114 protein-coding genes and 7 tRNA genes (1 of these 121 only partly in view) are annotated in these 111,003 nt (G+C 73.4%); 62 read left to right on the forward strand and 59 right to left on the reverse strand.

Going from position 1 to position 111,003, the window contains the following annotated elements; translation table 11 throughout:
• The 3 genes from KPL60_RS13980 to KPL60_RS13990 form a co-directional block, all read left to right on the forward strand.
• A partial coding sequence (locus KPL60_RS13980; protein WP_226366100.1) for an FAD-dependent monooxygenase occupies positions 1-828 on the forward strand: 828 nt, incomplete at its 5' end.
• A 20-nt stretch (positions 829-848) separates the two neighbouring features.
• Positions 849-1,349, forward strand: a complete 501-nt coding sequence (locus KPL60_RS13985; protein WP_226357614.1) for an Lrp/AsnC family transcriptional regulator — start codon at positions 849-851, stop codon at positions 1,347-1,349.
• 55 nt (positions 1,350-1,404) lie between these two features.
• Complete coding sequence (locus KPL60_RS13990; protein ID WP_226364819.1) at positions 1,405-2,475, forward strand: hypothetical protein; 1,071 nt, start codon at positions 1,405-1,407, stop codon at positions 2,473-2,475.
• Between the two features lie 13 nt (positions 2,476-2,488).
• On the opposite strand, the gene KPL60_RS13995 is transcribed toward KPL60_RS13990, so the two are convergent.
• A complete protein-coding gene (locus tag KPL60_RS13995; protein WP_226366101.1) occupies positions 2,489-3,643 on the reverse strand; it encodes a DUF3500 domain-containing protein in 1,155 nt (384 codons plus the stop codon).
• A gap of 87 nt (positions 3,644-3,730) precedes the next feature.
• Here KPL60_RS13995 and KPL60_RS14000 point away from each other — a divergent pair, with 87 nt between their 5' ends.
• Positions 3,731-4,048 carry a putative quinol monooxygenase gene (locus tag KPL60_RS14000; RefSeq protein ID WP_073574481.1) on the forward strand — a complete coding sequence of 106 codons (318 nt, stop codon included), beginning with the start codon at positions 3,731-3,733 and terminating at the stop codon, positions 4,046-4,048.
• Between the two features lie 2 nt (positions 4,049-4,050).
• Here the strand turns inward: KPL60_RS14000 and acs are convergent, their stop codons facing one another.
• From acs to KPL60_RS34665, 4 genes are read right to left on the reverse strand one after another with little or no spacing between them, the layout of a single operon-like run.
• Positions 4,051-5,949 (reverse strand): acetate--CoA ligase, encoded by a 1,899-nt coding sequence (gene acs / locus KPL60_RS14005; RefSeq protein WP_226364820.1) that lies wholly within the window; start codon positions 5,947-5,949, stop codon positions 4,051-4,053.
• 52 nt (positions 5,950-6,001) lie between these two features.
• Positions 6,002-7,090: a DUF3500 domain-containing protein gene (locus tag KPL60_RS14010; protein ID WP_226364821.1), complete on the reverse strand. Its 1,089-nt coding sequence runs from the start codon at positions 7,088-7,090 to the stop codon at positions 6,002-6,004.
• A gap of 26 nt (positions 7,091-7,116) precedes the next feature.
• Positions 7,117-7,812, reverse strand: a complete 696-nt coding sequence (locus tag KPL60_RS14015) for a response regulator transcription factor (RefSeq protein ID WP_226364822.1) — start codon at positions 7,810-7,812, stop codon at positions 7,117-7,119.
• The gene (locus tag KPL60_RS34665) at positions 7,809-8,936 is read right to left on the reverse strand and encodes a histidine kinase (RefSeq protein ID WP_226364823.1); all 1,128 of its coding nucleotides are present in this window, start codon (positions 8,934-8,936) and stop codon (positions 7,809-7,811) included. Before KPL60_RS34665 ends, KPL60_RS14015 begins: the two co-directional genes overlap by 4 nt.
• Positions 8,937-9,139: 203 nt before the next feature.
• Between KPL60_RS34665 and KPL60_RS14025 the strand changes: the two genes are divergently transcribed.
• The 3 genes from KPL60_RS14025 (at position 9,140) to KPL60_RS14035 (ending at position 10,935) form a co-directional block, all read left to right on the forward strand.
• A complete protein-coding gene (locus KPL60_RS14025) occupies positions 9,140-9,409 on the forward strand; it encodes a hypothetical protein (protein ID WP_226357621.1) in 270 nt (89 codons plus the stop codon).
• Between the two features lie 111 nt (positions 9,410-9,520).
• Positions 9,521-10,510, forward strand: coding sequence for a DUF4331 domain-containing protein (locus KPL60_RS14030; protein WP_226364824.1), 990 nt, complete (start codon positions 9,521-9,523; stop codon positions 10,508-10,510).
• Positions 10,511-10,587: 77 nt separating this feature from the next.
• Positions 10,588-10,935 carry a hypothetical protein gene (locus KPL60_RS14035; RefSeq protein ID WP_226366102.1) on the forward strand — a complete coding sequence of 116 codons (348 nt, stop codon included), beginning with the start codon at positions 10,588-10,590 and terminating at the stop codon, positions 10,933-10,935.
• Here the strand turns inward: KPL60_RS14035 and KPL60_RS14040 are convergent.
• The 5 genes from KPL60_RS14040 to KPL60_RS14060 are packed head-to-tail and all read right to left on the reverse strand — an operon-like array spanning position 10,908 to position 15,877.
• Positions 10,908-11,888, reverse strand: coding sequence for a GlxA family transcriptional regulator (locus tag KPL60_RS14040; RefSeq protein ID WP_226366103.1), 981 nt, complete (start codon positions 11,886-11,888; stop codon positions 10,908-10,910). The genes KPL60_RS14035 and KPL60_RS14040 overlap by 28 nt on opposite strands.
• On the reverse strand, positions 11,875-14,226 hold the full coding sequence (locus KPL60_RS14045; RefSeq protein ID WP_226366104.1) for an excinuclease ABC subunit UvrA: 2,352 nt from the start codon (positions 14,224-14,226) through the stop codon (positions 11,875-11,877). Before KPL60_RS14045 ends, KPL60_RS14040 begins: the two co-directional genes overlap by 14 nt.
• Before the next feature lie 24 nt (positions 14,227-14,250).
• Positions 14,251-14,670, reverse strand: a complete 420-nt coding sequence (locus tag KPL60_RS14050; RefSeq protein WP_226357626.1) for a VOC family protein — start codon at positions 14,668-14,670, stop codon at positions 14,251-14,253.
• Positions 14,671-14,675: 5 nt separating this feature from the next.
• The gene (locus KPL60_RS14055) at positions 14,676-15,119 is read right to left on the reverse strand and encodes a helix-turn-helix transcriptional regulator (RefSeq protein ID WP_226357627.1); all 444 of its coding nucleotides are present in this window, start codon (positions 15,117-15,119) and stop codon (positions 14,676-14,678) included.
• Positions 15,116-15,877, reverse strand: a complete 762-nt coding sequence (locus KPL60_RS14060; protein ID WP_226357628.1) for an alpha/beta fold hydrolase — start codon at positions 15,875-15,877, stop codon at positions 15,116-15,118. The genes KPL60_RS14055 and KPL60_RS14060 overlap by 4 nt, the downstream gene beginning before the upstream one ends.
• A gap of 73 nt (positions 15,878-15,950) precedes the next feature.
• On the opposite strand from KPL60_RS14060, the gene KPL60_RS14065 reads away from it, so the two are divergent.
• The 3 genes from KPL60_RS14065 (at position 15,951) to KPL60_RS14075 (ending at position 18,524) form a co-directional block, all read left to right on the forward strand.
• On the forward strand, positions 15,951-16,895 hold the full coding sequence (locus tag KPL60_RS14065; protein ID WP_226366105.1) for an NAD(P)/FAD-dependent oxidoreductase: 945 nt from the start codon (positions 15,951-15,953) through the stop codon (positions 16,893-16,895).
• A gap of 9 nt (positions 16,896-16,904) precedes the next feature.
• Complete coding sequence (locus tag KPL60_RS14070; RefSeq protein WP_226366106.1) at positions 16,905-17,141, forward strand: zinc ribbon domain-containing protein; 237 nt, start codon at positions 16,905-16,907, stop codon at positions 17,139-17,141.
• A gap of 120 nt (positions 17,142-17,261) precedes the next feature.
• Positions 17,262-18,524 carry an HNH endonuclease signature motif containing protein gene (locus tag KPL60_RS14075; RefSeq protein WP_226366107.1) on the forward strand — a complete coding sequence of 421 codons (1,263 nt, stop codon included), beginning with the start codon at positions 17,262-17,264 and terminating at the stop codon, positions 18,522-18,524.
• A 73-nt stretch (positions 18,525-18,597) separates the two neighbouring features.
• On the opposite strand, the gene KPL60_RS14080 is transcribed toward KPL60_RS14075, so the two are convergent.
• From KPL60_RS14080 to KPL60_RS14105, 6 genes are all read right to left on the reverse strand, one after another.
• A complete protein-coding gene (locus tag KPL60_RS14080) occupies positions 18,598-19,602 on the reverse strand; it encodes an ABC transporter ATP-binding protein (RefSeq protein ID WP_226357631.1) in 1,005 nt (334 codons plus the stop codon).
• Positions 19,599-20,573: an ABC transporter ATP-binding protein gene (locus tag KPL60_RS14085; protein ID WP_226366108.1), complete on the reverse strand. Its 975-nt coding sequence runs from the start codon at positions 20,571-20,573 to the stop codon at positions 19,599-19,601. Before KPL60_RS14085 ends, KPL60_RS14080 begins: the two co-directional genes overlap by 4 nt.
• The gene (locus tag KPL60_RS14090) at positions 20,570-21,508 is read right to left on the reverse strand and encodes an ABC transporter permease (RefSeq protein ID WP_226357633.1); all 939 of its coding nucleotides are present in this window, start codon (positions 21,506-21,508) and stop codon (positions 20,570-20,572) included. The genes KPL60_RS14085 and KPL60_RS14090 overlap by 4 nt, the downstream gene beginning before the upstream one ends.
• Positions 21,501-22,427 carry an ABC transporter permease gene (locus tag KPL60_RS14095; RefSeq protein WP_226357634.1) on the reverse strand — a complete coding sequence of 309 codons (927 nt, stop codon included), beginning with the start codon at positions 22,425-22,427 and terminating at the stop codon, positions 21,501-21,503. Before KPL60_RS14095 ends, KPL60_RS14090 begins: the two co-directional genes overlap by 8 nt.
• Before the next feature lie 99 nt (positions 22,428-22,526).
• Positions 22,527-24,137, reverse strand: a complete 1,611-nt coding sequence (locus tag KPL60_RS14100) for an ABC transporter substrate-binding protein (RefSeq protein ID WP_226366109.1) — start codon at positions 24,135-24,137, stop codon at positions 22,527-22,529.
• Between the two features lie 774 nt (positions 24,138-24,911).
• On the reverse strand, positions 24,912-26,222 hold the full coding sequence (locus KPL60_RS14105) for a dienelactone hydrolase family protein (protein ID WP_226366110.1): 1,311 nt from the start codon (positions 26,220-26,222) through the stop codon (positions 24,912-24,914).
• Between the two features lie 333 nt (positions 26,223-26,555).
• On the opposite strand from KPL60_RS14105, the gene KPL60_RS14110 reads away from it, so the two are divergent.
• Positions 26,556-27,506 (forward strand): SDR family oxidoreductase, encoded by a 951-nt coding sequence (locus KPL60_RS14110; protein ID WP_226366111.1) that lies wholly within the window; start codon positions 26,556-26,558, stop codon positions 27,504-27,506.
• A gap of 101 nt (positions 27,507-27,607) precedes the next feature.
• Positions 27,608-28,528 carry an alpha/beta fold hydrolase gene (locus KPL60_RS14115; RefSeq protein ID WP_226366112.1) on the forward strand — a complete coding sequence of 307 codons (921 nt, stop codon included), beginning with the start codon at positions 27,608-27,610 and terminating at the stop codon, positions 28,526-28,528.
• Positions 28,529-28,542: 14 nt separating this feature from the next.
• Here the strand turns inward: KPL60_RS14115 and KPL60_RS14120 are convergent, their stop codons facing one another.
• Complete coding sequence (locus tag KPL60_RS14120) at positions 28,543-29,556, reverse strand: pyridoxamine 5'-phosphate oxidase family protein (protein ID WP_226366113.1); 1,014 nt, start codon at positions 29,554-29,556, stop codon at positions 28,543-28,545.
• 74 nt (positions 29,557-29,630) lie between these two features.
• Between KPL60_RS14120 and KPL60_RS14125 the strand changes: the two genes are divergently transcribed.
• Positions 29,631-30,338: an AraC family transcriptional regulator gene (locus tag KPL60_RS14125; RefSeq protein ID WP_226366114.1), complete on the forward strand. Its 708-nt coding sequence runs from the start codon at positions 29,631-29,633 to the stop codon at positions 30,336-30,338.
• A 9-nt stretch (positions 30,339-30,347) separates the two neighbouring features.
• On the opposite strand, the gene KPL60_RS14130 is transcribed toward KPL60_RS14125, so the two are convergent.
• The 3 genes from KPL60_RS14130 to KPL60_RS14140 all read right to left on the reverse strand — a co-directional run bounded on the left by KPL60_RS14130 (position 30,348) and on the right by KPL60_RS14140 (position 33,094).
• Positions 30,348-31,085, reverse strand: a complete 738-nt coding sequence (locus KPL60_RS14130; protein ID WP_226366115.1) for a dienelactone hydrolase family protein — start codon at positions 31,083-31,085, stop codon at positions 30,348-30,350.
• A 182-nt stretch (positions 31,086-31,267) separates the two neighbouring features.
• Positions 31,268-32,008, reverse strand: coding sequence for a DJ-1/PfpI family protein (locus tag KPL60_RS14135; protein WP_226366116.1), 741 nt, complete (start codon positions 32,006-32,008; stop codon positions 31,268-31,270).
• Positions 32,009-32,113: 105 nt separating this feature from the next.
• Positions 32,114-33,094: a GlxA family transcriptional regulator gene (locus KPL60_RS14140; RefSeq protein WP_226357644.1), complete on the reverse strand. Its 981-nt coding sequence runs from the start codon at positions 33,092-33,094 to the stop codon at positions 32,114-32,116.
• Between the two features lie 52 nt (positions 33,095-33,146).
• Between KPL60_RS14140 and KPL60_RS14145 the strand changes: the two genes are divergently transcribed.
• From KPL60_RS14145 to KPL60_RS14175, 6 genes are all read left to right on the forward strand, one after another.
• The gene (locus KPL60_RS14145; RefSeq protein WP_226357645.1) at positions 33,147-33,716 is read left to right on the forward strand and encodes an AAA family ATPase; all 570 of its coding nucleotides are present in this window, start codon (positions 33,147-33,149) and stop codon (positions 33,714-33,716) included.
• Between the two features lie 83 nt (positions 33,717-33,799).
• Positions 33,800-34,525, forward strand: coding sequence for an Ltp family lipoprotein (locus tag KPL60_RS14150; RefSeq protein ID WP_226366117.1), 726 nt, complete (start codon positions 33,800-33,802; stop codon positions 34,523-34,525).
• Between the two features lie 997 nt (positions 34,526-35,522).
• Positions 35,523-36,020, forward strand: coding sequence for a hypothetical protein (locus KPL60_RS14160; protein ID WP_226366118.1), 498 nt, complete (start codon positions 35,523-35,525; stop codon positions 36,018-36,020).
• A 178-nt stretch (positions 36,021-36,198) separates the two neighbouring features.
• Positions 36,199-36,864, forward strand: a complete 666-nt coding sequence (locus tag KPL60_RS14165) for a hypothetical protein (RefSeq protein ID WP_226366119.1) — start codon at positions 36,199-36,201, stop codon at positions 36,862-36,864.
• A 317-nt stretch (positions 36,865-37,181) separates the two neighbouring features.
• The gene (locus KPL60_RS14170; protein WP_226366120.1) at positions 37,182-38,672 is read left to right on the forward strand and encodes a hypothetical protein; all 1,491 of its coding nucleotides are present in this window, start codon (positions 37,182-37,184) and stop codon (positions 38,670-38,672) included.
• A gap of 443 nt (positions 38,673-39,115) precedes the next feature.
• A complete protein-coding gene (locus KPL60_RS14175; RefSeq protein WP_226366121.1) occupies positions 39,116-39,298 on the forward strand; it encodes a hypothetical protein in 183 nt (60 codons plus the stop codon).
• On the opposite strand, the gene KPL60_RS14180 is transcribed toward KPL60_RS14175, so the two are convergent.
• Together KPL60_RS14180 and KPL60_RS14185 are read right to left on the reverse strand one after the other, a co-directional pair.
• Complete coding sequence (locus KPL60_RS14180; RefSeq protein WP_226366122.1) at positions 39,289-39,756, reverse strand: NUDIX hydrolase; 468 nt, start codon at positions 39,754-39,756, stop codon at positions 39,289-39,291. The two genes, KPL60_RS14175 and KPL60_RS14180, sit on opposite strands and share 10 nt — an antisense overlap.
• A gap of 7 nt (positions 39,757-39,763) precedes the next feature.
• Positions 39,764-40,507, reverse strand: coding sequence for an XRE family transcriptional regulator (locus KPL60_RS14185; RefSeq protein ID WP_226366123.1), 744 nt, complete (start codon positions 40,505-40,507; stop codon positions 39,764-39,766).
• 157 nt (positions 40,508-40,664) lie between these two features.
• Here KPL60_RS14185 and KPL60_RS14190 point away from each other — a divergent pair, with 157 nt between their 5' ends.
• From KPL60_RS14190 to KPL60_RS14225, 8 genes are all read left to right on the forward strand, one after another.
• A complete protein-coding gene (locus tag KPL60_RS14190) occupies positions 40,665-40,988 on the forward strand; it encodes a hypothetical protein (RefSeq protein WP_226366124.1) in 324 nt (107 codons plus the stop codon).
• Positions 40,989-41,101: 113 nt separating this feature from the next.
• A complete protein-coding gene (locus KPL60_RS14195; protein ID WP_226366125.1) occupies positions 41,102-41,608 on the forward strand; it encodes a hypothetical protein in 507 nt (168 codons plus the stop codon).
• Between the two features lie 33 nt (positions 41,609-41,641).
• Positions 41,642-41,911, forward strand: a complete 270-nt coding sequence (locus KPL60_RS14200) for a hypothetical protein (protein WP_226366126.1) — start codon at positions 41,642-41,644, stop codon at positions 41,909-41,911.
• A gap of 61 nt (positions 41,912-41,972) precedes the next feature.
• On the forward strand, positions 41,973-42,869 hold the full coding sequence (locus KPL60_RS14205; protein WP_226366127.1) for an FtsK/SpoIIIE domain-containing protein: 897 nt from the start codon (positions 41,973-41,975) through the stop codon (positions 42,867-42,869).
• On the forward strand, positions 42,866-43,183 hold the full coding sequence (locus KPL60_RS14210) for a hypothetical protein (protein WP_226366128.1): 318 nt from the start codon (positions 42,866-42,868) through the stop codon (positions 43,181-43,183). Before KPL60_RS14205 ends, KPL60_RS14210 begins: the two co-directional genes overlap by 4 nt.
• Positions 43,183-44,715, forward strand: coding sequence for a replication initiator (locus KPL60_RS14215; protein ID WP_226366129.1), 1,533 nt, complete (start codon positions 43,183-43,185; stop codon positions 44,713-44,715). Before KPL60_RS14210 ends, KPL60_RS14215 begins: the two co-directional genes overlap by 1 nt.
• Before the next feature lie 13 nt (positions 44,716-44,728).
• Positions 44,729-44,974, forward strand: coding sequence for a helix-turn-helix domain-containing protein (locus KPL60_RS14220; RefSeq protein WP_226366130.1), 246 nt, complete (start codon positions 44,729-44,731; stop codon positions 44,972-44,974).
• A complete protein-coding gene (locus KPL60_RS14225) occupies positions 44,971-46,233 on the forward strand; it encodes a site-specific integrase (protein WP_226366131.1) in 1,263 nt (420 codons plus the stop codon). Before KPL60_RS14220 ends, KPL60_RS14225 begins: the two co-directional genes overlap by 4 nt.
• 79 nt (positions 46,234-46,312) lie before the next feature.
• Here KPL60_RS14225 and KPL60_RS14230 read toward each other — a convergent pair.
• The 4 genes from KPL60_RS14230 to KPL60_RS14245 form a co-directional block, all read right to left on the reverse strand.
• Positions 46,313-46,384, reverse strand: a tRNA-Val gene (locus KPL60_RS14230).
• Positions 46,385-46,446: 62 nt separating this feature from the next.
• Positions 46,447-46,974: a TIGR02611 family protein gene (locus KPL60_RS14235; RefSeq protein ID WP_226366132.1), complete on the reverse strand. Its 528-nt coding sequence runs from the start codon at positions 46,972-46,974 to the stop codon at positions 46,447-46,449.
• 26 nt (positions 46,975-47,000) lie between these two features.
• Positions 47,001-47,903, reverse strand: a complete 903-nt coding sequence (locus KPL60_RS14240; RefSeq protein ID WP_226366133.1) for an anti-sigma factor — start codon at positions 47,901-47,903, stop codon at positions 47,001-47,003.
• 26 nt (positions 47,904-47,929) lie between these two features.
• Positions 47,930-48,607 carry an RNA polymerase sigma factor gene (locus KPL60_RS14245; protein WP_226366134.1) on the reverse strand — a complete coding sequence of 226 codons (678 nt, stop codon included), beginning with the start codon at positions 48,605-48,607 and terminating at the stop codon, positions 47,930-47,932.
• Positions 48,608-48,885: 278 nt separating this feature from the next.
• Between KPL60_RS14245 and KPL60_RS14250 the strand changes: the two genes are divergently transcribed.
• The 7 genes from KPL60_RS14250 to KPL60_RS14280 all read left to right on the forward strand — a co-directional run bounded on the left by KPL60_RS14250 (position 48,886) and on the right by KPL60_RS14280 (position 51,134).
• Positions 48,886-49,314, forward strand: coding sequence for an SsgA family sporulation/cell division regulator (locus KPL60_RS14250; RefSeq protein WP_020624097.1), 429 nt, complete (start codon positions 48,886-48,888; stop codon positions 49,312-49,314).
• A 156-nt stretch (positions 49,315-49,470) separates the two neighbouring features.
• Positions 49,471-49,543 (forward strand) — tRNA-Gly (locus tag KPL60_RS14255).
• 19 nt (positions 49,544-49,562) lie between these two features.
• Positions 49,563-49,637: transfer RNA gene (locus KPL60_RS14260), tRNA-Val, on the forward strand.
• A 256-nt stretch (positions 49,638-49,893) separates the two neighbouring features.
• Positions 49,894-49,966: transfer RNA gene (locus tag KPL60_RS14265), tRNA-Gly, on the forward strand.
• 30 nt (positions 49,967-49,996) lie between these two features.
• Positions 49,997-50,068 (forward strand) — tRNA-Cys (locus KPL60_RS14270).
• A 1-nt stretch (position 50,069) separates the two neighbouring features.
• Positions 50,070-50,144, forward strand: a tRNA-Val gene (locus KPL60_RS14275).
• Positions 50,145-50,279: 135 nt separating this feature from the next.
• Positions 50,280-51,134 carry a hypothetical protein gene (locus tag KPL60_RS14280; RefSeq protein ID WP_226357654.1) on the forward strand — a complete coding sequence of 285 codons (855 nt, stop codon included), beginning with the start codon at positions 50,280-50,282 and terminating at the stop codon, positions 51,132-51,134.
• A 4-nt stretch (positions 51,135-51,138) separates the two neighbouring features.
• On the opposite strand, the gene KPL60_RS14285 is transcribed toward KPL60_RS14280, so the two are convergent.
• Positions 51,139-51,885, reverse strand: a complete 747-nt coding sequence (locus KPL60_RS14285; RefSeq protein ID WP_226357655.1) for an SDR family oxidoreductase — start codon at positions 51,883-51,885, stop codon at positions 51,139-51,141.
• A gap of 114 nt (positions 51,886-51,999) precedes the next feature.
• On the opposite strand from KPL60_RS14285, the gene KPL60_RS14290 reads away from it, so the two are divergent.
• A tRNA-Gly gene (locus tag KPL60_RS14290) sits at positions 52,000-52,075 on the forward strand.
• A 2-nt stretch (positions 52,076-52,077) separates the two neighbouring features.
• On the opposite strand, the gene KPL60_RS14295 is transcribed toward KPL60_RS14290, so the two are convergent.
• Positions 52,078-52,896, reverse strand: a complete 819-nt coding sequence (locus KPL60_RS14295; protein ID WP_226366135.1) for an SDR family oxidoreductase — start codon at positions 52,894-52,896, stop codon at positions 52,078-52,080.
• Between the two features lie 71 nt (positions 52,897-52,967).
• Here KPL60_RS14295 and KPL60_RS14300 point away from each other — a divergent pair, with 71 nt between their 5' ends.
• Positions 52,968-53,459, forward strand: coding sequence for a pyridoxamine 5'-phosphate oxidase family protein (locus KPL60_RS14300; RefSeq protein WP_226366136.1), 492 nt, complete (start codon positions 52,968-52,970; stop codon positions 53,457-53,459).
• 123 nt (positions 53,460-53,582) lie between these two features.
• The gene (locus tag KPL60_RS14305) at positions 53,583-54,593 is read left to right on the forward strand and encodes an IS481 family transposase (protein WP_226366137.1); all 1,011 of its coding nucleotides are present in this window, start codon (positions 53,583-53,585) and stop codon (positions 54,591-54,593) included.
• Here the strand turns inward: KPL60_RS14305 and KPL60_RS14310 are convergent.
• Positions 54,590-54,997 (reverse strand): hypothetical protein, encoded by a 408-nt coding sequence (locus KPL60_RS14310; protein WP_226357658.1) that lies wholly within the window; start codon positions 54,995-54,997, stop codon positions 54,590-54,592. The two genes, KPL60_RS14305 and KPL60_RS14310, sit on opposite strands and share 4 nt — an antisense overlap.
• 75 nt (positions 54,998-55,072) lie before the next feature.
• Between KPL60_RS14310 and KPL60_RS14315 the strand changes: the two genes are divergently transcribed.
• The 3 genes from KPL60_RS14315 to KPL60_RS14325 all read left to right on the forward strand — a co-directional run bounded on the left by KPL60_RS14315 (position 55,073) and on the right by KPL60_RS14325 (position 57,068).
• Positions 55,073-55,327: a type B 50S ribosomal protein L31 gene (locus tag KPL60_RS14315; protein WP_226357659.1), complete on the forward strand. Its 255-nt coding sequence runs from the start codon at positions 55,073-55,075 to the stop codon at positions 55,325-55,327.
• A 95-nt stretch (positions 55,328-55,422) separates the two neighbouring features.
• Entirely contained in the window at positions 55,423-56,577 is a 1,155-nt protein-coding gene (locus KPL60_RS14320) for an IS701 family transposase (protein WP_374228582.1), read from the forward strand.
• Between the two features lie 188 nt (positions 56,578-56,765).
• On the forward strand, positions 56,766-57,068 hold the full coding sequence (locus KPL60_RS14325) for a hypothetical protein (RefSeq protein ID WP_226357660.1): 303 nt from the start codon (positions 56,766-56,768) through the stop codon (positions 57,066-57,068).
• A gap of 65 nt (positions 57,069-57,133) precedes the next feature.
• Here the strand turns inward: KPL60_RS14325 and KPL60_RS14330 are convergent, their stop codons facing one another.
• Both KPL60_RS14330 and KPL60_RS14335 read right to left on the reverse strand, forming a co-directional pair.
• Entirely contained in the window at positions 57,134-58,477 is a 1,344-nt protein-coding gene (locus KPL60_RS14330; protein WP_226357661.1) for an FAD-dependent oxidoreductase, read from the reverse strand.
• Between the two features lie 56 nt (positions 58,478-58,533).
• Positions 58,534-59,409, reverse strand: a complete 876-nt coding sequence (locus KPL60_RS14335) for a metallophosphoesterase (protein ID WP_226366138.1) — start codon at positions 59,407-59,409, stop codon at positions 58,534-58,536.
• Positions 59,410-59,570: 161 nt separating this feature from the next.
• On the opposite strand from KPL60_RS14335, the gene KPL60_RS14340 reads away from it, so the two are divergent.
• On the forward strand, positions 59,571-60,872 hold the full coding sequence (locus KPL60_RS14340) for a cytochrome P450 (RefSeq protein WP_226366139.1): 1,302 nt from the start codon (positions 59,571-59,573) through the stop codon (positions 60,870-60,872).
• 2 nt (positions 60,873-60,874) lie between these two features.
• On the opposite strand, the gene KPL60_RS14345 is transcribed toward KPL60_RS14340, so the two are convergent.
• Together KPL60_RS14345 and KPL60_RS14350 are read right to left on the reverse strand one after the other, a co-directional pair.
• The gene (locus tag KPL60_RS14345) at positions 60,875-61,360 is read right to left on the reverse strand and encodes a DUF6069 family protein (protein WP_062395952.1); all 486 of its coding nucleotides are present in this window, start codon (positions 61,358-61,360) and stop codon (positions 60,875-60,877) included.
• 103 nt (positions 61,361-61,463) lie between these two features.
• On the reverse strand, positions 61,464-62,537 hold the full coding sequence (locus KPL60_RS14350; RefSeq protein ID WP_226366140.1) for a phosphotransferase family protein: 1,074 nt from the start codon (positions 62,535-62,537) through the stop codon (positions 61,464-61,466).
• A 141-nt stretch (positions 62,538-62,678) separates the two neighbouring features.
• On the opposite strand from KPL60_RS14350, the gene KPL60_RS14355 reads away from it, so the two are divergent.
• Positions 62,679-63,155, forward strand: coding sequence for an SRPBCC family protein (locus KPL60_RS14355; RefSeq protein WP_226357665.1), 477 nt, complete (start codon positions 62,679-62,681; stop codon positions 63,153-63,155).
• 30 nt (positions 63,156-63,185) lie between these two features.
• On the opposite strand, the gene KPL60_RS14360 is transcribed toward KPL60_RS14355, so the two are convergent.
• The 3 genes from KPL60_RS14360 to KPL60_RS14370 form a co-directional block, all read right to left on the reverse strand.
• Complete coding sequence (locus KPL60_RS14360) at positions 63,186-63,668, reverse strand: DUF3037 domain-containing protein (RefSeq protein WP_226357666.1); 483 nt, start codon at positions 63,666-63,668, stop codon at positions 63,186-63,188.
• The gene (locus tag KPL60_RS14365; protein WP_226357667.1) at positions 63,665-64,546 is read right to left on the reverse strand and encodes a HipA family kinase; all 882 of its coding nucleotides are present in this window, start codon (positions 64,544-64,546) and stop codon (positions 63,665-63,667) included. Before KPL60_RS14365 ends, KPL60_RS14360 begins: the two co-directional genes overlap by 4 nt.
• A gap of 144 nt (positions 64,547-64,690) precedes the next feature.
• Entirely contained in the window at positions 64,691-65,158 is a 468-nt protein-coding gene (locus KPL60_RS14370; protein ID WP_226366141.1) for a DoxX family protein, read from the reverse strand.
• Positions 65,159-65,631: 473 nt separating this feature from the next.
• Here KPL60_RS14370 and pgi point away from each other — a divergent pair, with 473 nt between their 5' ends.
• Together pgi and KPL60_RS34670 are read left to right on the forward strand one after the other, a co-directional pair.
• The gene (gene pgi, locus KPL60_RS14375) at positions 65,632-67,302 is read left to right on the forward strand and encodes a glucose-6-phosphate isomerase (RefSeq protein WP_374228675.1); all 1,671 of its coding nucleotides are present in this window, start codon (positions 65,632-65,634) and stop codon (positions 67,300-67,302) included.
• 47 nt (positions 67,303-67,349) lie between these two features.
• The gene (locus KPL60_RS34670; RefSeq protein WP_226366143.1) at positions 67,350-68,021 is read left to right on the forward strand and encodes a phosphatase PAP2 family protein; all 672 of its coding nucleotides are present in this window, start codon (positions 67,350-67,352) and stop codon (positions 68,019-68,021) included.
• A gap of 65 nt (positions 68,022-68,086) precedes the next feature.
• On the opposite strand, the gene KPL60_RS14385 is transcribed toward KPL60_RS34670, so the two are convergent.
• The gene (locus KPL60_RS14385) at positions 68,087-68,626 is read right to left on the reverse strand and encodes a hypothetical protein (protein WP_226366144.1); all 540 of its coding nucleotides are present in this window, start codon (positions 68,624-68,626) and stop codon (positions 68,087-68,089) included.
• A 24-nt stretch (positions 68,627-68,650) separates the two neighbouring features.
• Positions 68,651-69,457 (reverse strand): Fpg/Nei family DNA glycosylase, encoded by an 807-nt coding sequence (locus KPL60_RS14390; protein ID WP_226366145.1) that lies wholly within the window; start codon positions 69,455-69,457, stop codon positions 68,651-68,653.
• 77 nt (positions 69,458-69,534) lie between these two features.
• Between KPL60_RS14390 and KPL60_RS14395 the strand changes: the two genes are divergently transcribed.
• A complete protein-coding gene (locus tag KPL60_RS14395) occupies positions 69,535-71,310 on the forward strand; it encodes an NHL domain-containing thioredoxin family protein (RefSeq protein WP_226366146.1) in 1,776 nt (591 codons plus the stop codon).
• On the opposite strand, the gene KPL60_RS14400 is transcribed toward KPL60_RS14395, so the two are convergent.
• Entirely contained in the window at positions 71,307-71,945 is a 639-nt protein-coding gene (locus tag KPL60_RS14400) for a response regulator transcription factor (RefSeq protein WP_226358027.1), read from the reverse strand. The genes KPL60_RS14395 and KPL60_RS14400 overlap by 4 nt on opposite strands.
• Positions 71,946-71,965: 20 nt before the next feature.
• Positions 71,966-73,420, reverse strand: coding sequence for a sensor histidine kinase (locus KPL60_RS14405; RefSeq protein WP_226357673.1), 1,455 nt, complete (start codon positions 73,418-73,420; stop codon positions 71,966-71,968).
• Positions 73,421-73,559: 139 nt separating this feature from the next.
• Here KPL60_RS14405 and KPL60_RS14410 point away from each other — a divergent pair, with 139 nt between their 5' ends.
• Entirely contained in the window at positions 73,560-74,717 is a 1,158-nt protein-coding gene (locus KPL60_RS14410; RefSeq protein WP_226357674.1) for an acyl-CoA dehydrogenase family protein, read from the forward strand.
• A gap of 36 nt (positions 74,718-74,753) precedes the next feature.
• Here the strand turns inward: KPL60_RS14410 and KPL60_RS14415 are convergent, their stop codons facing one another.
• Complete coding sequence (locus KPL60_RS14415) at positions 74,754-75,326, reverse strand: TetR family transcriptional regulator (RefSeq protein WP_226366147.1); 573 nt, start codon at positions 75,324-75,326, stop codon at positions 74,754-74,756.
• Positions 75,327-75,422: 96 nt separating this feature from the next.
• Here KPL60_RS14415 and KPL60_RS14420 point away from each other — a divergent pair, with 96 nt between their 5' ends.
• Positions 75,423-76,334: an NAD-dependent epimerase/dehydratase family protein gene (locus KPL60_RS14420; RefSeq protein ID WP_226366148.1), complete on the forward strand. Its 912-nt coding sequence runs from the start codon at positions 75,423-75,425 to the stop codon at positions 76,332-76,334.
• Positions 76,335-76,397: 63 nt separating this feature from the next.
• Here KPL60_RS14420 and KPL60_RS14425 read toward each other — a convergent pair whose 3' ends face one another.
• Together KPL60_RS14425 and KPL60_RS14430 are read right to left on the reverse strand one after the other, a co-directional pair.
• Positions 76,398-76,796 carry a cytochrome c oxidase subunit 4 gene (locus tag KPL60_RS14425; protein ID WP_062395961.1) on the reverse strand — a complete coding sequence of 133 codons (399 nt, stop codon included), beginning with the start codon at positions 76,794-76,796 and terminating at the stop codon, positions 76,398-76,400.
• A 16-nt stretch (positions 76,797-76,812) separates the two neighbouring features.
• On the reverse strand, positions 76,813-77,763 hold the full coding sequence (locus tag KPL60_RS14430; RefSeq protein WP_226357677.1) for a cytochrome c oxidase subunit II: 951 nt from the start codon (positions 77,761-77,763) through the stop codon (positions 76,813-76,815).
• Positions 77,764-78,057: 294 nt separating this feature from the next.
• On the opposite strand from KPL60_RS14430, the gene asnB reads away from it, so the two are divergent.
• Positions 78,058-80,004 carry an asparagine synthase (glutamine-hydrolyzing) gene (gene asnB / locus KPL60_RS14435; RefSeq protein WP_043282739.1) on the forward strand — a complete coding sequence of 649 codons (1,947 nt, stop codon included), beginning with the start codon at positions 78,058-78,060 and terminating at the stop codon, positions 80,002-80,004.
• Positions 80,005-80,071: 67 nt separating this feature from the next.
• Here asnB and KPL60_RS14440 read toward each other — a convergent pair whose 3' ends face one another.
• The 3 genes from KPL60_RS14440 to KPL60_RS14450 form a co-directional block, all read right to left on the reverse strand.
• Positions 80,072-81,007: a carbohydrate kinase family protein gene (locus tag KPL60_RS14440; RefSeq protein ID WP_226366596.1), complete on the reverse strand. Its 936-nt coding sequence runs from the start codon at positions 81,005-81,007 to the stop codon at positions 80,072-80,074.
• A 124-nt stretch (positions 81,008-81,131) separates the two neighbouring features.
• Positions 81,132-81,503, reverse strand: coding sequence for an iron-sulfur cluster assembly accessory protein (locus tag KPL60_RS14445; protein WP_062395963.1), 372 nt, complete (start codon positions 81,501-81,503; stop codon positions 81,132-81,134).
• Between the two features lie 125 nt (positions 81,504-81,628).
• A complete protein-coding gene (locus KPL60_RS14450) occupies positions 81,629-82,744 on the reverse strand; it encodes a glycerate kinase (RefSeq protein WP_226366149.1) in 1,116 nt (371 codons plus the stop codon).
• Positions 82,745-82,782: 38 nt separating this feature from the next.
• On the opposite strand from KPL60_RS14450, the gene KPL60_RS14455 reads away from it, so the two are divergent.
• Entirely contained in the window at positions 82,783-83,448 is a 666-nt protein-coding gene (locus KPL60_RS14455) for a DUF3043 domain-containing protein (RefSeq protein WP_073574146.1), read from the forward strand.
• A gap of 24 nt (positions 83,449-83,472) precedes the next feature.
• On the opposite strand, the gene KPL60_RS14460 is transcribed toward KPL60_RS14455, so the two are convergent.
• Positions 83,473-84,087 carry a VOC family protein gene (locus tag KPL60_RS14460; protein ID WP_226357679.1) on the reverse strand — a complete coding sequence of 205 codons (615 nt, stop codon included), beginning with the start codon at positions 84,085-84,087 and terminating at the stop codon, positions 83,473-83,475.
• 42 nt (positions 84,088-84,129) lie between these two features.
• Here KPL60_RS14460 and KPL60_RS33760 point away from each other — a divergent pair, with 42 nt between their 5' ends.
• From KPL60_RS33760 to KPL60_RS14485, 3 genes are all read left to right on the forward strand, one after another.
• Positions 84,130-86,118, forward strand: coding sequence for a bifunctional adenosylcobinamide kinase/adenosylcobinamide-phosphate guanylyltransferase (locus KPL60_RS33760; RefSeq protein WP_308016752.1), 1,989 nt, complete (start codon positions 84,130-84,132; stop codon positions 86,116-86,118).
• Positions 86,115-86,942, forward strand: coding sequence for an adenosylcobinamide-GDP ribazoletransferase (locus KPL60_RS14480; RefSeq protein ID WP_226366150.1), 828 nt, complete (start codon positions 86,115-86,117; stop codon positions 86,940-86,942). The genes KPL60_RS33760 and KPL60_RS14480 overlap by 4 nt, the downstream gene beginning before the upstream one ends.
• 180 nt (positions 86,943-87,122) lie before the next feature.
• Entirely contained in the window at positions 87,123-88,028 is a 906-nt protein-coding gene (locus tag KPL60_RS14485; protein WP_226366151.1) for an endonuclease domain-containing protein, read from the forward strand.
• Between the two features lie 112 nt (positions 88,029-88,140).
• Here the strand turns inward: KPL60_RS14485 and KPL60_RS14490 are convergent, their stop codons facing one another.
• The 3 genes from KPL60_RS14490 to KPL60_RS14500 form a co-directional block, all read right to left on the reverse strand.
• The gene (locus KPL60_RS14490; RefSeq protein WP_226357683.1) at positions 88,141-89,262 is read right to left on the reverse strand and encodes a branched-chain amino acid aminotransferase; all 1,122 of its coding nucleotides are present in this window, start codon (positions 89,260-89,262) and stop codon (positions 88,141-88,143) included.
• Between the two features lie 62 nt (positions 89,263-89,324).
• Entirely contained in the window at positions 89,325-90,452 is a 1,128-nt protein-coding gene (gcvT, locus tag KPL60_RS14495) for a glycine cleavage system aminomethyltransferase GcvT (RefSeq protein ID WP_226366152.1), read from the reverse strand.
• A gap of 19 nt (positions 90,453-90,471) precedes the next feature.
• Positions 90,472-91,830, reverse strand: coding sequence for a hypothetical protein (locus KPL60_RS14500; protein ID WP_226366153.1), 1,359 nt, complete (start codon positions 91,828-91,830; stop codon positions 90,472-90,474).
• Between the two features lie 216 nt (positions 91,831-92,046).
• Here KPL60_RS14500 and KPL60_RS14505 point away from each other — a divergent pair, with 216 nt between their 5' ends.
• The gene (locus KPL60_RS14505) at positions 92,047-93,555 is read left to right on the forward strand and encodes a leucyl aminopeptidase (RefSeq protein ID WP_374228709.1); all 1,509 of its coding nucleotides are present in this window, start codon (positions 92,047-92,049) and stop codon (positions 93,553-93,555) included.
• A gap of 7 nt (positions 93,556-93,562) precedes the next feature.
• Here KPL60_RS14505 and KPL60_RS14510 read toward each other — a convergent pair whose 3' ends face one another.
• Positions 93,563-94,135 carry a hypothetical protein gene (locus tag KPL60_RS14510; protein ID WP_226366155.1) on the reverse strand — a complete coding sequence of 191 codons (573 nt, stop codon included), beginning with the start codon at positions 94,133-94,135 and terminating at the stop codon, positions 93,563-93,565.
• An 80-nt stretch (positions 94,136-94,215) separates the two neighbouring features.
• Between KPL60_RS14510 and KPL60_RS14515 the strand changes: the two genes are divergently transcribed.
• A complete protein-coding gene (locus KPL60_RS14515) occupies positions 94,216-95,064 on the forward strand; it encodes an SDR family oxidoreductase (protein WP_226366156.1) in 849 nt (282 codons plus the stop codon).
• 9 nt (positions 95,065-95,073) lie between these two features.
• Here KPL60_RS14515 and KPL60_RS14520 read toward each other — a convergent pair whose 3' ends face one another.
• Positions 95,074-95,481 carry an oxidoreductase gene (locus KPL60_RS14520; protein WP_073574153.1) on the reverse strand — a complete coding sequence of 136 codons (408 nt, stop codon included), beginning with the start codon at positions 95,479-95,481 and terminating at the stop codon, positions 95,074-95,076.
• A 201-nt stretch (positions 95,482-95,682) separates the two neighbouring features.
• On the opposite strand from KPL60_RS14520, the gene lpdA reads away from it, so the two are divergent.
• From lpdA to lipB, 5 genes are all read left to right on the forward strand, one after another.
• Positions 95,683-97,074, forward strand: coding sequence for a dihydrolipoyl dehydrogenase (gene lpdA / locus KPL60_RS14525; RefSeq protein ID WP_226366157.1), 1,392 nt, complete (start codon positions 95,683-95,685; stop codon positions 97,072-97,074).
• A 53-nt stretch (positions 97,075-97,127) separates the two neighbouring features.
• Positions 97,128-98,933 carry a 2-oxoglutarate dehydrogenase, E2 component, dihydrolipoamide succinyltransferase gene (gene sucB / locus KPL60_RS14530; RefSeq protein ID WP_226357690.1) on the forward strand — a complete coding sequence of 602 codons (1,806 nt, stop codon included), beginning with the start codon at positions 97,128-97,130 and terminating at the stop codon, positions 98,931-98,933.
• A 139-nt stretch (positions 98,934-99,072) separates the two neighbouring features.
• On the forward strand, positions 99,073-99,963 hold the full coding sequence (locus KPL60_RS14535; protein ID WP_226357691.1) for a TIGR01777 family oxidoreductase: 891 nt from the start codon (positions 99,073-99,075) through the stop codon (positions 99,961-99,963).
• Complete coding sequence (locus KPL60_RS14540) at positions 99,960-101,225, forward strand: NAD(P)/FAD-dependent oxidoreductase (RefSeq protein ID WP_226357692.1); 1,266 nt, start codon at positions 99,960-99,962, stop codon at positions 101,223-101,225. Before KPL60_RS14535 ends, KPL60_RS14540 begins: the two co-directional genes overlap by 4 nt.
• Before the next feature lie 10 nt (positions 101,226-101,235).
• On the forward strand, positions 101,236-101,958 hold the full coding sequence (gene lipB, locus KPL60_RS14545; RefSeq protein ID WP_208822353.1) for a lipoyl(octanoyl) transferase LipB: 723 nt from the start codon (positions 101,236-101,238) through the stop codon (positions 101,956-101,958).
• A gap of 19 nt (positions 101,959-101,977) precedes the next feature.
• Here the strand turns inward: lipB and KPL60_RS14550 are convergent, their stop codons facing one another.
• Positions 101,978-102,910 carry an LLM class F420-dependent oxidoreductase gene (locus KPL60_RS14550; RefSeq protein WP_226366158.1) on the reverse strand — a complete coding sequence of 311 codons (933 nt, stop codon included), beginning with the start codon at positions 102,908-102,910 and terminating at the stop codon, positions 101,978-101,980.
• Positions 102,911-102,995: 85 nt separating this feature from the next.
• Here KPL60_RS14550 and KPL60_RS14555 point away from each other — a divergent pair, with 85 nt between their 5' ends.
• The 3 genes from KPL60_RS14555 to KPL60_RS14565 are packed head-to-tail and all read left to right on the forward strand — an operon-like array spanning position 102,996 to position 105,700.
• Positions 102,996-103,916 (forward strand): SDR family NAD(P)-dependent oxidoreductase, encoded by a 921-nt coding sequence (locus tag KPL60_RS14555; protein WP_226366159.1) that lies wholly within the window; start codon positions 102,996-102,998, stop codon positions 103,914-103,916.
• Positions 103,913-104,917: a lipoyl synthase gene (gene lipA, locus KPL60_RS14560; protein WP_226366160.1), complete on the forward strand. Its 1,005-nt coding sequence runs from the start codon at positions 103,913-103,915 to the stop codon at positions 104,915-104,917. The genes KPL60_RS14555 and lipA overlap by 4 nt, the downstream gene beginning before the upstream one ends.
• Positions 104,918-104,962: 45 nt before the next feature.
• Entirely contained in the window at positions 104,963-105,700 is a 738-nt protein-coding gene (locus KPL60_RS14565; RefSeq protein ID WP_062395977.1) for a DUF4191 domain-containing protein, read from the forward strand.
• A 64-nt stretch (positions 105,701-105,764) separates the two neighbouring features.
• Here KPL60_RS14565 and KPL60_RS14570 read toward each other — a convergent pair whose 3' ends face one another.
• The 6 genes in view from KPL60_RS14570 to KPL60_RS14595 are tightly spaced (at most 11 nt apart) and all read right to left on the reverse strand, a layout consistent with a single transcriptional unit that may run on beyond the window.
• The gene (locus KPL60_RS14570) at positions 105,765-106,553 is read right to left on the reverse strand and encodes a (2Fe-2S)-binding protein (protein ID WP_226366161.1); all 789 of its coding nucleotides are present in this window, start codon (positions 106,551-106,553) and stop codon (positions 105,765-105,767) included.
• Complete coding sequence (locus KPL60_RS14575; protein ID WP_178373442.1) at positions 106,550-106,768, reverse strand: hypothetical protein; 219 nt, start codon at positions 106,766-106,768, stop codon at positions 106,550-106,552. Before KPL60_RS14575 ends, KPL60_RS14570 begins: the two co-directional genes overlap by 4 nt.
• On the reverse strand, positions 106,765-107,193 hold the full coding sequence (locus KPL60_RS14580) for a glycerol dehydratase reactivase beta/small subunit family protein (RefSeq protein ID WP_178373441.1): 429 nt from the start codon (positions 107,191-107,193) through the stop codon (positions 106,765-106,767). Before KPL60_RS14580 ends, KPL60_RS14575 begins: the two co-directional genes overlap by 4 nt.
• Complete coding sequence (locus KPL60_RS14585; protein ID WP_226366162.1) at positions 107,190-109,058, reverse strand: diol dehydratase reactivase subunit alpha; 1,869 nt, start codon at positions 109,056-109,058, stop codon at positions 107,190-107,192. The genes KPL60_RS14580 and KPL60_RS14585 overlap by 4 nt, the downstream gene beginning before the upstream one ends.
• 11 nt (positions 109,059-109,069) lie before the next feature.
• A complete protein-coding gene (locus KPL60_RS14590) occupies positions 109,070-109,645 on the reverse strand; it encodes a propanediol/glycerol family dehydratase medium subunit (RefSeq protein WP_226357700.1) in 576 nt (191 codons plus the stop codon).
• A protein-coding gene (locus KPL60_RS14595) for a propanediol/glycerol family dehydratase large subunit (protein WP_226357701.1) crosses the window boundary here: on the reverse strand, positions 109,642-111,003 show its 3' portion. The gene runs 360 nt beyond the window's last position; only the last 1,362 of its 1,722 coding nucleotides appear in the window; the start codon falls outside the window, past its right edge — the gene reads right to left on this strand; its stop codon occupies positions 109,642-109,644. Before KPL60_RS14595 ends, KPL60_RS14590 begins: the two co-directional genes overlap by 4 nt.

A 111,003-nucleotide genomic window follows, 5' to 3' on the forward strand; every position in this document is an offset into this window, starting at 1 on the left:
GGCGTCCGGTACGCGACGACGACCGCGCCCGGCGCGGAGACCACCGGCGAGATCCGGGCCGACCTCACCGTCGCCTGCGACGGGAGGCACTCGGTCCTCCGGACCGGGTCCGGCCTGCCCGTGACCGAGTACGACGTCCCGTTCGACACCTGGTGGTTCCGGCTGCCGCGCCGCCCCGAGGAGCAGCGGGCCACCCTGCGCCCGCGGATCGGGAAGGGGCGCTTCGCGGTGGTCATCCCGCGCGAGGGCTACTACCAGATCGGCTACCTCGCCCCCAAGGGCGCCGACGCGCGGCTGCGCGCCGCGGGCGTCGAGTCGTTCCGGGCCGACACCGCCGAGCTGATGCCGGAGTACGCCGACCGGGTCGACGAGATCGCGTCGATGGACGAGGTGAAGCACCTCGACGTGAAGCTCAACCGGCTGCGCCGCTGGCACGTCGACGGCCTGCTCTGCATCGGCGACGCCGCGCACGCGATGTCCCCGATCGGCGGCGTCGGGATCAACCTCGCGATCCAGGACGCGGTCGCCGCCGCGACCCTGCTCGCCGCCCCGTTGCAGCGGGGCACCCTCACCGAGCGGGACCTCGGCCGGGTCCGCAACCGCAGACTGCTCCCGACGGTGCTGGTCCAGGGCCTGCAGCGGATCATGCACCGCAACATCGCCGGCCCGGCGCTGGCGGGACGGCTCGACGGCCCCCCGGCTCCGCTGCTGCGGCTGATGCGCGCGGTCCCGGCCGCCCAGATCGTGCCCGCCTACCTGGTGGGTGTGGGCTTCCGGCCGGAGCGGGCCCCGGACTTCGCCCGTCGCGAGCCCGTCCCGGCCGGCTGAGCCGCGGCTAGGCTCGCCGGGTGCTGTCCCTGGACGCCCTCGACGTCGACCTGCTCGCCGCGCTGCGCGACCGGCCGCGGGCCGGGGTGCTGGAGCTCTCGCGCACGCTGCGGGTCGCCCGCGGGACGGTGCAGGCGCGGCTGGACCGGCTGGAACGTGCCGGGGTCGTCACCGGGTACGGCCCGGACGTCGACCTCCCGGCGGCCGGGTACGGCGTGCAGGCGTTCGTGACGCTGGAGATCGCGCAGGGCGAGCTGGGCGACGTCGCCGCCGAGCTCGCCGCGCTGCCCGCGGTCACCGAGGCGTACGCGACGACCGGCTCGTCGGACGTGCTGTGCCGGCTCGCGGCGTCGTCGCACGAGGACCTGCAGGACACCCTGCTCGCGCTCGGCCGCTCACCGCTGGTGGCCCGCTCCACCAGCGTGGTGGTGCTGTCCACCCTGGTCGCGCCGCGCTGGCGGCCGCTGCTGGAGCGCGACCACCGCGAGGGCCCGAGCCGGGCGCCCGCCTACCGGGACTGACCGGCCCCGTAGTTCGACGGTGCCGGCGCCGCGGCGGCCGGGGCACGATCCCCCCGTGTCGAGGACGGTGCTCGTGGTCGTGGTGGTGGCGGCGTTGCTGGTCGGGGCGGCGGGCCTCGTGTGGTGGTACGGCCCGGCCCGCCACGACCGCGTGCGTGAGCTCGCCCGGCAGGCGGCCGAGCGCGAGGCACCGGGAGCGCTGCGCGTGCTGTCGGTGCGGGGGCTCGGCGCCGTCGGTGGGTACGAGGTCACGGCCGCGGTCGTCGGCGACCCCGACGCGGTCGCGTCCTTCGCGACCGGCCCGGGCGGCGCCTGTCCACCCGGGTCGCGGTGCGCGCTCGCCGTCGGGCCCGCGGTGGCGCGGGCCCGGGCCGAGGCGGCGGAGCTGCGCAGCCTCACCAGGGCGCTCGACGGGTGCGGCGCCGACGTGGCGGGGATCCGCGAGCTGCGCCGGATCGACCGCCCCGGCGGCCCGGGCCCGGGTATCGACGACGCCGCGGGACTGGTCGCCGAGCTGACCGTCGTCGCCGGGCCGTCCACGGCCACCGACGGTGGCGCGGCGCTGCTGGCCCTCCTGGACCGGTGCGCCCTCGACGCCGCCCGGGCGCGCGCCGACCTGGCGGGGATCGACCCGGACGGACCGGTCACGCTGTCGGTGCGGGTGCTCGACCCGGCCGACGCCGTCCGGCCCGGGCCGCCCGGGCCCGACCGGCCGCGGGCGCTGGTCCTGCGCGAGGCGGCCGAGGCCGCGGCCGCGCGGGTGCGGCACCGCACGACGGTGCGCGCGACCCGGCACGGCGTGCACGAGGGCGCGACGCTCGACTTCGGCCCGGCCGGGGCGACCGGCTACCGGGCGGCCGCCGAACGGGTGGCCGCCGCGTACCTCGCGGCGACGGGCGTCCCGTCCGCGAACACCCCGGCGCTGCACTCGTTCCGCCAGTACCTGCCGGGCTCGACCGACCGGGTCCGCGCCTACGTGTCGTTCCGCTCCCCCGGGCGCACCGCGCCGGGCGACGACCGGGTGGTCGCGGTCGACGTCGGCGCGGACGGCTCCGACCCGGTGGCGCTGCGGGTGCTCGACGCCCCGCAGCCGTGGCGGCTCCCGTTCGAGCCGGGCCTGCGGTGACGCGGCGGCCGGGTCAGCCGAGGTGGTGCGCCGCCCGGTGCGCGCCGAGCACGTCCAGGCCGAAGTCGGCCGACGGGTCGCGCCACACCGAGTGGGCGTGGTTGGCGTCGCGCTGGGTGTTGTCCCACTCGATGAGCAGGCGCGGGCCCTGCACCCGGTAGTAGTTCGGGGCGCCGTCCTCCAGCGGCCCCGCCCAGGCGAGGTGCACGGCGTCGAGCTCGGTGTCGTCGTCGTAGCGGGAGATCGGCTGCAGCGGCTCGGCGACCCGCTTCAGGTAGGTGCCCAGCAGCGCGCGCAGCATCTCGCGGCCCCCGGCGTCCAGATCCGCCGCCGGCACGCCGGCCGGGGTGCGCGACAGCGCGACGGTCTCCTTCTGCGCGTCGGTGAACGCGGCCCGCTCCTCGATGGCCTCGCTCATGTCGTCGAGCTTGCGCTGCTGCTCGGGGTCGCCGAAGGACTCGGTGCGCCAGATCCCGGCCAGCGGGATCCAGTTGTCGCCCTCCTGCGGCTCGGTGCGGTTGGCGGCGACGAGGTCCGGCGGGGCCTTGTCCAGCAGCACCGCACGCTCGCGCAGCTCGGCGGGCAGCGAGCGGACGAGGTCGCGGGCGAGGTCCTCGACCCGTCCGAGCGGGCGGAGCACGGCGTCGCCGAGCAGCTCGGAGGTCGCGGGGTCGGCGCCCAGGAAGCACGGGGTCGAGGCGACCACGACGCCGTCGACGACCAGCATGTTGATCGAGACGTGGTGCCCGCCGAAGCGCCAGCCCCAGGTGCCGGTGTCCCCCGGCTCGCCGAAGACGCGCAGGTGGTACATCTGCGGGTCCCGGCCGCGGGTCCGGTCGAACAGCGTCACGAAGCCCTCGGTGTGGTCGAGGACGTTCTCCAGCCCCATCACGGTCGCGACGGTGACGTAGGCGGCCCGCGACAGCCCGGACGCGACCAGCTTCATGGCGGCGCGCTGCTGCGGCGGGAGCTGGTCGTGGAAGGTGAGCCCGCCGTGGTCGGTGGGGGTGTAGAACCAGCGGCGGCGCTCGGCGTCGGCGTCGCCGTCACCGGTCGGGGCGTGCCCGACGGCGACCTCCCGCTGCGCCGGGTCGAGGGTGTCCAGCCAGGCCAGCGCGGCCCCGGCCATCGCGTCCGCCGTCTCCCGGGTGTCCGCCGCACCGATCATTCTGCCGACGGTAGCGACTGCGGGCAGACTCCACCGGGCGAGATGCGCCATACTCGTTGTGCACAACCAATCGAGCCGGAGGCAACGATGCCCACTCCCACCGACGACAACCGCGACCTGCTCACCGTGATCGCCCGGATGCGCGCGAAGCCGGGCAAGGAGGAGGAGCTGAAGGCGGAGCTCGAGAAGCTGATCGAGCCGACGTCGAAGGAGGACGGCTACGTCAACTACGACCTCCACCAGGGCTGGGACGACCCCGCGGTGTTCTTCTTCTACGAGAACTGGGAGTCCGAGGCGAAGCTCGACGCGCACCTGCAGACCCCGCACCTGGTGCACTTCGTCGGGATCATGGGCGACCTGCTCGACGGCGAGCTCGTGATCCAGAAGCTGCGCCGCATCGCCTGAGCTCAGCTCCGCCGGTACCCGGCCGCCAGCTCCGCGAAGGCGGCCGGGTCCACCAGCGACGTCGTGTCGCCGGGCTCGCGCCCGGCGGTCACGTCGAGCAGCAGCCGTCGCATGATCTTGCCCGAGCGGGTCTTCGGCAGCTCCGCGACGAGCACGACCTCGCGGGGCCGGGCGACCGGCCCCATCTCGCGCGCCACGTGCGCCCGCAGCTGCGCGGCGAGGCCCTCGGTCGGGCCGTCGGTGACCGTCACGAACGCGACGACGGCCTGCCCGGTCGTCGCGTCCGGTGCCCCGACCACGCCCGCCTCGGCGACCCGCGGGTGCGACACCAGCGCCGACTCCAGCTCGATCGAGCCGAGCCGGTGCCCGGAGACGTTCATGACGTCGTCGATCCGGCCCTGCAGCGTCACGTACCCGCGCTCGTCGACGACGGCGCCGTCGCCCGCCTTGTACCAGCCCTGCTCGGCGTAGTCGGCGAAGTAGGACGCGCGGAACCGCTCCGGGTCGCCCCACACGGTCCGTGCCATCGACGGCCACGGCCGGTCGATCACCAGGATCCCGCCCTCGCCGGGGTCGCAGGTCCGCCCGTCGCGGTCGACCACCCGCACCGAGAGTCCCGGCAGCGGCCGGGTCGCCGAGCCCGGGACCAGCGACGTCACGCCGGGCAGCGGCGCGCAGATCGCCGCACCGGTCTCGGACTGCCACCAGGTGTCGACGATCGGGCACCGGCTCCCGCCGATCACCTCGTGGAACCAGCGCCAGGCCTCGGGGTTGATCGCCTCGCCGACGGTGCCGAGCAGCCGCAGCGACGACAGGTCGTGGCGGCCCGGGACGTCGCGGCCCCACTTCATGTAGGTACGGACCAGGGTGGGCGCGGTGTAGTACACGGTGACGCCGTACCGCTCGATGATCTCGAAGTGCCGGCCGCGCTCCGGGGTGTCCGGGGTGCCCTCGTAGATCACCTGTGTGACGCCGTTGGACAGCGGGCCGTAGACCTCGTAGGTGTGCGCGGTGACCCAGGCGAGGTCGGCGGTGCACCAGTAGACGTCGTCGGGCTTGTGGTCGAAGCAGGCCCACGCCGTCCAGGACGCCTGGGTGAGGTAGCCGCCCATGGTGTGCAGAAGACCCTTGGGCGTGCCGGTGGTGCCGGAGGTATAGACGAGCATGAGCGGGCTCTCGGCTCCGAAGGCCTCGGCCTCGTGGACCTCCGGCGCGGTGTCGACGACGTCGTGCCACCACACGTCGCGCCCGGGGGTCCAGCCGACCTCCGAGCCGGTCCGGCGGATCACCAGCACGTGCTCCAGCGACTCCACCCCGGCCGCGGCCTCGTCGGCGTTCGCCTTGACCGGGACGGCCTTCCCGCGCCGGTACTGGCCGTCGGTGGTGACGAGCAGCTTCGCCGCCCCGTCGGCGAGCCGGAACCGCAGTGCCGGGGCGGAGAATCCGCCGAAGACCAGCGAGTGGACCGCCCCGATCCGGGCGCAGGCGAGCATCACGACGACGGTCTCGACCAGCACCGGCAGGTACACGACGACGACGTCGCCGCGCCCCACCCCGAGCGCGGTGAGCGCGTGCGCGCAGCGGGCGACCTCGCGCTGCAGGTCGGCGTAGGTGACGGTGCGCCGGTCCCCCGGCTCGCCCTCCCAGTGCAGGGCGACCGTGTCCCCCGCACCGGCCTCGACGTGCCGGTCGACGCAGTTGCGCGCGACGTTCAGCGTGCCGTCGGCGAACCAGGTGACCTCGGGCCAGCGGCTGCCGTCGTAGCCCTGCTCGGGCGCGCGGTCCCACTCCAGGCGCCGGGCCTGCGCGCACCAGAACGCCTCCGGGTCGGCGGCGGCCTCGTCGTAGGCCGCCGCGGTGACGTTGGCGTGTGCGGCGAGCTCGGGCGGGGGCGGGTACATGCCCCGATCCTCGCCGCCGGATCCCGTGGGGCGCAGGCCGTCGTGAGGGGACTCACCGGTGGGCGAAGGCCCGGTGGTGGTCGTCGAGCAGGTCCACGCCGAAGTCGTTCTCCGGGTCGCGCCACACCGAGTGGGCGTGGTCCGCGCCGTCCTGGGTGTTGTCCCACTCCAGCAGCAGCCGCGGCCCCTGGAGCCGGTGGTAGTGCGGCTCCCCCGGCTCCAGCGAGCCCGCCCAGGCGATGTGCACCTCGTCGAGGGCGGCGTCGTCGTCGTAGCGGCCGGCGGGTGAGACCCCGGCCGGTGCCCGGTCCAGGTAGGCCGAGAGCAGGCGGCGCAGCAGGCCGCGGCCGCGGTCGTCGAGCGAGCTCGCCGGGACACCGCGCGCCGCGCCGGTGAGCGCGACGGCCTCGGTGCCGTCGACCGGGTCCACCGGCCCGGGCGGGCTCTCCCGCCGGATCGCCGAGGTCGGCAGCGGCCGGTCGCCCGGCGCGACCAGCGGCCGGTTCGCCGTCACCAGGTCCGGCGGGGCCCCGGCGGACAGGACCGCGGCCCCGGCGAGCTCGGACGGGAGCCCGCGGACGATCTCCCGGGCCAGGTCCTCGGTCGGACCGAGCGGGCGCGCGACACCCCCGCCGAGCAGCGGCGTCGTCGCGGGGTTCGCGCCGAGGAAGCACGGCGTGGCCGCGGCCACCCGCCCGTCGACGACGAGTGCGTTCACCGACACGTGGTGCCCCCCGAAGCGCCAGCCCCAGGTGCGCGCGCCCGGGTCACCGAAGATCCGCAGGTGGTAGAGCGCCGGGTCCCGGAACCGCTCCCGGTACGGCCGGGTGGGCCAGTCCTGCGCCCGGTCCAGGACGTTCTCCAGCCCCATGACCGTCGCCACGGTGGCGTAGCCGGCCTCGGACAGCCCTGAGGCGACGAGCCGCATCGCGCGCTGCTGCTGCACAGGGGTCTGCGCGTGCAGCGTCAGCCCCCCGTGGTCGGTGGGGGTGTAGAACCAGCGACGACGCTCGGCGTCGGACCCGGCGTCGCCGGACGGGCCGTCGCCGTGGGCGGTCGCGAGCCGGTCGTCGTCCAGGGTGTCCAGCCAGGCCGCGGCCGTGTCCGCCATCGCCGCGGCGACCGTCTCGCTCGTCGTCACACGGCCACGCTAGTCCGCCGGACGGGTCAGTCCGTCGCGTCGCGGACGAGCAGCGCGATCTGCACCCGGTTGTCCAGGCCCAGCTCGCGCAGCAGCCGGGACACGTAGGACTTCACCGTCGCCACCGACATGTGCAGCTCGGCGGCGATGTCGGCGTTGGAGCCGCCGCGGGCGACGGCCTCGGCGACGTCGCGCTCGCGGCCGGCGAGCCGGTCGAGCCGGGCCCGGGCGGCGCGCCTGCGGTCGACCGGCCCGGCGCCGTCGCCGCGGACGATGCCGATCAACCGCCGAGTGATCGCCGGGGACAGCACGGCGTCGCCGTCGGCGGCGGCGCGGACGGCCTCGACGATCCCCTCGGGCGCGGCGTCCTTGAGCAGGAACCCGCTCGCCCCGGCGCGCAGCGCCCGCACGACGTGCTCGTCGGCGTCGAACGTGGTCAGCACGACGACGGTCGGGGCGTCGGGCCGCGAGGTCACCTCCCGGGTCGCGGCGACGCCGTCGACGCGGCGCATCCGCAGGTCCATCAGCACCACGTGCGGCCGCCCCGCGGCGACGGCGGCGGGCACCTCGTCGCCGTCACCGGCGTCGCCGACCACCTGGATGCGCCGTACCGGTCCGGTGCCGTCGCCGGGCAGCGCGTGCCCGTCGAGCATCACCCGCAGCCCGGAGCGGACGAGCGGGTCGTCGTCGACGAGCAGCACCCGGATCGCGCTCGCGGTCATCCCGCCTCCTCCCGCCACGGCAGCACCGCGCGCAGCAGGTGGCCCGACGGCGTCGGGCCGTGGGTCAGCGTCCCGCCGGCGAGGGTCTCGACCCGCTCGCGCAGCCCGACCAGGCCGGTCCCGGCACCCTCGGGCGCCGGACCGGCCGCGGACGGCCCGGAGGTGACGGTGACGGTGAGGTCCCGGCCGGGCCGCCCGTCGAGGGCGACCTCGACCCGGGCCCCGGGTGCGTGCCGGGCGGCGTTGGTCAGTCCCTCGCGGACCACCCGGTGCACGACCCCGGCCAGCGGGCGCCCCGGCGGGGACACCGTCAGCAGCGCCGTCGACCGGAGGCGGACGTCCGCGCCGACCGCGCGGGCCTCGGCGACGAGCTCCTCGACAGCACCGAGGTCGTCGACCTCGTCGGGGACGTCGCCGGTGGGCTCGTGCAGCACCTGGACAATCGTGCGCAGGTCCTCCATCGCGCGGTGCGTGGTGTCGCGCAGCACCCGCGCGGTCTCGCGGACGGTGCGGGCGGGCAGGTCCCCGCGCAGCGCCAGCGCCCCGGCGTGCACCGACAGCAACGACAGCCGGTGCCCGAGCCGGTCGTGCATCTCCCCGGCGATCCGGCGCCGCTCGTCGGCGCGGGCCTGCTCCTCGCGCACCGCGCGCTCGGCCTCGGCGCGGGCGAGCCGCTCGCGCAGGTCGTCGACCATCGCGCGGCGGATCCCGGTCAGCAGGCCCGCGGTCACCGAGATGGCCTGGAACGCGACGGCGCCGCCGAGCAGCACGAGCACCGTCGGGCCGTCGGGGACGTTGCGGTACAGCGTGACCGCGGCGGCCCCCACCGCCAGGGCCAGCACCGGCAGCGTCTCCACCGCGCGGCGCCGGGTCGCGATCACGAACACCCCGACCAGCGGCAGGTAGGTGGCGACGGGCGAGACGAGCGGGCCGAGCACGGCCAGCACCGCGAACACCCGCGGCGCCCGGTAGCGCACCGCGATCGAGCCGATCATCAGCAGTCCGACGACGAGCAGCGTCCACTGCAGCACCCCGGCGGTGGCCTGCGTCTCGGCGACGGTGAGCCCGGCGGCGAGCACCGCGACCACCAGCACGGCGGAGATCACGGCGGGGCGGACCGGCACACGTCGACCATAGGGGGCGGACCGGCGCCGTCCAGCAGGTTTCCGCTCGAACGGGACGGCCACCGGTCCCCTCCCGTCTCCCGACCCCCCGGGATCGACGGTCAGCCTGCCGGGTGGCGTGACGGTGGCGCACCCGCCGAAGGTCGTGCGCACCACGACCGAAGTCGCCGGGCCGCGTCACCCGGAATGAGTACGATTCGGACATGCCGGAACCGCACAGCCACCGCGAGAGCGGGCAGCACGTCATCGAGCACGCGCTCGACCTCCTCGAGGCGGCCGACAAGGCGCAGGACTACCCCCAGGCGACCGACGGCCACACCGCCGCCACCGCCTACGCGGTGAGCGCGCTCTACCAGGAGATGCGCCACGGCGACGACCAGCTCGCGGTGCTGATCTCCGCGGTGCAGGAGCAGACCGCGGTGCTGCGCGAGATCCGGGACTCGTTGCGGGACGGGGCACGTACCGGAAATTGATGATGTCTCGGGCATCCACCGCGATCCCGGGATGACCGCTCCCCCGTCCTCGGTTGTGCGCGATCGAAGCGGCCGGCCGGACCGTCCGCCGAGCGGCCCCGGAGCGTGCGCATGTCCCAGCCGGTCGACCCCCGTCTGCGGGTCGCGGACCTGTTCGTGTTCCGCGGCCGCCGGGGCACCGTCCTGGCCCTGACCACCGACCGTTCCGCGGTGGGCGGTCTCGCGTCCGGCGCGACCTACGACCTGCGCATCGACGGCGACGGCGACGCGGTCGAGGACCTGACCTACCGGGTCGTCGTCGACGGCGCCGACCCCGCCGACGGCACCCGCCCGGTCGTGCTGCGCAGGCTGAGCGGCGCCGACGCCGAGGACCCGGCGGCGTGCGGGACGGTCGTCGCCGCGGGCCGCACCGGGTCGACCGTGGCGGGCACCGACGGGCTGCGGCTGTGGACCGGCACCGCCGCCGACCCGGCGCCGGTCGACCCCGGGCTGCTCGCCGCGGTCACCACCGCCGTCGAGCACGGGACACCGGTCGACCTGTCCGGCCGGGTGCTGCCCGCGGCCCCGCCGACCGGGAACCGGGTCGCCGCGGTCGTGCTGGAGATCCCCGACGCCGTGCTCGCCCCGGTCGCGATGCGCGCCGCGGGCCGGATCGGGGTGTGGGCCACCGTCGCGCCCGCCGCCGGGCAGGGCGGCCCGCAGACCCACCGGCGCGGCCTGCCCCTGGTCGGGGAGGTCCTCGCCGGGCTCGACGCGCCGCTGCGCGAGCACCTGGGCCGGGGCCGCCCGGCCGCCGACCGCGCCGAGTTCGGCGGGATGTTCGCGAAGAAGGCCGAGCAGGTCGTCGCCGCCGGTGCCGCGGTGGGCGACCCGAGCGCCTACGCCCGCCGGGTCGCCGACCGGCTGCTGCCCGACGTGCTGCCCTACACGATCGGCACCACCGCCTCGTTCGGTTTCGCTGGGTGGAACGGCCGCGACCCCGCCGACGACGCCGCCGGGGTCGTCTGCAGCGTCGTCACCGGCGTGGCGGTGCCGTTCGGGGCGGGACGGGCCACGGCCCACCGCGCGACGACGACCTGGCCGTACCTGCCGCTGCTCTGACCGGCATGGCCCGATCCGTTCGCGAGGTGGCCCGCGGGCCACTCCCGGTCCGGCCGGGTGCGGCCGAGCATCGGGGCATGTCCTCTCCGACCTTCCCCTGTGCCGCCGTCGTCGTCGCGGTCGGCGCGCTGCTCGTCGTCGTGAACGTCCCGCCGACCGCCGCGCTGGTCGTCGGTGCGGTGGCCGTCGCCGTCGCGGCCGGGGCGGCCCGGCTCGTGGGGCCGCTCGCGCTGCCCGTGCCGCCGCGGACGGTCGCGGTGCGGGCCGCCGCGGTCGCCGTCGTGCTCCTCGGCGGGCCGCTCGTCGCGGCCGCCGCCCTGGGGCCCGGCGCGGTGCCGCTGGTCGCCGCGGTCGTCGCCGCGGCGCTGCTCGCCGCACCCCTGCTCGTCCGGCGGGCTCAGCCGCCCCGGAAGGTCCGCCGGTAGTGCAGCGGGGGCACCCCGAGCTCGCGGCACACGTGGCGGCGCAGCGCCGTCGCCGTGCCGAACCCGACCTCGTCGGCGATCCGGCCGACCGGGAGGTCGGTGGTCTCGAGCAGCTCCCGGGTCCGCTCGACGCGCCGGCGCAGCAGCCACCCGAGCGGGCTCTGCCCGGTCTCCTCCCGGAACCGGCGGGTCAGTGTCCGCACGCCGACGTGCAGCGACGCGGCCAGCTCGGCCAGCGTCCAGGGCCGCGCCAGGTCGGCGAGCATCCGCTCGCGGGCCGCGGCGGTGCCCGTGCCCGGTCCGTCGTCCGCGACCGGCCGGGCGATGTACTGCGCCTGGCCGCCCTCCCGGTAGGGCGGGACCACGGTCCGGCGGGCGACGTCGTTCGCCACGGCGGCGCCGAAGTCGCGCCGGACCAGGTACAGGCACAGGTCGATGCCCGACGCCTCGCCGGCCGCGGTGAGCACCTCGCCCTCGTCGACGTAGAGCACCGCGGGGTCCAGGTCGACCCGCGGGAACCGGCACCGGAACGCCTCCGCGGACAGCCAGTGCGTGGTGGCGCGACGACCGTCGAGCAGCCCGGCCTCCGCCAGCGGGAACGCGGCCGTGCAGATCGAGGCCAGCCGGGTGCCGGGGCGTAGCGACGCCAGGGCCTCGCCGAGAGCGGGGTCGGCGACGACCGACGGCTCGTGGTCGTCCTGCGTGGCGAGCACGACCACGGTGTCGGCCCGGGCCAGCAGCTCCGGCCCGTGCCCGACCACGACGTGGAAGTCCGCGTCGGTCGGCACCGTCCCGGGGTGCAGCGCGCAGGTGCGCACCCGGTAGAGCGGCTCCCCGTCGGCCGACCGGGCACCGCCGAGGATCTGGTGCACCAGGCCGAGCTCCATCGGCCGCACCCCGGGGCGGACCAGCACCGCGACCTCGTGCCGCGGGGTGTCCTCAGGCGCCGACATAGGCCGCCAGGTGCTCGCCCGTCAGCGTCGACCGGTCCGCGACGAGCTCGGCGGGCGTCCCCTCGAAGACGACCGCGCCGCCGTCGTGCCCGGCACCGGGGCCGAGGTCGATGATCCGGTCGGCGTGCGCCATCACGGCCTGGTGGTGCTCGATGACGATCACCGAGCGGCCGCCGTCGACGATCCGGTCGAGCAGCGCGAGGAGCTGCTCGACGTCGGCCAGGTGCAGCCCGGTCGTCGGCTCGTCGAGGACGAACGTCCCGCCGGACTCCCCCAGGTGCACCGCCAGCTTGAGCCGCTGGCGCTCGCCGCCGGACAGCGTGGTCAGCGGCTGGCCCAGGGTGAGGTAGCCGAGCCCGACGTCGGCGAGGCGCTCCAGGATCCGGTGCGCGGCCGGGGTGCGGGCCTCGCCCGCCCCGAAGAACTTCTCCGCCTCGGCCACCGGCATGGCGAGGACCTCGCTGATGTCGCGCCCGCCGAAGGTGTACCCGAGCACCGAGGCGTCGAAGCGGCGACCGTCGCAGACGTCGCAGGTGGTCGCGACGCCGGCCATCATCGCCAGGTCGGTGTAGACGACGCCCGCGCCGTTGCAGTTCGGGCAGGCGCCCTCGCTGTTGGCGCTGAACAGGGCGGGCTTGACGCCGTTGGCCTTGGCGAAGGCCTTGCGGATCGGTTCGAGCAGCCCGGTGTAGGTGGCGGGGTTGCTGCGCCGCGACCCCTTGATCGCCCCCTGGTCGACGACGACCACCCCGTCGCGCCCGGCGATCGAGCCGTGGATCAGCGAGCTCTTGCCCGACCCGGCCACCCCGGTGACGACGGTGAGCACCCCGAGCGGGACGTCGACGTCGACGCCGCGCAGGTTGTGCCGGTCCGCCCCGCGGATCTCCAGGTACCCGCTCGGGGTCCGCACCGACGGCTTCAGCGACGCCCGGTACTCCAGGTGCCGGCCGGTCAGCGTGCCCGAGGCCCGCAGCCCGTCGAGGTCGCCGGTGTAGACGACGTGCCCGCCGTCGGAGCCCGCCCGCGGCCCCAGGTCGACGACGTGGTCGGCGATCACGATCGTCTCCGGCTTGTGCTCGACGACGAGCACGGTGTTGCCCTTGTCGCGCAGGCGCAGCAGCAGGTCGTTCATGCGGGCGATGTCGTGCGGGTGCAGGCCGATGGTCGGCTCGTCGAAGACGTAGGTGACGTCGGTCAGCGACGACCCCAGGTGCTTGATCATCTTGGTGCGCTGGGCCTCGCCGCCGGACAGCGACCCGGACGGCCGGTCCAGCGACAGGTAGCCGAGCCCGATCTCGACGAACGAGTCGAGCGTGTGGCGCAGCGAGCCCAGCAGCGGGGCCACGGACGGCTCGTCGAGGTCACGGACCCAGTCGGCGAGGTCGGAGATCTGCATGGCGCAGGCGTCGGCGATGGAGATGCCCCGGATCCTCGAGGACCGGGCCAGCTCGGACAGGCGCGTCCCGTCGCAGTCCGGGCAGCGCTGGAACACGATGGCCCGGTCGACGAACGCCCGGATGTGCGGCTGCATCGCCTCGCGCTCCTTGGCCAGGAACGACTTCTGGATCCGCGGGATCAGCCCCTCGAAGGTGACGTTGATGCCGTCGACCTTGATCCGGGTGGCCTCCTTGTAGAGCAGTGCGTTCAGCTGGGGCTTCGTGAAGCTGCTGATCGGCTTGTCGCCGGGGAAGAAGCCGGAGTTGGCGAAGATCCGGCCGTACCAGCCGTCGACGGAGTAGTTCGGGATCGTCAGGGCGCCCTCGACGATCGACTTCGACTCGTCGTACAGGGCCGTGAGGTCGAAGTCGGACACCGAGCCGCGGCCCTCGCACCGCGGGCAGGCACCGCCGACGATCTCGAACTCGCGACGCTCCTTGACCTGCTGGCCGTTCTTGCGGACGGTCACCGCGCCGGAGCCGCTGATCGTCGCGACGTTGAACGAGAACGCCTTCGCCGGGCCGGCGTAGGGCTTCCCGAGCCGGCTGAACAGGATCCGCAGCAGCGCACCGACGTCGGTGGCGGTGCCGACGGTGGAGCGCACGTCCCCGCCCATGCGCTCCTGGTCGACGATGATCGCGGTGGTGAGGCCGTCGAGGACGTCGACGTCGGGGCGGCCGAGGTTCGGCATGAAGCCCTGGACGAAGGCGCTGTAGGTCTCGTTGATCATCCGCTGGGACTCGGCGGCGATCGTCGAGAACACCAGGGAGCTCTTGCCCGAGCCGGACACCCCGGTGAACACCGTGAGCCGCCGTTTGGGCAGCTCGACGGAGATGTCGCGCAGGTTGTTCTCGCGCGCACCGTGCACGCGGATGAGGTCGTGGCTGTCGGCTGCGTGCATGGTGGATCCCCCGTCCGGCCCGTCTCAGGGCCGCTGCTGGATGCGGACCATCGTGCCCGCGGGGTCGCGGAAGGCACAGTCGCGCACCCCGTACGGCTGGTCGACCGGTTCCTGGACGACCTCGGCCCCGCTCGCCTGGAGCCTGTCGAACGCGGCCTCCAGGTCGTTACTGGCGAGCAGCACGGCGGTGTAGGTGCCCTTGGCCATCATCTCGGTGATGGTGCGGCGCTCGTCGTCGGTGACGCCGGGGTCCACCGCGGGCGGGGCGAGGACGATCGAGACGTCGGGCTGCCCGGGCGGGCCGACGGTGAGCCAGCGCATGGTGCCCTGGCCGACGTCGAGGCGGACCTCGAAGCCCAGGCCGTCGCGGTAGAAGGCGAGCGAGGCCTCGGGGTCGGTGTGCGGGAGGAATCCGGCGTGGATGGTGATGGCGGGTTCGGTCATGACGCTCACGCTAGGGAGGTCGCGGGTCCCGGTGCTTCTCGATTCCTGACCGGTCGGGTGACCTGCTTGGCGACGCACGCCGGGAGCCCCTGCGTGCCGTCCCGGGCGGCGCGCTTGTACGCCGACGGCGGCATCCCGACGAGCTCGGTGAAGCGGGTGCTGAAGGTGCCGAGCGAGGAGCAGCCGACGGCGAAGCAGACCTCGGTGACGGTGAGGTCGCCGCGGCGCAGCAGGGCCATGGCGCGTTCGATCCGCCGGGTCATCAGGTAGCTGTAGGGCGACTCGCCGTAGGCCCTGCGGAACGCCCGCGACAGGTGCCCGGCCGAGACGTGCTCGGCGCGGGCGAGCTCGGCGACGTCGAGCGGGCGCGCGTACTCGCGGTCGATCCGGTCCCGGACCCGGCGGAGCCGGACGAGCTCGCGCAGGTGCCCGTCGTCGCGGTCGCTCACCCGAGGAACTCCCGCAGCAGCGCCGCCACCTCGGCCGGGCGTTCCAGGTAGACCATGTGCCCCGCGTCGACGGGGGCGACGGTCAGGTCCGCGCCGAGCGCGGCGCGGCAGGCGTCGAGCCAGTCGTCGGAGACGTAGTCGGCCCGGCCGGCGGGGACGACCAGCGTCGGCAGACCTGCCGGTGGGACGACCGCCGGGCGCGCCATCTCCGCCCACGCGGCCACCAGGGACGCCTGGCTCAGGCGCCAGCGCCAGGCGCCGTCGCGCTGTTCGAGGTGCTCGTCCACCTCGGCGTCGACGAGCGCGCCGGGGACGTCGGCCCAGCTCTCGGCCTTGGCCGCGCGGGCGGCGTCGCGGGTCGGGAACGTGACGTCGGCGCGGGTGTCCTCGGCCGCGTCGAGCATGTCCTGCGGGTCGAGCCCGAGTGCGGGGTCGAGCAGCGCGAGCCGGTCGACGCGGTCGGGCGCGGTCCGCGCGAGGTGCGTGGCGACGGCGCCGCCGAAGGAGTGCCCGACGACGGCGGCGCGCCCGACCCCCTCGGCGTCGAGCACCTCCACCAGGTCCGCGACGTGGCGTTCCAGGTTCCACGGCGGCGCCCACGGCGACCGCCCGTGCCCGCGGACGTCGACGGCGATCCAGCGCAGCCGGGGCAGCGCCGCGAACAGCGGCCGCCAACGCAGACCGTGGCCGGTCACGCCGTGGACGGCGAGGACCGGTGGCCCGGCGGGGTCGCCGGCGTGGTGCACGTGCAGGGACATGCACCCATTCTGCACGTTGCCGGTCCGGCAAAGAAACTTGCTGTTGCGCGCGGCCGCTCGCCAGGCTGGGGTCATGGACACAGCACAGCGCCACGACGTCGTCGTGATCGGCGGCGGCCCGGCCGGACTCAACGGGGCCATGATGCTCGCCCGCTCCCTGCGGTCGGTGGTCGTCGTCGACTCCGGCATGCCCCGCAACGCTCCGGCCGCCGCCGCGCACGGCCTGTTCGCCCGCGACGGCGTCGCCCCGGCCGAGCTGCTCGCGACCGGCCGCGAGGAGGTCCGCCGCTACGGCGGCGCCCTCGTCGACGGCGAGGTCGTCGGCGCCCGCCGCACCGGCGACGGCTTCACGGTGACCCTCGCCGACGGCACCACCCTCGACGCCCGGCGGCTGCTCGTCACGACCGGGCTGGTCGACATGCTGCCCGACGTGCCGGGACTCGCGCAGGGGTGGGGCGCCGACGTCGTCCACTGCCCCTACTGCCACGGCTACGAGGTGCGCGACCGCCCGATCGCGGTGCTCGGGACCGCCCCCGGCTCCGCGCACCACGCGCTGCTGTTCCGGCAGCTCAGTGCGGACGTGATCTACGTGTCGCACTCGGCGGAGCCGACCGCGGAGCAGCGGGAGCGCTTCGACGCGCTCGGCATCGCCGTCGTCGACGGGCCGGTGAGCGAGGTCGTACGGGAGGACGGCGCGATCACCGGGCTGGTCACGCCGTCCGGCGTGCTGGCGCGCGAGGTCGTCGCGGTGGCGACCCGGATGGAGGCCCGCGCCGGCTTCCTCGCCGAGCTGGGCCTGGTCCCGGTCGAGCACCCGAGCGGGATGGGGCAGCACCTCGTCGCCGACGCGATGGGCCGCAGCACGGTCGAGGGCGTGTGGGTCGCGGGCAACGTCACCGACCTGAGCGCGCAGGTGGGGGCCGCGGCGGCCGCGGGGGCGTTCGCGGGGGCCGCGATCAACGCCGACCTCGTCGAGGCCGGGGCGCTCGCCGCGCTGCGGGAGGTGGCACGCCTCTAACCTGGGGGCGTGCTGGTCATCTTCGGGCTGTCGGGCAAGGAGCGCCCGCTGGGCCTGGTCGCGCTGGGCTGCGGGAACTGCGGTCACCCGGGTCCGCAGCCCGCCGTGCACCGGAGGACCCGGTTCACGCTGTTCTTCGTGCCGGTGCTGCCGCTGCGCAGTCGCTACGAGATGCGGTGTCCCGTGTGCGGGACGGGGCGGACCCTGTCCCGCGACGACGCCCGCCGGCACGGCGCGCGGGTCTGAGGAGCGCGGGGCCCTGACCGCCTCGGTCGCCGCCCGAGGAGCCTCATCACCCCAGCTCAGGGATTCGCGATAGCGAACAGAAACTAGAGATCGAACACACGTTCGAGTATCCTCGATGGTGTGACCGCCACCCAGGGACCACCCGCCCACGCCACCGGCGTGCCCGGCGGCGGGTTTCCGTCCGGTGACCTCACCCTGCTCCGGTTCCTCGTCGAACAGGCCCTCAGCGCCGACACCTGCGCGTGGTCCGAGTCGGAGTTGATCGACCAGATCCAGGAGATCGAGTCGCTCCAGGCCTCGCTCGCCGCACTGCAGTCCACCCGGATCCGGGCTTTCGCCCGCTCCCACGTGGAGAACGGCCCGGCCGACCTGGATCCCGGGAAGCTCCACCGCAGCGTGGTCGCCCAGATCCAGCTCGCCTGCCGGGTCTCCACCACCGAGGCCCGAACCCGGGCGGCGAACGCCCGCGACCTGCACTCCGGGCTCGACCGGATCCGCGGCCTGCACCGAGCCAGCGAGCTCAGCGCCGCGAAGGTCACCGCGATCGCCGTCGAATGCCGCGACCTCGACACCACCCAACGCGCGCAGGTCGACGCCCGGCTTGCCACCAACCGGGACCTGACCCGGTACGGCATCGGCCGGCTGCGGGCGATGACCCGGCGTCTGGTCGCCGAGATCGCCCCCGACCGCTTCCGCGCCCGCGTCCACGCCGCCAAGGCCGAACGCCGAGTGACACTGCGCCCGGCACCGGATGCGATGAGCTACCTGACCACCTACGTCCCGGTCGAACAGGGCGCCGCCTGCCTCGCCGCGCTCCAGAGAGCGTTCGTCGAGGTCCAGGTCGACCCGCAGCCGCTGACCCGCACCCGCGGGCAGGTGATGGCCGACACCCTCGTCGAACGCGTCACCGGACAGGCCACCGCGACGGCGGTGAACCTCGAAGTACAGGTCACCGTGCCCGTGCAGGCCCTGCTCGACCCGCAGTCACCACTGCCCGCCGAGATCCCCGGCCTGGGGCCCGTTCCGGCCGACCTGCTCGCCACCTCCGAGGGGACGAAGTCCCTACGCCGCCTGCTCACCGACCAAGGCATCGTCATCGGCGGGGACTCCCGCAGACGTACCTTCACCGGACTCCTCGCCACCCTCGTGAAAGCCAGAGCGCAGAACCGGTGCACCGAGCCCTACTGCGACGCACCCGTCCGCCACATCGACCACATCCGGCGGGATGCCGACGGTGGACGCACCGAACTCGACAACGGACGTGGAGTCTGCGAGTTCCACAACCACGTCCGCGAACAATCCGGCTGGCACGTGGCCCGCGCCCCCGACGGGGCCGTCGTCACCACCACTCCGACCGGGCACACCTACCGCGGACCGGACTGATCGCGGCGTACCCGGTCGCGCCCGGTGCCGGGGCGGTGTCCGCGGCACCGGGCGGACACCGGGCCGTCCGGTCTCAGGTCGGCAGCAGGTACTCCTCGCTGGCGTGGTGGCACGCGCTCGGATGGTGCCCACCCGGCCGCGTCACCAGCGGCGGCTCCTCGGTCGCGCAGATGTCGGTGGCCTTCCAGCAGCGCGTCCGGAACCGGCAGCCGCTCGGCGGGTCCACCGGGCTCGGGACGTCACCGGTGAGCCGGATCCGCTTGCGCCCCTCCCGGACCGACGGGTCGGGCACCGGCACCGCGGAGAGCAGCGCCTGGGTGTACGGGTGCGACGCCCGGGTGTAGATCTCCTGCTCGGTCCCGAGCTCCACCATCTTGCCCAGGTACATCACGCCGACCCGGTCCGACAGGTGCCGCACGACGGACAGGTCGTGGGCGATGAAGATGTAGGACAGCCCGAACTCGCGCTGCAGGTTCCCGAGCAGGTTCATCACCTGCGCCTGGATGGACACGTCGAGCGCGGACACCGGCTCGTCGCACACGATGATCTCCGGGCGCAGCGCGAGCGCGCGGGCGATCCCGATGCGCTGCCGCTGCCCGCCGGAGAACTGGTGCGGGTAGCGGTTGACGAAGTCGGGGTTGAGCCCGACGACGTCGAGCAGCTCCTGCACCTTCGCCCGCCGCTCCCCCTTCGGCGCGACCTCGGGGTGGATCTCGAACGGCTCCCCGACGATGTCGGCGACCGTCATCCGCGGGTTCAGCGACGTGTACGGGTCCTGCAGCACGATCTGCATCTGCCGGCGCAGCGCCCGCAGCTCCGCCCCGCGGCGGGCGAAGATGTCCTCGCCGTGGAAGCGCACCGAGCCCGACGTCGGCGGCTCCAGCCGCATCAGCACCTGGGCCAGGGTCGACTTCCCGCAGCCGGACTCGCCGACGATGCCCAGCGTCTCGCCCTTGTTCAGCGAGAACGAGACGCCGTCGACGGCGCGCACGTGGCCGACGGTGCGCTTGACGACCGCACCGACCTTCACCGGGAAGTGCTTGACGAGGTCGTCGACCTCGAGAACGGGCTCGCTCATACGAGGTCCTCCGCGAACAGGCACGCCGACGCCCGCGCTCCGGGCAGCGGGATCAGCGGCGGGTCGGTGCCGAGGCAGCGCTCCACCGCGCGCGGGCAGCGCGGGTGGAACGGGCAGCCGTCGGGGATGGCGGTGAGCGTCGGCGGGAGCCCGGTGATCGCCTGCAGCTCGGTGCCCTTGCTGTCCAGCCGCGGGATCGACGCGAGCAGCGCCTCGGTGTACGGGTGGGCCGGGTTCGCGAAGAGCTGGTGCACGTCGCCCTGCTCGACGATGCGGCCCGCGTACATCACCGCGATCCGGTCGGCGACCTCCGCGACGACGCCGAGGTCGTGGGTGATGAGGACCAGCCCCATCTCCCGTTCGCGCTGGATCTCGGCGAGCAGGTCCATGATCTGGGCCTGCACGGTGACGTCGAGCGCGGTCGTGGGCTCGTCGGCGATGAGCACGTCCGGGTCCAGCGCCAGCGACATCGCGATCATGACGCGCTGGCGCATCCCGCCGGAGAACTCGTGCGGGAAGTTCGTGACCCGCTGCGCCGCCCCGGGGATCCCGACGAGGTCGAGCAGCTCGACGGCGCGGGCCCGCGCGTCGCGCTTGCTCATCCCCCGCCGCGTCCGCAGCTGCTCCCCGATCTGGAACCCGACGGTGAACACCGGGTTCAGCGCCGACAGCGCGTCCTGGAAGATCATCGCGACGTTCTCGCCGCGCAGCTCGCGGCGCCGTTCCTCGGTCGCGGTGAGCAGCTCCTCGCCGCGGTAGCGGACCGAGCCCGCGGTGACGGTCGCGGGCGGGGTCGGCAGGATGCCCATCACCGTGTTCGCGGTGACCGACTTCCCCGACCCGGACTCCCCCAGGACGGCGAGGGTCTCCCCCGCGTGCACCTGGTAGCCGACGCCGTTCAGCACCCGGGCGACGCCGTCGCGGGTGCGGAACTCGACGTGCAGGTCCTCCACCTCGAGCAGCGGGGTCATGACCGGCCCTTCGGGTCGAACGCGTCGCGCACGGCGTCGCCGAGCAGCACGAAGGCCAGCACGGTGACGACGAGGAACGCGCCGGGGAACAGGAGCAGGTGCGGCGAGGTCCGCAGGTAGCTCTGCGCCTCGCTGATCATCACGCCCCAGGAGACGACGGGGTCGCGCAGGCCGACGCCGAGGAACGACAGCGTGGCCTCGGCCCCGATGAACGCACCGAGCGCGATCGTCGCGTACACCATCACCGGGGCGATGGTGTTGGGCAGCATGTGCCGCCGGATGATCCGCCACGGGCTCGCGCCGAGCGCGCGGGCGGCCTTGACGTAGTCCTGGTTGCGGGCGGCGATCGCGGCGGACCGCATGATCCGCATGACGATCGGCCAGGACAGCAGCCCGATCGTGCCGATCACCAGGCCGCTGATGCCGATCACGCTCTGCCCGACCGACGCGCGGAAGGTGGAGAGCACGACGATCGCGCCGAGGATGAACGGCACACCGAAGAAGACGTCGGCGACGCGGGCGAGCAGCGAGTCGACCCAGCCGCCGGCGAACCCGGCGATCAGGCCCATGACGGCGCCGACGAGCACGACCGCCGTCGTCGCCAGCACCCCGACGACGATCGAGACGCGGGTGCCGTAGACGGTGCGCGCGTAGACGTCGCGGCCGAGGTGGTCGTAGCCGAACCAGGCCTGGGCCGAGGGGTCCTCGCGGGCCCGGGACAGGTCGCCGAGGGTGGGGTCGACCGAGGTGAACAGCTGCGGGAACGCGGCCATGACCAGTAGGAACGTGATGAGGCCCGCCGCGACGAGGAACAACGGGCGACGGCGCAGGTCGTGCCAGGCGTCGCCGCTGAGGCTGCGGGTGCGGGCCGTCGCCTCGGCGCGACCGGCGGCGGCGACGGGCTTGTCTGCGGTGGCGGTGGTGGGGTCAGTCAAGGCGGATCCTCGGGTCGAGCAGCGCGTAGGTGACGTCCACGACGAGGTTCGCGAGCAGGTAGACGATCACCAGCAGGACGACGACGCCGGTGACGACCACCCCGTCGAGCCGTTGGATGGAGCCGAAGATGAGCCCACCGATCCCGCGGATGTTGAAGATGCCCTCGGTGACGATCGCCCCGCCCATGAGCGTGCCGAAGTCCGCGCCGAGGAAGGTGATCACCGGGATCGCCGAGTTGCGGGTCAGGTGGACCCCGACGACACGACGCCGGGTCAGGCCCTTCGCGGTCGCGGTGCGGACGTAGTCGGCGCGCAGGTTCTCCGCGATCGACGTCCGGGTCAGCCGGGCCACGTAGGCCAGCGACAGGCTGCCGAGCACGTAGCCGGGCACGACCAGGTCCAGGAACCCGGGGTTCGCCGGGACGGTCGGCGGGATCAGACCCAGCCGCAGCCCGAGGACGGACTGCAGCACGTAGCCGGTGACGAAGACGGGCACGGCGACCAGGAACAGGGTCGCGGTGAGCACGACGTTGTCCAGGAACCCGCCCGGCCGCAGACCGGTGAGCACGCCCGCGGTCAGGCCGATGATCGCCTGGATGACCAGCGCCACGACGGCGAGCTGGATCGTGACCGGGTAGGCGTTCGCGATCAGCGTGGAGACCTCCTGGCCGCGGAAGTTCTCCCCGAAGTCGCCCCGCACCAGGTTGCCGAGGTAGGTGGCGTACTGGACGAAGATCGACCGGTCGAGCCCGTACTCCTCCCGCATGCGTTCGATGAACGCGGGCGGGCACGCCTGGTCGCCGCACTTGCCGGCGAGCGGGTCGCCGGGAAGCGCCCAGACCATGAAGTAGATGAGGAACGTGGTGCCGAGGAACACCGGCACCAGTTGCAGGAGTCGTCGCAGGACATAGCGCCCCACGGGTCACCTCCGGGTTCGGGTGCCCGGCGGTTCGCGCCGGGCACGTGCACCGGCGGCCGGGTGGTCACCCGGCCGCCGGTGTGTGGTGGTGGGGCGGCGTCACTCCTGGACGGTCACGGTCTCCAGGTCCAGCTCACGGCCGTAGGTCAGCTCGACGTTCTGCAGACGCGGCGACCAGCCGAACTGCGCGGACTGGTCGTTGATCGCGACGGCAGGCATGTCCTGGATCAGGACGCGCTCGGCCTCGGCCCACAGCGCGTAGGCCTCCTCGGCGGTGGCGGCGGTCGAACCCTGGTTGACCAGCGCGTCGAAGCGCGGGTTGGTGTAGCCGCTGTTGTTGTTCGCCGCACCCGTCGTGTACTGCGGACGCAGGACGTAGTCCATGGTCGGGGTCGAGGCGACCCAGCCGGAGCGGAAGATGCCGGTCAGGCTCTCGGCCCGGCGCTGGTCCAGGAACTCCGAGAAGGTCGGGACCGGCACGAAGTTGCACGGCACGCCGAGGGTGTTGCTGATGCTGACGCAGGCGGCCTGCATCCACTCGCGGTTGATCGCGGAGTCGACGTTGGAGATCAGCTCGATCGGGCCGGTGAAGCCGGAGGCGTCGAACTGCTGCTTGGCCCGCTCCGGGGAGAAGGTGCACAGCTCGCCGCACTGGTCGTCGACCTTGCCGGGCACGCCCTCGGGGATGAAGCCGGTGGCCGGCTTCACGAGTCCGTTGTAGACGTTGTTGATGATCGCCTCGCGGTCGACGGCCATCGAGATCGCCTGCCGCAGCTGCGGGTCGGTGTAGCGCTGGTCGTAGATCGGGAACGTCATCGTGTTGGTGCCGGCGTAGGGCTGGTTGCCGTTCCGGTCGGCGAGGTCCTGCTGGTACAGGTTGTCGATCAGGAACGAGCCGGGGATGGTCTCGAGGAAGTCCAGGTTGCCGCTGACGACATCCTGGTAGGCGGCCTCGCTGTCGGCGTAGAACCGGAACTCGACACCGCCGACCCCGACCGGCTGCTCGCCGCCCCACTCGGCGAAGCGGGTCACGGTGACGTTCTGGTCGGGCACCCGGGACTCGTAGCGGAACGGGCCGTTGCCGACCGGGTTCGCCTCGAACGCGGCCGGGTCGGCGAAGAACGACTCGGGCATCGGGTAGAACGCGACGTCGCCGAGGGTGTTGACGAAGACCGGCGACGGCGAGGTCAGCGCGACGGTGAAGGTGCGGTCGTCGACGACCTGCAGGCCGGACATGGCCTGCGCCGTCGGCTCACCCTCGTCCGGGTTGACCTGGTCGAACCCGGCGACGTTGGAGAAGAACTCCGAGCTGGACTGCGCGTTGGTCTTCAGCGCGACGTAGTTCCACGCGTCGACGAAGCTCTTCGCCGTGACCGGCGTGCCGTCGTGGAAGGTCCAGCCGTCCTTGATGCGGATCGTCCAGTTCTGCGAGTCGGTCGACTCGATGGACTCGGCGACCTTGTTCTCCGGCTCGCCCTGCTGGTTGTAGTCGACCAGCCCGGACCACAGCGCGTCGAGGATCTTGCTGCCGCCGACCTCGCGGGTGTTGCCCGGCAGCAGCGCGTTCTCGGGCTCGGTGCCGTAGACCGAGATCGTGGGGGCGCCCTGGGCGTCGCCCGTGGTGCCGCCTCCCCCGCCGCCACAGGCGCTGAGCACCAGCGCGGAGGTCAGGGAGAGCGCGAGCAGCGCCGCGACTCGAGTTGATCGCATCAGAGTCCTGTCTGTCCGGGACGGCCGCTCCCCGCGTGGTGTGCAGGCGGCCGGTGCGGTTCGGTGGTGGGTCGCACGGTAACCACAGCATCCCGGTTCTCCGGTTACGAATCCATTGCGTCCGCCGCCATTGCGTCGAGCAACACGGAATTGCGCGCGACGGTCGGTGATCGGATCGCGACGTCACGTCCGGCCCGATCCTCACGGAAAACACATCAGTGCAGGTCGGACGCATTCCGGTGCATTCTTCCGCTACGCAACATTGCATTGCGCATCGCAATTACCTGGTCACCGGTGTGACGAGTGCCACATAGCTGAGCCACTGCGAGCCCGTGAGCAGCGACGGCACCTCACGGGAGTGCACCGGCGCCGGACGGCGGGGCAGGCGTCGCCCCACGTCGTGGAACCCGCTCGCCACGACGCGGGACCACCCGTCGCGCGAGAAACCACCGTCCGCGCGCATTTTCTGGCTGCTTTCCCACGGAATGTCTGTCGCTATCGCAGCGGTGATCCGCCGAGCCCGGGACGCCGACTCCGACGCCGCAGCAACCCATTGTCCGGCAATTCAGGAGAATGGGTCAGAATCGCATCGGAAACGGGGCACGGACACCGCCGGCGTGCGCTCCACCTGCGGGACCGCGGGATCGCGGCCCGACCGGCCCCGCCTCCGGCGACGACGGCGCGCTTCCGCGGGACGTCAAACGCTCGACGTGTGCATTTCAGGAAGATCGCCTGAAACGGTCATTCGAGTACGGGCGTACCAATCGTGGGTGGTCAGCGCGGCGACGCCTGCGTGAACAGATCGCCCTTCAGGTAGATGTTCCAGTCGGCCGCCTTGAGGCCGTGCCCGCCGGAGCGCAGGTGGTAGCTCATCGCCGGCCCGGAGAAGGCCGTGTCGGTGGTGGGCTTCCAGCCCGTCGTGCCCAGGCCGTTGTCGCCGAGGCCGTACAGGTCGTAGATCTTGCTGGCCGCCTCGTAGGCGAGGAACTCGCCCTCCGGGTCGGCGTTGGAGTCGTCGCTGGCGCTGGCGATCACCAGCTTGCGCGGCGCGACCAGCCCCATCAGCTCGTGCTGGTCGACGGGCAGCTCGTCGACCTTGTTCCCGTAGGCCTGGTAGGTCTTCGGGAACCAGTACGGGAAGGAGCTGTTGACCCGCGACACCGTCTCGGCACCCACTCCCCCGTCGCCGCGGCGGGCGAGCTTCGCGCCGGTCGACCCCGAGTTGTTGGAGATGACCGCGGCGAAGCGCGGGTCCTGGGCGCCGGCCCAGAGCGCGGCCTTGCCGCTGCGGGAGTGCCCGATGACCGCGATCTTCGACGGGTCGATGTCCTTGTCGGTCTGCAGGTAGTCCATCGCCCGGCTCGCGCCCCAGGCCCAGGCGGCGATGGCCCGGCCCGCGTCGTCGGGCAGGTCGCTCCCGGACGGGTAGAACAGGTTGATCATCTTGCTGCGGTAGCTGCCGCCGTCGTCCGGGGCGATGTCGTTGGCGTCGATCTGGGCGAAGGCGTACCCGGCCTTCGTGATCGTCGAGACCGGTGCGTAGTCCGAGGACTGCCCCGGGTCGTCGGAGACCGAGCCCCGGTGGTCGATCATCAGGAAGGTGCCGCGCGGGGTCTGGCCCTTCGGGACGAACAGCCGCAGCGTGAACTTCCCGGTGCCCTCCGGCCCGGTGATGCCGATCGTGACCTTCTTGAGGGTGACGTCGCCGTCGTCGCTGGTCCGCACGTCGAAGGTCTGCTTGGTCGGCTTGGGCAGCGGCTGGCCGTAGACGTTCTCGCGGAATGCCGCGAGAAGCTCCGCGCGCCGGGTCCCCTCCCACTGGGCGACGTCGGTGACGCCGGTGCCGTCGAGCATGCGCAGCGGGTTCGGGTACTGCGTCCCGTCGATGGTCACCGTCGCCGCGACGGACAGGCCCGCCGCCGGGACCGACGTGTAGGCGGCGGGTGCGACCGGCGTGGCCGTGGCCCCCACCGCGCCCACGCACCCGGCCGCGGCGACCGCGCCGACGACGAACAGCGACGTCGCCGTCCTCGCGACGGGGTGCAGGACGCGACGACGGCTGCGCGGGCTGATCGGAGTGGACACGGTCCGAACGCTACCGAGGCGGGGACCCTCTGCAACCGCCGTTGCCGGTATCACGTCGATCGGGGGACAAGATCACACACCTAACGTGTGACTCCTGCCGTCACAGGTGTTGCCGCAGGTGACGACGGGGTACGGCGGGTCCGCGCGGCGCCCCGGAGGGGGTCTGCCGACGTTCGCGGCTGCGAACGGTCAGGGCCGCAGCGCGGTGTCGCGTGGGTCCCCGGCCACCGACAGCGACCGCAGCTTCCGACGGTTCCACCGTGCGCGCCGCGCCCGCAACCACGGATCGACGATCCGTGGATACCGCGCCACGACCCGGCCAGGCTGGACCCCATGCCACGCACCCCTGACCTCACCCTCCCCGACCTGACCGGGCGCCGCGCCGTCGTCACCGGCGGCAGCGACGGCGTCGGGCTCGGCATCGCCGACCGGCTCGCCGCGGCCGGTGCCGAGGTCGTGCTGCCCGTCCGCAACGCCGCGAAGGGCGCGGCCGCCGCCGACCGGATCCGCGACCGGCACCCCGGTGCCACCGTCTCGCTGCGCGAGCTCGACCTGTCCTCGCTGTCCTCGGTCGCCGCGCTCGGGGAGACCCTGCGCGCGGAGGGACGCCCCGTCCACCTGCTGATCAACAACGCCGGCGTGATGACCCCGCCGGAGCGGCGGACCACCGCCGACGGGTTCGAGCTGCAGTTCGGCACCAACCACCTCGGTCACGTCGCGCTCGTCGCGCACCTGCTGCCGCTGCTGCGCGAGGGCCACGCCCGGGTGGTCTGCCAGATCAGCGTCGCCGCGGCCCGCGGCACGGTCCTGTGGGACGACCCGGACTCCGAGCGGTCCTACGACGGCATGGCCGCCTACCGGCACTCGAAGATCGCGTTCGGGCTGTTCGCCCTGGAGCTGGACCGGCGCAGCCGCGCCGCGGGCTGGGGCATCACCGCGAACCTGTCGCACCCGGGAGTCGCGCCGACCAACCTCCTGGACGCTCGGCCCGATCTCGGCCGGGAACGGCGGTCCGCCGGTCGACGGGTGATCGGGGCGCTGTCCCGGGCCGGTCTGCTGGTCGGGACCGCCGACTCGGCGGGGCTGCCCGCGCTGCTCGCCGCGACCGCACCGGACGCCGGGCACTCCGTGTTCTACGGGCCGAAGGGTCCGGGCCGGGTGGGCGGACCCCCCGCCGAGCAGGAGCTCTACCGCCCGCTGCGCGACGCCGACGCCGCCCGCCGGGTGTGGGACCTGTCGCAGCAGCGGGCCGGGGTGTCGTTCGACGGCGCCGCCACCCCCTGACAACCCCCCTCGCCGACGCCTCCAGGACACCGGCGGACCCCACCGCCGCGGGCCCGTCCGGAGGGGATCATGGAGACGTCGACGTACGGAGGTGCCCAGTGGTGGACCAGTCCCCCCAGGAGCGCGAGATCCTGCTGCACGGACAGCGTGTGAGCTACCGCGAGACCGGCCGGGGCGAGGGCCCGACGGTCCTGCTCGTGCACGGTCTCGCCGCGAGCTCACGCACCTGGGCCCCGGTGTTCGAGGCGTTGGGCGGCGGGCTGCACGTGATCGCGCCGGACCTGCTCGGCCACGGTGTCAGCGAGGCCCCGCGCAGCGGCGACTACTCCCTCGGCGGGTACGCGACCGGGCTGCGGGACCTGCTGGCCGCGCTCGACGTCGAGCGGGCGACGATCGTGGGGCACTCGTTCGGTGGCGGCATCGCGATGCAGTTCGCGCACCAGTTCCCCGAGTTCACCGAGCGGGTCGTGCTCGTGTCCTCCGGCGGTCTCGGCCACGACCTGACCCTCGCGTTGCGCGCGGCGAGCCTGCCGGGCACCGAGCTGGTGCTCCGCTCGGCGGCGTCGCTGACCCCGCCGTGGATGCGCCGCGCCGCGCACCGGCTGGCCCACCGCGTCGGCGCCGCGCCGCGCTCGGACATCGACGGTGTGCACACCGCGCTGGAGACCTTCGCCGACCGCGGCACCCGCGGCGCGTTCGTCCAGACCGCGCGGGGTGCGCTGGAGCCGTCCGGCCAGCGCCTCGACGGGGCGCAGCGCCTGCACCTGCTCGAGGAGGTGCCCGTGCTCCTGGTCGGGGGGAACCGCGACCGGGTCATCCCGCTCGCCCACACCCTCGCCGCGCACGACCGGCTTCCCGACAGCCGGCTGGAGGTCTTCGACGGCGCGGGGCACTTCCCGCACGCCGAGCAGCCGGACCGGTTCGTGGGGCTGCTGCGGGACTTCGTCGACGGGACGGCTCCGGCCGAGGGCGACCGGGACGCGCTGCGCCGCCGGATCCTGGGGCTCCCCCGGGTCGGCTGAGCCGGCCCGCAGTTCTACTCGTAGCCCTCGTCGCGCAGCGCGGAGCGGTAGCTCGCGTCCATGGCGCGGCGGGTGAGCCCGCTCGTGGCGGTGGCCAGGCCGCGGGCGAGCGCCCTCGTCGCGCGTCCGCCCCGGGCGGCCAGGTGGGCGGCGCCGATCGCGGTCAGGTCCGGTGCCGGACCCACCGGTTCCGCCCAGAGCGCGTCGACGGCCGGGCACCGCACGAGCTCCGCGCTCCCGACCCGCAGCACGACGGCGGCGTCGGGCGCCTTGTCGCGCAGCGCCATCGTTGCGAGCAGCGCCGGGTCCACGTCGACCCGGGCGGTGCCGGTGAGCCGGACGACGTCGCCGCGGCCCGGTACGACGGCGAGCACCGACACCTCGGGGCAGCGCATCAGGTTGTGCAGGGTGTCGGCCCGCCGGTTCCCGCGGCGCTCGGCGAACGCGACGGTGTCCCCGTCGAGCACCCGCAGCAGGCCCGGCCGGTCCCCCCGCGGGCTGGTGTCGCCGTGGCCGTCGCCGTCGCGGGAGCTGATCACCGCGAACGGCGAGGTCGCGAGGAACCCGGCCACCCCCGGCGCGGCGAGCGGACCGCCCGCGGGCGGTGTGACGGCGACCGGGTCGGGCACCGCCGTCCACAGCTCGGAGCGCATGACGCAGCGCGCGCAGTGGACGTAGCCCTCGGTCAGCCGGACCTGCACCCGGCCGTCGCGGGTTCCCTCCGCGGTCCCGTTGCACCGGAACGTCTCACCGAGGCCGGGGAGCAGGAACAGCATCGACACGCCCTCGCCGGGCCCGGGTGCCTCGTCCAGCGGCACCGACAGCACGGTGTCGGACTCGGCACGGACGACGCCGGGGCTGCCGCCGGCCAGGATGGTGCCGGTCCGGGTGCCGACGGCGACGACCGGGGCGGCGGCGAAGATCGCGCGACAGCCGTCGTCTAGCACCGGCGTCGACTTGAGCAGCGCCGGCCGCGGCGGGGTGCCGATGAGCGCGTCGACCTCGTCGGACGTCGTGAGTGTCTGCATGTGATCGACGCTAGGGTGGCGCTCGTGCGGCAGGTGGCCGACCATGGCCGCGAAACGGCCAGCTGGGGGTGCCCGTGCCGGAGACCGTGCTGGCGACCGCGCGGACGGAGTTCGACCGCGGCTTCACCGTCGACCTGCACGTGCACGACTTCCACCTGCTGAGCTGGTCGGCAACGGCGACGGTCACCCACCGGACGTCCGAACGCGACTGGCTCGTGCCGCCCACCCACGCGCTGTGGATGCCGGCCGGGGTGCCGCACACCATCGACGTCGTCCGCGGCGGGCTCGGCTACGGGGTGGTCCTGACCGGGACGACGCCGTGGACCGAGCCGACGGGCGTGCTCGTCACCCCGCTGGTCCGGGAGCTGATCGTGCACCTGGGCACGGCCCGCTCCCCCGCCCGGAGACAGGCCGAGCAGCTGCTCGTCGACCTGCTCGAACCCGTCCCGAGCACCACGTTCACCCTGCCCGTCCCCACCGACCCGCGGCTGCGGACCATCACCGACGCCCTGGTCGCCGACCCCTCGGACGGGCGCGACCTGGCCGCCTGGGCCGACCACGTCGCCGCCGGCGTCCGCACGCTGACCCGGCTGTTCCAGGCGGAGACGGGCATGACCTTCGCGCAGTGGCGCACCCACGCCCGCATCCGCGCCGCGCTGATCCTGCTCACGAACGGTACGTCGGTCGGGGCGACGGCCCGGGCGGTCGGATACCGCAAGCCCGGCGCGTTCGCCGAGGCGTTCCGGCGGGTGACCGGCCGGTCCCCGAGCGACGTCGGCTGACCGCTCACCTCAGGTGCCGGGTCCCAGGTGCCGGGTGAGGAACCGGGCGGCGTCGTCGCCCTCGAAGGCGGGGACGCCGGTGTGCCCGCCGGTGTTGGCGTGCAGCGTCTTCTCGCGACTGCCGAGGGCGTCGAACAGCTCCAGGGCGTGCCGCCGGTCGTTGCCCTCGTCGTCCCACTGCAGCAGCACCAGCAGCGGGACGGTGACCGTCCGGGCCTCCGCGACGATCGCGCGGGGCACGTAGCTCCCGGCGAACAGGACCGCGGCCGCGATGCGCGGCTCGACCACGGCCATCCGGACGCCGAGCGAGATGATCCCGCCCGACCAGGCGACCGGCCCGCACAGGTCCGGCCGGGCGAGCAACGCGTCCAGCGCGGCCCGCCACTCCGGGGTCGCCTGCTCGACCAGCGGGAGGACGAGCCGGTCGACGACGTCGTCGGGCACCGGCTCACCGGCCCGTACCGCGCGTCGCAGGTCGGCGCGGGCCCGGTCGGCCTCGGGGTGGCGGGGCCGGTCGCCGGTCCCCGGGAGCTCGAGGGTCGCCGCGGCGAACCCGGCCGCGATGCAGGACCGGGCCCGGGCGAGCAGCCGGGGGTGCATCCGGCCCAGGTCGCCGGGGTGGCCGAGGAGGACCAGCGGGGACGGGGTGGTCGCGACGGCCGGGGTCCAGAGGACGCCGGGGACGTCGTCGAGGGAGAACGCCGTCTCGACCAGGTCGTCGTGGCGCTGTTCGGTGAGGAGTCGCATGGTCGTGCCCTTCGGGAGAGGGCGCTCCCGGGCGACCTACCGCCCGGCCGTGTCCCCGGAGGGGAGCACCCGGCTGTCTGCTGCGGTCACGGGTCCCACCTCCTCGGTTCGGTGCACGGCTGCGGGAACGGTAGTGCGTGCCGCGGCCGGTCGGCCAGCGGGTTTCCGCGACCGCGCGCGGTTCAGCCCCCGGTGCCGGACGGGCCCCCGGTCGCCGGGACGGGCCGGACACCGAGACGCTCCGCGACCCGGCGCGCGGTCCCCTCGCGGCGCGCGGTGAGGTCCCCCTGGGCCTCCCGCGCCCGGGCCAGCACCTCAGGGGGCGCCGTGTCCGGGGTGCCGGCGTCGAACGGGGGCTCCGGGGCGTACTGCATGCCCAGCTGGATGACCTCGGCCGCCTGCCGCCCGCGCAGCTCGGCCGCGAGCCGGAGCGCGCCGTCGATCCCGGCCGTGACCCCGCCGGCGAACACCCACGTGTCGTCGACGACGACCCGGCGGTCGTCGCGGACCGCACCGAAGAACGGGAGCAGGTGCAGGGCCGACCAGTGCGTGGTCGCCCGGCGCCCCTGCAGCAGGCCGGCCGCGCCGAGCAGGAGCGCCCCGGTGCAGACCGACAGGACGGCGCCGGCCCCGGACGCCTGGTCACGGAGCCAGGTCAGGACCTCCTCGTCCTCCATCAAGGCCTCCTGGCCGGGGCCTCCGGGGACGTGCAGGACGTCGAGGCGCGCCGGCTCGGCGATGGTCAGGTCGGGGAGCACCCGGAGCCCGCGCATGTCGCGGACCGGGCCCTCGGCGGCGCCGACGAGCCGGTAGGACGAGTTCGGGATCCGGGACAGGACCTCGAACGGCCCGGTCAGGTCGATCTGGTCGAAGCCGTCGAACACCAGCGAGCCGATCTCGAGGTGCTGGTCGTCGGGGATCACGGGGGCCTCCCTGGGTGGAACGGACGGGACACGACCACGATCGCGTGCCCGGGGCCCGCGGCGTGAGTGGCCGGCGCGCCGGGAACCGGTACTTTCGCGCCGTGCTCAGCCCCGCGACCGGTCCGGCGGCTCGCCGCGGAAGGTGCGCCGGTACTGCGACGGCGACACGTGGACGAGGTCGTGGAACCGGCGCCGGAACGCGACCGTCGAGGTGAAGCCGCAGCGGGCGGCCACCTGCTCGACCGGCAGGTCGGAGGCCTCGAGCAGGTGGCGGGCGCGGAGGATCCGCTGCCGGGTCACCCACTGCCAGGGCGGGATGCCCACCTCGGCGCGGAACAGCCGCCCGAAGGTGCGGACGCTGTAGCCGGTGCGGCCGGCCAGGTCGGCGAGCCGGAGGGGGTCGCCGAGGTGGTCGTCGATCCAGGCCAGCAGGGCGGCGATGTCGACGTCGGAGGGTTCCGGCACCGGGTGCTCGACGAACTGCGCCTGGTCCCCCGACCGGTGCGGCGCCACCAGGCTGCGGCGCGCGACCGCGTTCGCCACCTCGACACCGCAGTCCTCGCGCACGATCCGCAGGCAGAGGTCGATCCCGGCCGCCACCCCGCCGGAGGTCAGGACCGCGTCGTCGACGACGTAGAGCTCGTTGTCGACGACGGTCGCGGCGGGGAACAGCCGCCGCAGCTCGCCGGTGACGTGCCAGTGGGTCGTCGCGCGGCGGCCGTCGAGCAGTCCGCTGTGCCCGAGTGCGAACGCTCCGGTGCAGATCGACACGAGGCGGGCGCCGCGCGCCGACGCCGCCCGCAGCGCGGCCGCCGCCGGTTCCGGCAGCGGGGAGAGGATGTCCTCGTACCCCGGCACGACGACCGTGTCGGCGTCGGCCAGCAGCTCCGGTCCGCCGTCGACACCGATGTCGACACCCGCCGCGGACGGGACCCGCCGGCCGTCCGGGGAGCAGACCGCGAGGTCGTAGTGCACGGGGCCGGAGTCCCGGTGACGGTGGCCGAAGAACTGCGTCACTGCACCGAAGTCCAGGACGACGACGCCGGGGAGCAGCAGCACCACGACGCGGTGCGGGTCGTGCGTCACACGGTCACCTCCCGCGGGCTCGTGGGGAACGCGCCTCTCCTACGGTGGCGTCGTGCTGCGCTGGAACGACCCGCTGCCCGTTCTGCCGCGCCGCACCATCATCGCCGGGGTCTCGGGATCGGGTAAGACGACCCTCGCCGCCCGCCTCGCCCCGGTCCTCGACGCTCCGCACACCGAGATCGACGCGCTGTTCCACGGCCCGGGGTGGGTGCCGCGCCCGTCCTTCCTCGACGACGTCCGACGGCTGGCCGGGTCCGACACCTGGGTCACCGAGTGGCAGTACTCCACGGCGCGACCGGTCCTCGCCGCCCGCGCGGACCTGCTGGTCTGGCTCGACCTGCCGTTCTGGACCGTCACGTTCCCCCGGGTGCTGCGCCGGACCCGGCAGCGCAACCGGGGCCGTGAGGTGCTGTGGAACGGCAACGTCGAACCACCACTGTGGACGGTGCTGGTCGACCGGGAGAACATCCTCCGCTGGGCGGTCTCGACGCGGCACAAGTACCGCGAGTCGGTGCCGATCCTGGCGCGGGAGCGCCCGACGCTGCCGGTGGTGCGGCTGAGGTCCCCGGCCGAGGTCGAGGGGTGGGTCACGGGGGCGCTGCGTGACGCCGCCCGGCGATAGGCCGGGGATCCCGGCTCTCCACAGTTCTGTGGATCCGGTACCGCCATTTGCAACACCCGATCTCAGCGTGCGACGTAGGGGTCATGACAACCTCGCAGACCCCACAGGGCCCCTCCCAGAACATTCCGGCCGGTCGGTACCCGCAGGCGGGCGCCCACCCCCAGCAGGTCCGGTACCCGCAGCCGGGCCAGATCCCGCAGCAGTGGGCCCCGCCCACCGCACCCTGGGCGCAGCAGCCGCCGCAGCAGCCCCCGGCCCCGACTCCGGTCTCGAAGCGACGGCGGAAGTGGCCCTTCATCGTCGGCGGAGCGGCCGCGCTGATCGTCGCCGCCGCCGCAGCGGGTGCCGGCAGTGGATCGACGGAGACCTCGACCGCGGCGGCCCCGACCTCCGCGCCCGCCGTCACCCCGCCCACCGCGGTCGTCGCACCACCCCCGGTCACGCTGACCGCGCCGAGCACCACGGCGTCCGCCCCCGAGACGTTCGCCGCAGCCCCGGCGGCGCCGGCGACACCGATGCTGTCGGTGAGCCGGCAGAACGCGGTCGACTCGGCCGAGAGCTACCTCGCCTACACCGCGTTCTCCCGCAAGGGTCTGATCGAACAGCTCGAGTTCGAGAAGTTCTCCACCGCGGACGCCACCTACGCCGTCGACCACGTGACCGTCGACTGGAACGAGCAGGCCGCGAAGTCGGCGAAGAGCTACATGGACTACAGCTCGTTCTCCCGCGGGAGTCTCATCGACCAGCTCGAGTTCGAGGGCTTCACGGCCGCGCAGGCCAGGCACGGGGCGGACGCGGTCGGGCTCTGATCCTTCGTACCCACTGCGGGCGCGCATCCCGCGCGCCGTCGTCACGCACCCGCGGGCGTCCATGGGACATGAGCCCCACATCGCCGGTCCTGGACGAAAGGAGCTCGTCCCTTCGGGAGCGAGAGCCCATGCCCCATGTTCCAAGCCTCTTACGAGAGTGTGACCAGGAACCGTCCACAGTCAGTCGAATGTCTGCCGCCAGGACACTCTGATCCGGCTGGCGTTGCTGTCGACCACGAGATACCAGTAGGCGTCGTACGGCACCTCCAAGACAGCGGTGCCGAACTCGACGAAGCCACCGTAGTACCCGTACTCGTGGCCGTCGAGGTAACTTTAGTACTCGTCCGCGTCCATCAGCGCAACCCTGGCCGCAGATCCTCGCAAGGCCACCTCAATGAGCGCACCACCTGCGAACGACCCAAGGTCGAAGTACAAATGCTCCACAACATCAGTTGTAGCGCGTGTTCGCGGTGTGCACTGCCAGGAAAGATCAGCTTGGCGAGCGAGGAGCGAATCGGACGCCCGAGCACTTCGGTGTGAATGCGGCCCGGCTTGCATTCCTGCTGTTGGTGAGGCTTGTTCAACGCGCTGACCTGCCGGTCGTCTACCGGCTCGGTGCGGCCCGTACCCGGGGCGTCTGGGAGGGATGTTCCCTCGATGTTCCTCGTGATCATCGGACCGGACGGCTCGGCGTCTCCCCTGCCCACTCCCCTCCCTGCCCCGATACGAGGCCGCACGAGCATGGTTCGGGTGGTGTCCAGGGCCGCCGGCAGGCGGTCGCGGAGCGACGGTTCTGTGTGGGGCTAGGGGTCCCCGCGCAGGTTCGCCCTGGATGGCGCGCGGACCATGTACGACCATCGGCCGGCTCGGGGCTGGGGTGGTCACACAACGGCATCGCGCGACTCTCCACAGTTCTGATGACCAGGCTGAGGTTGAGCTAACGCAGTACATGCCCTGTCCGACAAGCGGGCGAACCGCTTACAGGAAGAGGGGCAAGATGATGGTGAGCAGCGCGGCCGACGTCGCAGGCATCGCGGCCTACAGCGCGGATGTCGACCCCGGCCTGATCGCCATCATCCAGGCGACCGAAGCCGGTCAGCCAGGCCCCCAGCTGATCAACATTCTCGTGGGCACCTGGCTCGTCCAGGGACGACCGGTGAGCAGCAAGTCCTACGTCGACGCCACTCGCGACTCGCTGTTCAACTCCGTGTGGAACACCCCTGACGCACGCCGTTTCCGAGGCTCGGACGCTGACAAGCGGCAGGCCGTACTCGACGTCATCCAGCCGGCGGTCGGTGTGATCGAGCAGTCGGCTGCTGCCCCCGCGCCCGTGCTGCACCTGGTCGACGTCATGGTCGCGGCTTCCTCGGGGCCGTCGCTCCACCCGCCGGCGTTCCGGGTGAAGGCCTCGTCGGTTGACGCGTGGTGGATCAACGACTTCGAAGTGAAGCAGCCGAAGGGTGGCGGCTCGATCGGAGTTGGCTTCAGCTTCTGAATTCCGTGCCAGTTGTCGAGGACTTCCACGCTTTTCTGCTGGACCTCGGTGGCGGGCGTGCGCGCGCGGCTCGCCGGGCCGGAGGTATAGGCGATGCCGCAGCGGCGCCGCCCGTCCGGCCCGTCAGGGCCGGCTTGAAAACGTAAAGAAAATTCTCACAGACAGGAGGGACATCATCGTGGCCATCGTTCGTTGCGCACTCGCAATTATCCAGAAGCGAGGATCAGAAACGACCCCCCCTACGCAGATTGCCGATCTGACGACGCAGGAGCAAAGCTTCCTGGACCGTCACGTGTCAGAGCTACGACGCTCAGCAAGAAAAGAAGGCGCGATCCGAGCTCGATTTAGAGACGACTCCGAACTGGAAGACCAGTTTCGAACCTTGAGAGATACCTCTTCTGCAGAGAATCTCTTCCTAGAGACGTGCAGCTTTCTCGTTTCAGCACTAGCCGACGCGATGAAGTTGACAACGCGAGCCGAAGATTGCGTTGTAGCAATCGTCACCTCGAATGAAGTCAACAGCGAAGAAAGGCACTCGACGCTGTTGAAGCTGGACGCCGAGATCGAGGGGGCGAATCTGTCCGCGCAGCCAGACGGAAGTATCCGACTCGAAGTCTTCGAGCATCTCCTGCCCGCACCCGGGAAGCTCCAGAAGGGCCTCTCATGGCCTGACCCGCGAGACGATTCAGAACTGATCCTGCTCGACACAAACCGTACAGCTGCGGCCCAGTACTTCCAGAATGCTTTCGCCATCGAAGCATCGCCCAGGCCCATTGATGCAGAGAAAGCCCTAACCGACGCGATCCAGAAACTGGACGCACCTCGCGCAATTGAAGCAGCGTAGAAAGCATCTCTAAAGTCAGGACCGGCCGATCTGATCGCTGCCGAACTAGAAGAAGAGTATCCCGAACTGGACACCTCGGCGTCCGAGCTTGGAGGCTCCGGCGGGTACGCTGGGTCAATCCGACAAGGACAGATGGGCCGGTCGACCCAAACGTACAGGTCTGACGGAATCGAACTCAAGATCCCCACCACTGAACTCCACCGACTCACGGTGTCTCCAGACGGAAGCAGCTACGTGACTACGATTCGAACTTCACATCCTTTGGGACCTACTAGCAGCAGCCCGTGAGTGTCGCACCCCTCGACTAGAATGCCGAGATGATCCACATGGCGTACCTTGACACCACTCGCCAGATGTGCGAAGCAATTCGAGATCTCGTCAATCAGGGGTGGACCGAATCAAGGACTGAGTTCAGATCAAAGCCAAAGCACTCGTGGACAGGAACTGCCCGTTCTGCGACACAGGAAATTGAGGCGATCACGCCCTGCATCACTGACGTCCGCCTCGTGGGGCAATGGGGAACCGTCGAACTTGAGCTGCTCTACATCAACGGGTCCTTGGGGGTTGCACCTCAACCTGATGTCGACCTAGAAGGAACGTTCGACTCCTCCGTTCGCGAGGATGCCGATCGCGCATTCTCTGGCGACTTAGATGCGGCGCTCGATCTGGAGGGAAAATGGGAGATTGAGGCCGGAGTCGACATCGCTCGATCTACTGGTGCTGAGGATCCGGATCGGACCTGGGTCTACGCTGGCTCCCAAGCGGAGCTTACAGCGATTCTTCGCAACCGCCCGTGGTGGACCTTGCGAGATCTGATCGATTGCGACAAGCACTCTGTTTTCCTGGTGGACGAAGACTCAGCGATGATCTGCGGATCTCAGAGCTTCTCAGTGATCGGGTGGGACTGTTCGATAGAGAGTCTCCCGCGCACCGCGACAGTCAACCCACCAAAGGGCTTCGAGCAGCTTCCCAAGCTCCCATCTGTGCAATCATTAAAGCTCACCGAGTGCGATCATAGAATTCATAAACCCCTGGAGAATACCCTATACCGGGCTGCTGCTGCAGCAGCATGGGCGTCGCTAGCAACGAACGCCCGTATCGAGGGAGATCTGGTCGAGCTGGAGTACTTTGGATTCCAAAGAGTGTCTTTCGGGATGCCACTGTCCGGACCAGAGATATCTCTAGGATCCTGCCGACAATCAACTGAGCTAGCAGAGTGGGCTCAATCCAACGAGCCGGATAAGCTGCTGGCCATTAGACAGGTAATTAGCCTCAACAGGAGCCCTGTCATCTGGAGTCTAGCGGATGAGATTAGGCGAGCCGCCCAGCCCGTGTTCGTGGCGCTAAGAAGCTCTGCAATATCTGAGGCTCTGAAGTCAGTAAGAGAAGCACGGAACTCCGGACTAGCTATCGCTCGACAGACGTCAGAAGCCGCAACTGCATTAGCAAAAGGCGCGGTTGAGCGGACTATAGCAACGTTAGCGGCGGTCTTCGGCGTCGTGGTCGCACGAGCCAGTCAAGTCATCCCAGTAGAGATTGCCGATGGCCTACGCATAATTGGCGCTGCGTATCTCGTCATTCTTTCCACGTGGGCCCTGTTCGTCGAGGGTCCGATCGTCACAGGTGGCATTACCGCTTTGAAAAGCGACGTCAGAAAATACAGCGACTTCATTTCTGACGATGAAGCGGATGTTATTACGGGCCTCGAAGCAGTCTCGCGAGCCAGACGTCATGCATGGACCGTTCGAATAGCGGTACCCACCGCTTACATTGCAACCGCTCTCGCGGTTCTCACTGTAGCTCGATAGATTCGTTCTTCTTCGTCGCCTACTCACCAGAATCTCGCTGCTACCATTTGTGCATGATGAACCTAGGCGAGCGAGAGGCCCGGTCGATGGCCCGTGAGCTTCTTGCGGGTGAAATGCCGCGACGGTGGCGTCATGTGCAAGCCGTTGCGAATCGCGCAAAGATCACCCTAAGGGAATCAGGGCCGCAGGACTACTTAAGGGGGCTCGTAGACGCCGCCTGGCTGCATGACATCGGATATTCTAGTTCGGTATCGAGACTTGGCCTACATGCCTTAGATGGCGCGATAGCGGCTCGCGCTCAAGGCTGGAGTCGGTCTGTTTGCAACTACATTGCATTCCACTCTGCCGCAAAATTCGAGGCAGCCGAGTTGGGACTGAACGGCTACATAATTCAGTTCGCGGATGATCACTGCCTTGCCCGTGACCTCCTCTGGTATTTAGACATGACCACAAGTCCGGACGGCGAGCGCGTCTCGTTCGACGAGCGCATGGCTGAGGTGCGGGAGCGCTATCCCACCGAGCACTACGTAAGCCGCGCCCTCGACCGCAGCATGGCCGACCGCCGTGGTGCGGTGGACCGCGCCGAGTCGTGGCTGTCGTCCGTCGGCCTGGCTGGTCAGGTGTAGTAGGGATCCTGCCGGCTGAACCCGTGCTCGATTCGAAGGCGGATCGATGGGTGGACGTCGATGCCGTCCAGCTCGGCCCGCTCGACCCACAGCACTTCCGAGGACTCGTCGCTCGTCCTCGGCTCCCCGCCTACCGGCCGGGCGCGGAAGCAGATGGAGAACTCCTGTCGGACCTCGCCGTCGGTGTAGGCCATGACGTGGTCGGGGTTGCTGTAGATCCCGACGAGGCTTGTGACCTCGATGTGGATGCCGGTTTCCTCGTCGGTCTCGCGGAGCGCGGTCTCGGTCATGGTCTCGCCGAGCTCGTGGCGGCCGCCGGGGAGCGCGTAGAGGTTGTTGTCGGTGCGGCGGATCATCAGCAGCCGGTCGTGCTCGTCGGTGACGAACGCGCTCACGGCGATGACGATGCTGGTCGCCTTCGGGGCGTCGGGTTCGTGGAAGTGGTCGGTCCGGGCCACGCGCCGGTCACCAATGCGCTGGGGTCGAGGTGCTCCACACGTCGACGAAACTACGCGCATAGGTGTCGAACAGGTCCCCGGCGCCGAGCTTGCGCAGATGTAGCGCCGGGGCGTGGGCGCCGGGGACCCCGTAGACGTGGGTGTTGATGATGGCCTGGTCGTCGAACCGGAAGATCGAGTTGTAGAGCGTGGTCGTGTGGAACCGGAACTCGATGCCCGGGGTGTCCAGTAGCGGCCGGTACGCGGCCAGCCCGTAGCGGATCCGCGCGGCCAGCGTCCCAGTCCCGAGGCGTTCCTCCTGGCTGCGCAGCTCGACAGCGTCGCTGTCGGGGTCGCCGAAGTTGATCCGCACGGTCACTCCGGCCCCGGCCTTCTCAGCCACGGTGCGAATGAAGTCCGGACGCTCGATGAGGAACTGGCCGGCGTGGACCAGGACGTCGATCCGGTCCGTCGCCGCGGCGAGCAACTCGTCCCACAGCTCGGCCGGGACCGCTCCCCGGTGCGGGTAGGCGGCGACGATCTCCGAGGCCGCGATCCTCGCCTGCCGCTCCGGCGGCACCGCTGCGGGCCACAGGTAGGACTCGCTCTGCCCGACCAGCGCCGAGAGCGCGGCCCGGTGCCGGGCGTACGGGGTGCGGCCCTGGGTGGCCCACCGCTCGACGGTCTTGGCGTCCACACCGATCTGCTCGGCCGCCGTCGCGGGCGTGAGGCCGGCGCTCATCAGCGCGTCGCGCAGTCGCTCGTTCGCCATTGCCGTACCCCTCCGTGGACACGAGCTGGGACGTCTTGATTCTAGCTGAGACGTCCTGAGATGTCCCTCTGTGTGGTCGGGCCGTCCCGGTGATTTCCGGAGTCTTGGACCTGCCCCGCTACGAGGGCCATCCCGATTCAGTCCCTGGAGGACGGTCATGGCAACGATCAAGGTCGACACCACCGGCACCCGCTACACCGTGGGCGCGGCTCCGCGTCCGAAGAACGACATGGACGGCCGTCAGCGCACCGACCGTCAGACCGGGACGCCGCTGTTCACCACGCAGCTGGTCAAGGTCGACGCCGAGGGCGCGGAGATCCTGACCATCACCACCCCGGGCGCCCCGCAGGTCGAGCAGGGCGCGGAGGTGCGCCCGGTGGGGCTGATCGCGATCCCGTGGCAGCAGGGCCAGCGGGCCGGTGTGGCGTTCAAGGCCGACCGGATCGAGCCCGCCCACGCCCCGGCGTCCAAGGCGTCCTGACCCCGTCTGTCGGCGGTGCGGGTCGGGGCTGTCTTCCCCGGAGTCCCGGCCCGCACCCCGGCGCCTCGCCGCTCCCCGCCCCGTCGCTCGCCCCGCGTCCGGAAGGCCCTGTCATGGCTCGCAACGCCGCTCCTGCTCGCACCTTCGGTGCCGGGAAGTCCCGTGTGGACTCCTTCGAGATCATCTCCGCCCCGCCCGCCAACCCTGCCGTCCGCGTCGCCGCCCTGCTACTGCGGCTGCGCGCCGAGCTGTTCGTCCTCGCCGTCGCGGTGTGGGCGTGGGTGGCGCTGGGCCCGGATCACGTCCGCGACGAGGCCGGCCGATTCCTCGCCGTCCCGGGCACCGGCTTCGACACCACGGCGCGGGTCGCGCTGTTCGTCGCGGTCGGGCTGGTGCTGGCGGGGCTGCCGTGGACGCGGCGGTTCCTGTTCCACCGCGCCCAGGCCGTACTCACCCGCCACCGTGTCCGTCAGGTCCTGGTCGAGTGCCGGGTCCTGAACTCCCGCTCGCGGGCGTGCCCGTTGACGGTGTGGGCTCGTCCGACGCGGGTTGGTGAGGTCGTGTGGGTGGTGCTGCGGGCTGGGATCGCCCCGCACGCCGTCGCGGATCAGGCGGAGTAGCTGGCGTCGGCGTGTTTCGCCCGTGAGGCGCGGGTGGTGGTGTGGCCGCGGTTCACCAACGTCGTGCGGGTCGAGATCATCCGCCGCGACCCGCTGGCGCCGAACCTGATCCGCTCGGACCTGTTCCGCTACGCCTCCGGCGACATCCACGACCCGGGCTGGCCCACCCACGACGGCCCCGACTCCGACGTTCCGACCCCGCGCCGGGAGCCGTCCCGCCTCGTGCTGCCCGCGGCACCGCAGCCCGCGTTCGACAGCCCGTCCGACGGCGGGCGTGGTGGGGACTGGTCGGAGTATGTCTGAGCACCCGCCCACACAGCCCCTACCGCTGATCACCGATGACGAGGATGCGTCGGGTCGGCTGGTGCGCCCGCTGCTGGTCCTGCGCCGCTGGGCCGATGAGTACCGCGCCCACCGCCGCGAGCGCCGCACCGATGACGGGCCGTCGATCTGGGAGCCGATCCACCTCGGCACCGGCGAGGACGGCCGTCCGGTCCGGGTCCCGCTGATCTACCGCAACATGCTGCTCGCCGGGGAGCCCGGCGCGGGCAAGTCGGTGGGCCTGAACAACATCGTCGCCCACGCCGCCCTCGCGATCGACTGCCGCCTGTGGTTGTTCGACGGCAAGATCGTCGAACTCGGCTTGTGGCGGTCGTGTGCGGACCGGTTCGTTGCCAACAGCCTCGACGAGGCCATCGCCGCTCTGCTGGACCTGCAGTCGGAGATGGACTCCCGCTACGCCGTCCTCGACGACGATCGCCGCCGCAAGATCGCCCCCGCCGACGGCGTCGCGCCGATCGTGGTCGTCCTCGACGAACTGGCGTACTTCTCGGCGACGGTCGGGACCAAGCGCGAGCAGGAAGCGTTCTCGGTCCTCGTGCGGGACCTGGTGGCTCGGGGCCGTGCGGCGGGGATCATCGTGGTTGCGGCGACGCAGCGTCCTTCGTCGGACATCATCCCGACGTCGCTGCGGGATTTGTTCGGGTACCGGTGGGCGTTCCGCTGCACGACCGACGCGTCGTCGGACATCGTGCTCGGGCACGGCTGGGCGTCCCGTGGTCACTCCGCGGCCTCGGTGGCGCCGGAGACCAAGGGCATCGGGTTCCTGCTCGCCGAGGGTGGTGTCCCGCGCCGGATCAAGGCTGCGCATCTGTCCGACGAGCAGGTCTACGCCCTGGCCGACCGTGCCGCCATGCGACGGCTCGCCGCCGGGATCGCCCACGGCCAGGACCTCGACGACACCACCGGTGGTGCCGCATGACCGCCCGCCTGACGACGGCCGAGCTGGTCCACGCCGGGCTGCGCCGGTGCGCGGCTGCTCGCCGTCAGGTCAGCGCCCGCTACGAGCACGGAGACGTCACCGCCGCTGAGTGGGCCGACGCTCTCGCGACGTTGCACGCCCGCGACGCCCGCTGGTGGTCTGTGCTCGCCCGCAGCGCCGTCGCCGACCACACGATCCCGCTCGTCTACGTCGCGGCTGTGTCCGACGCCGAGGCCGGCGCCCTGCGCGCTGCCGCCGACTGGGCTCATACCGCCCGCGAGTACACCGGCACCGCTGTGGCTCGGGTGGCGTGATGAACACCGGCCACGGATCCGCGACCGTCGACAGCCTCGCGGCCCGACGCCTGTCCCGCCTGGCCGGAACCACCCCCGCCGCCGACCTCGTTACCGCCGCCGGACGCCGCGAGGACTTCGTTGGGTGGCTGCGCCACGTCACCCCCGCTGCCGGGTGCGCCCACCCGATCCGGCTGTCCGGGACGGTATTCCGGGTCGAGGAAGCCACCGGCCGCATCACCAGCGAGCGCCACACCGCGGAGATGCCCGACGGGCTGATCTACACCGCCTGCGGCAACCGCCGCGCCTCCGTCTGTCCGTCGTGCGCGGAGACCTACCGCGCCGACACCTTCCAGCTCGTCACCGCCGGACTCGTCGGCGGCAAAGGCACCCCCGCCACCGTCGCCGGGCACCCGTGCGTGTTCCTGACCGTCACCGCCCCCTCGTTCGGCCCGGTCCACGCCCACCGCACCGACCGGAAAGGCCGGCCTCTCCCGTGCCGCCCCCGTCGCGAGGAGACGAGCTGCGAGCACGGGACCGGGCACGCCTGCTGGGAGCGCCACGCCGAAGACGACCCGCGCGTCGGGCGGCCGCTCTGCCTGGACTGCTACGACCACCCGCACCAGGCGGTGTGGAACCTGCACGTCGGCGAGCTATGGCGCCGCACGATGATCGCCGCCACCCGCAACCTGCGCCAGCTCGAGAAACTCACCGGGCACAAGCTGCGGCTCTCCTACACCAAGGTCGCAGAGTTCCAGGCCCGCGGCGCGGTCCACCTGCACGCCCTGGTCCGACTCGACGGCCGCGACCCCGACCCGGCCCTGACACACCTGACCCTGCCGCCCCCGCCCGGGATCTCCGCCGCCCAGGTCGCACTGCTGCTCCGTGGAGCGGTCACCGAGACCTCGTTCACCACCGCCTCGCACCCCTCCCGGCCGCAGGGGTGGCCGATCGCGTGGGGTGAGCAGGTCGACCCGCGCCCGGTCCGGCTGGCCGCTCGCGACCTCGACGACGCCGCGGAGATCACCACGACCGCCGTCGCCGCCTACCTGGCCAAGTACGCCACGAAGGCCACCGAGACCGCCGGGCACCTCTCGACCCGGCTGCGGCCGGACACGGTGCGCTCCTACACCGACCACACCACCCACACCGGCCGTCAGATCGATGCCTGCTGGCGCCTCGGCCAGCGCCCCGGCGGCTGGGACCCCGAGGACTGGTCGACCTCGTGGGGTCGGTTGTGGCGGTGGGCGCACATGCTCGGGTTCGCCGGGCACTTCTCCACCCGCTCCCGGCGCTACTCGACCACCCTCACAGCGCTGCGGCAGGCGCGCCGGGATTGGCAACGCGACCACACCGACCCCCGCCCCGCCGCCGACGACGTCGAGCGCCTCGACGAGCGCGAGGACACCACCGAGGTCGTCATCTCCGCACTGCACTTCGCCGGCATCGGCTGGCACACCACCGCCGACGCCCTGCTCGCCAACACCGCGGCCGCCCAGGCCCGGGCCAGGAGGCGCGCCGCCCGCGAGGAACTGACCAGCACGGCCGGATGAGGAAGGAACGGAGATGACAGAAAGCCACTCGATCCTGCGGCTACCGGACCGGAGCGATGACGCGGTCTCGCTGCGCGACATCCCGGCGCCGCAGGTCTACACCGTGCGTCAGGTGGCCGGCCTGCTCGGGCTGAACCTGGGGATGACCTACGACCTGATCCGAAAGGGCGAGATCCCGGCCAAGCGGCTTGGCCGCCGGTGGCTCGTGCCGCGTGAGTCGTTCCACGCCTGGCTGCTCGACATGGCGTCGGCGTCGTGAGCATCCACGTCACGCCGCAGGGGCAGTATCGGGCCAAATGGCGCGACCCGTCCGGGCGGCAGCGGTCGAAGAACTTCGCGACCAAGCGCGAGGCGCGGGACTTCCTCGCGACGGTGCGGACGACGGCGTCGAACGGCACCTACGTCGACCCGCAGGCCGGCCGTCAGCGCTTCGCCGAGCACGCCGAGGCATGGCTGGCGAGCAGGACCGGGGAGTCCACCACCCGGGCCCGGGACGCCTCTGTCATGCGCACCCACGTCCTCCCGCAGTGGGGCGACTGGCAGCTCGGCAAGATCGATCACCTGTCCGTGCAGAGCTGGGTGAGTGAGCTCGGTCGCCGCCGCTCCCCCGCGACGGTCGCCGAGGCGCTGCGGCTGACCTCCGGTGTCCTGCGCTCGGCGGTGCGGAACCGGCTGATCCCGTACAACCCGTGCGAGGACGTGACCCTCCCCCGCCGCCGCAAGCACGACCACGACGACCGGGTGATCACCCGTGACCAGCTCTCGGGCGACCTGCTCCCGGCCGTCCCGGCCCGGTACCGCATGCTGGTCGCCACCACGGCGTGGACGGGGCTGCGCTGGGGCGAGGCCGTCGGGTTGCAGAGCGACGCCCTGGACCTGGCCGGAGGGACGCTGCGGGTCATCCGCACCGTCGTCGAGGTCAGCGGGAACACCGACTACAAGCCGTACCCGAAGACCGGGGCCGGCCGCAGGACGGTGCCACTCCCCCGCTGGCTCGTGCCGCAGCTGCGTGACCACGTCGCCCGCTACGGGCTCGGCGAGCGGGGCTTGGTGTTCGCCAACGCCGTCGGCAAGCCGCTGCGGCGCACACTGTTCCGCTCCCGGATCTGGCGGCCGTCGCTGGTCCGGGCCGGGCTGCTCGGCTCGGTCGAACACACCGGCTCCCACGAGTTCACCGGCCGCTGGATCGACGACGAGGGACGCGCGAACACACTGGTCCGCGAGACCTACGCGGCGGCCGTCAAGGCGGTGGCGAGCGCGGCGGGCACCGGACTGCGGTTCCACGACCTGCGCCACTCGTACGCCACCTGGCTCGTCGACGACGGCGTGCCGCCGAACATGGTGCAGCGGGTGATGGGCCACGAGAGCGTCACCACGACGCTGCAGCTCTACACGCGGCGGACCGAGAACCACGACCGCATCCTCGACGCCCTGGGCGGCTCGATGCTCGGCGCCGACGGCCCCGACGACGAGGACCAGGACGACGGCCCGGCCGCAGGAATGGCGGTGCTGCGGTGATCCGGGAATGTTCCCTGAATGTTCCCCGGGAACGACTGAGGCCCAACCCGAATTACTCGGATTGGGCCTCTGACCTCCGTGGGCGATACTGGGATCGAACCAGTGACCTCTTCGGTGTGAACGAAGCGCTCTCCCCCTGAGCTAATCGCCCTCAGCGGTGAAACCAACTCTACACAGCCCGTCCCACCGCCGTTCACGGGGGTCACCCGTGGATCACTGCGGGCCTGTGACCAGCTCCGATCCCGGAACGGGCACCGGCGGGGGCGGCGGCTGGATCAGCGGCAGCAGCGGCGAGTGCAGCCACTCCCAGTGGATCCCCACCCAGCCGCCGGCCGTCTCGAAGATCCCGAACAGCCACGCGCACACCGCGACCGTGCCGAGGATCAGCGTCATCACCAGCAGCTGCACGACACGGTTCTGGCGGCCCATCCAGGCCACCCAGCCGTCGTAGCGGACACGGACCCAGTGCAGGAGCCGCTGCGCCCAGCTGAACTCGGCGGCGAGCACGCCCAGGCCGAGGAAGATGATCGCCCAGCCGGGGCCCGGCGCGGGCAGCGCGATGATCCCGATGATCACGATCGCGGTGCCCAGGACCCCCATGGTGATGCGGTAGGTCAGGTCCAGCACCGGGTTGCGGGCCACGCGGGCCCGGAACGCGCGGTAGCGGACCTTCGCCCGCCGGTACTTCTTGCGGATGCCGGTGTACCGGCGCCCGGAGGTGGTCCTCCCGGACGCCGGCACACCGACGTCGTTCTTCTCCGTCGTACTCAGGTCTCCACCTGCCCGGCCGCGACTACCTTGGTCGGCGCGGGGGGAGCCTCCCTTCCGCGCTCGAGCGAGACGGCGTATGTCCCGTAGGTCCCGCTGTCGGGCGATTCTACGGACACCGGTCCCGACTGCCCCGCTCGCACGTCGAACGTGCCGACCGCGCGCGGAGTTCCGTCACCGTTGAGTCCCCACAGGACATAGGTCTGGTCCGCGGTCTCGTTGGGGTCCAGCCCCATCGGCATGACCTGGCGCTGTCCGTCCTTCACGACGACCGCGGCCACCATCGGCGCCCCCGGCTCCGCGGAGAGGAAGGCGTGCGGTGTGCCGGGCTGTGCGATGGCGGAGAGCACGTCGCGCAGCTCCTGGGCCTGCGCGAGGCTCGCGTCCCGCTCGGCCTGCAACGACTGGATCTGCCCGAACGCCGCTCCCCCGCCCACGATCACCGCGAGTGCGACGGCTGCGGCGACCAGTACCCGTCCGGGGCGGCGCAGCCACCCGTTCCGGGCCGGACCTCGTCCGGCGCCTCCCGACGGGCGTGTCGCGGGCCCGGTGGACCGCTCCGACCGTGCAGGGCGGGCGCGCGGCGCGGCGTCGCCGGCCCGCGACCCCTCGTAGGCGGCGCCGTCGGCGGAGGACGTCTCGTCGCGCAGGGCGTGCCGCGGCACCGCGCGGTCGGACTCGCGTCCGACCTGCGGGGCCTGCCGGGCCTGCTCCAGGATCGACTCCCGCAGCGACGGCGGCGGCTCGACCTGCGGCACCGCGCTCCCGAGCACGGTCGTCGTCTCGGCGACGTCCGCGGCGAGCCGTCGGCATTCGTCACAGCCCTCGAGGTGCTGCACCACCTCGATCTCCTCGTCGGGCTCGAGAGCGTGGAGCGCCCACCCGACCGTCTGTTCGTTCATCGGACAGGCCCTCCCCTCGTTGCCGTTCACGACAGCCCTCCTGCCAGGTCTCCCCCGGCCTCCCCGAGCACGGGTCCCAGCAGGTTCCGGAGCTTGGCCACCCCGGTGAACATGCGGGACTTCACGGTGCCCAGCGGCACCCCGGTCATCGCGGCCACCTCGCGTTGGGTGTAGCCGCCGTAGTACGCCAGCGCGAGGACCTTCCGCTGGTCGGCGGGCAGCTGACCGAGCGCGTCGCGCACCTGGCCCGCGACGAGCGCGCCGATGGCCCCCTCGTCGGCGCCCGGGCCGGGCGGGGCGTTCCACTCCGCGCCGTCGTCCGACGCCGGGACGGTGCGGCGCCGGATGGCGCTCTCCCGGCGGACGGCGTCGACGGACTTGTGGTGCACCAGGGTCAGCAGCCAGGTGCCGAAGCGGCCCTTGGCCGGGTCGAAGCGCGACGGGTCGCGCCAGAAGGCCAGGAAGACCTCCTGCACGACGTCCTCGGCCAGCCCCTCGTCGGCACAGATGCGCCGTGCGAGGGAGTAGGCCTGACGCCCGAAGCGGTCGTACAGCTCACCCAGTGCGGTCGAGTCGCCGGACACGATCCGTTGCACGAGTCGCGTGTCCCCGGCGTCGTCACGACGCGACGGGTCACGGCGCGCGGCAGCGCCGACGGCCCGCCCGTGCTCGGGGCGGTCCGGCGGATCGGCGATGCCTGCCACCAGCGTTGTCCTCACGATTGCTGTATTCGGTGCCCGAACCCGTTCCGGTTCGGACTCCGACGAGAGTAGTCGTCATGGGCTTCCCGGCTCACACGCCAGGACGTCGCCAAGCCCGTTCAGCCCTGTCGTCGCACGCAGCGAGTTACACCGTTGTGACTCGATCGGGGGTCATCCCACGGTGATCCACGTTCTTGCGCATCGAACCCGTCACCCCGAGGCCTTCTCTCTCGTTCCCACACTGACGCCCCACGCAACGCCCCCACGAAAGAGGATCACCGATGCGCGACGAGTCCAAGACGATCCGGGCGACGGCCATGTTCGAGCTCATCGCTCCGGACGCGCCTGTCGTGCCTGTGAAGGTCGAACTGTCCTACACGAGCCGCGACCCCTACGCCGTGCAGGCCTCGTTCAAGACCGGCCACGACACCACGGTCGACTGGGTCTTCGCCCGCGACCTGCTCGGCGACGGCCTGGTCGACTCCGCCGGCACCGGCGACGTCCGGGTGCAGCCGATGAGCGACGACCCGACCCGGATCGAGCTCGAGCTCACCTCCCCCTCGGGCCACGCCCTGTTCACCACCTCCGCGGCGACGCTGTCGGAGTTCCTGCAGGCGACCTACGACGCCGTGCCCGCCGCCGCCGAGTACTCGTGGCTCGACTTCGACGCCGCCCTCGCGGACCTGCTCGACACCACCGCCCGGGACTGACCCGACGTACCCCACCACCGGGCGGAGCCCGTCTCCGCACGTGAGAGGACATCCGGTGGTGGAGAGAGGGGGCGGTCGGACCCCCCTCGGGGCGGGTGCTAGTGTTCTCTCACCGCACCGCGGACGGGCCTCACGGCCCGGGACGCGGTGCACGGTGCGGACGTAGCGCAGCTGGTAGCGCATCACCTTGCCAAGGTGAGGGTCGCGGGTTCGAATCCCGTCGTCCGCTCGGAGACTTCTCTTCCCACGCGCGATTAGCTCAGCGGGAGAGCACTACCTTGACACGGTAGGGGTCACTGGTTCAATCCCAGTATCGCGCACCAATTTCCCGGATCCCCGGGGCCGCACATCGGCCCCGGGGATCTCGCTTTTCCGGATGTGCCCGGGCACGAGCGGATGCGACGACGCGGTCGGCCGAATGCCCGCGGCGCGCTCCCCCGGCCGCCTCCGGCCGTCGTGGCGCCGCTGACCTGGACGGACGATCATCGGGTACCCCCTCGACAGCGGCCACGGACGGTGCGCTACTGTTCTCCCAACGCACCGGGAACTTGCGGAAACGCCTCGGGAACGGTGCGACATGCGGACGTAGCGCAGCTGGTAGCGCATCACCTTGCCAAGGTGAGGGTCGCGGGTTCGAATCCCGTCGTCCGCTCTGCCGGGCCCCGACAGCAGGCCGGTTTCCGGCGGCGTGGCCGAGTGGCTTAGGCAAGGGCCTGCAAAGCCCTGTACGCGGGTTCGATTCCCGCCGCCGCCTCGCGCGATTAGCTCAGCGGGAGAGCACTACCTTGACACGGTAGGGGTCACTGGTTCAATCCCAGTATCGCGCACCATTCCCGGATCCCCGGGGCCGGAAGTCCGGCCCCGGGGATTCTGCTTTCCGGACTCATCAACATTGACGAAGATGCCCAGCCGGGGCTAATGAAGGTCCACACCCCCACGACGACGGAGCAGTTCCGGGGTACACGATGACCAGTCCGCAGCAGCGCCACGGTGCACGTCCGCACCAGTCGCCCGACTCCTCCCCTGCTCCGCAGTTCGATCCGCCGGCTGGGCAGGCTCCGTGGTGGGCCATTCCGGCCCAGCGCACCACCGAATCCACCCCCGTGGTCCCGCCCCGCGTCCGCGGTCCGCGCTGGACGCTCGCCTTGGCCATCGGAGTGGTGGCGACGATGGCGGTCATCGGCGCGGCGGTCGTGTCCACCGGCCCGCGCGACAGCGCTCAGACCGACACGGCCGCGGCACCTGCGGCTGCCGCACCGACCTACGCCTACAGCGCCCCGACGACGTCAGCACCGCCTCCGGATCCTGCGCCGCAGAGCTTCACGGGGACAGGAGACGAGGTCGTGCGCCTCGACTCTCCCCGTGACACGGCGGTCGTCACGTTCTCCTGCAAGGACTGCTCCAGCAATGTGATCGTCAAGTCGGACGAGGACACCCTCGTCAACGAGATCGGGAGCTATTCCGGGACGACCTTGTACGGCATCCGGGGATCGTCGTCGACTGCTCCCCTCACTCGGCTCCAGATCACTGCGGACGCCGCATGGACGCTGACGATCGGAGGCATCGACACGGCACGCGAGGTCGGCTCCTTCCCGGTGAAGGGCTCCGCGGACGACGTCATCATGGTCGACTCCCCTCGCGACGTCGCCCGCCTCACGCACGATGGCGACAGCAACTTCGTCGTGTACGCCATCAGCGGCTCCGACTCCGACCTGGTCGTGAACGAGATCGGCGCGTACGAGGGGACCGTCATACTTCCCGCCGACGGTGGGCGCCTTTTGCTCGTCATCACCGCCGACGGGAACTGGACAGTCGACTGAGGGCTCAGCGCACCTGTTCCACCGGGCGCACGAGCATCTCGTTGACCGCCGCATGCCGCGGGCGGGTCACGATGTAGACGACGGCGTCGGCGATGTCGGCGGGCTCCAGCACCCCGCGTTCGCCCTTCGAGGTCGCGTCCGGCGCGTACTCCGCACCCGAGGTCGTCATCTCCGAGGCGACCAGGCCGGGCTCCACGAGGCCGACCCGCACGTGGCGTTCGGCGTACTCCTGGCGCAGCGCCTCGCAGAACGCGCCGACCCCGTGCTTGGTGGCCGCGTAGACGTTGCTCTCCGGCGACGGGACCCGGCGCCCGGCCACCGAGCTGATCGTCACCACGTCGGCGACGCCGCGCGGCCCACCGGCCGCCGTCGCCAGGTGCGGCAGGGCCGCGTGCGTCGTCGACAGGACGCCCGTGAGGTTGACGTCGATCATCGTGCGCCAGTCCGCGACGTCGGCCTCGGCCGCCGGGCCCCAGGACCCGGAGCCGGCGTTGTTGACGAGGACGTCCAGCCCGCCGTGCTGCTCGACCACCGCCGCGACGGCGGCGTGCAGCGCGTCGTCGTCGGTGACGTCCACCGGGTGCACCGACGCCCTCGGCAGCTCCGTCGCCAGCTCCTCGAGGCGCTCCCGGCGCCGGGCCAGCAGCGCCACCGTCGCCCCCTCGGCGGCCAGCGCCCGGGCGGTCGCCTCACCGATTCCGCTCGACGCACCCGTCACGATCACCGTCGTCCCGTCCAACCGTCCGCTCATGACAGCGGGGTACCCGCGGACCCGGCCACGTACTGATCATCGCCGGGGGTGCGGCGCGGCGCCCGGGAGCGAGTGCGTTATCGTGGGCCGGCACGCGCCGGGGACGGTGCGACTGCGGACGTAGCGCAGCTGGTAGCGCATCACCTTGCCAAGGTGAGGGTCGCGGGTTCGAATCCCGTCGTCCGCTCCACATCACCAGGGTCGCCACCCGTTCCGGTGCCGGGCGAACCCACCCTCCGAGTCGATCACCTGTCCGGTGATCCAGGCCGCCTCGTCGGTGCACAGCCACGCGATCAGCCGGGCCGGGTCGTCGGGCTCGCCGAACCGGCCGAACGGGAACATCGGGGCCATCGCCCGGAACGCCTCCGCGCCGAGGTAGCCGGTGTCGACCGGCCCCGGGTTCACCGTGTTGACCCGCAGACGTCGGTCCGCGAGCTGGTCGGCGAGGGTCGGGGTGATGCCCGCGACGGCCGACTTCGCCGCGGCGTAGGCCACTTCGCCGGGCATCGGCCCGCGTGCCTGCCCCGAGGTGAGCAGGACGGCCGCGCCGCCGGGGCGGGTGTCGTCGTGCGCGTTCGCCCATGCCTGGACCAGCAGGATCGACGCGCGGGCGTCGACCGCCCAGTGCCGGTCCAGCTCCTCGGACAGCTCCCCCAGCGGACCGTCGGAACCCGACAGGGCCTGGTTGGCGACGAGCAGGTCGACCGGCCCGGCGAGCTCCCGGGCGGCGTCGAGCAGGAGCTGCGGCGCGGCCGGGTCGGCGAGGTCGGCGTGCACCCCGGCGACCGGCGCCGTCGCGTGCCCCCGGACCTGCGCGAGAGCGGCGTCGACGTCGTCGGCACCCCACTCCTGCGCCGCGTCGTGCGGGGCGAAGTGGTGCACGACGACGGCCGCGCCGTACGCGGCGAGCCGGCAGGCGGTCGCATGCCCGATCCCGCCGCGCCGGCCGCCTCCGGTCACGAGCGCGGTGCGGCCGCGCAACGGCATCGGGTCCCGGCGCAGGGTGCTCACGCCCCGACCCTGGCCGACCGGCACCCGTTCGCGCGAGCGGAATCGTCGGTGCCCTGCCCTACCGTGCCGCCATGACGACATGGACGGAGTTCGTGACCGCGGCGCCCACGATCTCCGAGGTTTTCGCGCGCCGCCACGCCGCCGCCGGGAGCCTCGCCATGCTGGGCACCCTGCGCGCGGACGGCTTCCCCCGGGTGTCCCCCGTCGAACCGCGGGTGTTCGAGGGCGAGCTGTGGCTGAGCGGCATGCCCGGGACCCGCAAGTTCGACGACCTGCGCCGCGACCCGCGGTTCACCCTGCACACCGCGACCGTCGACTCCCGGGTCACCGAGGGCGATGCCAAGATCTGGGGCACCGTGCACGACGTGCGCGACCCGGAGCTGCACCAGCGCTTCGCCGAGGCGCGGTACGAGGAGATCGGGCTCGACCTGCGCGGCCGGGAGTTCGGCTTCTTCCCGGCCGCCGACATCCTGAGCGGGTCCTCGGTCCGGGTCGGCGGCGGCCACATGGACGTCACCGTGTGGCGGGCCGGTGGGACCGAGGAGGTGGTCCGCAAGCACTAGCTGTGATGCCCAGGCACGTTGGTCGAGATCGTGTGACGACACGGTCTGATCTGTAGATGGGCGAAGGCCTCCCGGGTGTGGAGTGGAGCTGTCGAGGAACCGCTCCGCACCCAGGAGGCCTTCGTGTCCCACGCTACCCACTCCAATGCCGCGCTCACCTGTCGTGCCCGACTCCGACTCGCTCGCTTGGTCGTCGATCTAGGCTGGTCTGTGGCCCGCGCCGCCGAGCGCTACGACGTCTCGTGGCGGACTGCGAACAAGTGGGCCCAGCGCTACCGCGATGAAGGCCCGGCCGGGATGCACGACCGGTCCTCGGCCCCCCGTCACCAGCCGAACCGCACGCCGGCGCCGGTGGTCCGCAAGATCGTGCACCTGCGCTGGAAGCAGCGCCTGGGACCGGTCGAGATCGGCGACCGGCTCGACATGGCGTCCTCGACCGTGCACGCCGTGCTCGTGCGCTGTCGCATCAACCGGCTCACCCACATCGACCGGGCTACTGGCGAGCCGATCCGCCGCTACGAGCACGAGGCGCCCGGCGACTTGATCCACGTCGATGTCAAGAAGCTCGGCAAGGTCCCCGACGGAGGCGGATGGCGCTACGTCGGTCGTCGACAAGGCGAGAAGAACCGTGCGGTGACCTCGACACGAACCGGTCTGCCCAGGAGTCGGTACCACCAGCCTCTGCTGGGCACCTGCTACCTGCACACCGTCATCGACGATCACTCTCGAGTCGCCTATGTCGAAGCACACGAGGACGAGACCAAGCAGACCGCGGCCGCGGTCCTGCGTAACGCGGTCGCCTGGTTCGCCTGCCGCGGTGTCACGGTCAAACGCGTGCTCAGCGACAACGGCGGCTGCTACAAGTCTCATCTCTGGCGCGACACCTGTGCCGAGCTGGGCATCACCCCGAAAAAGACACGGCCCTACCGGCCGCAGACGAACGGGAAGATCGAGCGCTTCCACAGGACCCTGGCCGAGGGCTGGGCCTTCAAGAAGCTCTACAACTCCGAGTCAGCCCGACTCGCGGCTCTGCCAGCATGGGTCCACGACTACAACCACCACAGGCCCCACTCGGCAATCGGAAAGGCCACACCCATCACCAGGTTGAACAACCTGGCTGGGCATCACAACTAGCCGCGGGCGGTCTCCGGGGTGATCGCGCAGCGCAGCCGCGCGGGCAGCGCCTGCGGGTCGGGGGCGCCGCCGTCCTGGAGCCAACGGGTCACCGCACGCACGTCGTCGGTGCTGCGGACCGGGCCGACCGCGACCACCGGCGACTCGGGACGGGTGCGGGCGGCGTCGCACGCCTGCACCAGCACCATCAGCCCGGGCCGCCGCGCCGCGCAGACCCCCGGCCCGAGCCGGCACCCCGCGGTCACGAGCACCCCCTGGGCACTGTCCTGCACCACCGCACGCAGACCCTCGACCAGCACCTCGTCGACGCCGGGCAGGGCCGCGACGGTGCCGTGCGCGTCCTCGTCGAACCCCGACGGCGCGTGGGCGCAGGCCCCGCACCGGACCACCGTGAACCCGTCCACCGGCACCCCTTCCTGCAAACAGTAATCGTTGTCGATTACAGTCGACGGTAACACCCGCGAAGCAGGAGGAACACCGTGAAGCCCGGCATCCACCCCCCGTACGGTCCGGTCGTCTACCGCGACACGTCCACCGGCGACGAGTTCCTGACCCGGTCGACCGAGACCTCGCGCGAGACGATCGAGTGGTCGGACGGGAACACCTATCCCCTGATCAAGGTGGACACGACCTCGGCGTCGCACCCGTTCTGGACGGGCAACGCCCGGGTGCTCGACGCCGCGGGCCAGGTCGAGAAGTTCCGCCGCCGCTTCGGGGAGCGCACGCGCGGCTAGTACTACAGTCGCGTTTATGTTGAGGGTGATCGGTGTGTTTCCGGTTCTGGTGTTCGTGACTGTGTTAACCCTTGGCGGTGGGTGACGATATTGGTGTGGCGGATGTGCGGGAGTGGGCGGCGGGTCTGGACGAGATCGCGCGGTTGATTGGGTCGCGGTTCGCGCGTTCGGAGCCGCGGGCGAACGCGGTCGCGTATGTGCGGGGGCTGCTCTCGGAGCGGGAGCGGAAGAACTCGTGGACGATCTCCGAGCAGGCCGGTCAGCCGGTGCCGGATCCGATGCAGCGGCTGCTGTCGACGACGGACTGGGATCCCGATGCAGTGCGGGACGATCTGCGCACGTATGTCGTTGCGCACCTGGGCGACCGGGCTGGGATCCTCGTCGTCGACGAGACCGGGTTCCTGAAGAAGGGAGACCGGTCGGCGGGTGTCGCGCGGCAATACACCGGCACGGCGGGTCGGATTGAGAACGCGCAGGTCGGTGTGTTCCTGACCTATGCGACGCCGCATGGGCGGACGTTCCTGGACGGGGAGCTGTATCTGCCGAAGGCGTGGACCGAGGATCGCCCCCGATGTGACCGTGCGGGGATCCCTGCTGATCGTGAGTTCCGCACCAAGCCCGAGCTGGCGGTCGAGATGATCGCCCGCGCGATCGACGGCGGGGTTCCGGCGTCGTGGGTGACCGGCGATGCCGTCTACGGACAGCACTACCGGCTCCGCAAGAGCCTCGAAGACCGTCAGATGAGCTACGTGCTCGCGATCCCCTCCAACCAGCGCGTGATCGCCAAGACCACCTCGTCGATCATCGGGAGCGAGTACCGGGCCGACGCGCTCATCGCAGGACTGCCGGCCACCGCGTGGCGCAGCAGGTCAGCCGGCGCCGGATCGAAGGGCGACCGTCGCTACGCGTGGGCGCGGGCGCGGATCAACGGGGAACGCGATCCCGACGCCGAGTACTGGCTGCTGGCCCGCCGCAGCCTGACTGCCCCCTCAGAGCTGGCGTACTACCTCTGCCACACGCCCAAGCGAGTCGCGCTCAGCGAGCTGGCCCGGGTCGCCGGCGCGCGGTGGGCGATCGAGGAGACCTTCCAGACCGCGAAAGGCCAGACCGGCCTCGATCATTACCAAGTCCGGCAATACACCGGCTGGTACCGGCACATCACTCTCTCCATGCTCGCGCACGCCTTCCTCACCGTGACACGGTCAAAAAGGGGGCTCTCCACGCCGACAGCGGCGAGCTCATCGCGCTGAGCCTGCCCGAGATCCGCCACCTCATCGCCACCCTCGCACTGGACACGATCGCCGACCCCGGCCACGTGCTGCGCCGCTCACGCTGGCGACGAAGACACCAACACACCGCCCAACAGCACCACTACCAACACCGCAGCCACAACCCATAAACGCGACTGTAGTACTAGGCCCGCGTAGCGTCGGGAGGCATGCGCCACCGCCGTCGCGAACGGGTCCAGGTCGTCACCGACCTGACCGAGCCGCTGACGGTCGAGCACGGTCGTCGCATCCGGATCCGGCTCGTCGCGATGGTGGTGTGGATCGCGGGCTGGATCGTCGCCGGCGCCCTGTGGCGCGACGGCTGGCTGGCCACCGCGATCCTGCTGACCAGCGGCCCGGGGCTGTGGATCCTGTGGTGGCTGTTCGTCCCGTCCCGGGAGCGGGGACGGCGCGAACCGGTCGGGCGCCGGGCCCCGCGGGCACTGCCCGCGCCGCGGGACCCGCGGGAGTGATCGGGTGGGCGGCCGCGGGGTTCCGCGACCACCCACCCCGGCATCCGGCGTCGTGGGCCGGAGGGTCATCCCGTCCTGCTGATCTCCACCATGTCCTCGCGCGGCACGACCTTCGTCCGCTCGCGGCCGCGTGCCTCGCCGAGGCCGCGCTCGTGCTTGTCGAGCGCGAGCCAGCCGGTCCAGGTCGTGTACGCCACGCCCCGGCGCTCCAGCAGCGCGTCGACCTCGGCCGGGTCGCGGCGGGGCGCCCGGGGCAGCTGCGGCGCGTCGACCAGCAGGCTCGCGACGGTCTCCGAGGCGCAGCCCTTGGTGTGCCCGATCAGCCCGACCGGGCCGCGCTTGATCCAGCCGACGGCGTAGACGCCGGGCAGTTCCTGACCGTCGATGTCGTGCACCCGCCCCTTGCGGTGCGGCAGCACGCCGCGCTCGTGGTCGAAGGGCAGCCCGGCCAGGTGCGAGCCGGTGTAGCCGATCGCCCGGTAGACCGCACCGACCGGGATGTCGGTGAACTCGCCGGTGTCGCGGACGTCGCCGTGGCCGGTGTACTCGGTGCGCTCGATCCGGATGCCCTCGACGCGGTCGGTGCCGAGGATCCGCTCGGGGCGCGAGAGGAAGTGCAGGTGCACCCGGCGGGGATCGCCGCGCCGGTCGCGCAGCGCCCACCCCTGCAGGGTCCGCACCACCATCTCGACGTGCTTGGCCGAGCGGACCTCGGCGGCGGCGACGTCGTCGAACTCGACGTCGGCCGGGTCGACGACCACCTCGACGCCCGGCACGTGGTCGAGCTCGCGCAGCTCCATCGGGCTGAACCGGGCGTGCGCGATCCCGCGGCGGGCGAACACGTGCACGTCGGTGGCCGGGTTGACCGCGAGCCCGGCGTGGACCGAGTCCGGGATCTCGGTGCCCGACAGGCCCTCGGCGGTGCTCGCCAGGATCCGGGCGACGTCCAGGGCCACGTTCCCGGCACCGATCACCGCGACCGACGACGCGTCGAGCGTCCAGTCCCGGGGCACGTCGGGGTGGCCGTCGTACCACTGCACGAAGCGGGCGGCGCCGTGGCTGCCCGGCAGGTCGACGCCGGGGACGTCGAGGTCCCGGTCCCGCTCGCAGCCGGTGGCCGCGATGACCGCGTCGTAGTGGTCGCGCAGGTCGGACAGGGTGATGTCGGTCCCGAAGTGGACGTTGCCGAACAGCCGCACGCCGGGGCGGTCCAGCACGCGGTGCAGGGCGTGCACGATCTGCTTGATCCGCGGGTGGTCCGGGGCGACGCCGTAGCGGACCAGCCCGAACGGGGCGGGCAGCTTCTCGAACAGGTCCACGGCGACGTCGGCATCGGACTTCAGCAGGGTGTCGGCGGCGTAGATGGCGGCCGGACCGGCGCCGATCACGGCGACGCGCAGCGCAGTCATCGTTCTCCTCGGGTGTCGACGGACCCCGAGGCTATAGCAAGGTAAGCCTTACCTAACTATGACGCGGGCAACACTGTGCGCGGCAACAGGTCCGGGAAGTGGCCGCCGACGCGCTCGGAGTGGCGTCGCCACTCCCGCGGGTAGCCCAGCGACACCTCGACGAACGGGACGCCGTCGACGGTGACCGTCCGCGGGATGTGCAGGTGGCCGTGCACGACCACCCGCGCCCGGTAGCGGCGGTGCCAGTCGGCCGTCGCCGTCGTGCCGCACCAGAGCGCGAACTCCGGGTACCAGAGGACGTCGCAGGGCTCGCGGACCAGGGGCCAGTGGTTGACCAGCACCGTCGGCAGGTCCGGGTCGAGCGCGTCGAGGCGGGCCGCCGTCGAGGCTACCCGGGCCGCGGACCACTCGGCCCGCGTGGCGTACGGGGCCGGATGGAGCAGGTACTCGTCGGTGCAGACGACACCGGCGGCGTAGGCCGCGGCCAGCCCCTCCTCCGACGTCGTGGTGCCGGCGGGCAGGAACGAGTAGTCGTAGGGCACGAACAGCGACGCGACGACGGCCGGTCCACCCGGGCCGTCCCACACCGGCCACGCGTCCTCCGGGGTCAGCACCCCGACATCCCGGCAGCGACGGACCAGCTCGTCGTAGCGGGCGACGCCGGCGAGCTGCTCGACCGCGTCGGCCCGGGCGTTCTTGGCGCGGGTCCAGAGCTCGTGGTTGCCCGGGGTCCACAGCACCTGCGTGAAACGCTCCCGCAGCACGGCGAGCGTGGCGACGACGCTCTCGATCCGCTCGTCGACGTCACCCGCGACGATCAGCCAGTCCCCCGGGTGTCCCGGGTGCAGCCCCGCGGCGATGTCGGCGTTCTCCGCGTGCCGCACGTGCAGGTCACTGACCGCGAGCAGGCGCGGCTCCCCGACGGCGGTCACCCGCCATTGGTACCCGGTGGGGTCCGGCCCACCGTCCGCCGGGGCCGGAAACGTACCTACCCGCGGTAACTTACTCCTGGTAGCTTCGGAACCGAGCTCGACGACGAGGCGGGGAGGCCGGGATGGCGGCATCGCGAGGAGTACGACGGTGGATCCGGTGGGTGCTGCGGCACGGGGCGATGCGGCGGGAGGTGACCCGTCAGGCGGCCAAGGGTGACCTGGGCGCGCACATGATCATCAACCCGGACGCGGTCCGGGACCCGTACCCGGCCTACGAGCAGATCCGTGGACAGGGCCGGATGGTGCGTTCCGCGCTGACCTGGACCACGGTCGACCACGAGATCACCACCGAGGTGCTGCGCAGCCCCGACTTCTGCGTCGGGCTGCGCATGCCGGAGAACGCGCCGGGCCTGCTGCGCGCGCTGCTCGCCGCGGGCGGGACCTGGCCGCTCGGGCCGGCCGAGCCGCCGTCGCTGCTGTCGATCGACCCGCCGGACCACAACCGGGTCCGCAAGCTGGTCACCCGCTCGTTCAGCGCCAAGGCGATCTCGTCGCTGCGCGGGCGCACCGAGGAGGTCGCCGCACAGCTGCTCGCCGACCTGGAGGCCCGCACCGGCGCCGACCGGCGGGCCGACGTCATCTCCGGCTACGCCTCACTGCTGCCCGCGACCGTCATCGTCGAGATGCTCGGGGCGCCGGTGGAGATGCGGGAGAAGTTCCTCGAGTGGGGCGAGGGCGGCGCCTACTCCCTCGACATGGGCCTGGACTACGCGACGTTCCGCCGCACCGAGCGCGACATCGATGCCCTCACCGACTGGATGACCGGGCACTTCGAGCGGCTGCGCCGCGAGCCCAACGACTCCATCCTGTCCTCGCTGGTCGCCGCCTACGACCAGGAGGAGGGCCGGCTCACCCACGACGAGCTGCTGTCGCTGGCGATGCTGCTGCTCGCCGCCGGGTTCGAGACGACGGTCAACCTCATCGGCAACGGCACCCGACTGCTGCTGACCCACCCCGACGAGCTCGCCCGGCTGCAGGCCGACCCGGCGCTGTGGCCGAACGCCGTCGACGAGGTCCTGCGCTACGACTCCCCCGTCCAGCGCACCGGGCGCGTCGCCGCGCGCGACACCGAGGTGTGCGGGTTCCCGGTCAAGCGGGGCGCGCTGGTGCTCACCCACCTCGGCGGCGCGAACCGCGACCCGGACGTGTTCCCCGACCCCGCCCGGTTCGACGTCGGGCGCGCGGGCGCGGACCGGCACGTGGCGTTCAGCCAGGGGATCCACTACTGCCTGGGTGCGGCGCTGGCGAAGATGGAGGGCGAGGTCGGGCTGCGGGCACTGTTCGACCGCTACCCCGACCTGCGCGCCGACGGCCCGGCCGAGCTGCGCGGGACCCGGGTGCTGCGCGGCTACCGGACGCTGCCGGTCCGCCTGGGCGACGCCCGGGTCCCCGTCGACGCCTGAGCTCAGGCCCGGTTGGTGGCGCTGGTGACCGTCGTCGTCACCAGGCTGATGATCGACATCCCGATCACGAGGTGGATCACCGCGGTGGCGATGCGGACGGTCCAGGGTTGCTCGGTGAGGATCAGCGGGGACACCGCGGCCAGCGCGGTGAGCAGCCCCGCGATCCAGCCGAAGTAGGACATCGGGCTCGGCACCGCGACCAGCAGCAGGTGCGCGAGCCCGGTGGCCGCCAGCCCGGCGACCGCCGCCCAGATCGCGAGGCTCTGCGCCGCGGCCCAGCCGTCGAGCGGCTCGGAGACGGCCGGGGCCAGGTACGGGATCTGCAGCAGGACCTGCAGGATCAGCAGCCCCACCAGGGCGATCAACGCGGCGATCACCGCCGTCGCCACACCGCCGGCCCACAGCCGACCGGGGTTCACCCCGCTGCGGGGACGCGGCCGGGCGGTCTCCCGGCTCATCTCTCGGGTGCGGTCGTCGGCCTCGGACATCGTCGTACTCCCCCGGTCGCGGACGGGCCGTGCGCGGCGTCGGTGTGGCGCGGCGCGACGGGGACCACCCGGGCCCGGGTGATCACCTGTGGTGGGCAGCAGACTACGCCCCGCGAGGACGCCCCGTCGGCCCGCGCCGCAACGCGGCGAGCGCGGCCTCCGCGTCGGCGACCACGCGCTCACGACGGCGCTCCAGGGCCTCCCCGGACTCGGCGTCCGAGCCCATGTTGCCCTGGGCGTAGCGCGTCCAGACCCCGGTCCCGATGCAGGCACAGCGCCAGTGCGCGAACGCCACCCAGTACGGCAGCTGGTCCAGCGCGCGCCCGGAGCGCTCGGCGTAGCGGGTGGCGACGAGGTCGCGGTCGGGCCAGCCGGGCGCCGCGGTCGGGCCGCTGGTGATCGCGGGCAGCGTGTCGCCCGGACGCTCCCAGGACGCCAGCAGCCACCCCAGGTCGGCCAGCGGCTCTCCCAGGGCCGCGAGCTCCCAGTCGAAGACGCCGGTGATCCGGCCGCCGCGGAACGACAGGTTCCCCGGCCGGAAGTCGCCGTGCGCGATCCGCGGCCCGCCGGCCGGCTCCGGCGGCATCGCCTCGACCAGCGCGGCGTGTGCGGCGTCGAGCGCGGCGAGGTCGGTGAACGCGCCCGCGTGCGCCTGCCGGTGCCAGCGGCGCAGCTGCCGTTCCAGGTAGCGGCCGGGCCGCTGCAGGTCGCCGAGCCCCACCTCGGCCGGGTCGACGGCGTGCAGCGCCGCGAGCACCTCGGCGGTGTCGAGACCATAGGCCCGCCGCTCCGGTTCCGGGACGGCCTCGCCCGCGGCACGGTCCCCCGGTACCACCCCGTCCACCCAGCCCATCAGGTAGAAGCCGGCGCCCAGCACCGCGGTGTCCGCGCACAGGGCGACCGGCTCCGGCACCGGGACCGCGGTGCCGGCCAGCGCGGTCAGGAAGCGCCACTCCCGGCCCATGTCGTGCGCGGTGGCGAGCACACCCCCGGTCGGCGGGCGGCGCAGCGCGTACGGCGTGCCGCGGGCGTCGGTGACCCGGAAGGTCAGGTTGGAGTGCCCGCCGGAGATCCGCTCCACGGCCACCGGGCCGTCGCCGAGCTCGACCTGCGGCACCTCGGCGGCCAGCCAGCGGGTCAGGGCGACCGGGTCCACCCCGTCGTGTGCGTCGGTCATCCCCCGATGCAACATGATCGCCCCCCGCGCCGACCACCCCCGTTTCGGGCGCGACGATTGCGGGCACCTCTCCCCTGATCATGACCGGTCGCGTCCGGCGCACCCCGGCGCCGTCGACGACGACCGGTGGGAGAGGAACCCGTGAGCGACCAGATCACCGTCACCCGCACCGTGTCCGCCACCCCGCAGCAGCTGTTCGCGCTGCTGTCGACCCCCACCCGGCACCAGGAGATCGACGGCGCCGACATGCTGCGGGGCGTCGAGGGCTCGACGGAGATCAGCGGTGTCGGCGACGAGTTCGTGATGAACATGCACAACGGCGACCTCGGCGACTACCAGATGAAGAACACCGTCACGTCCTTCGAGAAGGACCGCGTGATCGGCTGGGCGCCGTCGCTGCACCCGATCGACGCGAAGAAGGACACGATCGGCGACGTCCGCGCCGAGGGCCACACCTACACCTGGCACCTCGCGCCCGAGGGCGACGGCACGACGGTCACCCAGGTCTACGACTGGAGCGGCGTGCAGGACCAGGACTTCCGCGGCTTCTTCCCGATGCTCAGCGAGGACCAGCTCGCGGACTCGATCGAGAAGGCCGGACGGGCCGCCTCCTCCTGAGACCGTCCACACCCGACGGCGCCGCACCGGTCACCGGGCGGCGCCGTCGTGCGTTCCGGGGGCACCGGCCGGAGCCGTGTCCTGCGACAGCGGCAGCACGAGCCGGGCCAGCAGCCGTTCGGCCTCCGCGGCCGGGTCCGCGGTGAGTCCGGTGTGGACCGGGCCGGGGCACACGATGGTGCTGCGCGCGGTGGTGAGACGCCGGAAGCGGCGTCCGATGTCCTCCCCCGCGCCGGGCCCGCGGGCGGCCAGCGCGCCGGTGGCGTGCCGGTCCGAGCGCGGCGGCTCGGGCACCGCGGCCACCGCGGCCACGGTCGCCAGCAGCTCGTCGACGGCGTCGGCGTCGGCGGCCGGGTCGAGCGCGGCCAGCCGGGCGCGGTCGAGGTGGACCCGCACCGCGAGGACGTCGCGGGCCCGGCAGTGCAGCAGCACCCCGGCGTTCATCGACTCCCCGCGCTCCACCCGCGGCACGACCCGCAGCAGCGCATACTCGTAGGCGACGAGGCCGCTCACCGGCCCTCACCGCCGCCGACTCCGCCGATCCGCAGCCAGGGCGGACGGCGTGGGGCACGGTCGACCGGCCGCGGCCTGCCCGCCGCCACCGTCGCGGCGACGCCCGGCAGCCAGTCCCCGCGCGCCGCGACCCGGGCCGCGAGCGCCTGCACGTAGGCGGCGCGCACGGCGTCGGGGGCCCCGACGCCGTCGACGTCGGCGATCCACTCGTCGGGGACCAGCGCCAGCACCCCCTCGAGCAGGTCCGGGGTGACCAGCGGGGCGAGTGCGGTGTCCGCGGCGTCGAGGTCGGGGTGGGCGCCGAGCAGCACGTGGTCACCGGCGTCGAACGGGCGGTGGGCGAACCGCGGCGCGGCCGACCAGTCGTGGGCGAAGGTGAGCGTCGCGCCGTGGTCGATCAGGTAGGGCCTGCGGTGCCAGAGCAGCATGTTCGAGTTGCGCCAGGAACGGTCGACGTTGCCGACGAGCGCGTCGAACCAGAGCACCCGGCCGGCGAACCCGGGCCCGACGTCGAACGCGACCGGGTCCAGGTCGAGCGCGCCGGGCAGGAAGTCGACGGCCAGGTTGAGCCCGTCGGAGTTCCGGAGCAGCTCCTGGACCTCCTCGTCGGGCTCGGTGCGCCCGAGCGTCCCGTCGACGACGATCGTCGCGATCCGCGGGACGGGCAGACCCAGCGCGCGGGCGAGCTCCCCGGAGACGATCTCGTTGACCAGCACCGGGCGGCCCTGCCCGGCGCCGGTGAACTTGACCGCGTAGGTGCCGAGGTCGTCGGCCTCCATCAGCCCGGGAAGCGACCCGCCCTCGCGCAGCGGGGTCACGTACCGGATCGCGGTCAGCCGGGGCAGCGCCCGCCCCTCGGTCGTCCGCTCGTGGCTCACCCGCGGAGGTTAGCGCCGGACACGGATGAGGCCCGCACCCCGTGGCGTCGGGGTGCGGGCCGTGGTCGCGCCCGCGGGCGGGCCGGGAGGAGGGTCACCGGCCCGCCCGGCTTCGGGGCGCGCGGGCGGGCCGGGAGGTACGGGTCAGACCGAGACGGTCTGGCGCGGGATCGCCTGGGTCTGCTCCATGCGGCGGGCCGCCTGGCGGGACAGGAGCTCGTCGACGCTGAACCGGCCCGGGCCGGTGGACATCAGGATCAGCGTGGCGCAGATGATCGTGCCGACGAGCGCCCAGCCGTTGTCGGCCATGAACAGGCCGTTCTTGCCGTGGACGAACCAGATCGCGCCGGCCATCACGAAGGTCATCATCGCGCCGGGCAGGACCATGCGGACGCCGAGGGCGACCGAGAGGGGGAACACGAGCTCGACCACGATCGTGAACGAGGCCGCGCCGATGGCCAGCGGGATGCCGAACTTCGCGAACACGGCGGCGGTGTCGAAGAGACCGGCGTCGATCTTCTTCCACGAGTGCATGACCATGATGTAGGCCAGCAGCAGGCGGGCGACGAGCAGCGCGACGTCGCGCGGGGTTCCGGTCAGGGAGCGGTACACGGTTCCTCCAGGTACGAGATGGTCACCGCGGGTGAGCTCGTCACCACGGAATGCACAAGACCCTAGAGGCACGAACGCGCTACGCCGCCCGGATCAGCCACACTGCGCGACGAGACGGCCGCAGCACGCGACGAGATGTACGCCACCGCGTGTCACCCGACCGGGGGTCGCTGTGGCCGGTGGCCCACACGGCACGACCGGTCGAGCGGTCGCCCCGATCCCGCGTCGTCGCAGGTCGCGGGCACACAGCGTGTCCCTGCCGGAGCGGGCATCACCCGGACGTCGCAGTGACCGGCGACGCACCCGCCACAGGATCACCGACGGTCGGGGCGGGGTGCAGCCCGGCGATCCGGACAGGCCGCTCGTCCCGCACGAACCTGCGCGCGACGGGCGGTACGCCCGAGCGGCCCAGTGACGCGCCGCCGGGTCGCGCCGTCGCGCTCGGACCCCCGCGCTGCGCAATGATGGCCGTCGTGTCCGACACGAACAGCCACGACATCACGGCGACCACGGAATGGACGGCGCTGACCGAGCACGCGGCGGAGGTCGAGCCGCGGCACCTGCGGTCGCTGTTCGACGACGACCCCGATCGCGCCGGCGCGCTCACCGCCACCGGGGCCGACCTGGTGCTCGACTACTCCAAGCACCGCATCACCCGCGAGACCGTCGGGTTGCTGACGGACCTGGCGCGGGCCGCCGGCCTGCCCGCCCGCACCGAGGCGATGTTCACCGGTGAGCACGTGAACACCTCCGAGGACCGGGCCGTCCTGCACACGGCGCTGCGGCTGCCGCGCGACGCGTCGCTCACCGTCGACGGCCAGGACGTCGTCGCCGACGTGCACGCCGTCCTGGATCGGATGGGCGAGTTCACCGACGCCGTGCGCTCCGGGGCGTGGACCGGGTCCACCGGGGAGCGGATCCGCACGGTGGTCAACATCGGAATCGGCGGCTCCGACCTGGGCCCGGTCATGGCCTACGAGGCGCTGCGCGACTACGCCCAGCGCGACCTCGAGTGCCGGTTCGTGTCCAACATCGACCCGACCGACCTGTACGAGAAGACCCGCGACCTCGCCCCGGCGACCACGCTGTTCGTCGTCTCGTCGAAGACGTTCACCACGCAGGAGACGCTGACCAACGCCCGCAACGCGCGGTCCTGGCTGCTGTCCGGGCTCGGGACCGACGACACCGGGGCCGTCGCGAAGCACTTCGCCGCGGTCTCCACGAACGCGGAGAAGGTGTCGGAGTTCGGCATCTCCACCGACAACATGTTCGGGTTCTGGGACTGGGTCGGCGGCCGCTACTCGCTGGACTCGGCGATCGGGCTGTCGCTGATGTGCGCGATCGGCCGCGAGCACTTCGCGGAGTTCCTCGCCGGCATGCACGCCATGGACGAGCACTTCCGGCGCACCCCGCTCGAGCAGAACCTGCCGGTGATCTCCGGGCTGCTCGGCGTCTGGTACGCGAACTTCTTCGGCGCCGACACCCGTGCGGTGCTGCCGTACTCCCAGTACCTGCACCGGCTGCCCGCCTACCTGCAGCAGCTGACCATGGAGTCCAACGGCAAGTCCGTGCGCGGCGACGGCACCCCGGTCACCACGACCACCGGCGAGATCTTCTGGGGCGAGCCGGGCACCAACGGCCAGCACGCGTTCTACCAGCTGCTGCACCAGGGCACCCGCCTCGTGCCGTGCGACTTCATCGGTTTCGCCCGCCCGCACCACGACCTGCCCGGCGAGGACGCGGCCGACTCCCACGACCTGTTCATGGCGAACCTGTTCGCCCAGTCCGCGGCGCTGGCGTTCGGCAAGACCGCCGCGGAGATCGAGGCCGAGGGCACTCCGGCCGACGTCGTGCCGCACAAGGTGATGCCGGGCAACCGGCCGTCGTCGACGATCCTGGCCGAGAAGCTGACCCCGTCGGTGCTCGGGCAGATCATCGCCTTCTACGAGCACGTCACCTTCGTCGAGGGCACGATCTGGGGCATCGACTCCTTCGACCAGTGGGGCGTCGAGCTCGGCAAGGTCATGGCCAAGCAGTTCGGCCCCGCGCTCCACGGCCCGAACCCGCCGGACGCCGCCGAGGCCGGTCTCGACGCGTCCACCGCCGCGCTGATCGGCCGCTACCGCGCCTGGCGCGGCCGCTGACGCACCTCTCCCGGCGGGCCGTCGTCCCGCCGGGAGAGAATCGGCCGGTGAACGATCCACGGTCGGCCCCGCTGCGGGCCCGCGTCACCGGTCCGGTCGCAGCGGTGCTGCTCGTCCTCGCGGCGGCGCTGCTCGCGCTGGCCGCGACCGGGGTGCTGCAGACCGCGGACACCGCGACCGCGGTCGGGCTGGCCGCGGACCGGGTCCCGGGCGTCACCGTGGTGGCGCTGATCGTCACCGAGATCGGCAACACCGTCGGGAGCACCGCGGTCGGGCTCGTCGGGGGCGCGGTGCTCGCGCTCCGGGGCCGGGCCGCCGCCGGTCTGTGCCTGGCCGCGACGCCGCCCGTCGCCAGCGTGGTGTTCACCGTGCTCAAGCAGCTCATCGACCGGCCGCGGCCGCCCGCGGAGCTGCAGGTCACGTTCATCGCGAACGAGTCGCTGCCGTCCGGGCACGCGACGATGGTCGCCGCCGCGTGGACCGCGCTGGTGCTGGCGCTGTGGCCGGTCCTGCGCTCCCGGGGGCGGACGCTGCTCACCGCGTTCGCCGTGCTGTGGGCGGGTGCCGTCGGGTTCAGCCGCCTCTACCTGGGCGTGCACTGGCTCTCCGACGTGCTCGCCGGGTGGACGCTGGGCGCGGCGCTCGCGTTCACCGGGGTGACGGTGCTGTCGCTGGTGCTCGCAAGGCGGACCCGGCGACCCGACACCGCCGCGGCCTGACCCGGCCGGGCCCCGTCCGGGCGCCGGTCAGCCCGCGGGGTCCCCGTCCGGCGTCCCGGCGCCGGTCAGGTCGCCGGTGATGCGCGTGGCCCGCTCCCCCGCCGCGGCGAGGGTGCGGGCGTGGTCGTGCCAGGCACCGATGTCGTCGGCAGCCACGCCGCGCGCAGTGCCTCGGTCGCCGTCGTCCACTGCCGCAGCAGCGCGACCCCCTCCGCGGCACCGCCTGCCCTCCGGTGGGTGCGCAGCGCACCGGTCATCGCGAGCACGGCACGCATCGCGGTCGCGACCTTCCCGGTGATCTCGATCGGCACCGGGAGCCCCGCCGTGGCGTGCGCGACGGCGGCGGCGCGGGTCAGCAGCAGCACCGCGGCCACGACCCCGACCAGCACGACGACGGCCGCCACCCAATACGCCGTCCCCGCCACTGGGGTGAACGCGAGCACCAGCACGACGAGCAGCAGCACCGGGACGCCCCACCGGGCACCGCGGGCGGTCCGCACCAGGGTATGGGCGCGGCGCTGGGCCGCGGGGTCGGGTGGGGTGTCGTCGGCGCGCACGAGGCCGCGGTCGAGGTAGAGCAGAGCGGTGTCGGACGCGTCCGGCATGGGGTGATTGTGCACGGCCCCCGGTCAGACCTGCTCCTGTGGGCACCACCAGGTCGACCGCCCGCCGACGGTCCCGTGCACCATCTCCGCGCCGCAGCGCGGGCAGTGCCCGCCCGGGTGCCGGTGCTCGATGACCTCACCGGTGTGCACGCCACCGTTCGCGATGGCCCGCTCCAGCGCGCGGTCGAGGTTGCGGTGCAGCCGGTCCAGGTCGGTGCGGGTCAGGTCACGCACCGGGACCTTCGGCGAGATCCGCGCCTGCCACAGCGTCTCGTCGGCCAGCAGGTTCCCGACGCCGGCCAGCACGGACTGGTCGAGCAGCCGGGCCTTCACCGCCGACGTGCCGCGCAGCAGCCGGTCGCGGAACTCGGCCGGCTTCATGCCCTCCGCGTCGGGGCCGAGACCGGACAGGTCGGGGTCGAGCCGGACCCGGCCGAGACGGCGCTTGTCGAACAGCCGGAACTGCCCGCCGTCGTCGAAGGTCATGGTGAACCGGTCCCACTCGGCCTTGCGCGGCTGCCGGTCGGGGCGGGCGGGGCCGCCGCCGATGCGCTCTCCGTCGGAGTTGGTGACGACGATCCGTCCGCCCATCCCGAGGTGCACGCCGAGCGCGGGCCCGGCCTCGCCGTCGGTGGTCTCGGTGTCGCACCACATGGTCTTGCCGATCCGGTTCGCCCGGGTGAGCCGCCCGCCCTTCAGCGCCGAGGCGATGTCACCGGGCCGGTGCGGGCGGCAGACCCAGTCGTCGCGGTCGTCGACGGCGGTGATCGTGCGGCCGACGGCCTCGGCGAGGACCGTGCGTGCGTTCTCCACCTCGGGCAGCTCGGGCATGACGATCAGTGTGGCGTGGTCGGGGAACACCCGCGCGCCGGTCCGTCGTTGGGGCCGGTGTGATTGCTGGTGAACGGATGAAGGTGCGGGCGCCCGAGCTGCGCGGACGGCGGTGGCTCAACACCGGCGGCGAGGACGTGACCCTCGCCGGGCTGCGCGGGCGGATCGTGGTGCTCGACTTCTGGACGTTCTGCTGCGTCAACTGCCTGCACGCCCTCGACGAGCTGCGGCCCCTCGAAGCCGAGTTCGGTGACGTCCTGACGATCATCGGGGTGCACTCGCCGAAGTTCCTGCACGAGGCGGACCCGGCCGCGGTCGAGGCCGCCGTGGAGCGCTACGCCGTCACCCACCCCGTCCTCGACGACCCCGAGCTCACCACCTGGGACGCCTACGCCGCCCGCGCCTGGCCGACCCTGGCCGTCATCGACCCGGACGGGTTCGTCGTCGCCCGGATGGCGGGCGAGGGCCACGGCCCCGGGCTGGCCGCGCTGGTCCGGGAGCTGGTCGACACGCACGGAGACCGGCTGCGTCGCGGGGACGACCCGTACGTCCCGCCGCCCGCGCCGGGCACCGCGCTGCGGTTCCCCGGCAAGCTCGTCGCGCTGCCCGGCGGCACGTTCCTCGTCTCCGACACCGCCCACCACCAGCTCGTCGAGCTGGAGCCCGACCTGGAGACCGAGGTGCGCCGGATCGGGTCCGGGGAGCGCGGGCTCACCGACGGCGCGGCGGCGACGGCGCGGTTCTCCGAGCCGCAGGGGCTGCTGGTCCTCCCCTCCGGCGACGCCGTGCTGGTCGCCGACACCGTCAACCACGCGGTCCGGCGGGTCGACCTGGCCGACGGCACCGTGTCCACCCTGGCCGGGACCGGCGGGCAGCTGCGCGAACGGGTCGCGGTCGGTGCCGCGTCGGCGCTGCTGTCCTCGCCGTGGGACCTGGCGTGGTGGGGCGGGACGGTCGTCGTCGCGATGGCGGGACCGCACCAGCTGTGGACCCTCGACCCCGCCACCGGCGAGGCCCGGGTGCTGGCCGGGACCACCAACGAGGGGCTGCGCGACGGCGCGTTCGACGAGGCGTTCTTCGCCCAGCCGTCCGGGCTGGCCGCCGGCCCCGACGGGACGCTGTGGGTCGCCGACTCCGAGATCTCCGCGCTGCGCCGGGTCGGCGACGGCCCCGGCGCCGCGGTCGCGACGGCCGTCGGGCAGGGGCTGTTCGAGTTCGGGCACCGCGACGGCCCGGCCGCGCAGGCGCTGCTGCAGCACCCGCTCGGGGTGACCGTGCTGCCCGACGGCTCGGTCGCCGTCGCCGACACCTACAACGGCGCCGTGCGCCGATTCGACCCGGCGACGAACCTGGTCTCGACGCTGGCCGAGGGGCTCGCCGAACCGTCGGACCTGCTCGTCGACGGAGAGACGCTGGTCGTCGTCGAGTCCGCGGCGCACCGGCTGGTACGGCTGCCCGTCCCGGCCGGGTCGCTGGTGTCCGGCGACGCCCACGTCGTCCGGCGGACCCCGACGGCCCTCGCCCCGGGCGTGGCGCTGCGGATCGGGTTCGCCCCGCCCACCGGGCAGCACCTCGACGACCGCTACGGCGACCCGACGTCGCTGACCGTGGCGGCCGACCCGCCGTCGCTGCTGCTGTCCGGCGGGGGCACCGCGACCGGGCTGACCCGCGAGCTGCGCCTGGACCCGGGCGTCGGCGCCGGGGTGCTGCAGGTCGCGGTGACCGCGGCGGCCTGCGACGACCCGTCGGACGGGTTCGCCGCCTGCCACCGCTACCAGCAGGACTGGGGCATCCCGGTGACCGTCGACGACGGCGGGCCCGCCGAGCTGGCGCTGGACCTGCGCTCGGTCTAGCCCAGCCAGGCCAGGACCGCCATCACGCGGCGGTGGTCGTCCGACGACGGCGGCAGCCCGAGCTTGGTGAAGATCGAGGAGATGTGCTTCTCCACCGCGCCCTGGGTGATCACCATGAGCCGCCCGATGGCGATGTTGGTGCGGCCCTGGGCCATGAGCTCCAGCACCTCGCGCTCGCGCGGGGACAGCTCGGCCAGGGGGTCGCGCCGGCGGCGCTTGGTGAGCAGCGCGGAGACGACCTCGGGGTCCAGCACGGTGCCGCCCGCGGCGACCCGGCCGAGCGCGTCGGAGAGGTCGGCGAGCTTGGACACGCGGTCCTTGAGCAGGTACCCGACCCCGCCGCCGGCCTCCAGCAGGTCGGTGGCGTAGGACTCCTCGACGTACTGGGACAGCACCAGGATCCCGACCGACGGGAACCGCCTGCGGATCTCCAGCGCGGCCCGCAGCCCCTCGTCGGTGAACGAGGGCGGCATCCGGACGTCGACGACGGCCACCTCGGGCTGGTGCTCCTCCACCGCGGCGACGAGCGCGGTGCCGTCCCCGACGGCGGCGAGCACCGTCGCGTCCGCCTCCTCCAGCAGCCGGACCAGGCCCTCGCGCAGCAGCACCGAGTCCTCGGCGAGGACCACCCGCATCGTCATGGACCCATCCTGGGTCACGCGTCCCCCAGGCCGGCGACCGGGACCTCCGCGGTCAGGACGGTCGGGCCACCGGGCGGGCTGTCGACCTCCAGGCGTCCCTCGACGATCTCCAGCCGGTCGGCGAGCCCGGCCAGGCCGTGGCCCTTGCCCGGGTGGGCGCCGCCGCGGCCGTCGTCGCGGACGCCGACCCGCAGCAGGGTCTCGTCGACGGTCACGGTGACCGTCACCGCGGTCGCGCCGGCGTGCTTGGCGATGTTGGTGAGTGCCTCGGTCACCACGAAGTACGCGGTGTTCTCGACCAGGGCGGGCAGCCGGGCGCCGTCGGCGAGACCGACGTCGAGGTCGACCGGGACCGGGCAGCGCCCCGCGGCCGCCCGCAGCGCCGGGCCGAGCCCGCGGTCGGCGAGGATCGGCGGCGCGATGCCCCGGGACAGCGCGCGCAGCTCCGAGAGCGCCTCGCGGCTCTGCTCCAGGGCCTCGTGCAGCAGCGGGCGGGCGCGCTCGGGGTCGTCGTCGAGGCGCCGGACGGCGGACTCCAGGTCCATGCCGAGCCGCACCAGGCGCTGCTGCGGCCCGTCGTGGATGTCGCGTTCGAGCCGGCGCAGGGTCTGCGCCTCGGCCGCGACGGCCGCCCGGCGGCCGGCGGCCAGCGCCAGTGCGCGGGCCCGCAGCGCGGCGGTCTGGTTGGTGAGCAGGCCGCGGGCGAGCAGCGCACGCATGTCGGTCAGCCAGCGCACGACCGTCGGCAGGGTCATCAGCAGCAGGACGCCGAGCCCGGTGTTGAGCGCGACGTCGCCGAGGGTGGAGTCGATGCCGGTGATCGAGCCGAACAGCGTCCAGTTGTTCGGCCCGCGCGGCAGCGACCACTGCCAGAACACGTAGAACAGCCCGCCCAGGCCGGTGACCGACCACACCAGCGCGACCGCCGCGGTCACCGTCCGCACCGGCAGCGCGGTGACGGCGTGCGCGACGTCGCGCCAGCTCTGCGGGTCGGCCAGGGCCCGGAACAGCCGCCCCATCAGCGAGCGCCCGCGGTTGGGCCGGTAGTGGTGCGGCGGGAGCGGGCCGCCGGTCGCGGCCTCGGTGGCCCGGCGCTCCAGCTCGGCGAACCCGCGCGCCGCGGCCAGCAGCCCGACGGTGATCGGCAGCCCGATCCAGATCACGAACGTCCCCGCGCCCAGCACCAGCCCGACCAGGACCACGACCCCGCTGACGACCGCCAGCGGCAGCCCGGTCAGCAGGTAGGCCATCTGGGCACCGAGCCGGGTGCGCCCCGGCCACGACGACGGCCAGCCCGGCGGGTGCGGGAGGTGCAGGCCCCCGTCGCGCAGCAGGTACTCGCGCAGCGCCCCGTTGCCCCAGCCCTCCAGCGCGCGGACCAGGTGCGGGTCCAGCGGGCTGCCGCCCGGCTCGTCGGGGGCGGGGCGGGGGCGGGTGGCGACGTCGCGGTCGGCCGGCTCCTCGGACATGCGGTCCTCCTGCTCGGCGCGGCACGGGTGCACCCCGAGGATAGGCGGTGACGAACACCCCGCCGGGGTCGCGTGGGACGGGGGCGACATGGTGAGCTACCCCTCGGTAACAGACGCGACGACGCGAGAAGGTGTGCCCGTGGACCCCGCCGACCTCATCGACGTCCTGGACTCCGTCCGTGACTTCATCCGCACCGAGGTGGTGCCGCAGGAGGAGCGGATCGACGCCGAGGACGCCGTCCCCGAGCGCATCGTCGCCCAGTGCAAGGAGATGGGCCTCTACGGCTTCACCATCCCCGAGCAGTACGGCGGCCTCGGCCTGACCGCCTCGCAGGAGGTCCGGCTCGCGTTCGAGCTGGGCTGGACGACCCCCGCGCTGCGCTCGCTGTTCGGCACCAACAACGGCATCGCCGGGCACGTGCTGCTGGAGGGCGGCACCGAGGAGCAGAAGAAGCAGTGGCTGCCCCGGCTGGCCTCCGGCGAGGTCACCGCCTCGTTCGGACTGACCGAGGCCGACGCGGGCTCCGACCCCTCCTCGCTCACCACCCGGGCCGTCCGCGACGGCGACGGCTGGGTCCTCAACGGCTCCAAGCGCTACATCACCAACTCCCCCGTCGCCGACGTGATCATGGTGTTCGCACGGACCGACCCGGACGCCCCCGGCAACCGCGGCATCTCGACCTTCCTCGTCCCGAAGGGCACCCCCGGCCTGTCGGTCGGGCCGAAGGACCACAAGATGGGCCAGTTCGGCGCCTGGACCGCCGACGTGTACCTCGACGACGTCCGCGTCCCGTTCGAGAACGTCGTCGGCGGCGAGGAGGGCATCGACAAGGGTTTCCTCGTCGCCGCGAAGTGCCTCGCCCACGGCCGGCTGCACATCGGCGCGGTCTGCGTCGGGATGGCCGACCGGCTGGTCCACGAGACCGTCGAGTTCGCCAGGACCCGCGAGCAGGGCGGCAAGCCGATCGCCCGGTTCCAGCTGGTCCAGGGCCTGGTCGCGGACTCGGTGACCGACGCCCGCGCGGGCCGCGGCCTGGTCCTCGACGCCGCCCGCAGCTTCGACGACGGCACCGACATGGTCTCCGGGCCCGCCGCCGCGAAGTACTTCTGCTCGGAGATGGTGGGCCGGGTCGCCGACCGCGCGGTGCAGGTGCACGGCGGGGCGGGCTACATGCGCGGCGTCGCCGTCGAGCGGTTCTACCGCGACGCCCGGCTCTTCCGGATCTACGAGGGCACCAGCCAGATCCAGCAGGTCATCATCGCCCGCGACGCGCTCGGCCGCGCCGCCCGGGGCTGACCGCACCCCGGCGGTCCGGCCCGGCCGGACCGCCGGTCATCCCCCGGCGACCACGCCCCGCAGCGCGGCGGCCACCGTGCGGACCTCGGCCGCGAGGTCCCCCTCCTCCTCGGCGGAGACCCAGCGCGCGAACGCCGTGCGGAACACCGCCGCGCCCGCCTCGGCCGCCACGGTCGCCGCGGGGTCGGCCACACCGCGGGCGCGCAGACCGTCGGTGAGCACGCCCACGACGGACTCCATCTTCACCAGCTCCCGTTCGCGCAGCGACGCGTTCGCCGCGAGCACCCCCTGCCGGCGCCGCGCGAACGCCCACCGCCCCTCGAACGTGGCCGCGACGTGCTCGAGGGCACCGGTCAGCGCCCGTTCCGGCGGCAGGTCCGGGTCCGCCGCGGCCAGTCCCGCGGCGAACAACGACACGAACGACTCCCCGGAGTCGCCGCCGAACAGCACCTCGCGCTTGTCGGCGAAGTGCCGGAAGAAGGTCCGCTTGGTGACCCCGGCCCGGGACGCGATGTCCTCGACCGTCGTGCCGTCGAAGCCGTGCTCCTCGAACAGGTCCAGCGCCGCTCCGCGCAGCCGCCCGGCGGCGTCCGGCTCCCATCTGCCCATCCCCCGAGCCTACGTGACGACACCTGGTGTCATCGCGGTGTACAGTGATGGCACCAGATGACATCACTGGTCATCACGGTCACACGGAGGCACCTCATGCGCATCCTCGTCACCGGGGCGACGGGCTGGATCGGCTCCGCCCTCGTCCCCGAGCTCCTCGGCGCGGGCCACCGGGTCGTCGGGCTGGCCCGTTCCGACGCCGGCGCGACCGCCCTCGACACGGCAGGGGCCGAGGTCGTCCGCGGCGACCTGGACGACCTCGACCTGCTGTCGACCACGGCGTCGCAGGTCGACGGCGTCGTCCACCTCGCCTTCAAGCACGACCTGGCCTTCGGCGGCGACTTCCCGGCCGCGGTCGCGGCGGACCGCGCGGCCGTCGCGGCGCTGGCCGCGCCGCTGCGGGGCACCGACCGCCCGCTCGTCATCGCCTCCGGGCTCGCCGGGCACGGCTCCGGCGCCCCCGTCGACGAGGACGACCTGCCCGCCACCGACAGCCCCGCGGCAGGCCGGATGCTCACCGAGCGGGAGGTCCTCGACCTGGCGGCGGCGGGCGTGCGCTCGGCGAGCGCCCGGCTGGCGCCGACCGTGCACGGGGCGGGCGACACCGGCTTCGTGTCCGTGCTCGTCGAGACCGCGCGGCGGACCGGGGTCAGCGGCCACGTCGGCGACGGGGGCAACCACTGGCCCGCCGTGCACGTCGGCGACGCGGCCCGGCTGTTCCGGCTGGCCTGCGAATCCGCCCCGGCCGGCACGGTGCTGCACGCCGCGGGCGAGCAGGGCGTGACGATGCTCGAGATCGCCGGGGCGATCGGCCGCGGGCTGGGCGTGCCGGTGCGGGAGGTCCCGAGCGAGCACTTCGGCTGGCTGGGCACCTTCGCCGGGCTCGACGTCGTCGCCCGCAGCGACCGGACGCGCGCCCTGCTGGGCTGGCAGCCCGGCGGGCCCACGCTCGTCGAGGACATCGAGCGGCACTACGTCGGCACCCCCGCCGGGCACGCGAGCGCCTGAGCACCCCGGAACGACGAACGGCCCCACCCCCGGTAACGGGGATGGGGCCGGTTCGCGTGGTGGTCAGTGCGCGGCGGGACCGCGGTGGTACTCGAACACCAGGCCGCCGACGGCGATCAGCACCAGCGTCATGCCGATGACGATCATCCAGGCGTACCAGAAGGCCACACCCAGGGCGGCGAAGGCGGCCGCGGCGGCCAGGCCCAGCGGCCAGTAGCTGCCGGCGGAGAAGAAGCCCACCTCGCCGGCGCCGTCGGACACCTCGGCCTCGGGGTTGTCCTCGGGGCGCTCCTCGAGGCGGCGGGAGACGAACCGGAAGTACGTGCCGACGATCAGCGACAGACCCGCGGTCAGCCACAGCGCGGTCACGCCGACGACCTCACCGGCGATGAACATGTACGCCAGCGCGGCCAGGATGAAGAAGCCGGTGACGATCTCGAAGAGCCGGGACTCGATCTTCATGGGTGCGCGTCCTCCCTCAGCCCGTGACCTGCGCGGCCAGCTGGCCGCGGTCGGTCGAGAACGGCTGCGTGCTGATCGCCTCCGGCGCGCACCACTCGCCGCAGTTCAGCGCCTGCAGCGCCTCGCCGGTCGAGTAGGCCTGCCCGGTCTGCGGGTTGGTCTCCTTGCGGAGCTGGATGTACCGGTCGAACAGCGCGGGCTCCAGGGCACGCACCTCGAAGTTCATCTGCGAGTGGTACGTGCCGCACAGCTCGGCGCAGCGACCGACGAACGCGCCCTCACGGTCGATCCGGTCGATGATGTAGGTGTTGTCCTGCTCGTTCCGCTCCGGGAACGGGAAGACGTCGCGCTTGAAGAGGAACTCCGGCACGTAGAACGAGTGGATCACGTCGGGCGAGCGCTGCGTGAACTGGATCGACCGGTCGGTCGGGAGGACCATGATCGGGATCGTGTCGCTCGTCCCCAGCGTGCTCACCGGGCGTCCGCCCTGGCCGGCCTCGTCGGGGTAGGAGAACTCCCAGTTCCACTGGAACCCGACGATGTCGACCCGCAGGTCGGCCGGGCCACCCGCGGTCGGGTTCTCCTTGTCGATGTAGTTCTGCACGTTCACCGTGAAGCCGAAGAGCACGGCCACGATGACGGTCGGGATCGCCGTGAAGACGAGCTCGACCGGCAGGTTGTACTGCGTCTGGCGCGGCAGCGAGCCGTCGTCGTCCTTGCGCTTCCGGTGCAGGATCATCGCCCAGAACATGGCGCCCCAGGTGATGACACCGACGACCAGCGCCGCGATCGCGGACCAGGTCCACAGGTTGCGCATCGACTCGGCCTCGGGGGTCACCCCCTCGGGCCACCCGAACCGGATGACCTCCTGGACCGAGCAACCGGCCAGAGCCGGAGCCGCCAGCAGGCCGACCACGGCCACCTTCGCCGCCCGGGCGATCCGGGAGCGGCCTTCGGTTCGGGCCACTGCACGCCGCCTTCCTGTCGTCTCCTGCGTACGCCGCACTGCCAGCACGTTCTTCCTTGCTCCGCCGTCACGACACCGCGGTCGAAGGGGATCATGTGCCACCCGTATGGAGCACCTTCTTCGACCTCGCGTAGAGCCTAGACGAACCCCGGTCGGGCCGCGCCCCCCGGGGGTTCCCGGACAGGGCGTGAACGTCGTCACCGCCGCAGGGGAAACAGGCAGTCTCGCAGCGGGAAGACCGTTTCGCACCGGGGCGCGCGAGACCCGTCCGGCTGACTCGGCATACTGACCGGTGTGTGCGGACTGCTGGGATTGCTGACCGCCGGGGCGGACGCCGCGACCCGGGTCGACCCGATCGCCGACGGGCTGCGCTGTGCGCGGCACCGGGGACCCGACGAGAGCGAGACGTGGAACGACCACGACCTCGTCCTCGGGTTCAACCGGTTGTCGATCATCGACGTGGACCATTCCCACCAACCCCTGCACTGGGGGCCGGTGCCGGGCGAGGACACCCGCTACACCATCGTCTTCAACGGCGAGATCTACAACTACCTCGAGCTCCGTGAGGAGCTGATCGAGACCTACGACGCGGCGTTCGCCACCGACGGCGACGGCGAGGTCATCGTCGCGGCGTTCCACTACTGGGGCCCCGACGCCGTGCAGCGCCTGCGCGGCATGTTCGCCTTCGCCATCTGGGACGTCGTGGAGCGCGAGCTGTTCCTGGCCCGCGACCCGTTCGGTATCAAGCCGCTGTTCCTGGCCACCACCCCGGTCGGCACCGCGTTCGCCAGCGAGAAGAAGTCGCTGCTGTCGCTGGCCGGTGAGCTGGAGATCGGGCTGGACCTGGAGCCGGCCGCGCTGCAGCACTACCTGACCCTGCAGTACGTGCCCGAGCCGATGTCGCTGCACCGGATGATCTCGCGCGTCGAGTCCGGCACGCACGTCACCGTGCGCCCCGGCGAGGAGCCGCTGCACCAGCGCTACTTCGCGCCGAAGTTCATCTCGCTGCCCAGCCACGCCCCGGCCAGCGCCGAGGCGGAGGCGATCGTGCACGGCGAGATCGCCGACGTGCTGCGCGACTCGGTCGCCAAGCACATGCGGGCCGACGTGACCGTCGGTGCGTTCCTGTCCGGCGGGATCGACTCCACCGCGATCGCGGCGCTCGCCAAGGAGCACAACCCGAACCTGATCACCTTCACCACCGGGTTCGAGCGCGAGGGCTACTCCGAGGTCGACGTGGCCGCCGAGTCCGCTGCCGCGATCGGCGTGCGGCACGTGGTCCGCACCGTCAAGCCGGACGAGATGATGGAGGCCCTGCCGCTCATCATCTGGTACCTCGACGACCCGGTCGCCGACCCGGCGCTGGTCCCGCTGTGGTTCATCGCCCGCGAGGCCCGCCAGCACGTCAAGGTCGTGCTGTCCGGCGAGGGCGCCGACGAGCTGTTCGGCGGGTACTCGATCTACCGCGAGCCGCTGTCGCTGTCGCCGTTCGAGAAGGTCCCCGGCACGCTCAAGCCGCTCATGCGCCGGGCGTCGCGCAAGATGCCCGAGGGCATGCGGGGCAAGGACCTGCTGCGCCGCGGGTCGCTGTCGATGGAGCAGCGCTACTACGGCAACGCCCGCATCTTCCGCGACGACCAGCTCCACGAGGTCCTGCGCGGCTACGACCCGCGGGTGTCGCACCAGGACGTGACGGCGCCGCACTACTTCGCCAGCCACGACTGGGACCCGGTCGCCCGGATGCAGCACGTGGACCTGTTCACCTGGCTGCGCGGCGACATCCTGGTCAAGGCCGACAAGATGACGATGGCGCACTCGCTGGAGCTGCGGGTGCCGTTCCTCGACCCCGAGGTCTTCGACATCGCCTCGTCGCTGCCGCAGTCGCAGAAGATCACCCACGGCTCGAACGGCACCACGAAGTACGCGCTGCGCCGGGCCTGCGAGGGCATCATCCCGCCGCACGTGCTCAACCGGCCCAAGCTCGGCTTCCCGGTGCCGATCCGGCACTGGCTGCGCGACGAGATGTACGCCTGGGCGCGCGACATCCTGCAGAACTCCGGTGCCGGGCACCTGATCGACCTGCAGGCCGTGCACCGCATGCTCGACGCGCACCGCGAGGGCCCGGTCGACCACTCCCGCCGGATCTGGGCGGTGCTGGTCTTCCTGCTGTGGCACGGGATCTTCGTCGAGAAGCGGATCGTGCCCGAGGTCCCGACCCCGACCTACCCGGTCAAGATCTGAACGGTCCCCGCACGACGACGGGCCGGCACCCCCGCGGGGGTGCCGGCCCGTTCTCGTACGGCGGGGGTCAGCCGGGCAGGACGGCCCGGATCTCGTCGGCGGCGGTGTCACCGAAGGCGTCGCGCAGCCGGGTGAGGGCGGCGTCGCGGTCCCAGGTCCATTCCTGCGGGCCGTCGGACTCCAGGACGTAGGTCGCGATGAGCGCACCCAGCTGGGCCGAACGCTCCAGCGGCAGCCCCGCGCCGAGCGCGGTGAGGAACCCGGCGCGCCAGGCGTCGCCGACACCGGTCGGGTCGACCAGCTCGGTCGGCGGGACGACGTCGATCCGGGTCTCGGTGCCGTCGGCCTCGACGATCAGCGCGCCCTTCTCACCGAAGGTGGTGATCCGGGTTCCGACCTTGGCGCCGATCTCCTCGGCGGTCCAGCCGGTCTTCTTGAGCAGCAGCTCGAACTCGTAGTCGTTGGTCACCAGGTAGGTGGCGCCCTCGATGAGGCGCCGCACCTCGGGGCCCTCCATGCGGGCCAGCTGCTGGGACGGGTCGGCGAGGAACGCGTAGCCCTTCTCGCGGCACTCGTCGGTGTGGCGCAGCATGGCCTCGGGGTCGCTGGCGCCGATCAGCACCAGGTCGAACCCGCCGACGCGCTCGGCGATCGGGGCGAGCTCGATCTCCTTCGACTTGGCCATGGCGCCGGTGTAGAAGGACGCGATCTGGCGCATGTCGTCGTCGGTGGTGCAGACGAAGCGGGCGGTGTGGACGTCGTCGTGGGTGTGCACCCCGGAGGTGTCGACACCCAGGTCGTCGAGGACCTGCTTGTACTCGGCGAAGTCGGCACCGACGGCGCCGATCAACACCGGGTTCTGGCCGAGCACACCGAGCGCGAAGGCGATGTTGCCGGCCACGCCGCCCCGGCGGACCGTCAGGTCGTCGACCAGGAAGCTGACCGAGATCCGGTCCAGCTGGTCGGCGAGGATCTGCTCGGAGAACTTCCCCGGGAAATGCATGAGGTTGTCGGAGGCGATCGACCCCGTCACGGCAATAGGCACACAGGGGACCCTACGTCACCCACGGCGAAGGGCCCCGCCGGAGATCACCGGCGGGGCCCTTCGGAGGTGCTGCTGTGCGACGTCAGTTGAAGCTGTCGCCACAGGCGCAGGAGCCGCCCGCGTTCGGGTTGTCGATCGTGAAGCCCTGCTTCTCGATGGTGTCGACGAAGTCGATCGTGGCGCCCTGCAGGTACGGGGCGCTCATCCGGTCGACGCCGACCTTGAGACCGTGGAAGTCACGGAAGAGGTCACCGTCGAGCGACCGGTCGTCGAAGAAGAGCTGGTAACGCAGGCCGGCACAGCCACCGGGCTGCACGGCGATGCGCAGGTGCATGTCGTCGCGGCCCTCCTGCTCGAGCAGGGTGCGCGCCTTGACGGCAGCGGAGTCGGTCAGCTCCACGCCGTGCGTCTGCTCCGTGGTCGCGCCCGCGTCCAAGGTGTTGTCAACGGTCATGACTCTCCCAACAACGTGCGTGGTCCGCCCTGTTCCCACCGGGCGTCGGAATCCATAGTACGACGTCGGGCGGGTCCGCATCCGGGCGGAGACCGTGCGATTCGCCGACGGGCGGGTGACGGGGCTCACCGGCTCCAGCGGGGAGCGACGCGTTCGGCCAGGTCGGCGAGGGTCCCGGCCGGGTCGGCCATCGAGGCCTCCAGGCCGAACTCCTCCGCCACCCCGAACGCCGCGTCGACCCCCGCCGCCGCGGCCTCCCGGCGGCCGACGCTGACCTGCCCGGCCAGCACCACGCACGGCGTCCCGCGGTCGGCCGCACCCCGGGCGACGGCGGTGACGAGCTTGCCGCGCAGCGACTGCCAGTCGAAGCTGCCCTCCCCGGTGACGGCGACGTCGGCGGCGTCCAGCTCGGCGTCGAGCCCGACCAGGCCGCGGACCAGACCGGCACCGGACTCGACCCGCGCGCCGAGGGCGAGCAGCGCGGCGCCGAGACCGCCCGCGGCGCCGGCCGAGGGCAGGTCGCGCACCTCGCGCCCGGCCAGGTCGGCGAGCACCCCGGCGAACACGGTCAGCGCGCCGTCCATCTCGGTGACGGCGGCGTCGTCGGCGCCCTTCTGCGGGCCGAACACGGCGGCGGCGCCGTGCGGTCCGAGCAGCGGGTTGTCGACGTCGCTCGCCGCGACCAGGGTCATCCCGCCCAGGTCGGGGGTCCCGTCGAGGCGGGCGCAGCAGTCCAGGGCCGCGCCGCCGGGCGGGAGCGGGAGGCCGTCGTCGTCGACGGGGACGGCGCCGAGCGCGGCCAGCAGACCGGCGCCGCCGTCGGTGGTGGCGGACCCGCCGAGCCCCACGACGGCGGTGGTGACGCCGGCGTCGCGGGCGGCGGCGAGCAGCTCCCCCACCCCGGACGTCGTCGCCGTCCGGGCGACCCCGGGGACCCGGTCCTCGCGCGGGACGTGGTGCAGCCCGCACGCCGAGGCGCACTCCAGGTAGGCGGTGTCGCCGACGCGCAGCCAGGACCCGGTCACCGGGTCACCGAGCGGGCCGGTGACCTCCCGCTCGTGCACGGTCCCGCCGAGCGCGGTGTGCAGCACCTCCGCGAAGCCGGTGCCGCCGTCGGCGAGGGGGACGATCGCGACGTCGGCGCCGGGCACGCCGCGCCGCCAGCCCGCGGCGATCGCTTCGGCCGCCTCCCGTGCGCTGAGGGTTCCGCCGAAGGAGTCGGGAGCCACCACGATGCGCATGCGGGGCAGGCTAGCGGCGGCCCGTATTGTGGACACCTGTGAGGTTCCTGCGCCGCTCCGAGAGCTCCGACCAGGCCGGTCAGACGGCCGTCGAGTCCCCGGCGGGCACGGACGCTGCGGAGACGGAGGACGAGGGCGCGACCCGCTCGCGTCCCCACACCACCCCCGGCAAGGGCCGGGCGACACCGAAGCGCCGTGACGCCGAGGGCAGGCGGCGCGGTCCCGCGCCGCCCCCGCCGCGCACCCAGCGGGAGGCCGCGAAGCTGGCCCGCGCCACCCGGCCGTCGAAGGACGAGCGCCGGGCGAAGGCGCTGGAGCGCCGCAAGCGGATGGACGCCGGCGACGACCGCGTGCTGCTCCCCCGCGACCGCGGCAAGGTGCGGGCCTACGTGCGCGACATCGTGGACTCGCGCCCGCACGTCATCGGGCTGTTCCTGCCGCTGGCCGCGCTCGTGCTGGTCGCCGCGCTGATCCAGAACCCGGTGATCCAGCAGTACGTCACGCTGTTCACGTTCCTGATGCTGATCGTGATGGTCGTCGAGGGCACGCTGCTGGGCATGCAGGTCCTGAAGAAGGCCCGCGCGAAGTTCCCCGACGAGGAGATCAAGGGCCTCGGCACCGGGTGGTACGCGTTCTCCCGCGCCACCCAGCCGCGCCGCATGCGGGTGCCCAAGCCGCGCGTCAAGCGCGGCGACACGGTCTGACACCGTCCCGGCGGGCCCCGGCTCTCAGAGCACGAGCGGCCCGCCGGGCAGGTCCAGCACGGCCTGCAGCGACGGCGTCTCCCCCGCGACGACCTCGGCCTCCCCACCCGCACCGACGGCGTCGAGCAGTGCGGTCACCCGCTCCGGATCGGGGTGGGTCAGGCGCAGCGTGCGCAGGCTCGCCGGGACCGGCAGGTCGGCCGACGGGTGCCGGGTGGCGCCCCAGTCGATGAGGAACGGCAGCACCCCGCCCGCGTCGTCGGGAGGGAACGCGAGCCGCCACGCGAGAAGCGTGCCGTCCGGGCGCCGACGGGACATGTCCCTGGCGGGTCCCGGGTCGTGCCCGGCGGCGCGGGCCGCGTCGAGCGCGGCGTCGAGGTCGTCGACGCGCACCGCCCAGGTCACCAGCGCGGGTGCGGTCAGGGTGTCGATCCGGAACGGGCGCGGTGCGCCCGGCTCGTCCTGCGCGGGGTCGGGGCCGACGACCTCCAGGTACCGGCCCGGCCCGATCCCGGCCAGCCGGTTGCGGGTGCCGACACCGACGTGCGGCCCGCCCTCGAGCGTGTGGAGATGACGTCCGGCCAGGTCAGCGGCGGTGTCGTCGACGTCGGGGGTGGCCAGGACCAGATGATCGAGCACCTTCGCGACGCTACCGGGGACCGGTAGGACACGATGTGCGGCGTGACTCCTCCCGTCGAACTGCGGACGCTCGTCCTCGGGGGCACGCGCTCCGGCAAGTCGCGGCACGCCGAGGAACTGCTCGGCGACGACGCGGCGGTCCGCTATCTCGCGACCGGCCGGCGGATCCCCGGCGACACCGACTGGGACGCGCGCATCGCCGCGCACACCGCCCGGCGCCCCGCCCACTGGACCACCGAGGAGGTCGGCGGCACCGAGCTGGCCGCCGCGCTCGCCCGGCCCGGCCCGGTGCTGGTCGACGACCTGGCGACCTGGCTGACCGGGGTCCTCGACGACGCCGGTGCCTGGGACGCCCCGGTCGTGCCCGCCGCGGTCGACGCCGCCGTCGACGGGCTGGTCGCCGCGGTCGCCGCCGCGCCGGGTCCGCTGGTGCTGGTGTCCGCCGAGACGGGGCTGGGGGTCGTGCCGGACACCCGCGCCGGGCGGCTGTTCCGCGACCGGCTGGGCGAGCTGAACGCCGCCGTCGCGCGGGTGTGCGACGACGTCGTGCTGGTGGTGGCGGGGCGGGCCCTCGCCCTGCCCGCTCCGGCCACGGACGCCTCCGCCGCTCCGGCCGGCATCGCCGCCGCACCCGGACCTGCGGCGCCGGCCGCGGGAGCACGCGCCGATCTCGCCGCCGCGGGACCCGCTGCCGGGCTCGACGCCACCGGCTCGCCCGGCTCCGCCACCGGGTTGCCCGGCTCCGCCACCGGGTCGCCCGGCTCCGCCACCGGGTCCGCGGCTCCCGACGGGAGCGATGCTCCGGCCGGCGGGGCCGCCGGGGCCGAGGTCGCCGACCCTGACGGTGACGTCGCGGGCACCCCCGCCGGGGTCCCGGGTGCGGTCCTCCCCGCGACCGGGGCGGCCGCGGGCGCCGTCGCCGGGGCCGCGACGACACCCGCCTCGGTCACCGAGTCCGACGTGGAGATCGTCCCGGTCACCGTCGGACGGCCGGACTCCCGCAGCCGCCGAGAGGCCGTCGCCCTGGTCGAGGGGCTCGCGATGCCCACCGGCGGGCTCGGCAGGCTCGGCGAGCTGGGCGTGTGGCTGGCGTCCTGCCAGGGCACCTGTCCCCCGCAGGCGCCCGTGCGCGCCCGGGTGGTGCTGCTCGCCGCCGACCACGGCATCGCCGCGAACGGCGTCTCGGCCTACCCGCCGCAGGTGTCCGCGGTGCGCGCCACCGCCGCCGCGGCCGGACGGCTGCCGGTCACCGTCGCCGCGCGGGCCGCCGGGGCGACCGTGCGGGTCGTCGACGTCGGGCTCGTGTCCGGGGCCGAGGGCGCCGAGCCGGGCTGGCTCGTCGCGCACGGCACCGGCCGGATCGACCGCGAGGACGCCCTGGACGGCGAGCGCGCCACCGCGGCGTGGCTGACCGGGCGGCGGCTGGCCGACGCCGAGATCGACGCCGGCGCGGACCTGCTGATCCCGGCGACGCTCGCCGTCGGCGTGACGACCCCCGCCGCGACGATCGTCGCGGCCGTGACCGGGGCCGAGCCCGTCGCCGTCGTGGGGCGGGCGTCGGGGATCGACGACCGCGCCTGGATGCGCAAGGCCATCGCGATCCGTGACGCGCTGCGCCGGGCCCGTCCGCACCTGCGCGACCCGCTGGCGCTGCTGCGCACCGTCGGCGGCACGGACCTGATCGTGCTCGCCGGGTTCCTCGCCCGGGCCGCGGAGCGCAAGGTGCCCGCGGTGCTCGACGGCCTGGCCGTCGGCGCGGCGGCCCTGCTCGCCGACGAGCTGGCCCCCGGCGCGAAGGACTGGTGGGTCGCCGCGCAGCCGTCGACCGAACCGGCCGCGACGCTCGTCCTGGAGCACCTGTCGCTGGTGCCGCTGCTGGACCTGGCGGTGCGCACCGAGGACGGCACCGCCGCGGTGACGGCGCTGCCGCTGCTGGTCACCGCGGCGCGCCTGCTCGCCGAGACCGGGACCGCGCACGACACCGGCGTCGTCCCGGGTGACGTGACGGCGCCGGCCGGCCTCGGCCGGTGAGCGGACCCCGGCCCGGTCCCCTCGCCGGGCTCGCGCTGGCGGTCAGCTGGCTGACCGTCGTGCCCGCCCGGGTCCGCACCTCCGACGAGGGCGCGCTGCCCGACGGCGTCGCCGCGGCCGCCCTGCGCTGGGCGCCGCTGGTCGGCGCCGGGCTCGGCGTCGCGGGCGGGGCGCTGCTCACCGGGCTGGTCGCCGCCGGGGTGTCCCCGCTGGTCGCGGGCCTGCTGACGGTCGGGGCGGGAGCGCTCGCGACGCGCGGGATGCACGTCGACGGCATCGCCGACACCGCCGACGGCCTGGGCAGCTACGGCCCGCCGGAGCGGGCGCTGCGGATCATGGCCGACGGCGGGGCCGGACCGTTCGCCGTCGTCACGCTGCTGGTGGTGCTGGGCGCCCGCGCCGCCGCCCTCGCGCAGCTGGCGTCCGCGCCGCCCGCGGTCGTGCTCGTCGTCTGCGCGCTGGCCGCGGCGACCGGGCGGGCCGGGTTCTGCTGGGTCGCGCGCCGCGGGACGCCCGCCGCGCGGCCCGGCGGGCTGGGGGCGACCGTCGCCGGGTCGCAGCCGGTGTGGGTGGCGCCGCTGTGGTGGACCGGTCTGGCGGCGGCCGGGGCGGGGGCACTCGTCGGCGCAGGCCGGGCGGGGGCGGCCGCCGGGGCGGTGCTCGCGGTCGCCGGGGCGGTGCTGCTCGCGGCGCTGCTGGTGGTGGGCCTGGCCCGGCACACCCGGCGACGCTTCGGCGGGATGAGCGGCGACGTCCTGGGTGCGGCCTGCGAGCTCGGCGGCACCGCGGTCCTCGTCGTCCTGGCGGCCGCGCTCACCGGATGACCCGGGGCTTCATCGAGCCGGTCCACGCGGCAGGCGGCCCCATGATCACCGGTTGTGGAGCACATCGTTCGCGAGGCGGACGCAGGACTCCACAACCGGTGATCATGGACGGGATTCGCAGCTGCGACGGGTTCGGCGGGATCGGGGCCGGGCCGTGCGGGGCGCCGCCATCCTGCGCCGGTGCCCCCTGCCCCGCTCCCCGCTCCGTCGACCTCGCTGCGTGACCTGCTGCTCGCCCAGGACGGGGTCCTGTCCGCGGCCCAGGCCCGGGCCACCGGGCTGTCCCGGCAGGCCGTCCGGCGACGGGTGGCCCGCGGCGAGTGGGTCGACCTGCACCCGGGCGTCCTCGCCGAGGCGACCCGCGTCCCGACCGCGGCGATGCGCGTCCGGGCCGCGGCGCTCTGGGCCGGGCCCTCCGGGCTGGTCCACGGGCCGGCCGCCGCGTGCTGGAGCGGGATGACCGACCGGTGCCCCCGCGACGTCGGAGTGACGCTCCCCCGCGGCACCCGGCGGCTCGCGCCCGGCGGCATCGCGCTGCGGCGGCGCGACGTGCCCGGTCCCGACCGGACCTGGATCCGGGGCGTCGCCGTCACCGCCGAGCACCTGACCGTGCTGGAGACCTGCGCCGTGCTGCCCGACGGGGCCGCGTTCCTCGACCGGGTCCTGCAGCGTCGCGTCGTGCACCCGGCGCTGCTGCACGAGGCCTACTCCCGCAACGCGGGCGCGCACGGCATGGCCGCGGCGCACCGGCTGCTGGTGGCCCTGGTGGCCGCGCTCGACCGCGCGGACTCGGAGCTGGAACGGATGCTGCTGCGGCTGCTGCGCGCCGCCGGGATCGGCGGCGTCGTCCGCGGGCTGCCCGTGGGCGGCGGGCGCGAGATCGATCTGGCCTTCCCCGCCGAGCGGGTGGCGATCGAGCTGGACGGCTGGGCCTGGCACACCGACCCCGACCGGTTCCGGGCCGACCGGGCCAAGGGGAACGCCCTGGTCACCCAGGGGTGGACGCTGTTGCGCTTCACCTGGCACGACGTGCACGACGCACCCGAGGGCACCGTCGCCGCGATCCGGCGGGCCCTGCGCCGGTGATCACCGGTTGTGGAGCGTTCCGTCCGCGGGACGGGCGCGGAACTCCACAACCGGTGATCATGCGTCGGGGCCGGACGGCCGGCCCGGGACCGGTGGACGATCCCGGGCCGGCTCAGACCGACGCGGAGGCCGGCACCAGGGTGTGCATCCAGCCGTGCGGGTCCGGGGCCGCGCCGCGCTGGATCGCGGTCAGCGCCTCGCGCAGCTGCAGGGTGACCGGGCCGGGCTCACCGTTGCCGACGGTCACCTCTCCGCCGCTGTGCTTGACCGTCCCGATCGGGGTGATCACCGCGGCGGTGCCGCAGCCGAACACCTCGGTCAGCACGCCGCTGGCGGCGCCGCCGAGCCACTCCTGGCCGGAGATGCGGCGCTCGACCACGGAGATCCCGAGGTCCTTCGCCACCGTGATCAGCGAGTCCCGGGTGATGCCGGCGAGCACCGAGCCGCGCAGGTCCGGCGTCGCGACCTCGACCGAGCCGTCCTCGGAGCGGAAGACGAAGAACAGGTTGTTCGAGCCCATCTCGTCGATCCACTGGCGCTCCTCGGCGTCGAGGTAGGCGACCTGGGCGCAGCCGTGCTGGGCGCCGACCGCCTGCGGCAGCAGCGACGCCGCGTAGTTCCCGCCGCACTTGGCGGTGCCGGTGCCGCCGAGGGCGGCGCGCGTGTACTCGGTCTCCAGCCACACGTCCATGGGCTTGACCCCACCGGCGAAGTACGGCCCGGCCGGCGAGGCGATGACCGAGTACAGGTACTCCGACGACGGCCGCACCCCCAGCCCGACCTCGGTCGCGATCATGAAGGGCCGCAGGTAGAGCGAGTCCTCGGTGCCGGCCTCGGGCACCCACTCGGAGTCGACCGCGAGGAGCTCGGACAGCGAGGCGAGGAAGAGGTCCTCGGGGAGCTCGGCCATCGCGAGCCGGCGCGCGGAGCCGGCGAACCGGGCGGCGTTGGCGTCGGGCCGGAACGAGGCGATCGAGCCGTCGGGCTGGCGGTAGGCCTTGAGACCCTCGAAGATCTCCTGCCCGTAGTGCAGGACCATCGACGACGGGTCCAGCGTCATCGGGCCGTAGGGCACGACCGCCGGGTCGTGCCAGCCGGTCCCGGCGGTCCACCGGATCGTCACCATGTGGTCGGTCATGTACCGCCCGAAGCCGGGGGCGGCCAGTACGTCGGCGCGCCGCTGCGGGGACGCCGGGGCGGGGTTGCGGGTCACGGAGAACTTCGGCGCGCTCATGCCCCGAACGGTATCCCCGCTGTCCACGGGGCAAACAGTCGGATTCCCGAAGAACGGGACCCTCAGCGGACGTGTGAGGGCACCAGCGGCGGCTTCACGACCTCCACCGGCAGCGCACGGCCCCGGACGTCGATCACCAACCCGTCGCCGACCGCCACCCCTCCCGCGGTGTCGACCAGGGCCAGCGCGACGCCGGTGCGCAGCGTCGGGGAGAACGTCCCCGAGGTGACGACGCCGACGGGGCTGCCGCCCTCGCCGTCGAGGACGGTCATGCCCGCCCGCGGGACACCCCGCCCGGTCGCCCGCAGCGCGCGCAGGCGCCGCGCCGGGCCCGCCGCGCGCTCGGCGAGCAGGGCGTCGCGGCCCCAGAACGCCGGCTTGTCCCACCCGACCGCCCAGCTGCTCCCGGCCTGGACCGGGCTGATCTCGATGGACAGCTCGTGGCCGTGCAGCGGGTAGCCCATCTCGGTGCGCAGGGTGTCGCGCGCCGCGAGACCGCAGGGGCCGCCGCCGACGGCGCGGACGGCGTCGAGCAGGGCGTCCCACATCGCCGGTGCGGCCTGGGCGGCGAGGACGACCTCGTAGCCGAGCTCGCCGGTGTAGCCGGTGCGGCAGATCCGCACACCGCCGTCGTTCAGGCCGCCCTCGAGGTCGGTGAACGCCATGTAGTCCAGGCCCGCGACGCCCTCCCCCGCGGCACCGAGCGCCGCGCCCAGGGCCTCGGCGGAGCGGGGCCCCTGGACGGCGAGCACGGCGAGCTCGCGGTGCCGGTCGGTGATCGTGACCCCGGGCGGGGCGTCGGCGGCGAGCGCGGAGACGATCCGGGTGGAGTTCGCGGCGTTCGGGACGAGCAGCAGGTCGTCGTCGGCCGCCAGGTAGACGATCATGTCGTCCTCGACGCCGCCGCGGTCGTCGCAGGCCAGGGTGTACTGGGCACGGCCCGGGCCGATGCGGCCGAGGTCGTTGGTGAGGCAGGCGTTCAGGTGCGCGGCCGCGCCCGGCCCGGAGATCGGGACGGTGCCGAGGTGGCTGACGTCGAACAGGCCCGCCGTCTCGCGAACCGACGTGTGCTCGGCGACGGTGCCGCCCGGGTAGGAGATCGGCATCGACCACCCCCCGAACTCGCCGAGGGTGGCGTCGAGGGCGACGTGCCGGTCGTGCAGCGGGCTGGGCAGGAGCTCGTCGGTCACGCGCCCGACCCTATCGGCCTCAGGCCGCCTGTTCCTCGGGATCGCTGCGGCGCACGGGTTCCTCGGCCGCGGCGCGGGCGCGGGAGCGCGCCGTGACGGCGCACAGCACCCAGCCCGCGGCGAGCGCTCCGGCCGTCGCGACCAGCGGCCACGGCGGCATCGACGCGGCGACGGCCAGGCACCCCACCCCACCGGCGACGGCGACGAGCGCCGCCCGCACCGGGCGTCCCGGCAGCCGGAGCACCGCGGCGTGCAGCACCGCGTGGTGGACCAGGGCCGCGACGACGGTGACGACGATCGCGGTCGTCGCGGACAGCAGCAGGGTCATCGCCAGGGTCAGCACCCCCAGCGTCAGGTCGGCCACCCACGGCGTGCCGCGCGACCCGCCCCGGCCCAGGAACGCGGGCAGCTCCCCCTCGCGGGACAGCCGGGCGGCGCCGGCCGCGGCCCGCGACAGCGCCCCGAGCAGTGCGGCGACCGTCGCAGCGGCGGCGCCGACCCGCACCAGCACCCCCACCTGGGCGCTGCTGCTGGTGTCCATCAGCGCGGCCAGCGGGGCCGACGCCGAGGCCAGCCCGGACGCACCGAGCCCGCGCAGCAGGGCCGCCGACAGCAGGAGCAGCAGCACCGTCGTGATCACGACGGCGAGTGCGGGGGCCCGGCGGATCGCCCGCACCGGGTCCCGCAGGCTGCCCCCGAGCTCGGCGACGCGGGACAGCCCGGTGAAGGCGAGGAACACGAACCCGGCGGCGGCCAGCACGCCGAGCGGGCCCGGCTCGATCGCGGCCTGCAGCGTGGCGACGGCCGGGTCGTCGGGCGTCCCGGCGCCGTCGCCGGCGATGCCGGCTCCGGTGGCCGCGGCGGGCATCGCCGAGGACAGCACCGCGTGCGGCCCGTCCGACCGCAGCCCCACCACGATCGCGACGGTCAGGGCGAGCACCGTGCCCACCACCAGCCCGCGCGCCGCACCGGGCGAGATCCGCACCCCGAAGGCGTTCACCGCGACGACGGCGAGCACCGCCACCACCGCGATCGTCACCGGCTGGGTGGGCAGCACGTAGGCACCGAACACCAGCGCCGCGGCCGACCCGGCGGCGGCCCGCGAGGTCACCCGCGCGACCGCCCCGAGCCGTAGTGCGGGGGCGGGCAGGTCACCGCGGGCCAGCTCCGGACCGGCCGGGCGGGCGAGCGACAGGTGCGCGGTCGAGCCGACCACGCCGAGCGCGAGCAGCGCGGCGAGGAGCACCCCGAGCGGGAACCAGGTGCCCGCCGACGCGGCCGCGGGGCCGAGCGCGGCGTACAGCCCGGTACCGAACGTCGCCGACAGGGCGACGACGACCGCGGTCACGGTCGGGATCCGGTACGGGGGGCGGGGCACCCGTTCACCTTCCCATCCACCCCTGTGCCGCGCGGCGCCGCGGGGGTGTCATTACCATCTCGGTCCGGTCTCGTCGTCCCGCCCGCCACCCCGCTCCCCACCCACCCGGCGCACGGGACGTGTGCATCGGCCACGCAGGGTGAGATCGGGCGACCCGGAGCCACTCGTCCGATACCCACCGTTCCCGTCCGACCCCGAGGAGTGCCACCCGTGCCGATCGACGTCCCGACCCTCCCGCAGACCGCCGCACACAGCGGTGCCGAGACGGAGGCGGTCGTCGACGCCGTCGTGGTCGGTCTGCACGCCCCCGCGGCCGACGCCGCCGACGGCACCGGCCCGGCGCTGGCCGCGGGCGCCGCCGGCGTCGACGCCGCGTTCTCCGGCGAGCTGCTGGAGCTGCTCACCACCGTCGGCGCGACCGGGAAGGCCGAGCAGGTCGTGTCGCTGCCGACCCGCGGCGCGCTGTCCGCGCCGCGGCTGGTCGCGGTCGGTCTGGGCCGCCCGGCCGAGGGGCCGAAGGCGTCCGAGGCGGTCCGCCGCGCCGCCGGTGCCGCCGCCCGCACGCTGGCCGGGACCGGCTCGGTGCTGAGCACGCTGTCCGCGGTCGACGCCGAGGCCGCGGTCGTCGGCGCCGTCCTGGGCGGCTACCGCTTCGACCGGCACCGGACCTCCACCGACGCCGCGGCCACCCCGGTCGGCAGCTGGTCGTTCACCGGTGCCGACGACGCGGCCGTGCGGCGGGCGACGCTCGTCGCCGAGGCCGTCGTCACCGCCCGGGACCTGGTCAACACCGCGCCGAACGTGCTGGTCCCGGAGACCTTCGCGGCGCACGCGGTGGCGCTGGGCGAGCGCGCCGGGCTGGTCACCGAGGTCCTCGACGACGCCGGGCTGCGGGAGAACGGCTACGGCGGCGTCACCGGCGTCGGGAAGGGGTCGGCGAACCCGCCCCGGCTGGTGCGCCTGACCTGGAACGGCGGCCCGGCCGCGTCGAAGCGGGTCGCGCTCGTCGGGAAGGGCATCACCTTCGACACCGGCGGCATCTCGCTCAAGCCCAACGCCGGCATGGCCGACATGACCTCGGACATGGGCGGGGCGGCCGCGGTCGTCGCGACCGTCGTGCTCGCCGCGAAGCTGGAGCTGCCGGTCACGGTGACCGCGACCGTGCCGATGGCGGAGAACATGCCGTCGTCGACGGCGTACAAGCCCGGCGACGTGCTGACCATGTTCGGCGGGACCACCGTCGAGGTGCTCAACACCGACGCCGAGGGACGGCTGATCCTCGCCGACGCGATCGTCCGCGCCGCCCAGGACGACCCCGACTACCTGGTGGAGACCTCGACGCTGACCGGCGCCCAGCTCGTCGCGCTCGGCATGCGCACCGCCGGGGTGATGGGCTCGGACGAGCTGCGCGACCGGGTCGCCGCGCACGGCACCGCCACCGGCGAGGACGCCTGGGCGATGCCGCTGCCGGAGTACCTGCGCGGCGAGCTGGACTCGCGGGTGGCCGACATCAGCAACGTCAGCGGGCAGCGGTTCGCCGGGATGCTGCTGGCCGGCACGTTCCTCAAGGAGTTCGTGCCCGCCGGGCTGCCGTGGGCGCACATCGACATCGCCGGGCCGTCGTTCAACACCGGCGGGCCGCGCGGCTACACCACCAAGGGCGGCACAGGGGTGCCGGTGCGCACCCTGCTGGCGTTCCTGGAGGACGTGGCCGCGAACGGCTGAGCGCGGCTCAGCGGTCCTGCAACGCGTCCAGCGCGACGGCGAAGGCGGCGGCCAGGCGGAAGTCGATGCGCGGGTCCGGGACGGAGACGTCGTAGGAGTCGCGCAGCGACCACCGCCGGTCGCTGCTCATCAGCAGCGTGCCGCCGGAGTCCTCGGTGACGTCGAAGTGGTACGGCAGCGGCAGGTTCTCGGCCACCCGGCGCAGCAGGGCGACGCCGAGGCTGCGCTCGCGGCCGGTCGCGGCGACGCCCGGCGCGGTCAGCGTCCAGGTCGAGCGCAGCAGGCTCGCCCCGAACCGCTTGCCGAAGGTGCCGATCACCCGGCCGTGCTCGTCGAAGACGTCGTGCTCGGCGCGGACGTCGAGACGCTGGCGGGCGCGGAAGGAGAACACCGCGCGGGAGCGGCTGTCGTCGGACCAGAAGGTCACCTGCTCCTTGAAGGCGACCCGCTTCTGCTGCGCGAACGCCATGAGCGCGCCCGCGCTGCCGTCGGGGTTCGCGGCGTGCACGTCGTAGCGGTTCACGCCGAGGGTGATCCGCTGGCGGACGAGGAAGCGGGGCAGGTGCATCGCGGCCGTCACGGGGCCCGAGTCTGACCGGACCGGATCCGGGCGGCGACACCGGACCGGGGGTTACCCACGGGTAGGGCATACTGCCGCCCATGAGCCGGCAGCGTCGTCGACACGAGGTCCCCGCGCACTCCCCCCGTTCCGCGGTGGTCACCGGCGCGGCCCGCGGCATCGGCGAGCAGATCGCCCGCGAGCTCGTCGGGCGCGGCTACCGGGTGCTGGTCACCGACCTCGACGAGGCCGCGGCGCGGGCCACCGCGACCCGGATCGGGGCGGCCGCCGGCACCGCCTGCGACGTCACCGACCCGGCCGCGTCCGCGGCGGCGGTGGCCCGGGCCCGCGAGCTCGCGCCGCTGGGCGCCTGGGTGAGCAACGCCGGCGTCGGGTTCGACGGCACCGTCACCGACATCGCCGAGGCCCGCGCCCGCGCGCTGGTCGAGGTCAACCTGCTGGGCCCGATCTGGGGCGCCCGGGCCGCGTTGACCGCGTTCCGCGAGCAGGCGGCGGCGGGGACCGCCCGGGGCGGCGAGATCGGCGTGACCGTGTCGCTGTCCGGCCTGGGACCGGTTCCGGGCCTGTCGGTGTACGCGGCGTCGAAGGCGGGCGCGCTGTCCATGGTGTCCGCGCTGGCCTCGGAGGTGCGCCGGGAGGGCATCGGGGTGCACGCGGTCTGCCCGGACGGGGTGAACACCGAGCTGCTGCGCTCGATGACGCCCGGCGGCCAGGGCCAGGCGCTCGTGCGGTCCGGGGTGCTGGTCACCCCCGAGCAGGTCGCGACGGCGCTGGTCGGGATGTTCGGCACCGGCCGGGTCTACCGGACGCTGCCCGCCTGGCGGGGTGCGCTGCTGCGCCTCACCGCGCTAGCCCCCGGGCCCGCGCTGCGCCTGGAGCCCGCGATGCGCGCGCTCGGCGAGCGGCGCGCCCGCTCGCTGCGCCCCTGACCCGGCGGGTCAGGCGTCGCGGTCCTTGGCCCGCAGCTCGCGCAGCATCCGCTCCTGGCGCTCGCGCTTGCGCAGGGCGCGGTCGCGGGCGTCGTGCTCGCGCATCCGGTTCGGGTACCCGACGAGCTGCACGTCGTAGATCGGCATCTGCAGCGACCGGGCCAGCTTCTTCGCCGCGTTCGGGTTCGCGACCCGCCTGCGGGTCCACTCGCCGTCGTGCGCGACGAAGACCACCGTCGTCTCCGTCACGGTCGTGCGCGGCTCGACGAAGGCCTCGACACCGATCCGGGCGGCCGACCACTCACGCAGGTGGGCCTCCCCCTCCGCGTACGCGCCACGCCTCCCGCCGGAGCCGGATCCCCGGCCGGACCTGGGGCCCGACGGTCCACGTGACCGGAACAGGTCGAGCAGACCCATGCGCGTCATCCTCTCGTCGATCCGGTCGCACCCCTACGAACCGGACACGGTAGCTCCGAGTGCCCAACGAACGGGATCACGGATTTGCTCCCGACACCCCAGTGGCGCAGTCGCGGCCGGATGACAAGATGGTCGCCGCGTAGCGGGGTCCCGTCCGGCGGAGCCGGTCCACCGGCGGTGACCCCCGGAGGGAGCTGATCGGTGTCCGACCCGGGTGCTCGTTCCGCCGACCTGGTGATCCTGGGCGGCGGCTCCGGTGGCTACGCCTGCGCGCTGCGGGCCGCGGAGCTGGGCCTGTCGGTGGTCCTGGTCGAGAAGGACAAGCTCGGCGGCACCTGTCTGCACCGCGGCTGCATCCCCACCAAGGCGCTGCTGCACGCGGCCGAGGTGGCCGACCACGCCCGCGACGGCGCGCAGGTCGGCATCCGTTCCACCTTCGACGGCGTCGACATGGCCGGGGTGAACGCCTACAAGGACGGCGTGGTGTCCCGGCTGTACAAGGGCCTGCAGGGCCTGGTCGCCTCGCGCGGGATCACCGTGGTGCCCGGTGCGGGCACCCTGGAGGGTCCCGGCACCGTCCGGGTCGGCGACGAGCGCATCACCGGACGCCACGTCGTGCTCGCCACCGGCTCCTACGCCCGGTCACTGCCCGGCCTGGAGCTGGACGACCGCATCGTCACCTCCGACGCCGCGATCTCCCTCGACGAGGCCCCGCGCCGGGTCGTCGTGCTCGGCGGCGGCGTGATCGGCGTCGAGTTCGCCAGCGTGTGGCGTTCGTTCGGGGCCGAGGTCACGATCGTCGAGGCGCTGCCGCGGCTCGTGCCGAACGAGGACGAGTTCTGCTCCACCCAGCTCGCCCGGGCGTTCCGGCGGCGCCGGATCACCGCCCGCACCGGGGTGCGGTTCGCGAAGGCGACCCGCAGCGGCGACACCGTCACCGTGTCGCTGGAGTCCGGTGAGGAGATCGAGGCCGACCTGCTGCTGGTCGCGGTCGGCCGCGGCCCCAACACCACCGGTCACGGCTTCGCCGAGGCCGGCGTCGCGATGGACGGCGGCTTCGTGACCGTCGACGAGCGGCTGCGCACGAACCTCGACGGCGTGTACGCCGTCGGGGACGTCACCCCCGGCCTGCAGCTCGCCCACCGCGGCTTCGCCCACGGGATCTTCGTCGCCGAGGACGTCGCGGGGCTCGCGCCCCGCCCCGTCACCGACGACGGCATCCCGCGCGTCACCTACTGCGACCCCGAGGTCGCCTCGGTCGGGCTGACCGAGCAGGCCGCGCGGGACCTCCACGGCGAGGTGCACACCCTGACCTACGACCTGGCCGGCAACGGGAAGTCGCAGATCCTGCAGACCTCCGGGGCGGTCAAGCTCGTCGCCCAGGGGCCCGCCGGACAGGGCGGACGCGTCCTCGGCGTGCACATGGTGGGCTCCCGGATCGGGGAGCTCGTCGGAGAGGCGCAACTGGTCTACAACTGGGAGGCTCTGCCCACCGACGTCGCCGCCCTGATCCACGCCCACCCCACGCAGAGCGAGGCCCTCGGAGAGGCCCACCTCGCGCTGGCCGGGAGACCGCTGCACACCCACGGCTGATCCCGGCCCCACAACCCGAACACCCACGCGGAACAAGAGGAGCTCCACCCGACATGGCCGTCACCGTTGAGATGCCCGCCCTGGGCGAGAGTGTCACCGAGGGCACCGTCACCCGCTGGCTCAAGGCCGAGGGCGACACCGTCGAGGTCGACGAGCCGTTGCTCGAGGTCTCGACCGACAAGGTCGACACGGAGATCCCGTCGCCCGCCGCGGGCGTCCTGAAGCGCATCATCGCGGGCGAGGACGACACGGTCGAGGTCGGCGGCGAGCTCGCCGTCATCGGCGACGCCGACGAGGCCGACGACGCCGGTTCGTCCGACTCCGGCTCCTCCGAGAAGGCCGAGGAGCCCGCGGAGTCCGAGGCGGAGCCCGAGCCCGAGCCGGAGCAGGCCGAGGAGGAGGCCCCGCAGCCGTCCTCCGGTGGCTCGTCGTCCGGTGGGGGCTCCGGCACCCCGGTCACGATGCCCGAGCTCGGCGAGTCGGTCACCGAGGGCACCGTGACCCGCTGGCTCAAGCAGGTCGGCGACGCCGTCGAGGTCGACGAGCCGCTGCTCGAGGTCTCCACCGACAAGGTCGACACCGAGATCCCCTCGCCGGTCGCGGGCACCGTGCTCGAGCACACCGTCGCCGAGGACGAGACCGTCGAGGTCGGCGCGCAGCTCGCGCTGGTCGGCGACGGCTCCGCCGCCCCGGCGCAGGACGAGGCGCCGAAGCAGGAGAAGGCTCCGGAGAAGAAGGAGGAGCCGAAGAAGGAGGCTCCGAAGGCCGAGCCCAAGCCGGAGCCGAAGGCCGAGCACCCCAAGGCCGAGGAGAAGCAGGAGAAGGCCCCGGCCGGGTCCGAGGACTCCCCCGCCGGGAAGATCGAGCCCTCCTCGAACGGCTCGGGCTCGGGTTCGGGCGAGAAGCCCTACGTGACCCCGCTGGTGCGCAAGCTGGCCCAGGAGCACGGCGTCGACCTCGACTCGGTCACCGGCTCCGGCGTCGGCGGCCGCATCCGCAAGCAGGACGTCCTCGCCGCCGCCGAGCAGGCGAAGGCCCCGGCGCAGGAGAAGCCGTCCGCCCCGGCGGAGCAGCCCGCCTCCGGTGGCGCGCCCAAGGAGCCGAAGGCCGTCCCGACCCGCGCGGACAACGCGCCGGAGCCGGGAACCACGGTCAAGCTCCCGCGCCTGCGCCAGGTCATCGCGCAGCGGATGAACGAGTCGCTCGCCACCTCGGCGCAGCTGACCACCGTCCAGGAGGTCGACCTCACCCGCATCGTCAAGCTGCGGAACCGGGTCAAGGAGGACTTCAAGCGTCGCGAGGGCGCCAACCTCACCTTCCTGGCCTTCATCGCCAAGGCGACCATCGAGGCGCTCAAGGCGTTCCCGTCGCTGAACGCCTCGATCTCCGAGGACAACAAGCAGGTCACCTACCACGGCTCGGTCCACATGGGCATCGCCGTGGACACCCCGCGCGGCCTGCTCGTGCCGGTGATCAAGGACGCCGACGACCTGTCGCTGGCCGGGATCGCCAAGAAGATCGCCGACGTCGCGGCCCGCACCCGCGACTCGAAGATCGGTCCGGACGAGCTGTCGGGCGGCACCTTCACGATCACGAACATCGGGTCCGCGGGCGCGCTGTTCGACACGCCGATCATCAACCAGCCCCAGGTCGCCATCCTGGGCACCGGCGCGATCTCGAAGGAGCCGAAGGTCGTCACCGGCCCCGAGGGCGACGACGTCATCGCCGTCCGCTCGGTCTGCTTCCTGCCGATGACCTACGACCACCGCCTGGTCGACGGCGCCGACGCCGGCCGCTTCCTGTCCGCGGTCAAGGCCCGGCTGGAGGAGGGCGCCTTCGAGGCCGAGCTCGGCCTGTAGGCACTCCCCGCGACACACGGCGGCCCGTCCCGGTTCACCCGGGGCGGGCCGCCGTCGTCACCGGTCCGGGTGAGCGGGTGACGATGGTCGCGGCATGTCCGGCTCGCGCGTCCGCCCGGGACCGGGAAGGATCGCGGCCGTGCGAGTCGTCGTGGCCGGTTCGTCCGGACTGATCGGAACAGCCCTGGTCGCCCACCTGAGGGGCGCGGGGCACGAGGTGCTGCGCCTGGTGCGGCGCACGCCCGCCGCCCCCGACGAGCGCGGCTGGGACCCGCCCGCCGGCACCGTCCAGGACGGCACCCTCGACGGCGCCGACGCGGTCGTGAACCTCAACGGCGCCGGCATCGCCGACCGGCCGTGGACCGGCGCCCGCAAGCAGCTGATCCGCGACTCTCGCAACGTCCCCACCGACGTCCTCGCCGAGGCCGTGGCCCGGCACAGGGTCCCGGTGCTGGTCAGCGGCTCGGCCGTCGGCTACTACGGCGACACCGGCCAGGTCGTCGTCGACGAGTCCGCGCCGTCGGGCTCGGGGTTCCTCGCCGACGTGTGCCGGGACTGGGAGGCCGCCACCGCACCCGCCGTGGACGCCGGCGCCCGGGTGGTGCTCGTCCGCACCGGTCTGGTCCTGTCCCCCTCCGGTGGGCTGCTCGCGATGCTGCGCCCGCTGTTCAAGGGGTTCCTCGGCGGGCGGATCGGCAAGGGCACCCAGTTCATGCCGTGGGTCTCCCTCGACGACCAGGTCGCGGCGATCCGGTTCGCCGTCGAGACCGAGGCGCTGTCCGGCCCGGCGAACGTGACCGGCCCGGTGCCGGTCACCAACGCCGAGTTCACCAAGGAGATGGCCGCGGCCGTCGGGCGGCCCGCGCCGTTCCCGGTGCCCGGCCCGGTGGTCTCCACCGTGCTCGGCGAGATGGGCCGCGAGATGCTGCTCGGCGGCCAGCGGGCGGTGCCGGCGGCGCTGCTCGAGGCCGGGTTCCAGTTCCGCCACCACACCGTCGGCGACGCGCTCTCGGCCGCGGTCGGGTCATGACCCCGTCCGACGTCGACGTCCTGGTGGTCGGGGCGGGCCTGTCCGGCCTGCGCGCGGCCACCGTGCTGCACCGGCACGGGCTGACCGTGCGCGTGCTGGAGTCCGCCGACCGGGTCGGCGGGCGGATGGCGACCGACGTCGTCGACGGGTTCCGCTGCGACCGCGGGTTCCAGGTGCTGAACACCGGGTACCCCGCGCTGCACGCCGCGCTCGCACCGCACGGGCTCGACACCCTCGCCGCGCGGCCCTTCGAGCCCGGTGCCGCCATCCGGGCCGGCGACGGCGAGCTGCACCGCTTCGTCAACCCGCTGCGCCGCCCCGCGTCCGCCCCGGCCACCGCGCTGGACGACCTGTTCGGCCCGATCGAGAAGGCCAAGCTCGTCGCGTGGACGGCGAAGGTGCTGGCGTCGCCGCCGTCGCGGACCGCGACGCTGGTCGACTCCTCCGCCGCCGCGGACCTCGACGCCGCCGGGCTCGGCGGCGCGGTCACCGACCGGTTCCTGCGCCCCTTCCTGTCCGGCGTGCTCGGCGAGACCGCGCTGGAGACCTCGGCCGCGTTCGTGCGGCTGGTGTGGCGCAGCTTCGCCCTCGGCACGATCGTCGTGCCCGACGACGGCATGGAGGCGCTGCCCCGGCGGCTGGCCGCGGCCCTGCCCGAGGGCACCGTGACGCTCGGGACCCGGGTACACGCCGTGCGCGGCGGGCCCGCACCCGCCCTGGACACCGACGACGGCACCCTGTCCGCGCGGGCCGTCGTCGTCGCGGCGGACCCGCGGACGGCCGCCGCGCTGCTCCCCGGGGTCGCCGAGCCGCGGATGAACGCGCTGACCACGTTCTTCCACGTCCCGCCGCAGGCCCCGACGGCCTCCCCGCTGCTGCACCTGGACGGCACCGGCGGGCCGGTCGTCAACACGATGGTGATGACCGCGGCCGCGCCGGGCTACTCCGCCGACGGGCGCCCGCTGGTGGCGTCCTCGATCGTCGGGACCCCGGGGTCCACCGGGGTCGACGAGCCCGCGGTGCGCCGCGAGCTGGCCCGGATCTGGGGCGTCGGCACCGACGACTGGGCGCACCTGCACACCGCGCAGGTCGACGAGGCGCTGCCGCTGTTCGAGGCGGGGCGCCCGGTGCGCCGCGACGTCGACCTCGGGGAGAACCTGTTCGTCGCGGGCGACCACCGCGACACCCCGTCCACCCAGGGTGCGCTGGTCAGCGGCCGCCGGGCCGCGCAGGCCGTCCTCGCCCGGTTGGGCGCGGCGTAAGCTCGCCGCCATGCCCGCACCGCACCTGTCCTGCCGCGCCGGAACCGACGACGTCCGGGTCGACCGGCTCGGGCGCGTGGAGTACCAGGCGGCGTGGGACACCCAGAAGGCGCACGCCGAGGCCCGCAAGAACGGCGGGCCGGACGTGCTGATGCTGCTGGAGCACCCGCCGGTCTACACCGCGGGGCGGCGCACCCGGCCGGAGGACCGGCCCACCGACGGCACCCCGGTCGTCGACGTCGACCGCGGCGGGCGCATCACCTGGCACGGGCCGGGACAGCTCGTCGGCTACCCGATCGTCGCCCTCGGCGAGCCGATGGACGTCGTGGACTACGTCCGCCGCCTGGAGGAGGCCCTCATCCGGGTCTGCCACGACCTCGGCGTGACGAGCGCGGGCCGGGTCGAGGGCCGCTCGGGCGTCTGGCTGCCCGCGCAGGGCTTCACCCCCGAGCGGAAGGTCGCCGCGATCGGCGTCCGGATCGCCGGCGGGGTCACCCAGCACGGCTTCGCGATCAACTGCGACGCCGACCTGGGCGACTTCGGGAAGATCGTGCCGTGCGGGATCGCCGACGCCGGCGTCACCACGCTGACCGCGGAGCTGGACCGGGAGGTGACCGTCGACGAGGTCGCCGGCCCGGCGGCCGCCGCCGTGCTGGACGCGCTCGACGGCCGGCTGCCGGTGGCCGAGCACCCGGTCGTCCGGCAGGTCGACCTGATGTCCGGCCTGGGCTGATCCCCCCGGCCCCGGTGCCTCAGGCGAGCTGGGGCACCACCGTCGCGGCGAAGTCCTCGATGTGGGCGAGGTCGGACAGGTCGAGGACCTGCAGGTAGACCCGGGTCGTGCCGGTGACCTCGGCCCAGCGGCCGAGCCGGTCGACGACCTCGCCGGGGGTGCCGGCGAGGCTGCTCGCGCGGACCTCGGCGGCGTCGCGTCCCACCGCGGCCGCGCGGCGGTCGACCTCGGCGTCGTCCTTGCCCAGGCACAGCATCTGCGCCACCGAGTAGGTGAGCGAGCCCGGGTCGCGTCCGGCGGCGGTGCACGCGTCGCGGACCCGGCCGAACTGGGCGGCGACGGCCTCGGGCTGCTGGAACGGCACGTTGAACTCGGTGGCGAACCGGGCGGCCAGCGCCGGGGTCTTCTTCTTCCCCATCCCGCCGACGATCACCGGCGGCGCGTCCTGCACCGGGCGCGGCAGCGCCGGGGAGTCGGTGACGGTGTAGTGCCGTCCCTGGTGGGTGAAGCGCCCGCCGAGCGGGGTCGCCCACAGCCCGGTGAGGATCTCCAGCTGCTCGGTGAGGATCTCGAAGCGCTCGGCCAGCGGCGGGAACGGGATGCCCAGCGCCCGGTGCTCGGCCTCGAACCAGCCCGAGCCGAGCCCGACCTCGACGCGGCCGCCGGACATGTCGTCGGCCTGCGCGACGGCGACGGCGAGCGGCCCGGGCAGCCGGAACGTCGCGCTGGTGACCAGGGTGCCGAGCCGGATGCGCTCGGTCTCGCGGCCGAGCGCGGCGAGGGTCACCCAGGCGTCGGTCGGGCCGGGGAGGCCGCTGCCGTCGCCCATCGCGACCCAGTGGTCGGAACGGAAGAACGCGTCGTAGCCGGCGTCCTGCGTGGTGCGGGCGACCCGCAGGAGGTCGGTGTAGCGGGCGCCCTGCTGGGGCTCGGTGAAGATCCGGAAGTCCACGGGTCGCGACGCTAGCCGCCCCGGCCCGCTCGCGCCGCCCGACCACCGGCGGCGGCCGTGGGGGCCCGCTCGCTACGGTCGCGTCGTGCACCCGATCCCCGACCAGACCGGCCGGACCGTCGTCGTCACCGGCACGACCTCCGGGCTCGGTCTCGCGCTGTCCACCGCGTTGGCCCGGGCCGGCGCCCGGGTGCTGATGACCGCCCGCGACGTGACCCGCGGCCGCGCCGCGGTGCGCGGGGCCGGTGGTGAGCTGGTGCTGCTGGACCTCGCCGACCTCGGCTCGGTACGGGCCGCGGCGGCGGAGATCCGGGAGCGCACCGGGGACCGGGTGGACGTGCTCGTCAACAACGCGGGCGTCGCGATGGGGCCGCGTGCGGACACCGCGGACGGTTTCGAGCTGCAGATCGGCACCAACCACCTCGGGCCGGCCGCACTGACCTGGCTGCTGATGCCCGCGCTGCGGGCCGCCGGCGACCCGGAGCGGCCGTCGCGGGTCGTCACGACGTCCAGCCTCGGCCACCGCACCGGCCGGCTCGATCCCGACGACCTGGGGTGGCGGCGCCGGCGCTGGTCCCCGAACGCGGCCTACGGCGCGTCGAAGCTGGCGAACCTGTTGTTCGCCGCGGAGCTGGACCGGCGGCTGCGGCTGTCCGGGGACCCGGTGCTCTCGGTCGCCGCGCACCCGGGGATGACCGAGTCGTCGCTGCTCGCGAACTCCTTCCGGCGGGGCGCGACGCTGCAGGCGCGGCTGTTCGCCCCGTGGGAGCGCTGGCTCACCTCACCGGTGTCCGAGGGCGTCGGGCCGCAGCTCGCCGCGGCGACGGGACCGGTCCACGGCGGCGACTACCTGGGCCCCACCGGGCTCGGGGAGGCCCGCGGCCCGGCCGGTCCGGCGCGGCGCTCGGCGGCCGCGCAGGACCCGGTGCTCGCGGGCAGGTTGTGGCAGGTCACGGCCGCCGCGACCGGCATCACACCGGACCCCGGGCGTAGGCTGGACGCGTGACCATCGCACCCGAAGGCCGCAAGCTCCTCCGCCTCGAGGTCCGCAACAGCGAGACCCCGATCGAGCGCAAGCCGTCCTGGATCCGCACCCGCGCCAAGACCGGTCCGCAGTACACCGAACTGAAGGGGCTCGTCCGGTCGGGCGGCCTGCACACGGTGTGCGAGGAGGCCGGTTGCCCCAACATCTACGAGTGCTGGGAGGACCGGGAGGCGACGTTCCTCATCGGCGGGGAGCAGTGCACCCGTCGCTGCGACTTCTGCCAGATCGACACCGGCAAGCCGGCCGACCTGGACACCGACGAGCCGCGCCGGGTGGCGGAGTCGGTGCAGCAGATGGGGCTGCGCTACTCCACCGTCACCGGCGTCGCGCGCGACGACCTCGACGACGGCGGCTCCTGGCTCTACGCCGAGACCGTCCGCAAGATCCACGAGCTGAACCCGGGCACCGGCGTCGAGCTGCTCGCCCCGGACTTCAACTCGATCGACGCCCAGCTGACCCCGGTCTTCGAGTCCCGGCCCGAGGTGTTCGCGCACAACCTCGAGACCGTCCCCCGGATCTTCAAGCGGATCCGCCCGGCGTTCCGCTACGACCGGTCGCTGGAGGTCATCACCAAGGCCCGCGAGTTCGGTCTGGTCACCAAGTCGAACCTGATCCTCGGCATGGGCGAGACCCCCGACGAGGTCGTCTCCGCGCTGCAGGACCTGCACGACGCGGGCTGCGAGATCATCACGATCACCCAGTACCTGCGCCCGACCAAGCGCCACCACCCGGTGGAGCGGTGGGTCAAGCCCGAGGAGTTCGTCGAGCACTCGCAGGCCGCCGAGCAGATCGGGTTCGCCGGTGTGATGGCCGGGCCGCTGGTGCGCTCGTCCTACCGGGCCGGCCGGCTCTACGCCCAGACCGTGGCCCACCGCGGCGAGGAGCTCTCCCCCGCCCTGGCGCACCTGGCCGACTCCGGCCCGGCCGCGCAGGAGGCCAGCTCCCTGCTGGCGCGCGGCTGAGACCTCCTCGCACCGTCGATCACCGGTCGGAAGTAGGCTGGTCACATGCCCGGCAAGCCCCGTAAGCCCTCGCCCGAAGAGAAGAAGGCGCTCAAGGCCCAGAAGAAGGCCGCGTCGAAGCAGCGTCGCCAGCAGATCTGGCAGGCGTTCCAGATGCAGCGCAAGGAGGACTCCAAGCTCCTCCCGATCATGATCGGCGTGTTCGTCGGGTCGATCGTGGTCGTCACGCTCATCGGGTGGCTGCTGGGCCTGGTCTGGTTCTTCGTGCCCTTCGGCATCCTGATCGGCGCGCTGGCGGCGTTCAGCATCTTCGGCCGCCGCGTCCAGAAGTCGATCTACGTGAAGGCCGACGGGCAGCCGGGCGCCGCGGGCTGGGCGCTGGACAACATGCGCGGGCAGTGGCGGATCACCCAGGGGATCGCGGGCACCACCCACCTCGACGCGGTGCACCGGGTCATCGGGCGGCCCGGGATCATCTTCGTCGCCGAGGGGGCCCCGCACCGGGTGAAGACCCTGCTCGCGCAGGAGAAGAAGCGCACCGCGCGGGTCGCCGGCAGCACCCCGATCTACGACGTGATCGTGGGCAACGAGGAGGGCCAGGTCCCGCTCAAGGGGCTGCAGCGCCACCTCATGAAGCTGCCCCGCAACATCTCCGCCGCCGAGATGGACTCCCTGGAGGGCAAGCTCAACGCCCTCGGCAGCCGCTCGGCCGCGATGCCCAAGGGGCCGATGCCCCAGGGCGCCAAGATGCGCAGCATCCAGCGCACCGTCCGCCGCCGCTGATCCCGCCGCCGGCCGGGCCGCGGCGGGCCCGGTCGCAGGGCCCGCGGCGGCGACGGCCGCCGGGTCAGTCGGTCGGGTCGCCGGACGCCTGCTCGCCGCGCAGGTCCGCGAGGACGCAGTCGGCGCAGGTGCTGCCGCCGGGCACCCGGTAGTACAGGCAGCAGGACCGGCGCCGGAACGTCCAGGCGTGGTCCGGTGCCACCGGTGCCCGCCGCTCCCCCGTACCGGTCAGCCGGGGGTGCTCCAGCAGGTCCGCGGCGACGGCGGCGACGGCGTCCGCCGCATCGGGGCGCTGGATGTCGAGCACCCGCTTGGCCCCCGCGACCGACGACGCGACGTTGCCCCACAGCACCGTCCCGGACACCCCGAAGCGCTCGCCCGCGATCTCCACGAGCGGGGTGAGCACGTCGTCGACCAGCGGGGCCAGCGCGTCCGGTGCGGGGAACGGGCAGCGCACCACCCGGGGCGGGTCGAGCGCGACGACGTCGCCCAGCGGCGTCGCCGACCACCACAGCGTCTCCGGGCGCAGGTCGACCAGGACACCGTGCAGGGCCAGCGCCGCGACCGGGCCGGACAGCAGCTTCGCCGCGAGCCCCTGCACCGCGATCGACGCGGCGATCCGCCGGCCCAGCGGCGGCTCGGCCCCGAGCGCCACCCGGGTCCGTTCGACCCGGTCCAGCAGCGCGTCGGGGGCGAGGACGGCGGCGAACGGGCGGACCGACCGTCCGGCGGCCCGCTCCTCGGTGACGTCGAGGAGCTCGAAGAACGGCCCGACCGCCGCGAGCCCGGCCAGCACGTCGCTCACCGGCGGGGTGGTGGCCGGGCGCGCGATGTCGGTGTGGTCGGTGGTCACGGTGGAAGCCTCGCATCCCGGATCGTCCCGGTCGAGGTGTTCGTGAGGGTCCCGGCGAGCGGTCCGACCCACAGCACCACCCCCGCAGCGGCGACGACCGCGACCGCCTGCGCCGCCGTCGACGACGCCACCAGCGCGGCGAGCACCGTCAGCCAGAGGAGGCCCCGCGCGGTCGCCCGTCCCGTCGCCGTCGCCGCCACCGGGAGGCGCGTCACGGCCGGGCACCGGCCGGTTCGGGCAGCGGCAGCCCGGTCACGATCCGGGCCGCCGCCGCACCCGCGCGGCGCCCGTGCGGGCGGTCCCCGGCCCTCTGCGGGCCGGCCGGTGCGGCCGGGTCCGGAGCGGGTTCGGTGAAGGCGGGCCGGTCGGCGGGCAGCTTGGTGTGGTGCACGACCACCGAGCCGTCGGCGCCGACCCCGACGCCGACGTCGAGCCGGGACCGCTGCGCCGCCCGGTGGGCCAGCGCGACGACCCCGTCGGTGCCCCCGACGGCGTCCGGGTCCGGCCAGGTCGTGACCGGGACGCCCTCCTCCTCGGCGCCGGCGAGCACCTCGCGCAGCACCGGGTCCGGGGTGTCCGGGTGGTGCCCGACGACGACCGACGGCGGCTCCGGGGCCGACGCCGGGCCCGGGCGGCTCATGCCGCCGGCTCCCCGCTGCTGACCAGCGAGCTCGCGTGCGCGTCGACCAGACCGGAGGCGACGGCGTTGCGCGGCCCCTCGGTGCCGTGCACGTTGCCGGTACCGCAGACCACGCCCGACCCGGCGAGCGCGTCGGCGATCATCTGCGGGATCTCGAAGTCCAGCGCGGACCCGCCGAGCAGCACGACGAAGTCGAGCATGCGCAGCGACCCGCTCGGGGCGACCTGGCGCAGCGCCCGCAGCGCGTTCACCACGAACACCCGGCGCTTCGCCTCCCGGCGCACCCGCACGACGTGGTCGATCGAGTGCCGCGTCTTGATCGGGACGGGCCCGTCCGGGGTCATGACGACGACCCGGGCGAACACGTGCGAGGGCAGCGGCTCGGTGAAGAACTGCACCGAGCCGTCCTCGTGGCGGATGTGGAAGAAGCTCTCCACCTTCGCCAGCGGGAACCACTTGACCTGCTCGGCGGTCTCGCGGTCGTCGAGCGCCAGCTCGGAGTCGATCAGCTTGGTGACCAGCTCGCCCGCGCCGGCGACGTGCACCGCGGTGCACGTGCCGTCCCGCAGCAGCAGCGCCGCGTCGGTGGAGCCGCCGCCCATGTCGAGGATCGCGATCGGCGTGTCGGTGCCCGGGGTGGTCAGGGCCCCGCGGACCGCCATCTCGCCCTCGACGCCGCCGATCCGGGCCGAGCAGCCGAGCGTCTCGGCGACCTGGTCGGCGACGACCTGCATCCGGCTGCGGCTGGTGCGCACCATCGCGGCGAGCGCGACGGCGTTCTCCAGCGACACCTCACCGGCCAGCCCGCCCCGCACCTCGCGCGGGACGAACGTGTCGATGGCCAGCACGTCGCGGATCCGGATCTCCCCGGCCGGCTGCCCGGTCACATCGGTCATCGTGTCCCGGACCTGGGCGAGCATCCCGCCGACGTGCGTGCCGGGCTGGCCGGTCGCGTCGTCGAGGGGCTGCACCCGGGCCAGGATCTCCATGATCTCGTCGGCGCCGGCGTCGACGTCGATCCGCAGGGTCTTGCCGGCCCCGGTCAGGACCAGCTCCCCCACCGGGACGCGCCGGTCGGTCACGTCCCCGGCCGGGGTCCGGACAACGACGGCCGACCGGTTCCCGGTCAGCGCCCGCGCCACCGGCGCGACCTGCCGGGTCTGGTCGGGGTCGAGCTCGAACACCGTGGCCAGGCCGTAGGAGTCCGACAGGGTCCGGATGGTGCGCCCCGGCAGGGCCACCTCCACCGCCGCGGACATGCCGAGCGGCACCCGCTCGACGGCACCGACCTCGTCGACGATCGGGATCGAGACGTCGATCCGGTTCGCGACGAGCACCGCGTCGTCCTGCGCCAGCACGGCCGCGACCAGTTCCAGGCCGCGTCCGAGCGCGTCGTTCAGCACCCGCGCGACGCGGTCGAAGTCCCACCCGCGCCCGACGACGGCGATCACCGGTCCCTCGGGCACCGGGCCGGGGCCGGTGAGGTCCTCCACCGCGACGGTGACGCCGACCCCGATCCCGCTGCCGCCCGGCGTCGCCGGGTTGTGCCCGATCATCGTGGACTCGGTGATGATCGTCTCGGTGATCGTCTCCATGGCGAGACCGCTGATCACCGGTGTCGCCTCGTTGAGCAGCACCTCGTCCAGCTCGTCGGCGGAGCGCCGGGCCCCTTCCAGGGCCCGGCGGACCGCCTTCACCGCGCCGTCGGTGTTGTCCGGGGTCCCCTTGACCCCGGTGGTGCGGGTCAGGGCGGTCCCGAGGTAGGTGACCCGGCCGCCGGCGTCGATCGAGGCCACGCAGGCCTCGGTCGTCGAGTTGCCGATGTCCACGCCCACGACCAGCCGCGAGCCGTCCGTCCCGTGCACCTGTGTCTCCTTCAGCCTGCGACCGGTGCGCCGAGGGCGACCTCGACCGGACGCACCCCGTTGCGGATCTGCTCGAACTCCTTCAGGTGCAGCAGCGCCGCCTTGGCCTGCCAGCGGGGGCGGGCCATCTGGTCGTTGCGGGTCGGCACCGGCTGCGGCGACTCGCCCTTGGCGTACTGCGCGGCGTTGGAGCCGATGCCGCGGAACACCTCGGCGTCGAGCAGCGGGGACTGCGGGAACAGCTCCAGGTTCGACAGCCGGGCGAGGTCCTTCTGGTGGATCATCGTGGTGCCCCGCGACAGCAGGCCCACGCAGATCCCGGAGCCGGACAGCTTCGCGCCGGTGTGGGCGATGGCCGCCAGGTCGGCGGTGTCCCACACCCGGATCAGCCGCGACGTCACGCCCTGCTCCTCGATGCCCGCCATGAGCTGGCGCAGCACCTCGGCGTGCGGGACGTTGACGATCGTGCGGGTGAAGAACCCGGCGAACGCCGGGGACACCGCGATGACGACCTCGTCGGGCCGGGTGCCGCGCTCGGCGGGCCCGATCTCGGTGAGCGACAACGGGTTCTCGGTAGCGATGCTCACGAGACCTCCTCCTCGGGGTTCTCGGCGCTGGTGACGTGGCGCAGCTTCTTCAGGGCGTTCCACCGGTCGCCGGTCAGGCGGTAGCCGGTGCCGGGACCGGCGTAGTCGTTGGCGTCGTTGATGGCGGCCTGCGGGACGAAGTTCTCGTCGAGGATCGCCGAGGTCTGGAGCAGGTCGCCGGACACGCGCTGGCGCAGGACCTGCAGCAGGTTCTCCGCGACGTCGTGGAAGCCGGTGCGCTCCAGGATCTTGACCAGGTCGAGACCGGTGATGCCGCGGTCCATGACCGACTGGGCGCCCTTGAGGTCCTCGAGGACCTCGCGCAGCGGGTAGTCGGCGCTGGAGTTGGCGTAGGTGGCCGCCTCGATCTCCTCGTCGGTGATCCGCGGCAGGTCCAGCTCGGCGAACACGGCCTGCATCGCGCGGGCCGCCTTCTCGCGCACCGCGAGGATCTCCGGCTCGCGGACGTGGCGCAGGCCGCCGTCGATCTGGAGGTCGCGCTGGATGGTGTTCCAGTCGTCGTAGTCCTCGACGTCGAGGTTCGACCCGGCGAACATGTTGTCCGAGTTCGGCACGCCGGAGAAGCCGGAACACACCAGGTCCTGGCCGGACAGCAGCTGCGGCATGAGGCGGCTGGTGCGGCGCATCGCCGAGTGCGAGAACGACTGGTCGTTGCCGGCCGCGCACTCGAGGTCGACCATGTTGCAGACCAGGTTCTCGGCGGCGACGGCACGGATGCCGCCGGGGACCGCGCCCGGGACGCCGATGCAGCTGATCGAGCCGTTCTGCAGGCCCTGGACGCCGGCGCCCTTGGCCATCAGGATGCAGCGGATCTCGAGGAACAGCATGGAGCGGCCCTCGGCGTTGCCCATCTGCACCTCCGACCCGGTGCCCGAGGTGAAGCGCATCTTGATGCCGCGGGAGGCGTAGGCGCTGGCCAGGAACGACTTCGACCACGGGGTGTCGTCGCCGTCGACGAAGACCGACTCGGTGCCGTAGACCGAGATCGTCTCGGCGTAGCCGGTGATGCCGCGCATGCCCAGGTCGAGCTCGGTGGCCTCCTCCAGCGCGCACTGGGTGATGACACCGCCGCGCCCGGACTGGGCACCGACCTGCAGGCCGATGGCGACGAGCGGGGCGTAGCGCAGGACGCCGAGGGTCGTCTCCATCTCGGCGAAGCCGCGCAGCGCGGCCTCGGCGGCGTCGGCCGCGACCTGGATGGGGTTGTCCCGGGCGCTGGTGGAGTGCGCCTGGTTGGCGGGGCTGCGACGAGCCCGCATCTTCTGCATCGACATCATGATCTCGACGACGTTGAGCAGCTTGACGACGTCGAGCAGCTTGGCCGGGGTGAGACCACG

Source organism: Pseudonocardia sp. ICBG162, assembly GCF_020496225.1.
Classification (GTDB): domain Bacteria; phylum Actinomycetota; class Actinomycetes; order Mycobacteriales; family Pseudonocardiaceae; genus Pseudonocardia; species Pseudonocardia alni.

Excerpts from the sequence above, each read along its gene's own strand:
- KPL60_RS14420 (WP_226366148.1), top strand. The coding sequence starts at position 75,423 with ATGCGCATCCTCGTCACCGGGGCGACGGGCTGGATCGGCTCCGCCCTC.
- KPL60_RS14580 (WP_178373441.1), bottom strand. The coding sequence starts at position 107,193 with ATGAGCCGCCCGGGCCCGGCGTCGGCCCCGGAGCCGCCGTCGGTCGTC.
- KPL60_RS14280 (WP_226357654.1), top strand. The coding sequence starts at position 50,280 with ATGACCAGTCCGCAGCAGCGCCACGGTGCACGTCCGCACCAGTCGCCC.
- KPL60_RS14025 (WP_226357621.1), top strand. The coding sequence starts at position 9,140 with ATGCCGGAACCGCACAGCCACCGCGAGAGCGGGCAGCACGTCATCGAG.
- KPL60_RS14250 (WP_020624097.1), top strand. The coding sequence starts at position 48,886 with ATGCGCGACGAGTCCAAGACGATCCGGGCGACGGCCATGTTCGAGCTC.
- KPL60_RS14175 (WP_226366121.1), top strand. The coding sequence starts at position 39,116 with ATGACCACAAGTCCGGACGGCGAGCGCGTCTCGTTCGACGAGCGCATG.
- KPL60_RS14045 (WP_226366104.1), bottom strand. The coding sequence starts at position 14,226 with ATGCACGCAGCCGACAGCCACGACCTCATCCGCGTGCACGGTGCGCGC.
- KPL60_RS14285 (WP_226357655.1), bottom strand. The coding sequence starts at position 51,885 with ATGAGCGGACGGTTGGACGGGACGACGGTGATCGTGACGGGTGCGTCG.
- KPL60_RS14015 (WP_226364822.1), bottom strand. The coding sequence starts at position 7,812 with ATGACCGCGAGCGCGATCCGGGTGCTGCTCGTCGACGACGACCCGCTC.
- KPL60_RS14065 (WP_226366105.1), top strand. The coding sequence starts at position 15,951 with ATGGACACAGCACAGCGCCACGACGTCGTCGTGATCGGCGGCGGCCCG.
- KPL60_RS14035 (WP_226366102.1), top strand. The coding sequence starts at position 10,588 with ATGTCCTCTCCGACCTTCCCCTGTGCCGCCGTCGTCGTCGCGGTCGGC.
- KPL60_RS14300 (WP_226366136.1), top strand. The coding sequence starts at position 52,968 with ATGACGACATGGACGGAGTTCGTGACCGCGGCGCCCACGATCTCCGAG.
- KPL60_RS14330 (WP_226357661.1), bottom strand. The coding sequence starts at position 58,477 with ATGACTGCGCTGCGCGTCGCCGTGATCGGCGCCGGTCCGGCCGCCATC.
- sucB (WP_226357690.1), top strand. The coding sequence starts at position 97,128 with ATGGCCGTCACCGTTGAGATGCCCGCCCTGGGCGAGAGTGTCACCGAG.
- KPL60_RS13995 (WP_226366101.1), bottom strand. The coding sequence starts at position 3,643 with ATGATCGGTGCGGCGGACACCCGGGAGACGGCGGACGCGATGGCCGGG.
- KPL60_RS14395 (WP_226366146.1), top strand. The coding sequence starts at position 69,535 with ATGAAGGTGCGGGCGCCCGAGCTGCGCGGACGGCGGTGGCTCAACACC.
- KPL60_RS14110 (WP_226366111.1), top strand. The coding sequence starts at position 26,556 with ATGCCACGCACCCCTGACCTCACCCTCCCCGACCTGACCGGGCGCCGC.
- KPL60_RS14240 (WP_226366133.1), bottom strand. The coding sequence starts at position 47,903 with ATGAACGAACAGACGGTCGGGTGGGCGCTCCACGCTCTCGAGCCCGAC.
- KPL60_RS14565 (WP_062395977.1), top strand. The coding sequence starts at position 104,963 with ATGCCCGGCAAGCCCCGTAAGCCCTCGCCCGAAGAGAAGAAGGCGCTC.
- KPL60_RS14520 (WP_073574153.1), bottom strand. The coding sequence starts at position 95,481 with ATGGGTCTGCTCGACCTGTTCCGGTCACGTGGACCGTCGGGCCCCAGG.
- KPL60_RS14345 (WP_062395952.1), bottom strand. The coding sequence starts at position 61,360 with ATGTCCGAGGCCGACGACCGCACCCGAGAGATGAGCCGGGAGACCGCC.
- KPL60_RS14215 (WP_226366129.1), top strand. The coding sequence starts at position 43,183 with ATGAACACCGGCCACGGATCCGCGACCGTCGACAGCCTCGCGGCCCGA.
- lipB (WP_208822353.1), top strand. The coding sequence starts at position 101,236 with ATGCCCGCACCGCACCTGTCCTGCCGCGCCGGAACCGACGACGTCCGG.
- KPL60_RS14445 (WP_062395963.1), bottom strand. The coding sequence starts at position 81,503 with ATGACCGTTGACAACACCTTGGACGCGGGCGCGACCACGGAGCAGACG.
- KPL60_RS14490 (WP_226357683.1), bottom strand. The coding sequence starts at position 89,262 with ATGAGCGCGCCGAAGTTCTCCGTGACCCGCAACCCCGCCCCGGCGTCC.
- KPL60_RS14185 (WP_226366123.1), bottom strand. The coding sequence starts at position 40,507 with ATGGCGAACGAGCGACTGCGCGACGCGCTGATGAGCGCCGGCCTCACG.
- KPL60_RS14390 (WP_226366145.1), bottom strand. The coding sequence starts at position 69,457 with ATGCCCGAGCTGCCCGAGGTGGAGAACGCACGCACGGTCCTCGCCGAG.
- KPL60_RS14085 (WP_226366108.1), bottom strand. The coding sequence starts at position 20,573 with ATGACCCCGCTGCTCGAGGTGGAGGACCTGCACGTCGAGTTCCGCACC.
- KPL60_RS14400 (WP_226358027.1), bottom strand. The coding sequence starts at position 71,945 with ATGCGGGTGGTCCTCGCCGAGGACTCGGTGCTGCTGCGCGAGGGCCTG.
- KPL60_RS14150 (WP_226366117.1), top strand. The coding sequence starts at position 33,800 with ATGACAACCTCGCAGACCCCACAGGGCCCCTCCCAGAACATTCCGGCC.
- KPL60_RS14120 (WP_226366113.1), bottom strand. The coding sequence starts at position 29,556 with ATGCAGACACTCACGACGTCCGACGAGGTCGACGCGCTCATCGGCACC.
- KPL60_RS14060 (WP_226357628.1), bottom strand. The coding sequence starts at position 15,877 with ATGTCCCTGCACGTGCACCACGCCGGCGACCCCGCCGGGCCACCGGTC.
- KPL60_RS14160 (WP_226366118.1), top strand. The coding sequence starts at position 35,523 with ATGATGGTGAGCAGCGCGGCCGACGTCGCAGGCATCGCGGCCTACAGC.
- KPL60_RS14040 (WP_226366103.1), bottom strand. The coding sequence starts at position 11,888 with ATGTCGGCGCCTGAGGACACCCCGCGGCACGAGGTCGCGGTGCTGGTC.
- KPL60_RS14050 (WP_226357626.1), bottom strand. The coding sequence starts at position 14,670 with ATGACCGAACCCGCCATCACCATCCACGCCGGATTCCTCCCGCACACC.
- acs (WP_226364820.1), bottom strand. The coding sequence starts at position 5,949 with ATGTACCCGCCCCCGCCCGAGCTCGCCGCACACGCCAACGTCACCGCG.
- KPL60_RS14425 (WP_062395961.1), bottom strand. The coding sequence starts at position 76,796 with ATGAAGATCGAGTCCCGGCTCTTCGAGATCGTCACCGGCTTCTTCATC.
- KPL60_RS14000 (WP_073574481.1), top strand. The coding sequence starts at position 3,731 with ATGCCCACTCCCACCGACGACAACCGCGACCTGCTCACCGTGATCGCC.
- KPL60_RS14405 (WP_226357673.1), bottom strand. The coding sequence starts at position 73,420 with ATGTCCGAGGAGCCGGCCGACCGCGACGTCGCCACCCGCCCCCGCCCC.
- KPL60_RS14100 (WP_226366109.1), bottom strand. The coding sequence starts at position 24,137 with ATGCGATCAACTCGAGTCGCGGCGCTGCTCGCGCTCTCCCTGACCTCC.
- KPL60_RS14450 (WP_226366149.1), bottom strand. The coding sequence starts at position 82,744 with ATGCGCATCGTGGTGGCTCCCGACTCCTTCGGCGGAACCCTCAGCGCA.
- KPL60_RS14220 (WP_226366130.1), top strand. The coding sequence starts at position 44,729 with ATGACAGAAAGCCACTCGATCCTGCGGCTACCGGACCGGAGCGATGAC.
- KPL60_RS14440 (WP_226366596.1), bottom strand. The coding sequence starts at position 81,007 with ATGCATTTCCCGGGGAAGTTCTCCGAGCAGATCCTCGCCGACCAGCTG.
- KPL60_RS14170 (WP_226366120.1), top strand. The coding sequence starts at position 37,182 with ATGATCCACATGGCGTACCTTGACACCACTCGCCAGATGTGCGAAGCA.
- KPL60_RS14080 (WP_226357631.1), bottom strand. The coding sequence starts at position 19,602 with ATGAGCGAGCCCGTTCTCGAGGTCGACGACCTCGTCAAGCACTTCCCG.
- KPL60_RS14350 (WP_226366140.1), bottom strand. The coding sequence starts at position 62,537 with ATGACCGACGCACACGACGGGGTGGACCCGGTCGCCCTGACCCGCTGG.
- KPL60_RS14190 (WP_226366124.1), top strand. The coding sequence starts at position 40,665 with ATGGCAACGATCAAGGTCGACACCACCGGCACCCGCTACACCGTGGGC.
- KPL60_RS14195 (WP_226366125.1), top strand. The coding sequence starts at position 41,102 with ATGGCTCGCAACGCCGCTCCTGCTCGCACCTTCGGTGCCGGGAAGTCC.
- KPL60_RS14540 (WP_226357692.1), top strand. The coding sequence starts at position 99,960 with ATGACCCCGTCCGACGTCGACGTCCTGGTGGTCGGGGCGGGCCTGTCC.
- KPL60_RS14210 (WP_226366128.1), top strand. The coding sequence starts at position 42,866 with ATGACCGCCCGCCTGACGACGGCCGAGCTGGTCCACGCCGGGCTGCGC.
- KPL60_RS14325 (WP_226357660.1), top strand. The coding sequence starts at position 56,766 with ATGCGCCACCGCCGTCGCGAACGGGTCCAGGTCGTCACCGACCTGACC.
- KPL60_RS14415 (WP_226366147.1), bottom strand. The coding sequence starts at position 75,326 with ATGGGCAGATGGGAGCCGGACGCCGCCGGGCGGCTGCGCGGAGCGGCG.
- KPL60_RS14130 (WP_226366115.1), bottom strand. The coding sequence starts at position 31,085 with ATGCGACTCCTCACCGAACAGCGCCACGACGACCTGGTCGAGACGGCG.
- KPL60_RS14385 (WP_226366144.1), bottom strand. The coding sequence starts at position 68,626 with ATGCCGGACGCGTCCGACACCGCTCTGCTCTACCTCGACCGCGGCCTC.
- KPL60_RS14515 (WP_226366156.1), top strand. The coding sequence starts at position 94,216 with ATGAGCCGGCAGCGTCGTCGACACGAGGTCCCCGCGCACTCCCCCCGT.
- KPL60_RS14030 (WP_226364824.1), top strand. The coding sequence starts at position 9,521 with ATGTCCCAGCCGGTCGACCCCCGTCTGCGGGTCGCGGACCTGTTCGTG.